A 114,164-nucleotide genomic window follows, 5' to 3' on the forward strand; every position below is an offset into this window, starting at 1 on the left:
CGCTTTGCGGTGTTCAGGATTGCTCATGTCCAGAGTGTTCTGATCAATCATTTTCGCGATCGCAGAAATACCGCTGGTTGCAACCGCACCACCGATAACGAATGGCAGTGCCGGACCCAAAGCCGCGTTCATGGAAACCGCGAACAAAGCGTAGGGAGCCAGGCCGTTGATCACGTCATTCAGTGCCAGCAGAACTTTACCAGTGGACATCGTCTGACGACCGCACTTGGAATTCAGGAAGTTGTTGTTGTTGACGATGTCACCCAGGTTACCCACCGCCGTCAAAGCTGACGCCATTGTGGATTCGATGGAGTTCACATTCACCTGGGAAGGATCCTGTGCCGTCATCAGTTTTTGAAGAGCAGAAATGCTTTCTTTGATTGCATTACCGTTGTCTTCCAAAGATTTTGCAGAAGGACTGCCTGTGCATTCCGGAGAAGCTTTCACCTCTTTGGAAAGGGAGTCGATGGCAGAAATAAGTTCTGCGTGAGGTCTGTTGTCGAACAAAGGACAGCTGTAAGCTTCAGGAACCTTCGCCGCATTCATTTTGCCCGGCGTGGTTGAAGTTGACTTTACTGTCGTGGATGAGCGTGGCTGTGAGCCGCTCGAATTTGAAGTGCTGGAGCTTGAGCTGGATCTGCCACCACCGCCGTTGTTTCCTCCAGTGGAAGGAATGGTTGGAGATGTCGAACCCAGGCCTGTATCGCTGTTGTCGTCATCGCCAAATAAATTCAGCGGGAATGTTGATGTGCTTCCAGCCGCCCACACCTGTTGAGGTGTTTGGGGGACGATGAAGCTCGCTGTTAGCGCAAATGCCATTACGCCACACTTAACGTTCTTGAGTTTCATAGAGTCTCCAGTGTTTAACTTTTCGACAAGTAACTAATTTTGTGTGTCGTTTTGAGCCAGTCAGCAGGATGGCTGTGATCTAAGTTCTTGAAATCACAACAAACCCGCTGACTGAAATCTTAGGACCCACAAGTTCAGGCACCATAGATGCAAAACCGGTGCGCAGATGAATCGTTTTGAAACAAGTCCATCGACTGGCTGACAATTAGTTGTCATGTGAAGTGCCGCTGGACGTCCTAAGTCTTACATCCCGCTCTACTGCTGTTATTTGCTTATTATCTCGCCTTTAAAGGGACTGGAGCCACTTTGGGTGGAATGCTCTTTGTAAGAGGAGGTATGTATGAGACTTCTAGTTTCTTGCCTTCTAATGATGATGGGTTTTTCAGGTGCCTGCTGGGCCAAGGTGGACTTGCGTACCACGAAGCCCCTGGTGATTCCTGAAGATAAAGTCACCCCTAAAATCACCAAAGAAGACGTCGCTAAAATCATTCCTTTGGACATTCAAAGCAACGAAAGCACCGGTTCCGTGATGAGCCGAATTGCTGACCGTGGTTTTAATATGTGGTTCAATTCTCCGGTCATTAAAAACAGCCTTCTGGGCCGTGCGGTGGAAGAAACCCAGGAAAAACTGAAAACTGACGTGGTGGTGGCAGCAGCAACTCCGCGCGGAGTCAGTCACAAGTTCTCTTTCCGTGTGGAAGCCTTCCAGGCTTTGGCGAAAGTGGAATATTCCGGCTGGGTAAAAGCTGCGGTCAATTATGATGCGAAAGCTTCGGCAACCGATATTCAATTCAAAGACAAAGTCATGAACAACAAAGATCTGGTTGTCAGTCACAAAGCCAACAAAGAACAGGGTCTGTCGATGATTGGCCTTGCCTGGTCCTGGTAAGCGTCCTACCCTTAGGACATGGAAAAAATCGTATTTATCTCTGGAAAAAGAACTCCCTTCGGAGCCTTCGGCGGTTCCTTGAAGGATGTATCAGCAACGGATCTGGGTGTCGCTGCCGCTAAAGCGACTCTGGAACAAGCCGGTCTATCTGCAGACAAGATTGATCACGTGGTTTTTGGCAACGTGGTTCAGTCCGGTGCGGATGCAGCCTATCTTCCAAGACATATTGGTTTGAAAACGGGAGTGCCGGTCGCAGTGGGTGCTTTTGCTGTCAATCGTCTATGTGGCAGCGGCTTCCAGTCCTGGGTGAACGCTGTGCAGATGATTCAGTGTGGGGAAGCCACAGCGGTTCTGGCCGGTGGTGTAGAGCAAATGTCCCAGATTCCATATGTCGCACGCAAAGTTCGCTTTGATGGCATGCGCATGGGGAACTTCGAACTTGAAGACTTGATGACTTCCGCATTGACCGACGCCTACGCAAAAATGCCAATGGCAATCACCGCTGAAAACCTGGCGGTAAAATATGGAATCACTCGCGAAGAATCCGACAAGTATTCCATCCAGTCCCAGCAGCGCTTCCATGCCGCGGTTGAAAAAGGTTTCATGAAGCAGGAGATCTGCCCGGTAACAGTTGAAGGCCGCAAAGGCACTGTGGTTGTTGAAAAAGATGAACATCCAAAACCAGATTCCACTTTGGAAAAACTGGCGACGCTGAAACCGGTCTTTAAAAAAGACGGGATCGTGACGGCGGCGGCGGCTTCCGGGATTGTCGATGGTGCGGCTTGTTCGTTGTTGATGAGCGAATCCAAAGCCAAAGAACTGGGCATGAAACCAATGGCCCGTATCGTGAGCTACGCTTCTGTGGGTTGTGACCCGACGATCATGGGTATTGGTCCAGCGGGCGCAGCAAGACTGGCATTGCAAAAAGCCGGTTTGACTCTGGATCAGATGGATCTGGTGGAAGTGAATGAAGCTTTCTCGGCTCAGTATCTGTCGGTTGAAAAAGAATTGAAGCTGGATCCGGCAAAAACCAACGTTAACGGTGGTGCCATTGCTGTCGGTCACCCATTGGGCGCTTCCGGCACCCGCATCATGAATCACCTGGTGTACGAGCTTCATCGCCGTAATGCCAAGTATGCTCTGGGCTCTGCTTGTATCGGCGGCGGTCAGGGTATTGCGATCATCATCGAGAGGATCTGATGGAGTTTAATCTGCGTGAACGAACAGCCCTGATCGTTGGACCTTTTACTTCAACCGTTCAAAGTCTGGTGATGGGTCTGACCCAAATGGGTTCTGATTGTGTATTGCTGGATTTTGACAACAATGCCAGTCAGCGTTTCTGCAATCAGATCAATGATGCCCGTGAAATCAATCCCAAGTTTGGCCGGGCATTGGGAATCAAGTCCCCGATGAAGACCGCGGAAGACATCAAGGATGCCGTGGGCTCGGCGGCCCATTCGTTCGGCAGTGTGGATCTGTTTATTGATGCTCAGGCCTATAATAAACCCAACCGCTATAAGATTGGCGACAGCATTGATTATCTGGATGATGAAATTCAGCATAATTTCAAAGCTTCGGTGATGCTGACCCATGCGGTTTTGAATTTCCTGAAGAACCGCAAGCGCGGGCGTATTTTATATCTTTTGAACGAAGTTTACCCTGATCCGATTCTGGCCGGTACTCGTGGGGCGCTGGTGCCGTTTGCGCAAAGCCTTTCCAAACAGGTGGCTGAACACAATATCACCGTGAACGTGCTGAAACTGGGTTTGACTGAAGAATTCATCCTGGCAATGCACCCGGAGGCCAAGTCCATCAAGGAAGCGGTTGAAACTTTAAAGGTGAAAGAACCGCACTTGCGCATCACTGAGCCTGAGAAAATCACCAACACCGTTACTTATCTGGTCAGCCAGTTTGGTGCGGCGGTGAACGGTCAGGTAATTTCCTTAAGTTAGGTTTTTTATGCAGGCTACAGGTAAAATCAAGATCACTCCTCATTCCCCGATGTTTCAGTGGTGGGATTTTATTCCTCACTACACGCTGAAGGATTTCTGGAACAAGGCAACTTTGGACCTGGATCTTTCTGAAGTGAAGGCGATCTACAGACGCGGGCCTGCGTATTTGATGGCCTGTCAGCGTGACGGCGTGGACTATCTGATTTACATGGGATCTGTGCCTGAAATGCTGGCGCATATTCCGGTGACGGATGTCGGGCCCTTTGAAGTGGTGAAACTTATCCGCAAGTTCCCCTCAAAATGGAAAAAGGCCTTTCCCAAGTTATTGGGTCTGGCCTTTGTCACGATCGTTCTTTTGAAGATGTTTTTTTCTTTCCGAAACTAGAAGCCGGCGGCCTGAGAAGGGCCGCTTACAGCTTCAGGCTTTTCAGAATCAATTCTGCCTGTTTTAGATTTTCCGGCGCCACATAGATACGGTCGATGATACGAGCGCCTTCATAGCGTTGGAAGATCTCGGTCGTCTGATTGATCGGGGACGGTTGCGCCCAGCGGTCATACTGATCCACCACGTAAATCTGCAAAGCACGCTCTTCCGGGGAAGCCGTATGGTACTTGGACAGACGTGCTTTGGAGCTGGTGCGGATCACTTCAATTCCGTCAGCTTCCAGGGCTTTTTTGATGGCTTCCGGGCTTTCCGATTCCGCCGTGTTGTGCTGCTCAATTAGAACCTTGAACGGTTTTCTTTGCGCGATTCGTTGTGCCCACGGATTGTTGGCTCCGGAAAGATGTTCGTGCAGACGATAATCGTTGTACTTGGTGTATTCGTTGATATCCCCCGGCAGTACAAACGTGCAGTCCGGTGAAGTCAGATAACGGTTCAGCATTTCCTCATAGATGATGCTTTTGTGATGGCAATAAACCATCAAGTGCATGTGGTGACGGGAAATCAGGAAGTCATCGAACGAGTAAAGCGCACGGCGGTTCAGGCCCAGATACATTTTGTTTTCACGGCGGTGGAAGGTCATGTTCTGAATCAGCCAGGACAGGTCGATTTTACCGTAGTTCGTGCCGCAGAAATAACTGTCGCGCTCAAGGTAGTCCATACGGTCCACATCCAGCTCACTGGAAACCAGCTGGGACAGGATCGGGCGGAAGTCGACGCCATTGTCGACAAAGAAGTCATCCGGGCAGTGCAGGGCTTTGTCGATCAGGCACGCCACGTGAATCGGTTGAATGTCAGGGAAGTTGGTGCGCAGGGTTTCCGAAATTGCGGAATCTGTGACGTACTTGATGGTGTAGTCTTCGTGATTTGCACGACGGTTGTGATTCATCACTGTGTGCGCTTCTTCGCCGTATTGCTCTTGTTCTTTGTAAAGCTGAATGTTCAGCTCTGACAAATGCGGCATCACTTGCTCGGTGGTGTGACTCAGCGGACCGTGGCCCACGTCATGAAGCAAAGCTCCCAGGCGCAGCACCTGACGGAAGCGGGTTTTTACTGATGGTTTTGAGAATGGATAAACGCGGAAAATCGCATCGAATGTTTCACCGGCAAGATGGCCCACGCCGACAGAGTGAATGTAGCGGTTGTGAGTCGCGCCGGGAAAGCTGAACTCGGCGTAACCAAGTTGTTTGATCGCTCTTAGGCGCTGATATTCTGCCGTATCAAGCACGGCGACTTCCTGTTCAGAGTAGTAAATAGAGCCGTGAACGGGATCGCGAATTTCCATGGGGTCTCCTAGCAGTGAATCCAATTAGCTGTCATTCATGGGGGCTGTCAAACAGCTTCATCTATAGATAAAGGAGGTCTTTGCACTTGCCTAGATATGCCTGTTTGATACAGGACCAAGGGCTAGATACAGGGTTTTTACCTCTACAGGCTGCGGCGAAGTGGTTTGAAAAAACTTCATTGATAATAGCTATTTAGCCTTGATTTTGGGTGGCGGGGCGGGGGGTGGCTGATACAAGCCCTCGGTCCAGAAATGTAAAAAAATGAGACGTATCACTTTAGGAATTTCTGGGGACTCCGATGAGTAAGGTAAGCAAATGAACCGCCCAAGGGCACTAAAAAGGTGCACCAGAGTTTCAAGGATCGAAACTCAGGAAATCTTCAAGGAGGAGGAAACATGGGTCTCAGAATTAATACAAACAGTGCTTCGTTGAATGCTCAGAGAGTTCTCTGGGGGACGAAGATCGGTCTTGATAAGAGCATGGAAAAGCTCGCTTCAGGATTCCGCATCAACAGAGCTGGTGACGATGCCGCCGGCCTAGCGATCTCTGAGAATTTGAAAGCTCAGATTCGCGGTCTGAAACAAGCATCCCGAAACGCTCAAGACGGTATCTCTCTGGTCCAGGTGGCCGAGGGTTCCATGAACGAGATCTCTTCGATCTTGATCCGTCTGAGAGAATTGTCCGTACAAGCAGCTTCCGATACTATCGGTCCTGTAGAAAGACAGTTCCTGAACGTGGAATACGATCAGTTGGTTTCCGAGATCGACCGTATCTCCGAAGGTACAGAGTTCAACGGAACTCAGTTGCTGGCGGGTGTAGGTTCCATCCTGGACTTCCAAGTTGGTACCAGAAATAATCCTGAAATCGACCGTATCTCTTTCGACGCTTCCAAAGCCGATGCAAACTCTGCAGCTTTGGGTGTGAACCTGACCTCAGTATCTGACAAAGCTTCTGCACAGAACGCTTTGGCGGCGATTGACCAGGCGATCGTGAGTGTCTCCGCAATGCGCGCAGACTTCGGTGCGATTCAGAATCGTCTTCAATCTACAGTTTCAAACATTCAAGTGTCTGTAGAGAACATGTCAGCCGCTAACTCTCGTATCAGAGATGTGGATGTAGCTGAAGAGACATCTGAAATGACCAAGAACAACATCTTGTTGCAAGCCGGTACTTCCGTCCTAGCACAAGCGAATTCCCAAGCTAACGTAGCACTTGGACTCTTGAACAAGTCATTCCAGGGTTAATCCTTGGAGTGACCCAGGTTCCCGATCTTGACTGATCAAGATCACCCTCAAGTGTAACGACCCGAGCTCTGTAAAACGAGCTGACAATTTGATCTGTTTCCTGCGACGAGGCCGTCTTTCACGGCGGCCTCATTTTTTTCACTCAGCCTGTGACGGCGGATGTGAAATGCTTCTTTCTTCTGACGAAGACCCATCAAGGGTGACTTTGTCCGCCATTTTTCAAAGCTGCATTTTTCTGTCGCAGCGACCGAGCTTTCAAAAAAATTTCCCTCAGCAAAAAATAAAAAAGAAAAGACAAAAACTGGACTCGAGCAGTTGTGTTATTTTTCCGAAAAGTAAGCAGGGAACTGTATCGCAAGTTCCGAATATTAATTTTACAGGTGCACGGATCGCGCCTTATGCCAATGGATGGCACACTTTCACGGAGGAAGAAATATGAAGCACGGAGGATAGAATGGGATTAAGAATCGGTACCAATGTGGCAGCGTTGAATGCACAAAAAAATCTGTATATGACTAACATCAACGCAAACAGATCAATGGCAAGATTGGCTTCTGGAATGAGAATCAATCAGGCCGCTGATGATGCTGCAGGTCTTGCGATCAGTGAAAACCTCAAAGGACAAATCCGGGGTTTGAGACAGGCCAACCGAAATGCCAACGACGGTATTTCCCTTGTGCAGGTCGCAGAAGGCAGCTTGAATGAAGTTTCCAATATGCTCATTCGTTTGAGAGAGTTGGGTGTACAGGCTTCCTCTGACACAATTGGTGAAACAGAAAGAAAGTTTTTGGACGTTGAGTATCAACAGCTGAAATCCGAGATCCAGCGTATTACTGAATCCACGGTCTTCAATGGTTATGAACTACTTAACGGTACTGGTGGGATGATTGACATCCAGGTCGGCGTAAACAACGACGCTTTCCGCGACCGTATCAGCTTCAATGCTGGCGCGGCCAACGCCTCCATCGATGCCCTGGGATTGACGGCAGAGAATGTGGGGACCAAGGAAAGTGCTCAATTGAGCCTGGGTACGATCGATTCCGCTTTGACATCGGTGAACGCGATTCGCGCGAACTTCGGTGCGCTACAAAATCGTCTGCAATCAACATCGAATAACTTGTTGATCGCTGATGAAAACTTGTCAGCCGCGAATTCCCGAATCAGAGACACTGACGTGGCGGCAGAAACGTCCGAGATGACAAGAAATAACATCTTGTTGCAGGCGGGTGTGTCAGTCCTGGGTCAGGCGAACCAGTCACAACAATTGGCTTTGAAGCTTTTGGGCTAAGGCTGAATTATAACCAAAACTAAAAAACGGCTCCCTTCGGGGGGCCGTTTTTATTTGTTCCCATCATCGCCCGCGATCATTTGCATTTTCAACGCGTTTTCATTTAGACATTTCCAACCCCGGCTAGAGCGAATATTGTTGAATCAAAAGCATCTCCAAGGAACAACCAATCCTATGAAATTGCTAATGATTCTTCTGACCAGCATGGCTTTGCACGCTCAAGCGGCGTGGGACTTGAACGATGTCACTTACCTGATGCCTTTGCCCCAAACCGTGGGCGGGGATGGTCTGCTTAGACTTGAAAGTCCGGCTCGCGGGGGCGCTTTGCTTCCGGTGGCCATGGTCAATCAACTGCCAGTTTTGGCGATTGATCGCACTCGTCCGGAAGTGAACAGCACTCTGCGTGTGATGGCTGTTCGTATTGATCCGTGTTTCCCGCTTCCGACTCCACAATCATGTCAGCGTCAGATCCGTCTTGCGTGGCAGCCGATTGAAATGAACCGTCGCAATGAAGTTGAAACCGTCGATGCAGCCCTGCACAGCTTCTATGTTCTGCAGGACTGGGAGTTTGCGAATCTTTTGAAAGAGATCGACGCCTGGAAAGCCAGACACTCCGTGAACACCAAGTACATGCCTTTGCAGGTGCATCCGGCGTGGGCGGCAGAAAAAGATTCTTCTCCGGCACTGGCGGACTTCCAAAAGATTATTCTTAAATATGCCGGGGTTCAGAACTTCAGCCGGGTGACGGCGATGGTTCTGCGCGGTAACGGTGACATGTGGGCTTTTGCCGGGTTTGAACCTCGTAATAACAAACTGGAACTTTTGCCAATCCCACGTTTGAACCGTCTGTCCCAGTCCTTTATCAACATGGCGGTGCCGGCGGATCATTTCTCTGGCGGCGGGATTTCTCCGATTCCAAAGGGTGCAGACACTTTCAACAATATCGCTGCGGAATCCATCCGCATGGGTGAGGGCACCGAAGACACCATCCGCGAGGAAGTGCGTGCGGCTTTTCGCATCGAAAATCCCAAGTTCTTCAACCCGGAAAACATGGACTGCGTCAGCTGCCATGTGGCCCAGCCAGCCATTCACTGGGTTTTGAACAAACGTCCGGATTTACAGGTTGAAAAACTGTGGAGCCAGGAAATTTACGGCAATCCAAAATATGATCTGAAAAATACGAGTGTTGAGATCTGGAATACCCAGCAGATTCGGGCTTTGGGCTATTTCGGGAAGAACGTGGCCATCAGCCAGCGTGTGATTAATGAGTCCGCCGAGGTGGCGGACTTCATCAACAGAATTACTGCGCCAAAGTAAGAGGAATAAGGTCTACTGCGAAGCGGGCCTTGTCCTGATACTTGTACTCGATATCACCCGGAAGCAACACAGAGTTGTTCTCCGGATCGTAAGTCCAGCCACCATTGGCTTTATTCGGAATCACCTGACCGCGACCGGTGTTCAGTTGTTCCGGAGTTCCGTAACGAACGCGGATCTGCAAAGAGCCGTCAGCCGTTGCGCGTGGACGCTGGGTCAGGAAGATCTCTTTAGACAGAGTTTTTTTAGTGATGTCCGAACCGATGCGAGCCAGATCCTCACCAAATTTTTTGTTCACGATACCCACGATGTATTTGGATTTGATTGCGTCAGGGGCACCTTTGTCTTCGTTGGCGCGCACAATCAGCTCTTCCAGTTTCTCAGGGCCAAAACCAGTGCAAGTGCCGTTGTTTTTCGGCGTCTTCTGAGTCATGTCGAAGCACTGTTCGTTGTACTTATGGTGAATGCGCAAAGCCCAGTCTTTGTACTGATCAGAATCAGACGCTTTCACCAAAGCACCGTATACAGCCAATTTGTTGGCTTTGCCTTTTTTGAAATCCAGCAGAGTACGGGCCATTTGTTCCGGATTGATGCGGGATTGTTTGAATTCGTCAGCATCCGTCAGGAATACAACAACCAACTGGGCGTCTTCACGGAAGAAGCCTTCATTCACGCCACCACGGCCGGATTTTTCCAAAGCTGCGGTCAATGGAGCAAAGAATTCTTCATCTTCAGGACCGCCCTGGTCATACGGTGCAACACCTAAATCAAGAGTCGAAGCCAGCAGGTGCTTTTCCTTTTTGGTCACAAAACGTTTGTTGTAGTTCTGGGACTTGCCGTCTTTGATATGGCGAAGTTCACCAATACCGTATTTGTCTTTCTTCGTTTTCAGGAAACGGTCCGAGTTGTCCCACGTCGAGATCACGCCGATCTGATAGTCGATCATGGCGTTTTTGTTGATCCCGTTGGTGAAACGATCCAGATTGCGCACCAGATTTTCCTGGGCGGACTTCATGGATTCAGAGTTGTCAGTCACAAACAGAATGTCCACTTGCGGATTGAAATCCAGCTGGCTTTGGCCGCCGTCTTCCGTGATCCACTTGAATTCCTGCTGAGCCGGCATTTCATACTGCGGGATCTCAACTGGTGTTTCAGGGATTGGATCCTGCTGGGCCATAAGTGCCGGGGACTCAGGACTGCAGGCAGTGGCCAGCATCAATGCGGATGTATAAATGCAAAGAGCGATGATCTGTTTCACATTTTCCTCCTGATGTTCTGCGGGCAGGATTTGGCTGCCACGTCGTACTTATCAAGTTCATCAATCCATGGGCGACCGTCGTCCATGAACACCAGCTGATCTTCACCGGACTTTTTGAAATCGCCCTTGGAGTAAAGCTCCTGAGCCAGTTTCATGTCGGTGTGGATTCTTTGAATCGCTTCAACTTCAATCAGGTTCAGTTTCTGCACGATGCGGAAGTTTGCATCGGTTTCATCCTGCGCCAGTTTTTTCAGACGGGATTTCATCTTATCCAGGCTGTCCTGTTGAATTTTACTGACCTGGGACTGCAAAGTCGGGTGAGTGCCGCGGTTTTGCAGAACTTCCAGAGCTTTTTCAGCCACTTTAAAGCGCAGCATCTGTCCCTGAAGCTCGGTGTCTTTATAGTAAAGAACCGGAAGATCCAGAAGGGATTCTGCCACGTCAGAAGCTTTAACCGGGAAGCTTGTCACTTTGGTCAAAGCTTTAACAAAGGCCGCATTCATGCCGGTCTTGGAAAGGTTTTGAACTTCCAAAATACGGGCTTTTTGTCTTTCTTTGAAGATCTCATGAGTTTCAAAGACACCTTTGTAATCACAAATACGCAGCTGAGTCAGGGAGCGCAGGAAGTACGCTTCCGAGTTCACGACTTCACCAAACTGCGGGCTGACCAGAGTTTTAGTCTGAGCCAGGGCTTTTTCAGAATCGTTTTGGCGGAAGTAAGCCCAGCCTTTTTCTTCGACAGCCTGGAACCAGTAGTCGCTGCCTTTAGGGATCTGGTTGTAAAGCTTCAGGGATTCGTCAAAGTTGCCTTTGGCGAAAAGACCGCGGGCTTTTTTCATTGCGTCTTTGCTGGAGCAATCCACGCACTTTGGCAGAGCGTCTGTCTCCAGATTTTTGAAGTCCAGCATCTTCAGGGCTTCAGAGGAATTTTTGGCATCCAGGGCCGTCTCGAAAGATTTGCCCCAGTCCTTGATGGACAGCTTGTCAGCCGCACCTGCTACAGAAGCAGAGCTGACCAAGGCCATCATCAAAATGTTTTTCAGGAACAAATTGCCAGAGATCATAAAATCCATCCAAGTCCCAAAGAACCAGTCACAGTGTCCAGAGTTCTGGAGCCCGTCACGGGTTGATCTTTGTAAGTCTGGTATCTCATCTCTGCGCGAGCAGAAAGATTTTTGGTGATCCAGGCACCCACACCAGCACCCGCGGTCATCAAAGCCGTCGTGCCGCTGGAAAGAGTCATCTGACCGCCACCTGCCAGCAGGTAAAGGTCGAACTGAGTCACGCCCATATCAAGGAAGCTGGTTTTGCCATAGATCGGGTACCAATTCACAACTGCCAAAGCGGCATTTTCAGGATAGTCGATATCCACTGCGTAAGCGCGACCGCCAGCTTCGTAGTTCTTACGAGCTTGTTCGAACACACGTTTACCTTCATCAGTCAGGTTGTTGCCAAAGTCCATGTAGCGAACACCCAAAGACCAGCGTGGTGTGATGTGATAGTCCATCGCCAGGCTCAGGGATTGAGTTTTCACGTAAGAGTCACCACCGAAAGTGGAACCATAAGCCAAGCCGAACTCAACACGGTTTCTGCGCTCAACGATACGGTCTTGCACGATGCGAGTGCGAGTCTGGGATTTGATATTCTGAGCCATCTCTGCCAGCTCTTTGTTGCCACCCAAAGAATCAATGTCGTCAGCCAGTGTCGCTTTTTTAGCAGACGCTTTGCCTTGAGCCATTGCTGGAGAAGCCATAAATGTTGCAGCGATTACAGACAGGGAAAGCAGTTTAAGTGTTTTCATGACTATTGTGCTCCTGTGGGAGTTTGCGGGGCCGCAGGAGGAGTTGTTGGCTCCTGGGACACGAAACGGATCTTCAGCTTGTTCAGAGCTTCCGGAGTGGACAGACTGTTCGGGCTGTAAGCCTTAAAGCTCAGACGTACACGCAGGCCGTTGGCGTTGACCATGAATGAACCGTCTTTCGCCAATTGTGGTTGAACCGAGATATTCTTGGTGTCAAACACCAAAGAGAACTTCCATTTGGAATCACCCAGGTACTCGGGGTCTTTTTTGTTTTTGTCTGCAACAACGTGACGGGAACCATCCAGTTCCAGGAAGTCATTGCCCGTCGTGTAGCTAACACCGTCATAGCTGATCACCAGACGTGGCTTTTGAGCTGAACGACCGTCGATGCCCGGAACTTTCACTGTCACCGAGAATGGAATTTCCTGACCTTGCGCCACTTCCGAAGCCAAGCCATCGACTTTAAGGTCGGAAGGAGCTTCCTGGTTTTTGAACAGGAACAGATTCACTTCACGCTCGCGAACCAGACCTTTGAGTTTGTCTGCGTTCTGCTGGCTGGAAACAGAAGTGATTTCGGCCACCAGTTTCACGTTGAAGGTTTTCATGTTTTCATTGGAGGAAACGGTGTAAAGAGCCGGATTCCATTTCAACAGATAAAGATCTTTTTCAGCCTGGGATGCTGTCAGGGTTGCGCCTTCCGGAAGGTTTTTTGCCGTCAGGGAGATCTGCACACCCGGCACCAGAACGCGGGCATAAACTTTAAACACACCTTCCTGGCCTTCGTTGAAAGTCATCTGCGCATCAGGAGTGATGACGATGAATTTCTGGTCGATGGTGGATTCTTCTTTTACCACCACAACCGGTTTTTCAACGATCACGGTGTTGGTGATTTCACGGGGTTTGTCCTGGCCGTGAGTGATCACGTCCTTGGAATGCTTTCTCAAAGTATCCAGATCGAAAGCCTCACCTGTGGCAGTCTTTGATTCAGGAACCGGATTTTTATTCCAGTCACCGCAGCCAGACAGTACCAAAGTGACAGGGACAGCTAGAAGAGTGGTTTTAAGAAAGTTCATATTCTACCTCGCTTAGCGACTGCTTACGCGCATGAGTTCGAATGGATAAAGAACATCTACATTTACATTTCCAACCGGACGGGGGAACTGCCATGTTTTCATGCGTTGAAGCATGCAGTTTTCCACCATGCGGGATCCCAAAGAGGATTGCGCCACTTTGGCTGTGGTGATGCGACCTGCAGGGCCGATCACAAAGTCCACCGCCACACGACCACCGATGGATGGCTGGGCTTGCAGACCTTTTTCATAGCAATAAACGATTTGACCTCTGTTTTTGTTGATCACGGCGATGATCTGATCGCGATCCAGACCGCCTTCAACACTTGCTTCGTCATCCAAAGGCAGACTTACTGCGGAAGTGCCGCCGACCAAAGAGATCTTGCCGTTGCCAGCCCGGCCACCGCCGATGCCTGCTGTGCCGTAACCGCCAGCGCTGACAGCTTTGCCGCTGCCTTCACCTGCAGAACCGGCAATAAGACCATTGCCTGGCATATAACCTTTGATACCACCGCGACCTGCAGAACCGACACCACCACCGCCGCTGCCAACGCCGGCAGAACGAATGGCTTTCATGGAGTTGTTATCAAGACCCTCGTAACCACGAGTGCCCTTTGGAGTTCCACCCAAAGCAGCCAAGGCGCCGAAACGGGAAACGTCTTTGGCCTTCGCCGTGTTTACTTTGTAAGGTTTGGTTTTCAATTTCGCCTGAGCTTTCGGGCGATAGACTTTGTTGGTCTGTTTGATTTTCTTCTGGGAAACCTGAACGTGCTGGCGAGGTTCCGCTTTTTGAACTGGTTTTTCCTGTGGAAGTTCAATGGTCACCAGCATTGGTTCTTCCGCTTTGGTGAAATAGGACGCCCAGATCCAGGCGCCCATCATCAGGCTCAGCACCGCTGCCAGGTGAGCCAGTGAGGTTTTCTTGAGCATGATTTTAAGTTGTTCATCGTCTTGTTCATCTGCCAGCTGGTAAGTCGGGCTGTTTTGAGCAGAGGCGTCTGCCAAGCGCAGACGGCCCAGGCCTTCAAGCGCCACGCCCTGGTCACCCATCTGGGAAAGATCCACGGTTTGCAGCAGACGGTATTCAATGTCGTTGGAGTCAAGGGACTGCAGGTTGGAAACAGCCTCAATGCGACGGCTGTTTTTCAGGTAAACGATGTTCAGCGATTCGGAGTCCACAGCAAAGGTGCGGACTTTTTGTCCTAACCTGTTTTCGAGAATTAACAACTTTGCAGTACTCATATTTACGTCCTAGTTTCTTTTCTCGTCTTGGTCGATTTTGTCATCGAACCGGTTTCGGCCACCCAGGAGATCTTCAAGAAGCTTGTCGTTCTCTACGGTGGCTTTCGTATTCAGTGAGCTCTGGTACTTACCTCTGAGCGCACTGCCATCAAATTTGAACGAGGTGCCGAGTTTGGGCCTGTGGCTTTGCTCTTTTTTCACCTTATTCGATCCCGTCGCTTTTTGAGACGCCAGGGAAGGTACCGCTAGTAGACTAAGCAAAAGGGGGGCCACAACAATCAGGGATTTCATAGGCTCTTTCCTCTCTGAATTTGATTTAAACGGGCTTCCAGGTAGGACGGCATCAGAGGGTGGCCCATTTTTGTCTCTAGGTACTTCAGGTTTTCCAAATCACGCACATTGGATGGGTTTTCAGACACGGATTTACGTGCAGAAACCAGGTCACGGCTAGAGAAGGAAGAAGAACCCAAAGCATCAGACACGGCAGTTTTCATACGGCCACGGCCTGGAAGGTCTTCCAGAATCTGCATTTCACGCAGAAGCAGCTTCTGGATTTCAGGGCGGGCGTTTTTGTATTCGGAAGCCAGTTGACCCAAAGCTGGGGACTGAGCCCACAGTTCATCCATCTTCTGCTTCGCTGTGCGAGCCTTCAGCAGGTACGGCTTAGAGCGGCCTTTCAGCAGGTCCACATACTGACGCTGTTCTGCCGGGCTCAAACCTTTTGGCATTGGCAAAGAAGCAAGGTCTTTCACCAGACGTTCATTTTCAGATGCCACGATGTTCAGCGTGATCAACTGAGCCGTGATGTCTTTCAGTGCCAAAGATTCCTTCAGCAAGCCATCTGCTTTTGCTGTCAGGCTCATGCGTTCTTGAATGGATTTTTGCACAGTGCGGTCGTTCTTGCCGTTCAGCTGATGGGAAGCAATCTTCGGATGGAAAATAGCCACCTTGTTATAGAAATCTTGCTTTTGGAAGAACTGCGCTGCAGATTTGCGACGAAGCTCTTTCATTTCAAATACGGATTTCAAACCGGATTTGTCCATTGTGCGGGCATAAACCAGCAACGCTGTTTCATTCAGCAAATCCGGTTTTTGTTTCAATTCAGGAGCTTGAGCTTTCAGCTCTTTCACCGGATTTGAAGACAACAACACCAGACGGGATCTCATGATCAGGGAACGCTCACCTTTAAGACCGGCTTTCAAAGCGGCCTTGTAGTGTCTTTCCGGATTCATTTCAGCCAAGTCAGCCAGGGTGCCCAGACGGAACTCGCGGTCTTTTTCAGACACTTTCGAGCTACGAACCTGAGAAGCCATGCGGTAAGCGTTTTTGAAATCCAGATGCTTTTCATAGTGAGCGGCCAGTTGTTCGCGCAGCTCATCTTTTTTCAAGTCAGAAACTTCGTTCATGGCAATCAAAGCCAGGACGGACTGCACATAGATACTGTCTTCACCGGTTTTCTGAGCCAGAACGCTGGCATTGGTATAGAACAGAACCTTTTCAGTGGGTTTTGCTGTCGCCACGTCCGTGCTCATCACTTTCTTCAGGGCTTTTTTCATGTCTGAAGAAGATGATTTTGGATTGTTGGCAACAGAAGCCACTTCGTTCATCAGAGATTTACGAGCCAGTGCTTCAAACTCTGCACGGTGAGCCGGGAAAATCTTTGCATAGTCCCAAGCCCATTTTTGCAGGGTCTCTTCGTTCTTCAGCTGAGCCGCTGAATCTAAAGAAAGGTCGGCGGCTTTTTTGCGAAGATCCGCTGAACCCTTTTTATCTTCAGTCAGGTCGTTGAAGGCCACAGCGGCCTCTTTCAGCTGTTTCTGCTGATAGCTCAGGTAAGCCAGCTGGTAACGAACCTCAAAAGATTTTGCATCGTTGTCAGAATACTTCAGATAGTGAAGATAAGCTTCACGACGCAGATTCAGATCCTGGGACTTTTCCGCTGCGGAAACTTCATTGTTCAAAGCCTCTTCGCGCTCTTTTGCAGAGAACTTGCGGCTTTCGCTGATGCTGCGATAGATCTGGATCGCCAGAGGATATTTCTTCATGTCCATCGCGATTTGAGAACCACGGTTGGCCATTTCGATGTCCGTCGGGAAGGTCTTGTTATAGATAACGTAAGCGTTCAGCAGATCCTGATCCGGATTCAGCTTTTTCAGACGGTGAAGCTCTGTTACATAACGCTTCATCGTTTTTTGCAGTTCTTCACACTTGGATTCATCATCACAATCGGTGTTTTTGAAGGCCGCGGCCGCTTTGGCGAAGTCTTGCGTGGACTGCGTGGTCTGACCACGGTCATAGTTCACTTGTGCCATGCGAACAAACGCAGACAGACGCTCTGATTTAGTCAGATCGGGCTGTTCCAGGTAGCGGTTCAGGATTTTATGCGCCGCTTGTTTTTGTCCCAGACGGTCGGCTTCACCAGCAAAATGGAACAGAAGTTCCTTGCGGTTTTGCGCCGGAGCGAGCGTTTCAAACTGGGCGATTTCCCTGTCATTGATGTTTTTGCGGGAATAGAAAGTGGCCAGATCACGCATGATATCGGCATGGAAAACAGGGTCGTACTTGGAACCTTCTTCCGTGTCGCGGGTGATCAGGTGTTTGTTCTTAAGAAGCGTTTCCAGAATTGTGATTGCAGAGGAAAGTTTGTCCTCGTTGAAATCACACCAAGCCATGTTGTAAGTCACCAGGGCGCGGTTTTCCAGTTTGTCGTCTTTAAGTGCGATTACATAGTGATAACGGGCATCTCTGAACTTGTTCTTTTGGAACAACAGATCACCCAGTGAGGCGTGGGAGCGGGAAACAATCGCCGGATTGATTTTTTTGGCTTTGGCTTCCTTGATGATTTGTTCAAACAGACGAATCGCATTGTCGTTCTGACCGGCCATTTCGTACAAATGCGCCAGTTGGAACAGGATAGGACCGTGTTCGTTCAGGCTGACCTGACGAAGCAGATCTTCGTAAATGCCAATGGCCTTCTGACGGTCGGCTTTAGAGCCTTTGCAGCCGTCACAGTTGGCTTCAACTTCCAGCATGAAGCGGTCACGGGCACGTTCTGCCAGCAAATCGGCCAGACGCTGCTGAGTCGGAACCCAGGATGGATCTTCCTTGCCAATGGCTGACAGGACCCGTTCCATTTTCTGGATAACCAGATCCTGCGTTCCGGCGTTCATCTTTTCTGCATTTGCCAGACGAACGTTCAAAGCGCCAACAAGGACAACACTGAGAAGGGTGATTCGTCTTAGATTTTTCATTGTCCTGGCACCACTGCAAATTTAAGTTTTTCGATTCCGGCCAGGGATCCCGCTTTCAGCAAAGGATCCAGGTCTGCGTATCTCATTTCGGTGTCGGCCTGAACCATCAGTTCAAGGTCTTTTTCCTGGGCGTTCTTTTTCAATTCCGCCAGTTTCTTTGTCAGATCATTGGCAGCAATCTTTTTGTCATCCAGGAAGTAGTTGCCCTTTTCAATGCGCAGAATCGGGGTCACCTTTTCCACACTTTGACTGTGATGAGCCGTTGGCAGATTCAGCTGATTTGGAATTTCAGTCTCCATACCGCTGTTCTGAGTACCGATCAGCAGATAGATCACGATGATGGAAAAGGCGTCGATCAGCGAGGTCAGTGGCAGGGCAATTGCCAGCTCACGACCCACGCCGCGTTTCTTTTTACCACCACTCAATGCCAGAGCTTCTGTCATCGGAGATCGTTTAGGAGATGTTTCCAGGAAAGTCTTAACCATAAAATCCTACCCCAGCGGGGACAAGCCCACGCCTTCAAAGGCACTTTGTTTCAGGCGGTCCATCACGCGAATCACATCACCATAGGATGTGTTCGCTTCCGGGCGCACAACACTTGTTTTAAGGTCCGGCCATTGAGTGCGAAGATCCTTCAGCTTTCCTTCCAGCATTTCCCAATTCACTCCTTTGGAGGATCGGGCAATACGGGATTCAAGAACTTTAGCCTGAGGAAGATCACGCAAAGAGAGCTGAACGCCACCGTCAGCAGCCATCGTCACCCACAGGGAAGGGGGATTCTTGGCGCCGGCTGTGGAGTTGTCTCCAATAGCCTGCTTGGTATCCAGAGTCCCGATCTGAACCCACACCGCAGTCAGAAGCAGAAAGCAGATCATGACTGAAAGGATGTCCAGAATGGGAAGGATATTGATTTCGAAGTTCAACTCTTTGTTACTCATACCAGGGATCTTTCTTTTTTGTCAGAAACCGGTGCGTAGTGGAAACCCAGCTGGATGAACAGATTCAAAGCCGCTTTGTTCAGGTCTTCGTTCAGACGGGAAGCGCGGTTTTGAAGAACGGCATACATGATCAAAGCAGGAACTGCCACGATCAGACCGTAAGCTGTCGTATTCATCGCCAAAGAGATACCGTTGGAAAGAATCGCCGCTTTTTCAACCGGGTTCGCATTCGCGATACCAGCAAAAGAATGAATCAGACCGGTGATGGTACCCAACAGACCCACCAGGGTCGCAACGTTGGCGAACATCGCCAGGAAGCCGATGCGTTTTTCAACGCGTGTGTTTTCCTCAAGAAGGATTTCATCCATTTTAAGCTGGATTTCTTCTTTGCCGCCCATATCAATGGCAGCCTGGATGCCTGCAGAAGCAACAACACCAAGCGGCTCTTTGGCGCTCATTTGCAGGGAGCGGCGCAAAGCCTTGTCCAGATTGCCGTTTTTGATGTCTTCAGCAATTGTTTTGGACAGGTCTTTTTGGTTCACCTTGCGGTTTACAAATAGAGCGATAGAGCGTTCTGCGATAATTGCGACGGACACAACCTGAGCAGCCAAAATAGCCCACATCCAGAAAGCGTCAGAAGAAGTGAAAGCGCGACCAAGTGACAATAGGAATTCCATAAGTCCTCCGTTAAAAGAATCCGGAATCCTTATGAGCAAGGGGGGTGCCACAGCCCAGTGTCTCAATACGAGGCCCCCACAGAACCTTGTGTGAATAATTTCAACACCAGTGACGTTTTATGGCGTCACCGGTCCGTCACTGTAGGGGAATGTGGAATCACTCCTCGATAGCGGAAATGATGTTTTCCCAGAGCATGGGATTAAGCAGTTCAGAGCCGATCATCATCACCGGTTCAGCGTCTTTGGCGCGACCGCGTTTGGCTTCGGTGGGAAGATGCCCAGTGCCGCCGTGCTTATCAAACCAAGAGCGACGGATGGACAGGGAGTTGGAAACGAAAACATGAGGAAAGTGTTCCAGCTCTTTTTTATTGGCGCGACCGTATTCGAACGTGGAAAGAACATTGAATTTCTTCGAGGATTCAATGTGCTCCAGCTTCTGGAAGCCCAGCTCCATCAGATATTTGAACTTCTGACGGCCCGGCTGTTTGGAAGTGAAAATCAAATCCAGATTTCCGGAAAGGAAGTTTGCTTCCAGTTCATTCAGATCAAAGATGTCCAGCGTGATTTTTTTAACTCCGACCTCTTCAAAGCAAAGACGGGACGTGTTCAGCGCAAAATCTGAAAGTCCTTCCAGGGTGCCGATATGCAGTTCACCCACCATCTGGTTGTTGCTGATGCCCTGAAGTTCGGTTTCAAGACGGCGGATGGATTTTTCAAAGATTTCGGAAAGCTGGAAGGCCACGGTGGTCCATCCGGACTTTCTTTTCGCTGAACGATCCAGCAGGACGATTTTCAGTTCGTCCTCGATCTTGGCGATGATACGGGAAAGCTGGGGCTGGCTCAGGCCGACGTGCAGGGCGGCAGCAGAAAGATTTTTGAAGTTGACTGCTTTGGCCAGGACACTGAGTTCATAGTACAACTGTTGCATCTTGTCTCCGTATCAGGGTTTTCTAATATAATTGAGAAACGCAAACATACCCAGGAAGCCTGCGATGATATAGCCGATAAAGCTCACTGTCGGCATCCCGGCAATATGGCTGACGGTATCGTGCACATATACAAATGAAGCACTCATGATCAGGGCTGCGATGATCACACCCAGGAACAGCAGGTTGGAAGAACTTTCCACCGAGCGTTTCAGTTCTTTGATTTCAATCACATTCAGCTTGAAGGCATGATCCGGGCTGTTCACCTTGCGCAGGAAGAAGTTCAGCTGGCGGGGAAGGGCATTCAGGAATGTTTTGGATTCCCGGGCCATTTGCGACATGTCGTTCAGGATTCTTTCCGGGCCGAAGTGGGTTTTAGCCAGATCACCGGCAAATTCCAAAGAGTACTGAAGGAAGTCAAAGTCCTTATGAATCTTGCGACCCATGCCTTCGATGGAAACAATCGACTTGAAGAACAGCATCAGGTCGGTAGGCACCTGGATGTGGTGACGGGCGGCAATCCCGGAAGAGCGCATCAGCACTTTGCCCAGGTTTACGTTTTTTAGTGTCAGTCCAAAATAGGGCGCAATCAGTTCGCGCAGGTCCTTGGCAAAGATATCAATGTTCACGCGGTCAGTGAACGGCGCCAGGTCCACGTATTCATAGGCCAGACGTTCATAGTCTTCACGCGAAAGGGCCAAAAGCATATTGGCAATGGAAGCTTGCGTGCGCGTGTTCAAGCGGCCCACAACACCAAAATCAATCAAGCCGATTTTGTTTTCAGGCAGAACAAAGAAGTTTCCAGCATGCAAGTCACCGTGGAACAAGCCGTCTTCAAAGACCATCTTCAGATAGGCCTTCAAACCCCGGCGAATGACTTCCTGGGGATCAATGCCGGCTTGTTGCAATGAAGCTTCCTGGCTTAGTGGGACTCCCGGCAGGGCTTCCATAACCAGAACCCGCTCGGTGGTCAGATCCAGATAGACCTTGGGGATTTTGACGTTTTCATCGTCGGCGAAGTTTTCCTGGAAGCGACGGATGTTGTTGGCTTCAACAACAAAGTTGGTTTCCAGCTCCAGAGTGCGGAAGTATTCATCCACGATGCCCACAGGATTGTATGTGCGGGTTTCAGGGATATAAGTGACCAGCAATTCAGCCAGCAGATAAAGGACATTCAGGTCGTCGTTGATGGTCTGAATGATTCCCGGGCGCTGAACCTTGATGACAACGCTTTCGCCGGTGCTAAGGCGGGCGCGGTGCACTTGCGCAATGCTGGCAGAACCCAGAGGCTCTTGTTCGATGGTTTCAAATTTTTGGTAAAGGGAGTTTCCGAATTCCTCGCGCAGAACGGTTTCAACCGTTTCGAAGGACAGGGGCTGCACGCGATCATGCAGCTTTTCAAATTCAGTGACATATTCATCCGGAACCAGATCCGGACGGGTGGCAAGCAGTTGTCCCAGTTTTACGAAAGTGGGACCCAGTTCCTCAAAACTCATTCTCATCCGCTCTGGCGTCGAAAGTTGTTCGACGTCAGAGCTTGCGTTCAAACGCTGGATGATGAACTTACCGAGTTTTACCTTTTCCGCGACCTGGTGAAACCCGTGTTTTGCGAACACCCCCACGATCGTTCTCAGTCTTGCCGCGTTTTTTAGGGTCTTTCCGATCTGGCGTCCGGTGTTTAAGGCTGTCACTATTCTTCTCCGAATAGCCGTCATTATCCCGGAGTTTAGACTGTTCGGCAAACATCAATTTTTTACTGAGCTTTGGTTTGTCTGCAGCGTCCCCGTTGGCTTGTTCGCGGTATCTCTCTGGACCAAGGATCATCTCGAGCAAAGTCTTGTCAGGTCCGCGCTTTTCGCCTTCGTCGGAACGAGGTTTAAAGCTTTGGGCTTTTTCCACTTTGCGCAGCTTTTCTGCCGGGCCTTCCGGGGAATCCTTGCGGGCATCACCAAAGAAACGGGATTTGCCGGGCTTTTGCTTGAACCTGTCCGGACCTTCCTCGCGGAAGTTTTTCTTGCCGAACTCTTTCTTTTTGCCAAAGTCCTTTTTCTCGCCGTCTTTTGCGCCTTTTTTACTGACGTATTTTTCGGAACGATCGAACTCGCGATCCTGATGTTTCTTTTTGCCGTGGGCAATATGATCTTTCGGTCGTTTTTCACCATGCAGGCGTTTTAGAACCGCAGATGCAGATCTTTCCGCCGGGGTTCTGGTGTCGTCGTCGTGCTCTTCTTTTTCAAGTCCGGCCACGGCAAAGTTAATCTGGCCTTGCTCCGGATCAGCAGCAACCACCTGAATACGGATGCTGTCGCCGATCGAATAAGCAAAACCAGAACGTTTCGCCACCAGACGCAGATTTTCTTCATCGAATTCAAAGCGTTCACCACCCAGATCGTCCAGGCGCACCAGACCATCGATGTCGTATTCACGAAGCAATACAAACACACCGAACTTCGCCACGGAGCTGATCATGCCGTCGAATTCCTGGCCCACGAACTTCTGCATGAAGCGGGCTTTCTTGATGGACTGTACCTGACGTTCTGCTTTGGTGGAGCGTTGTTCAGCTGCGGAAAGAATGGTTCCGGCGGTAGCCAGATCATCTTCGCTCATCAGGCGGTACCGTGAATTTGGCATCACCTGGGTTTTAAGCAGGCGATGCACGATCAGGTCCGGATAACGACGAATCGGGGATGTGAAGTGAGTATAAAACTCAAAGCCCAGACCGAAGTGGCCGAGGTTATTCATGCTGTACTTGGCCTGACTCATGGATCGCAGGGTCAGGATGTTCAGGATCTGTGCTTCCGGACGGCCTTCAAACTCTTCCAGCGCTTTGGTCAGGCGCTTTTGCAGTTTTCCACTGCCCAGTTTGGTTTTGCCACCGAAATTCGCCAGATACTTTTCCAAAGTGCGAATCGCCATTTCATTTGGCGGTTCGTGGATGCGGTACAAAGCGGGGACTTCACGACCGTGCAGGAATTTTGCGACAGCGACGTTCGCTGCCAGCATCATTTCCTCAATCAGGCGATGGGCAAACAGACGCTCAGAGCGCTGAATGTCCACGGGAACGCCGGCCCCGTCGATAACCAGTTCGGTTTCCGGGATTTCCAGATCCAGGGATCCTTCTTTAAAGCGTTTGGCCATCAGAATCTTTGCAAGATCAGAAAGGCGCAGGATGTGCTCTTTAACGTGTTGGTGTTTTTCAACCTCGTTGCCGTCAATGATTTCCTGAGCTTCACCGTAGGTGACACGCGCTTTGCTTTCCATCACGGCTTCATAGAAGTCGGACTTAACAAGCTCGCCCGTGAAATCAAACAGCATCTCTGCAACCAGGCACAGGCGTGGCACATGAGGATTCAGGGAGCAAAGTCCGTTACTCAGGACTTCCGGCAGCATCGGCACCACAAAGTTCGGCATGTACACAGACGTGCCGCGCTCATAGGCGTCTTTGTCGATGGCGGTGCCGACTTTTACGTAGTGACTGACGTCAGCGATCGCGACGTAAAGCAGGAAGCCCTCGTTCAGAGTTTCCACATAAACGGCATCGTCAAAGTCTTTGGCGGTGGCGCCGTCAATTGTGATCAGGGCTTTGTCGCGCAGATCGCGGCGCCCTTTGAAGTCTTTTTCGTCAGGAACTTCGGTGAAGTGTTCGGCCTCTTCCAAAGTGGCTTTTGAAAACTCCAGTGGAATGTTGTTGGCGCGAATCACACGTTTCAGGTCAGTCAGGGGATCCATGGCATCACCGATGATTTCGGTGACTTTGCCCGTGAACGGTTTGCCGTCGTCGGGATAGCTGGTGATTTCGGCAGCGACAAGTTCCTTGTCTTTGGCTTGCATGGAGTCTTCGATCTTGATTTTCAGATCCTGACCCCAGCCCTTGCCTTCATCGCGAATCAGGCCGGTGCGCTCGTTCATTTTGAAGAAGCGGCCCACCACAGTTTTGGTTCCACGATGCAGAACACTGACCAGCTCGCCACGGAATCTTTCACCACCTTTTTCAGGGGTGACCTCCACCGAGACCTTATCATTGGTCATGATGCCTTCCATGGAGTGGCGGGGAATATAGACGTCGGGGTGTTCTTTGTCGTCGGGGATGAAAAATCCAAATCCGTCAGGATGTCTTTTGATGGTGCCGTTGAGGATTTTTTTCTTTTGCATTACAGGCTGTATTTCCTTTTATTTGAGATTAGCACAAGTTGCGCAGGCTTAAAGTAGAATTCTTTAGGCGACAAAATCGTCGTCGAAGTCCTGTTAATGTCAGCAATACTTGTGAATGAACAGATTGGTAAGATTCTCTGAGATTTATGAAGAGGTCAGAGAAAAGATTGGTACTTCATTTATAGCTGAGTTTTTCTAATAAGACAAATCTCGAAATTGTCCGCCGGACGTATCTCTTAAGTTGCCGATTATATTTAACTTATTTCTGAATATGGTGCCGGTCTTGCAGCCCTCTTGGCGAAAGGGTTGATATATGGTATATACAGAAATAGAGGGGTTTGAATGGGACCAAAAAAAGGCTCAGGCGAACTTTGAAAAGCACCGGCTTCGATTTGAAGAGGCTATTAAGGCCTTTGACGATCCCTATGCTTTGATTGATGAAAGTTTAAAAAGAAGTGTGGGTTCAGAAAGCCGGGCGGTTTTGATTGGTGAAGCCGACGGTCGTATTGTCGTAGTCGTGGTTTTCACTCTGCGAAGGCGAGGCAAATCGTTGCGAGTTATTAGTGCGAGGCGTGCCAGCAGAAAAGAAAGGAAACTTTATGAAGAAGCAAAAAGATTTTCGTTTTGATAAGGCCCGTCGAGTCAGCCCGAAGGAGACCGAGGTCTTTAAAAAGGCGATTGAGACTACTTTGGGAGTCAAACGACCGGCTCGCGGTCGTCCCGAAAAAGCTGTCGGTGAAAAGTTCCAGCCGATTTCAATTCGACTGCATCCTATGATTATTGCTTGGGCAAAAAAGGAAGGGAAGCGTCGGGGTGTGGGCTATCAGACTATTATTAATGAAGTATTAATGGCCAAAGCTGCTGCGTAGTTGGGGGAGGCCCCCAACTACGAGTTGTGCGGGTACTAGAAGTGCGCCAGTGCGCCCAGGGTCACAACGCTGGCTTTGTCAGTCGCTGCGCCATCGCCATCCACGAAGGCATCTTCGTTGGACATGTCTTGACGGTATTCCACATACAGATTGAAGTTGTCGTTCAGGATAAATTTGTCGGTCACACTGATAGAGTTCACAGTGTCAGCCGCGCCATAACCGATTTCGTTGGCACCGCGGACCATCTCATAACGCAGACCCAGGTTGTTGCGACCTAGACCATAAGTCAGTAGAACGGTGGTAGCGTCAGACCAGTGCAGGCGGTCGCCATCGGGTTTTGTCGTCAATGAATCATAGATCAATGCTGCCAGGAAGTTTTCGGTGATCTGATAAGAGGCCCACACGCTGGAAGACGATCTTTCAGTTTTCACACCTGCTGGGTCATCAGTTCCCAGATAGTAACCTGCAAACCAGGTCAGACCTGCCGCTTTACCTGTTGCAGACAGTTCCGTTGTTTTGGTCGGGGAATAATCTTCACCGAACGCACCGTAAGCAGCTTGGTTATAAGTGGACAGGGTTGCAGTCAGCCAGTCACCGGCAACATACTTCGCGCGCAAACCTTCACCGTAACCAGGTACGATGCTTTGGTAGGCGATGGTTGTGCTGTAGAAAGCATTTTCATACTTCATCAGGGACTCATAGCCCATGGTGGTCAGGAAGCGACCGAAGCCTATATATAGATTAGGCATGGCTTTATAAAAGATCTCTGCTTGGTCCAGCATACCAAAGTTCGCTGTTTTGTTGTCTTCAACACCCGGAGAAGATTCTGCTCTATAAGATGTCGGTGCATAATTCAGGCGGGTCAGGAAGTAAACTTGTTCGGTTTCCTTACTGATCAGCACTTGAGCGTTGCGCAGACGGTACGCTTCATTTGAAACACCATCTGTGTTTTGCATGGCTGTATCTTTAGTGGAAATGAAGCTGTAATCGAAAGCGACCTCTCCATTAACTGTTAAGCCGGAGATTTCTGCGGCTTGCGCATTGAAACTGCCAAGCACCAGCAAAGCGGACAATAGCATTGGGATCTTCACATGAACTCCTTATATATAAGTTCAAAAGTTGGTTAAGTTTGGCTGAAAGGTTAAGACCGAGGTCCGGTTGTGTAACGTAAAATGTTTGTAAAGCTAGACCTTGATCCAGCATTCCAGACCTAAATGGAGCTTTTGCGTCAATTGTCATTTCCACATTTTATTTTGGACCAACAAACAGCAGACAATTCACAACTATGCATCTTTCCCGAGGAAAAATTCGTGGTTTTACTTTTTCAATGAAAGCCGCTACTGGCGCGAGTTTGATTGGAATAAAAACTTTATAAAACGGGATTTTTAAGCGCTGGTACTTGGTAACAAAGTCCTGTGGAGTTGAAGTCACAGTCTTGATGCGTCTTTCGACTTTTTTGGTGGGTTGAAAACTTACCGAAAATTTTTGTTGTTGATCTTGGACTTGGTCCTCATTAGCATTTTTTCTGTAAACGATTAAAGCTTTTAATGGATTTAAAAGTTCATACGATTGCAACGAAACGAAAGGATGCAACAATGAAAAAGATTCTAGTAGCAGCAGCTTTGACTATGGCAGCAGCTCCAGCAGCAATGGCTTCTAAAGCACGTGTAGAGGCTTTGGCTAACTCACGTCACGTTTTGGATTTCCAAACTGCGTTTGACAGACCTTACCAATTCATGGCGCTTTCTGAACAAGCGACTATCGAATGGGGTCAAACTGGCGATACAGTTCCAGCAAACCCACACGCTGAAGGTGGTTTCGTAAAACGTCACGGTGACGATTCTGCATTCGGTCTTTACTTCGGTCGTCGTTCTGCTGACTTCTCTGAAGTTATCGACACTGTAAACGCTGGTGGCGCGGGCTTGTTGAAAGAACAAAACGGTCTGAACTTCTTCTACGCTTCCAAATTGAACGATTGGACTTGGGGTGCGACTCTGAAATACTCCAACGGTAAAGATGATGCTAACGACGCAAAAGTTTCTTCCATGGGTGTTGCAGTTGCAGCTTCCAATGGCACTTGGGACTTCGAATTGGTTCAAGGCTTCACTGGCAAATCTGAGAACGCAGCGGCTGAAGTTGAATCCAAAGGTTTGACTAACATCACTGTTGGCTACCACATGTCTCCAGAAATGGAATTCTACGCTAACGCTAAAATGGTTAAAGTTGAAGGCGATGGCGCATTGGCTGGTCAAGAAATCGAGAAGAACTCTTATAAATTGGGTATGGTTAACACTCTATCCAAGTCTGAAGAAGGTAACTTCTTCTACGGTGTAGAAGTAGCTTCCGTTAAAACTAAAGACGTTTCTGAGTCTCTGTTGCTTCCAGTTTACATGGGTGTTGAGCACAACGCAGCTTCTTGGTTGGTTCTTCGTGCATCCGTTGCTCAAAACGTGATCCTGAACGAAACTAAAGACGATGCCTCTGGTGACAAAACAGATCTTGATTCAACTGCAATGGCAGCTGGCGTAGGTATCAAATTCGGTAAATCTCTTATCGATGCTACCTTCACTCAAACTGATGCAGGTACAATCAACTCTGACAACTTGTTCTCTCAAGTTGCTTACACTTACACTTTCTAAGACCTAGTCTTAAAGTATAAGAACTCAAAGCCCAGGTAACCCCTGGGCTTTTTGTTTTTTAAGAGTCCTTAATCCATTCTTTTCCGCTCCTGATCGCCCATTCGGACGATATCTTTCTGTTATTAATTCTGAAAAACTCAAGAAAAACTCAAATAGATTGGCGAGACAAACTCTTATAATGTCTGCTGACTAAGTTGATGTTAGTTTACTTTTTAACATAGCTTTAACAACTAAAGCGTATAACAGATTTCTTTATTGGTAATATTGAACGTTGGAAGGAGCCATGGAGAAAAAGATACTTCTTGTTGATGACAACAAGGATTTCGCCCTGCTTTTTCAGGCTAAATTCAGTCATTTGGGAAAGATTGAGTGTGCTTCCACTTTCGCGGAAGCAAAGCGATTGATCGAAGATCAGTCCTGGGATCTGTTTTTCCTGGATCACACGCTGGATGAACAGACTTGCTTTGAGCTTATTCCGCCGATTCGTGAGCGCAGTCCTCGCGCCTTTATCATGATTGTTTCCGGGAATGCTGACAAGGACATGGCTATTCGTGCGGTTAACAGCGGCGTCAGCGGTTTCCTGGAAAAACCTATCAATGAAGGGGACCTGCAAAGCCGCCTTGCCGCTATTGGCTGGTATGAAGCGCACATCTCGTTGGATGATAAAAACCGCAGCATCTATGTGTCCGGCAACAGTCATGCCCTGACAAAAGTGGAATACATGATTCTACGAATTCTAATGGATAAAAAGAATCAACTGGTCACGCGTATTGAACTGGAAGAAAACATCTGGGGCGGACGCCACATCGTGAAGAACTCTCTGGACACTCACTTGTATAATCTGAAGCGAAAGGTGCCGGAGCTTAAAGGACGGCTGTCCTCGATTCATGGGACTGGATACCTGCTGAAGATCTGATGAAAAACCCCACTCCGAAAGAGCGGGGTTTTTTTGATTTTATTTGCTTGCTTGTTGAGTGAAGCAAATGTCTTTCGCCGTAGGGCCGGCGGCGGTAGAGCCATCAGCATATTTCAGCGTGATCGAGCCACCTTTCAAGCAGCGGTCCGCTTCATCAAAGTTGTAACCTGAAGAGGCAATGCTCAAAGTGACCAGGCCTTTTCCTTCTTTATAGATCTGGACGTAGCCTGTTGCAGTCGATGCTGCGCTGGTTTCCGGATCAGTTACTGCCAGGGTCAACCAGAAGGCCATATAACCATTTTCAATTTTAGGTTCAACGGCATTGTTGTAGCCACCATTTTTGTAGTTCATGACCATTGTAGCTTTGGCGATATCAAGGGTCAGGCTTCCGGCTGCATAGCCTTTCGCAATCACAGTTCCAGAGCCGTTTTTCCAGGTGGTGTCGCCTTTGCCTGTCATTGAACCATTGGATTCTGGTGAAGAATCATTGGCATCGGTGGAAGTCAGGCTGGAGTTTTCAATCCAGGTCAAACCTGCAAAGTCGCCATCGGTCTCGGTTTCGGTGCAGTTAACGAATTTCACGCTCAGGTTCTTTTTGAAGCCATCCTGATCCTGATCGACCCAGTCAGATTCAGGAGTGATCGCCTGCATGCAAGAGTCGCCACCACGTGGTTTGTGGAATGCCGGAAGCTGGCTTGTAAATGTGCTGATATCAAATGAGCTCACCGCATTGTTAAGCAAAGTGGTTGTTTGAGCGCCACTGCCGGAGATGGTGTCCATTTCAGCGGAAGTTCCTTTCGCCGCCGTTGGAGGTGCTGTGATACTGGAACTTGGGGCTGCAACATCTCCACTTGCAGAACCGCCACCACCGCCGCCGCCACCCGAGCAAGCTGCCAAAGAAAGAAGGGCCACAGACAACGAACACTTCAAGATTTGAGTCTTCATCAAATTAATCTCCTATATGTTTGATGGAATACTCATGTTAGGGCGCAGTGATTTGAATTGGCCATTCAAGAGGATTTCAATCGAAGACCAGTGGTCCAGAAAAGGGAAAACCCAAGCCCTGGGGGGAAGGCTTGGGTTTGGGGGAACTTGAATTAAATTAGCTAATTACTGAATGCCAGAGTTTGTAGTAGTCTTAACAACCTTCACAGTCGGGGAAAACTTGGACTGAGAAGCTGTGTGAGCGTGACGGCCCATGTTTGCTTTGTCTGCACATTTAGTAGCACCGAAAGAAGCTGTAGCTGACATTGTGATGATTGCTGCTGTGATGATTTTAGTGAATGTCATTTTGAACTCCTTTGTAACAAGCGGTATACATACACCTATTGCTATGATCGTGCCATGGTGGGTGTTTAAAGATGAGAATCCATCGACCTGCTGTCAGGCACTTAGCAAGCGCGATTCTCAGTGTGAGACCGGCCTGACACTTTCGGCCCAAGAGCGCGCGCACCTGTTAGAAAAGTGACGGAGAACCCTTGAGTGCAACCGCTGTATAAATCCATCTATCTTATTTTGATCGCCATGATTTCCATTCAGTTTGGCGCTTCGGTGGCCAAGGGGCTTTTCCCGGTGGCGGGACCAGCAGGAACCACAGCGTTGCGGGTTTTCATTTCGGCATTGATTCTTGTTTTGGTGATGCGCCCATGGAAAGAAAAATTCACAGCACTCGGTCTGCGCAGAATCGCAGCTTATGGTATTTCCCTGGGGCTGATGAATCTTCTGTTCTATTTTGCTCTTGAACGTATTCCTCTGGGAATCGCCGTGGCGTTGGAGTTCACGGGACCCCTGACAGTGGCGCTGTTTTCTTCAAAGCGCATTTTGGATTTGGTGTGGGCGGTGCTGGCGGGTTTGGGTATTTATCTGATTCTGCCTTTGTCTGAAGTCAGTCAGGCGTTGGATATGGTCGGAGTTTTGCTGGCGCTGGCGGCGGGATTCTTCTGGGCTCTTTACATTGTCTTTGGCAAGTCGACGGGGAAAGAAAATTCCTCTTCCGCAACTGCGGCGGTGGGAATGTGTTTTGCGGCGGCGGTGACTTTCCCGGTGGGTCTGTATACGAACTTTGATCAGGTGGTGAATCCATCGTTGTGGATGATGGGGTTTGTAATTGCGATTCTTTCCAGTGCCTTGCCGTATTCACTTGAAATGAAGGCCATGCAAAACATGCCGGCAAAAACCTTTGGAATTCTGATGAGTCTGGAACCGGCGTTTGCGACGATGATCGGAATTTTGTTCCTGAGCGAATCGCTGATGCCTTCGCAGTGGGTGGCCATCGGTTGTATTATGGCGGCTTCGGCGGGAAGCACACTCACAGCACGTTAAGCGGTCTTTGCGGGAAAGCGCATGGACACGTGCAGCCCTGAAGATTCAAAGCTGATGCGGGCTGAAATACCAAGGTCATGCAAGTCGGCATGAATAATTTCAAGCCCAATTCCAGAGTTTCCACCTTCGTCCCTGACGTCGGAAGAAAGTGTGCCCGCGTTGTCCTGATAGATCAAAGTTTCATTCTTCCAGAAAACCTTAATGGCTGGTGATACAGTTTTCTTTCTTTCGAAAGCTTCCATGGAATTGAGCAGCAGATTAAAGAAGACGGACCTTAGCACGTCTTCATCAGACTGAACCATTCGGCTGGGTAATGAGCTGGTTTCAATATTTTTCAGACGACGCTCTAGAATCTGACAGGCATTGCCAAAGGCCTGGGAAACACAGACTTCACGGATGTCTTTTTGCGGTTTGGACATCAGATTTACCGAGCGCAGAACATCCCGCACATGCTTCATCTCACTGTTAAGGTTCTGCACCTGGGCTTTGTAGCCCTCAAAGGTCCACTGGCTGGCATCGGCGTTGATGGATTCAAAAAGAAGGATGGGCGAAGACAGCATGCCCTTTACGTCATGAAGCAGGCGCTGGGTTTCATGCCCAATGCGACTAAGGCGCATCAGACGTTCTTTTTCTCTTCTGGAGGTATTGATGGCGTACTTTTGAATAATCCAGGTCAGAATGAAGAAGAACAGAATAATCGTGATCCAGTCCTTGCGGGAAGGCGGTGGCACTGTCCAGTTCAATTGATCCTGAAGTTCGTACATCGCAAGGAAACCCAGCATCCCAAAGCCAAAGACGGAAGGAAACAGCCATTGTCGTTTGGTTTTGATGAAGGCACAGCCGATGGCACATTGAAGATAGGCCGCTTCGTACAAAGGCAGAAACCACATCATCGAAAGGCAGTACGCAATGCAGGCCACAAAAAGAATGAAACGGGGAGTGTCTGCTTCGAGTCGCCGACTGAAGAAAAAGAAGGCCGATATTCCCAGGGTCAGCAGGATAAAGCCCAGCTTGCTTGCTAGAAAAATGCTTTGCAGGTGGGGTTCCACTCTGAAGACATCCGGATAAATGGTGACCGAAGTCAGCAAAGCCGCGACAAGGGAAACTGCCGCAGGAAAGCTGAATGAATTAATCTTCATAGCAATAGCCGCGTCCGTGAATCACCTGAAGGCTGGTGCGGAATGGAGGAAGCTTGTTTTTTATATTCAGCAGATGCGTATCAAGTGCATTGCGGCTGACGTGGCTTTCACCCCATAAATGCTGGATCAGCTGTTCACGTTCAACCGTGGTTCCGCGATGGCGGATAAAGAAGCTGACAATCTGGGACTGAGTTTGGGTCAGAACGATATCTTCACCGTTGTAACGGACTGTGCGTTTTTTCAGATCCAGTTCGAAGTGACGTCCTTTAATGATATCGCTTTGAGTTCCGGTAGAGACCGCGCTTTCAAGCAGACGCAAAAGATCCGCCAGGGACAGCGGCTTTTCCAGGAAACCAAAGACCTGCAGATTCAAAAATCCAATGGCCATTTTTACGGTGACTTCACCGGTCACCACAATAACCGGTGGCCGCTGTGGATCGGCGTTCAGGGCTTTCAGGATTTCGTGCCCGGTTTCATTTCCCAAATTGAAGTCCAGTAAAATGGCCTGGATGCTTTGTTCTTTCAGGATCTGCTGCGCTTGTTCCAGATTGGCAGCACAGTGCAAACGATAACGCGCCTGAAGAGCCGTAGAAAGGCCTTTCAGGAAAGAGATGTCACCATCGATAGCAAGAATAGGGACCGGGCTGTTCATCAAATTAAAGTATTGAACGTGCCGTAAACGGTTTCAAGTATAATGGACAGCAAAAGCCTGACTGGACGAGATTTGAACTTTTCTTGAATGATTTTCCGCTTAAGCCCGTACGCACTCTGGACGCATTCAATTCTTTTTCAAGCGCATCAAGTTCAAAACGGGAAACTCCGAAAAAATAGGGGCTTCAAACATAGGAGGACGTTTATGTCTTTGGTTATCAAAAGTTGGAAAGTAAATCACAACCCTGCACCGAATGAACCCATGATCTCTATTCAAGGCCGTCAGGCGGGCTTGATTGGCTTTATGCTAAGTCTGGTGGGCATGGACCCCACAGTGAAATTCACCCTGAGCAACGGAAAGGTGACATACACCGCGTCTTCCTGGGGCGGCACGCGCCGTGTGGTGATTCCGGTTTCAAAAGTCTGCACAGGCTATTTTGGCTACACTCGCCCGTGGAAAGAGGCATTGGTGATCGGCATGTGTCTGCTGCCGGTGTTTGGTATCGGCCTTATTGCCGGTCCATTGTATTATTTCCTTAATAAACGACTGGAATTCGGCGTGCGTGCGACTTCCGGTGAAGGATTCCCATTCGCCTTTCAGCGCAGCGTGATTGAGGGGCAGAATATTGATGAACAGGCCGGTCATACTATTTTGGACATGATTGAAAAGCACGTCCAAGAACACAACCAGATGCCGATGGCCCGAGCGGCTTAAAAAACAAAAGACCCGGTTCGCACCGGGTCTTTTTCTTTATCCTTTTACTTTCATTCTATTTACATTCGGCAGCGTTTTCGCCTTTAACAATTTTGCAGGCCAGGATTCTCAGGTTTGATACTTCCAGCCAGGCTTCGTTCACTTCGTCGCTGGATTCTGAAAGGTCCGCAGACTCTCTTAGCATTTCTGCTTCAACGATGATCTTGCCCAGTTGGCCCACGCGTTCGATGCCATCTTGTTCGTAGGCGATATCGGCCTGATCCTGCAGATTCGCTATTTCGTGAACCATCTCGGTCATTTGGCGAACTTGCGCCGCCATAATTCGAGTGTCTTCCAGACTTTCTTCCGCCATGACAGACATTGGAGTCAGCAGGCAGAAAATCAACAGGGGCTTCAACATGATTTTCTTCACGGGATCTCCTTAGTATCTCAGTTCAGGGTGTACACGCAGACCCTGAATTTGGTTTCTTTCGTCCATTTCGTTCAGAGACTGCCATCTTTCATCCAGGTCACCGGAAAGCTTCTGCAGCATTTTGGAGTTGTGTTTGTTCATGTCGCGCAGTTTTTTAGCTTCGCCGACAGTTCTAAGAATTTCTTTGTTCAGCTGTGGCTGGCTTGCGTCTTTCAATCTTTCGATTTTAGAGATCTTTACGCTGACTTCGCTGATGAGCTGTCTTTCTTTCATGTCTTCTTCTGCGGCGTAAGTTTTGGTGAGCTGATTCAGATTGTCGAATTCCACGGCATCAAGCTTGCCATCAGTATTCAGGGCGCACTCTTCGCAGCCGTTGGCGGCTTCAGTGGCGTCAATTTTTCCCAATTGGATTTCACGGTAGATTTCATCCTGTTCGTAATCCTCTGCCATCGCTTTAACAGAACCCAGAACCATAATGATAGCCATCGCCAATACAATCTTCTTTTTCATGCTCTCTCTCCTTAATAAAAGTTTTTCTCCAACTTTGAAGAGTGCGAGCTTTGTGCCCCGGTCAAACCAAGCCTGGAAGAACTGGGCGTCTAAAGATATGACAGAGGCCTTGCAACGGCATACAGCTGTAAACGAGGGTTTCAGAATGAGACAATAAGAAAAGCCCGCTTTTGGCGGGCTTTTAGGGGAGCTTAGTTCTGGTAGTTTCTTTGAATATCAAAGTCTCTTTCGTCATACTTCCGGATGTCCTTGTTCGGATCGCCAAAGACTTTTCGCATGCTGTATTCAGCCGCTTTGTAAGCAACTGTTCCGGCGACAGCAGTTCCCACAGCAGCCGGTGTCAGCGCTACGGGGCCGATGTCGCGTCCGCCAACTTTCGGTTGATCGGCCGGCAATACGGGTACAGTGCCGGGACGAATATCAAAATATTCTTCCTGAATATAACGATCACTCGGGCCGTTACCAACATAGCGATCCCAAACATACTCCACAACGGAAGCGGCGGCTCCGGCTGCTGCGGCGGCAACAAAGGCATTGGCGTTAATGCCTTTGGGGTCCATCTCAGAATACTTGTCCAGTGAAACCAAGACAGGTCTTCCTAAAATTTCTTCCAGTTTGCGGTCGCCCAGTTCCTGCCGGAGTTCTTTAAGTCGTTCTTTCACGACAATGGGTGGAACAAAGCCGCCTGCAGGGCGGGTGACCGGGCTGCACAATTGAGCGTGCGCGGTTGAAGAGACAAGAACCAAGCCGGCCAGTGCCCCAGTGATAAACTTTTTCATTTTTTCCTCCTTAGTAAAGGTATTGTTCAAATACTTCGGCCCTGTCGGACCAGTGTTTTATAAATTTATAGTTGTCAGTCAGAATCACGATCTTCAAATCTGATTCAGGAATCACCGCGACCAGCGAGTAAAACCCCGGTGTCGCCCCATTGTGCCAGTAAGCCTGATAAGACTGCTTTTCAGAGCGCACCCAGCCCAGTGAGTAGTGCTTGTCCTTGTTCAGCAGTGGCAGCGTCTGTCGCTGTTGTCCCAGCCACCGCATAAGATCCAGGGCGGAAGACTTGATGCCTCCGGCACCAGCGGATTTATACAAAGAACTTTCCTTGTTCAGATGCCACTGTATTGAGCTTCCCGGTATCAGTGCATATGCCGGAAGTCTGTCACCTTTTTGAATCGCGGCCGTTGTGGAAGTGGGCACGTGATTCTGCAGGATTTGGGAAAAGTTTTTCTGCTCAATGATTTCCAGAACCCGGGACAGAACCAGATATCCAAAGTTGGAATATCCGAATTCTTCCCCGGGTGCTGAATTCAGGTCCTTGTCTTCCAGAACCAGTGTGTCGATATCCTGCAAGTTCCAGTCAGCACTCATGGAGCGTTTTAAAAAGCTTACCAGGCTCAGATCCCGGCCAAAGCCGGACTTATGATCCAACAGCTGTTGAAGAGTGATCTTCTGCAAGTCTCCGGCGCAGAAGTTTTTCAGCCAGTGGCAGACCGGGGTGTCGAGTTTTAAACCCTGCTGCGATTTATGAAAGTAAATCAAACCCACAAAGGACTTCGATATGCTGGCGATGGGATAAACCTTATTCAGGTCCCCGTCGGCAAATAGCACGTCAGAGCCTTTTTGGATCAGAATGCTTCCGTGAATCAGATTGTCTTTCTTTAGCTCCTGCCAAGTGTTCTGCAGGTGGGTGGCTAATTCATTTTCCTTCACTTTCTGAACGTCAGGGCTGCACGAAAAGAACTGCAGGCCCACCCAGGAATAGATCAGGACGGTGAAAGTATGGCTCAAAATTTTTCTGACTTTCATGCCCGCACCTTTTTCAGTAAGGATCCAAACAGTCCTTTTTCTTCGTCTTCATAGAAAAAGAAGTAACTTACGCACATGGCAAATCCGAACATGAACAGACCCATCACCAAAGAAATCGAAAGATGCAAAACCGTTCCCATCAGCACGATGTAGGGTCTCCAGTTGCGCTGCCAGATCAGATAAGGCAGCGAGATTTGAAACAGAACAGTTCCCAACGTCATTGCTGCCAGCAGCAGGGGATAGTTGGAAAGGGTGTTAAAGATCCCGTGGTTGCCGTATTCACTGACCCCCATGGTGTAGTAAAGGGCGACCCCTTTGTTCCACAAAGGCCCCATGACCTTCAAAAGACCGGCGGTAGCGTAGACCAGAGTGACCTGGATTTTGATCATCAGTGCTGCAAGATTCGTCAGGGTGATTGAAAACGCGGATTGTGTTTCTTTGGTGTTGATGAAGATCAGATAGAATGTCACCAGATGCATCAGGTTGTTACCTCCATCCAAAGTCACATAAGCCTTGTTATCCAGATTCATCATCAGAAAGTAAACCACCGCCGCAGAGGTGCGGGGGGCCTTTTCAAAGAAGGCAATAGCAGTCACTACCAGAGTTAGCGTCAGAAAAACGGGATAAGCGTCGGCGAAGGGCCCCCAGTGCAGAAGATTCAGGGATTTTTCCAACAGATTCAGACTGTCGAAATCCTTGGCCGGAATGTAAGCACTGCTGGAATAGAAATAGGCGGCCTTTGTCGCAAGAATGCCGTAGTTGATAAAGGCCCAGGCATACACCAGGCGGCGGGCAAAGCGCAGTGCCTGCAGGGATTTTACTTCCAGATGCAGCTTTAGATAGAATTCTTTCAGTTGCTGAATCAGTTCCATGCGAAGGACTCCTGTTTGATACCGAAGGTGAAGGTTTCGGTGCGCACTTCGGTGTTAGAGAAGCGCTTGGAATAGTCTTGAGTGAACACGCGCTGAAGTCGCACTTCGGCGGCGGCTTGTTCGCCGCACTGGTCTTGCAAGTATCTTTGCAGGATGTGCAGTTCATCCATGGCAGCGTCTGTTTTTTTTAGAATCTTGCTGTTAAAAATTTCGCGGGCTAAATGTTGCAGAACGTAGGTCTGCTTTCCTTTGGCTGTCACGGGAAGGGACTTGTGGGAATCAAGTAGGTCGTTCAAAGGAAACTTCCAGGCTTGCAGACTGTCGCAGCGATAGGACAATTGCAGGCTTGAGGTGGCCGGTTCTGGTGCGAACAGGTGCCAGTTCTGGGTGAAGAACGTTCCCATGTAAGTGTCGACAAAGTTCATATATTGAGGTGTCGCAGGGTTGTTGGGCGCCAGATACAGGGCATGGACTGCCAGATGCAGGCCCAGAATGCCCAGCAAAGTCAGTTTCAATGTGTGAAGAGTGAATGCTTTCATTTGAACTCCGTTACTGACTGGAACATTAAGCAGTGGCTGTGCCGGGCTCAGTTTCAATAGGTTCTTTATGAAGGGTCTTTGGTGTGGTTCTGATCTTAAATGCGGGACCTGGTCCAAGAATCTGGAAGAATGCAAACGGGTCTCGGCCAGTGGCGTCCGGCATGGGGTTAGGTCGGAGATTTGAGGGGCTAAGCACTCGGGAGTAGAATGTGTCTACAGGAGGTTATTATGGCTACACAACAAACTTCCGATTCGACCCAGAAACCGAATTCTTCGGCGGGATTTGCGAAGGTCAGCGGAACGCTTTCTTCATTGAATTTTGATTCCGCCGATGAAGTTCGGGAATTTCCAAACGGGCGTCTGGAGCTGGTTCGTTTCGGTGAGGCCGTGGTGGGACGTGCCACCTTGCAGCCAGGCTGGCGCTGGTCCAAATCAGTGAAAGAGATCGCGCAAACCGACAGCTGTGAAGCTCCGCACTTTCAGTACCATGTTTCAGGAGTACTCAGAATCAAGATGGATGATGGCACAGAAATAGACTGTAAACCCGGAGATGTATCTTTGGTTCCACCGGGACATGATGCCTGGGTGGTGGGTGATGAGCCTGTTGTGATTGTGGATTTCCAGGGAATGGTGGACTACGCGATTCAAGCCCACAAACATTAAAAGGAAATGTCCACCGCCAGAAAAGCAGTGGACATTTTTTTGAACTATTTTTTATCTTCTGTTTTCGGAACTTCGATATAGTCCGGAGTCACGAAATCAACCGTGAACGGATATTTGTAGGACTTGTAAGCCCCGATTTTTGGTTTGCCAGCAGAAGCATAGGCTTCATCCCAAAGCGCTGCCAAAAGAACCGCACCACGAGCCATTTCAGTGACGATCATTGGCTTCATTTTTTTGAAGGCCACAGAGGACGGTTGGCGTTCTGCCGCGGTTTTAAGTTCCATGCCTTTTTCTTTCACCAAAGTGGATTTTTTGGTGACCGGATCCATTTTCAGGATTTTAGGAATCTCTTTGTTTGAGATCACGCTAAGGACTTTCATTTTCTCAATGGCTGTTTTCGGCTTCATGAATTCCGGATTCTTCATTCCGCGAGCCGCCTTCAGTACCAGATAGTCAAGGTCCCCATCAAACTGACCGACAACCTGATCTTCAAAGTAAGCATGGATGCCACCGTGGCCGGCGGCATAGCCGTCATAGTCGGCTGTGGTGTGGAATGGCTGACAGTTGTCGCCGACAAAGTGACCCATCAGACCCATGGATACAACCATATCGTAAGCCAGCTTGTTGTAAGGAAGCTCGTTGTCCTGTTCTTCTTTGAAGTTCGTTGGCGCTTTGGCTTTCGCGAAGTCTTCTTTCAGGCCGGCGATATGGCGCATGAACTGGTCAGCTCTCCACCAGGAAGATCCGAATTCCTGAGGGATGGACTTGATCGTGGAGCCGTCATTTTTGAATTTGTTCGGTTTGCCGGTGAAGTCAGTCATCAGTTGTTTGTAATCAACAGTGATGTCTTTTACATCCAGGCCAATAACTTCGATGTCGATGAAGTGGGTGGAATTACCCAGCTTTGCAGCATCGCCACCAAGGCTTTTCCAGTAAAAATCCGGCATGTTGCACAGGTGTCCCATCATCTGGGGTTTGTGCTGCAGGTATTCTTTCAGGCCCGGTTCTTTCACCAGGAAAGTGGCAACACGGCAAATGGTGTCGTGACCACGGCCACCCCAGGCAAACGCCTGTGAAGATCCAAGAAGAAGCAATGCCAACAGAATATTTCTCATAGAGACCTCGTAAATTATTGGTGACCCAGTGCTTTTGGAGCCCGGCTTTTGCCGATAAAGCCCGCAAGAGCAATGACAGTCACGATGTAAGGTAAAATCTGAACAAACTGAACTGGAATTTCCACACCGCCGATTTGCACGCCCTGCAGACGGATTTGCACGGCATCTGCAAAGGCGAACAACAAACAGGCCGCAAAGGCCGGAACCGGCTTCCATTTGCCGAAGATCAGCGCCGCCAAGGCCATGAAGCCTCGGCCGCCCGTCATCATCGGCGAATAAGACGAAGCCAGGAACAACGAAAGGCTGGCGCCACCCATCGCCGCGAACGCCCCGCTCAAGGTCACCGCCGACCAGCGGACTTTACGAACACTGACACCACTGGCAGTCAGTGCCTCAGGATTTTCACCGGCAAACAGAATCCACAGGCCAGAACGCGTGCGGAACATCCAGAAGCTGATTGCGGCAACCAAAAGGCCCGCCATCAATAACGGCTCAAAGGTAAAACGGTCTTCCACCAACAAGGCTGGGGTCGATCCCGTGGAGCTGAAAAGAATCTTTGTCACAAACGGGATAAAGCCCATCACAAAAAGATTCACGGCCATACCGGTGATGATCTGATCGGCTTTGAGTTCGATCACAAAAAAAGCATAAACGGCGCCAATAGCAAGACCGGCCAATAAGGCAAAGCCCCAGCCCATCCACGCTGACGCAAAATACTGACCGGCGATCGCACCGGCGAAGGCGCCGATCAGCATGAAGCCCTCAAGGGCGACATTGACCACGCCCGAGCGTTCACTCATCAATCCACCCATAGAGGCAAACACCAGCGGAGTCGCCAGGCGCAGGGTGGCCAAAGTCAAAGACAGAATCCAGGTCATTGTTTCCATTTAACCTTTTCTCCTTTTGATTTTGATCCATTCCCAATAGCCCTGAGCCACCACTCCCAAGATCACCAAAGCCTGGATGATACGAGAAAAGTCGCGGGTGATCGTGGTCGTTTCAAGATCCAGATCTGAAGCGCCCTTATGAAGCGCGCCCATCAGGAAGGCCGCCACGATAATCCCCAACGGATTGTTGCTGGCAAGCAGGGCGACGGCGATGCCGATAAAGCCATAGTCCGGAGAAAAGCCAATACGATATTGTCCGGCACTGCCCAGAACTTCAGACAAAGCAACGAAGCCTGCCATCACTCCGGCCAAGGTCATTGCCAGAATGCGCACTTTCTTTTCCGAAATTCCCGCGCGGTGGGCGGCTTCGGGATTGGAGCCCACTGCCCGCAATTCAAAGCCCCATGTGGTTTTCCAGAGGAATATCCACATCAAAACCGCCAGCACAACCGCAAAACCCAAAGAGGCATTCGCCGGGGTGTCCGGGAACAGACGGGCAATCAGATCATAGTCCTTGAACATGTACTGAGGCGCCACCATGGCCGTTTCAGGATTCTGGGATTCAGGATTGGGAATGATCTTCAGAGTGAACCAGCTGGCAAGGCCTGCGGCGATAAAGTTCATCATGATGGTGATGATGACTTCGTGACTGCCACGCACGGCGCGCAGCCAACCCGCAATCCAGCCCCACAGACCGGCAGCCACAAGACCCGCCAGCAGCGCAATGACTGGAGCCAGCGGGAAAGGAATTTGTGGGAACAGCACACCGATAGCTGCGGTCGTGACCACGGCCATGGTCAACTGACCTTCAGCGCCGATATTGAAAAGACCGGCATGGAAGCCGATGGCAACGGAAAGGCCACAGAAAATCAAAGGCGTGGTGTAAGAAAGGGTCAGTCCCAGATCGTACATGGAGCCAAAAGCACTGCGCACCAGAATCATAAAGACATTCCACGGATTTTCACCTGCGAACAAAGTCAGCAGCAAAGCCAGTGTCAATCCCAGGAAGAAACCAAAGACCCGTTTCAATGTCCACCTCCCATGGCTTTACCAAGGGAAATTTCATTGAAGGCGGAGCGGGTGAACTCGGCCACCAGATGGCCTTTGTAAAGAACAACAATGCGATCAGAAAGGGCCATCAGTTCATCCAGCTCAGAAGAGATCAAAAGCACACCGGCGCCTTCATCACGGCAGCGGCGCAGTTCATTGTGAATAAATTCAATAGCCCCAATATCCACGCCACGGGTTGGTTGAGCGGCGACGATCACATCGGGTTTCTGAGTCAGAGCGCGGGCCACGACAAGTTTTTGCTGATTTCCACCGGACAGTTTTTCAAAAGGCAGATGTTCATCGTGAGGACGGACATCGTATTCCTTCATGATCTCGCGGGTGCGCTCAATCAAAGCGCGGGTTTTCAGCAGCAAGCCGGAATTGAACAGGCCGGAGCGCTGTTGCCCCAGCAGGAAGTTTTCATATACAGGGCGGGAAGGCAGTACGCCGAAACGCAGACGGTCTTCAGGGAAGGCCTGAAGTGTTCCTTCGCGAAGCACCTGCCCCTGAAGGGAATGTTTGTTCAGTGACTTTTGATCCAGCAAGGCGCGAATCAGAATGTCCTGGCCGTTGCCTTCAACACCGGCTACGCCGACGATTTCGCGGGCATGAACTTTTAAAGAGATATTTTCAATGCGATGGTTCCCCATGGCGGCCGAGAGGTTTTCAAAGTTCAGCAGCACATGGTTGTGGTCCACTGAGCTGGTGCGTTCCTGCGGATTTTGCAAACAGCGTCCGACCATCAGTTCTGCCAGCTCTTCCACGGAGGTTTCGCGGGTTGCTTTGTGTGCGACCATGCGGCCTGCGCGGAAGATGGTCACGGCATCAGACAGGGCCATCACTTCCTTCAGTTTGTGGGTGATGATCAGGATGGTTTTACCTTCAGCTTTCAGCTTGCGAAGATTGGTGAAGAGCTCCTGGACTTCCTGCGGAGTCAGAACCGCGGTGGGTTCATCCAGAATCAGAATCTTTGAATCCTGGGACAGGATCTTCAGGATTTCAATGCGCTGTTGTTCGCCGACGGACAGATCCTCGACTTTGGCATCCAGATCGACCTCAAAGCCATACCGTGCGGCAATGTCATTCAGGCGTTGTCTTTGTTCGGCGCGTGGAAGCAGGGAAAAGGCAGAGCCTTTTTGCTGCAGCAGAATGTTGTCCAGGGCCGTGAAGGGTTCGGCCAGCATGAAGTGCTGATGAACCATGCCGATACCGGCAGCCATGGCATCAATCGGGGTTTCAAATGTGACGGGGTTTCCGTGAATCAGAATGTCACCGCCATCAGGCTGATACATTCCAAAAAGGATTTTCATGGCGGTGGATTTGCCGGCCCCGTTTTCACCCACGATAGCATGGATGGAGCCGGAAGGTATTGCGAAAGAGATGTCCGAGTTGGCGCGAACGGAGCCAAAGTATTTGCTGATGCCTTTGAATTCAACCGCCATGGACATGTTAACAGGCACCTATTTCTTTTTGTAGTAATCAGGAACCTGGATCTGGCCAGCGATGATTTTCTTTTTGATCTCTTCGACCTTTTTCTTCATGTCGGCAGTGATCAGTTTTTCGTTGTGCTTGTCCAGAGTGTAGTTCACGCCCTGATTTTTCAGGCCGTAACGAATTTCACCCGCCGTGAATTTACCGGCTTGAGCTTCTTTGATGGTGTCATACACCGCCACATCGACGGCTTTCATCATGCTGGTCAGGATCACACCCGGCTTGATCCAGTTCTGGTTAGAATCAACCCCGATGGCAAATTTCTTTTTTTCTTCAGCGGCATCAAAGACGCCGGTGTTGGAAGCACCTGCTGCCACAAAGATCACGTCGCTGCCTTTGGCAATTTGTGCCAGGGCAAGTTCTTTGGCCTTGGCCGGATTGTTCCAGGCCTCGCCGGTCACACCCACGTAGTTTTCAGTGATATTGATTTTCGGGTTTACATATTTGGCACCTGCCACATAACCCATAGAGAATCTGCGGATCAGCGGAATATCCATCCCGCCAACAAAGCCCACCGAGTTGGACTTGGAAGCCATCGCCGCCAGCGCACCCACCAGGAACGAGCCTTCATGTTCTTCAAAAAGCAGTGAGCGCACATTCGGTGCTTTGACATCACTGTCGATAACCGCGAACTTAATTTTCGGGAATTGCGCGGCTACTTTTTTAACCGCTTCCTGCTGGGCAAAGCCCACGCCGATGATCAGATCAAAATTTTTGCGAGCAAAAGCACGGTGCAGATTTTCAATGGCATTGGTGTCAGTGGCTTCAACGTACTTCAGGTCGATCTTCAGATCCTGCTCTGCTTTTTTTGCTCCAAGATACGCAGCGGAGTTGAAAGACTTGTCGTCTTTGCCGCCTTTATCGAGAACCAAACCAACTTTTAGGGAATTTGCGTGGGAAAATGTGCCGATTGACAGGAATAACAGCATCGTAACGAAGCTTTTTGCCATTTTTGGACTCCACTAAAACCACTCTTACAGCGATGTCATATGCTGAATAAGAGCATGAAATTACGAAAAAATTCCATTTTTGAATTGGGCTGAAAGTAGGGGAGGCCCCTGTATGAGTCAAGTCATAAGTATGTTTGTGCGTAAACAGGAGGCCGTTACAAGAGTGTTATGTCGAAATTTCAATTAGGAGGCTGTATAATACCAGTTTAGGATGACCTCAACAATTAACCCAACGAAGAAAGCTCGGAGGTAAAAGAGTATGGAATCTCAGACAATACTCAACGGCGGAGTAAACTCCCTTGGTTTTATGGGTGGTCAAAACCTAAGTATTCCGAATACTTCAAACGTTCCCTATGAAGTCATTCATCTCAAAGAAGAGGAGATGATCTTCAAAGAAGGGGAGCCGGCGAAGGGTCTGTATTACGTTCAGTCGGGATGTGTTAAAGTTGTTGTAAATCGATCCCACGCGCGCGGCCGCACCACGACTAACGAATACGTGACGAAGCTTGTATCACCAGGTGAATACTTTGGCTATAAGTCACTTGTGAAAGGTGCTGTAACACAAAGTCACGCCAAAGCTGTGAAATCCACAGTTCTTTGGTTGTATCCACGTGAACTTATTCAAGTGGCGATGGCACAATCCAGCCCCCTGATTAAGTTGCTTTTGAATCAGGCTGTTAACGATCTTGAATCTTTCGAAACCATCAGTCAGCTTCACTACCTGGCATCTGTTCAGGAACGTATTGCTTATCAACTGGTGCTTTTGGCTGACAGATTCGGGGTTCAGACACCGAATGGTATTTCTTTGAATTTGAAACTGACAAGAAATGAGTTCGCTCAGCTTGCCAGCACGATCAATGAGTCCTTGTCTCGTCATTTGACAGAGTTTAAAAATGAAGGCCTTATCGACCTCAATGGTAAAGAAATCATCATCAAGAATAAAGACGGTCTGATGAGAAGATCTGGCAATTTCTAGTCGCAACGCTACTGCTGACGAAATTGTGAAGACCCCGGGGTGAAAACTCGGGGTTTTTTTATGCCCTACAACCAGGATTCAGGAACGAACACGGAGCAAAATCCGGCTTTAAAGCGTTTCCACCAGCTGGTCTCTGGATCTTTGGTAAATATTTGCTCGTGCCCCTGTTCATCGGTGGTTTTCCAGATCAGGTTCTTTTTGGCGTTCAGTAAAACTTGATAGCTGTCTTCGCGAAGATTGGCGATCAGATTCTTACTGATTATTTCGGCCAGTTCCGGGCTGTCAACCACCACGCCCATTTCGCTGTTTAAAGTGGCGGAACGAGGATCCAGGTTCATAGAGCCTACAAAAACTTTCTTTCGGTCAAAAATAAAGACTTTCCCGTGCAAACCGGCGCTGGAAAAGCTCGAGCCGACACGATTTTTCTTGGGCATGGTTTTCTGGGGAGTGGGTTTTAGTTCATACAGACTGACACCGTGACCCAGCAAGTCCTTGCGATAGCCCTTGTAACCGGAAAAGACGGTGGCCACATCACTGGAAGCCAGCGAGTTGGTCAGAACCAGCGATTGAACTCCGCGGTCGTTCAGATTTTTGAAGAACTTCACTCCTTTTTTTCCTGGAATGAAATAAGGCGAAACCAGAATCAGCTCTTTCTCGGTTTTTTCAATCAAAGGATAAAGCTGATGGGCCAGGTTGCTGGTTTGTTCCGTGGAATCCTGGCGGAATTTTTCCGGCGGATCAATCACCACTTCGGCTTTGCCCCAGTAAAGGGTCAAAGGTTCGCGGGTGAATTTTTTCACCATCGGAGTTTCCTTCAAGGCGGCGGCGTACTGGGTCTTTTCCGCTTCCTCGACGGCGGCTGCGGCATCGGCTTTCAGTTTTTGCAGATCTTCGGCGGTGGGCTGGAATCCATTTACCAACACAGAAATAGGATAGGCGATTTCGCTGTTCCAGTAAGAATCAAATTCCCTCGAAAGATCCTGCACCACCGGACCGATGGCCCACAGATCGAAATCACCAAAGTTCATTTCTTCGCTGGCCCAGAAGTATTCATTGCCAATATTGCGCCCACCCACGATCGCGGTTTGATTGTCGACGACAAAGACCTTGTTGTGCATGCGACGGTTGACGGTGGAAAATCTCATCGCATCCAGGATGCGCCAGCTTCTTCCCGCGAAAGGATTTGCCATGCGAACTTCGATGTTGGGGTGCGAATCCAAAATGGCAAGGCCTCGTTCATAGCGGCCTTGATTCAGATCGTCCAGCAGAACGCGCACGCGCACACCCCGATCGGCGGCCAGCAGCACTTCGTGCACCAGCATTCTTCCGGTCAGGTCATTTTCCCAAATATAGTATTGCAGATCGATGCTGCGATCAGAAACTGCGACCGCCGCCATGCGAGCGACTAACGCCTCGAGGCCGGAAGCCAGCGGGTAAAAGCCCGACTGTCCGGGATGTTTTTTAAGCTGATCTTCTGTGGCCTGTGCCAGCTGGGTCTTTGGATCTGGCGGCAGGGCTTCAGAATAAGGACGATTTGTATTGGGTGGGAGCGAGGCGCACCCCAGATAGAAACCAAGAACAATGGGAATGGGTAAAAGTTTTTTTATCACAAATAAAAACCCCGTACTTAAAAGGGTACGGGGTTTTGGTGGCAGTCTCAAATTGTAAGTGAGCAGGTGTTTAGTACTTCACGCTGCAGCCATAAGGCTTGCTGGTTTCTTTGGCGATCTTTTCGCCTTTTTCGGCACTGGCCACGGCACGGATGATGTAATTTTCAGAAGAAGCGATTGTCGCCGGGTCCGCAGAATCATTGCTGTCAATCGCACCGTTGTAGCGAAGCACGCCCTGTGGATCAATCAGGTACATGTGCGGAGTCGTTTTTGCGCCGTAGGCTTTGCCCATTTTACCGTTTTCATCGACCAGGATGGCCGTGGCTTTCGAGGATTCTTTGGTTCCGTTTTTAACCACATCAGCAGCTGGCATATAGCCTTGTTTGCCCTTGGCAGACGAGATCACCGACAGCCATACGATGCCTTTGCCGGTCATTTCAGTCTGGATGTTTTGCATATTTTTGCTGTCATAGTGTTTACGCACATACGGACAGTCTTTGTTGTACCACTCAAGCACCACGTATTTTCCTTTATAGTCGGAAAGTTTGTGGGTCTTTCCGTTGGCGTCAGTTACAGAAAAGTCCGGGGCTGGCGCGCCGATTTTTGCGTCAGCAAATGCAAGGGTTCCGGTGAAGGTCAAAGCCAGTGCAAGTATCAGTTTTTTCATGGTTCATTCTCCTTGTTGAATAATTCGAGCACGATACTTTTGGTTAAAATTTCAGGCAGCAGCAATGCCTTGCGGCTGCCTGCTTGGTAATAGACATACAGAGGCAGTGAATTGCGACCATCCTGGGCCAGAGCTTCCGTGATTTTCGGATCCTTGTCAGTCCAGTCGGCTTTGTAAAGCTGCACGTTGTTTTCGGTGAAGGCCTTTTGGATGTCAGTGGTGTGCAGGACCAGCTTTTTATTCACCTGACAGGTGATGCACCAAGCTGCGGTGAAGTCGATGAAAACGGCTTTGCCTTCGTCCACATCCTTTTGCACTTGTTCCACGCTGAAGGGCTTCCACACATCCACGGCGGCAGAGCTTGGCGTGGATGCGGAGGCAGGATCCCTTGGCAGGAACGACAAAATGACAAAGGAAAGAACGAAACCGGCAAGCAGCATCAGCTGGCGCAGTTTTTCGTGGCGAATGGTGTGAACAAACCAGATCCACAGCGCAACCAGCAGGAAGACGCCCAGCAGATACAATAGTGAATCCACGACGACCTGATGGGAAAGGACCCACATCAGCCACAGCACAGTGGCGAACAGTGGGAACGCCAAAAACTCTTTCAGCTTTTGCATCCACATTCCGGGCTTGGGCAGAAACTTCAAGGCCTGGGGTGCATAAGATAAAATCAAAAACGGCAAAGCCATTCCCAATCCCAGTCCTGCAAACACCATCAGCGTGTTCATGGCAGGCATGGCAAGTGAGGCCCCCAGGGCGGCGCCCATGAACGGGGCAGTGCACGGAGTAGCCACCACCGTCGCCAGCACTCCGGTCATGAAGGAACCCCACAATGACTGCGAGGTTTTCTTCGCCCCCAAGTAACTTAAGGACTGACCGATTTCAAAAGTCCCCAAAAAATTCAGTCCCAGCCAGAAGAAGAGCAAGGCAATTGCGGCGGCTATAAGTGGTGACTGCAGCTGGAAACCCCAGCCGATCTGCTCGCCACCCGCACGCAATGCCAGCAGCAGTCCACCCAAGGCAAGGAATGAACACATCACACCCATGGTGTAGTAAAGACCCGAGGTGCGAAGCTTCTGTTTGTCCTGATCCGGTCCCAGGAAGCTTAAGACTTTGATGGAAAGAACCGGGAACACACACGGCATAAAGTTCAGAATGAACCCACCCAACAAAGCCCAGATCAGAATGGCTGCCAAGGCCGTGGGAGCGGCTTTTTCAAGGGCCATCTCATAGCCCTTTTTATTGCCTGCGCTGTCTTCCGTGACCAGTAAAAAACGGGATCCGGCAAAATCTGTTTTGGAAGTGTCCTGCAGTGGCAGTTGAATCAGATACTGCGATCCTTGCGGTTCCAGAGCGGGAACGCTGCTTTTGAATGTTTCGCCATCTTCGGGGAAAACTTCGAGATTCTTAAGCTGAATCTCTGCTGGCAGGGACAGGGTGGTTTTCAGGATCTGGTCGGTGCGACCATCCACGGACCAGCGGAAAGAAGAGGGGGCGTTTTCAGGATAAATGAACGTGGAAAAGATCGCCGCGGGCGGGCCGGTTTGGGCGGCGAAAGGAATTTCTTTACGAAGTTCGGTGAAGTAGGGAATGCATTCGACTTTGCAGATCAGGAACTCCAGATTCAAAACCACGCTGATGGGTTTTGCCGGATCCTGGGGGGCCAGGTCAAAGATGAAAAGACTTTCGTGGGAATAGCCCAGATTGGTCAGGCCCTCGATGTTGATTCGTTCAGGCAGGGGCCATTGTTCGCCAGTTATCTTGGCATTTTCAACGGTCCACTTCCACTTGGGTGCGGCGCCAGAATCACCGGAGTTCTTCCAGTAGATATGCCAGTGTTCATTCATTTTGAAATGCAGACCCAGTGAATTTTTCTGCGCAGGATTCCAGCCCGCGTGCGAGCTGATCAGTTCCAATGTTCCTTGCGGGAATTTAAACGAAGAAGAGCCCGCTGCAAATGCAGGGGAGACTCCGATGCAGATCAAAAGAAGAAAGCTCATCAGAAATGTCATTCCCGGATTATATGGAAAAAATCCGGGAAGTTAAAAACATAAGTGCTTAGGCCTGCATCGTATGGTGACGAACAGCAATTACAGACGGAAGTTTTTGCCGTTGACCGGAGTCGGACGGCAAAGACCTGCTTCCAGCGGACGCTGGAAGATTTCCACCGCACCCGGAGGAATCATCGCACGGCGATTGAAGATGCCGTATCCGCCCTGAGGCAAAGCCACGATCATGTCATTCAAAAGCTGACGCTGCAGATGTGGAGCAAGCAAGATGGGATCAAATGCAACCATCACACGAATCGCCGCCGTGGTTTGCACGGGCACACCACCACGAGCAACGACATCACGGATTTGTTCTGGAATTGGATTGAAAGAGACATCAAGGAAGCAATTCGGACCTGTCGGACCAAAGCCCAACAAGTTCAAAGACAGACCACGCTGTTCCCAGTTGTGTTTGGAGCTGACAGCATCCAGTAAATCTTTGCGAGTCATGCGAGGTTCACGGGATTTTAAAATTCCCAAACCCGCAGCCACAATCGCCGCCGAATTGGAGCTGCCACGATATTCAGTTCCATCAGAAAGCTTTATGGAAGAAGGCGCCAGCAAATCCGGTTTGTCCTTGAAGAAAGAAGTCGAAGAACGATCTGAATCACTCGCTCCCACCGTAATTACCGTTGGGTTGTCAGCTGGATTCAAGATGCTTTCGCCGCGGGAATGGGAAGGCATCACCAAACCATCACCATCAGCCGTGATTCGCAATTGATCGCGGTTGGTGAAATTGTTGGATCTGTTTTTCACACGCAGGAAATAAAGCCCCGGAGAAAGTTCAGCAGAGATGATTTCACGCGGGTATTTGGAAAAACCCGGTCGGCCTTCATTGCGGTCGGCGGATTGTTTTAAGGCACTGTTCTGAATTACATTCAGCATGTCATCAGTAAGGGCCAGATCCAGATCCTTGGTGGTGCCTTCTTCAACATCATCTTTGAAGTCATTCCAGGAAAGAACAATCTTAGCCGAACATTTTTTCCCAGCCGCAGCCTGACAGCGCAAAGCCAAAGCATTGTTCTGATCCGGCAGCAAAACCCAATTGTCCTGAACTGTCGTCAGCGGACCATTGTAAGTGGTCAAGGCAAAGTTACCAGCCGCATTCACCCAGATCACACCCGCACGAGTCGCACGGTTGACCTCTGCATTGATAAAGCCACCCCCATCGCCATTGCCCCCGTATTCCCAAACTTCAGAATAAAGAACCAGGTCATATTGGCGGGCAATCACATCATCAATAGCCGCTTTGAAATTGGAATACCCAAAAGCATTATACAAAGTCAGCTCAGGCATCCACTGCGAAGCCCGCATATCATTGGTCATCATGGCCGTCAGAATCTGCGCCATCTTCAACCCATGCACGACCTTCAAATTTTCAGGATTAGCCACCGGCCCGGCAACATAACGAGTCCCCGCGGGCAAAGTACGCCCAATTTCTTTTTCATACCCAAAGAAACCTTTATCAAGAACCGCAACCTTCAACTTGCGCCCAGGATTCTGCGAAGAATAGTAGGGAGTGAACCCCAATGAATTTTTCAATGAATCCGTATTAGTGAATGGAGACGCCACGCTGACTGTTGTCAGACCAAGCATCAAAGCGCAAAACACGAAAATTTTCATAAAAATGACTCCTATCACTTTCTTCGAAGTGCAAGAACAAGGACTTGCTTAAGCCCTTAGGAATGGGGATCTCCGCTGGAATCGACCTCCAGCCAGCGGATGCGTTGGCCGCCAAAGGCGGACAGGCTGGCGAGGGCAGGAGCCCGTGTCGATGCAAGCGGAGATCCCCATTCCTAAGGGCGGCCCGGAAGGCCGCCGTTAGTTTCTACCAGTAGTAATTAGAGTAATAGTAGTAGGAATAGTACCCGTAGTTGTACGTGTAGCATGGTGTGTACCAGTTCCCGTACCAGTAGACGTAGCTGTAGTAGTTGTAACCGCTGTAGAAGTACCAGCTGGAAGCCCCACCATCCTGATCAAGTTCGTTGCGAACGTGTGCAGACTGGTCGAAGGAACCGGTTTGTGCCAGAACCTGCGCCTGAGCGTCACTGGTCACAGCTTGTTCAGATGCCAGAACCGCCGTTTGGTTGTTGCGGTTATCAACACGGATCACCACAGTGCCGTTCATGGACTGATTGGTTACGGAAGATTCGTTGTCCAGCTCGCCCGCAAACGCAGAGCCAGTGCCCAAAACAAGGGCTGCGACCAAAATAAGGTGTTTCATCAATGCCTCCTAAAATGGCTGTTAAATGTGCCTTCGTTTTATGCTTTCAGGGGCTCATGTCATCTGAAAAAGCCTTGTTATTCGAAAGTCCTTGACGCAGGAAGACCGCGAGCGGTACGGGCTAGCATATGGAACCTATTGGCTACTTGGAGTCTTGCTTTAAAGATAAATTTGGAACGCCGCGACAGCCTGGGCTTGTTAAGCGGGCCGAAGCACGTCTGAAAATCCGCGCGGATCTTCAGCCTGAAGAATCTTTGCAGGGCCTTGAGGGTTTCAGTCATGTGTGGCTGATTTGGGTCTTCCATCAAAACAAAGTGGCGCGCTTCCATGCGAAAGTGCATCCGCCACGTTTGGGTGGGGAAAGCATGGGTCTTTTTGCGACCCGCACTCCGCATCGTCCGAATCCGATCGGGCTGTCTTTGGTGGAACTGGTGCGCGTGGAAAAAGACGGCATCGTGGTCGCTGGAGCAGATCTGGTGGATGGCACTCCGATTCTGGACATCAAACCTTATTTGCCGGAAGTGGAATCCATTCCCAATGCCCGTACTGGCTGGCCGGCAGAGATTGCCAAGAACCCGATCACGGTGACTTTTGACGACAAGGCCGAGCAACTTTTACAAGAGTGGCAGGTGCGAAACCCTGACAAAGCTTTGCGTGAAGTCATCGAAGAAACCCTGAAGCAGGATCCGCGTCCTGTCGTTTATCGTGGTTTTGAAGAGGGCGATTCCCCTTATAGAAGCTCTCACGCGGTTCGCCTGTACGACGTGGATGTCCATTTCAAATTTGAAAGCCCCACCCAGGTGCGCGTATTCGATATTCTTTTTATGCATAATTAGTTGCAGTTGCCTTTTAATTGCGCAGCAGGCTACTCTCCGGATGAACCAATACAAGGGAGGATTCGTGAGAACACTGGAAACTGCTTCTCATTCTGAAAACAGCACTCTTCGCAAAGTGCCAACATTGAGCCTTGCAAGTTACACCAAAGGGACTGCCGGTGAACGCTCAGAGTTCATCGACAAACTTTTCACTGGTCTGAAAGAATATGGCTTCATCATTCTTAAAGATCACAACGTCCAAGCCGCAGATCTGCACAAAGCTTACGACATCCTTAAGAACTTCTACGCACTTCCGACAGAAGTTAAAAAATCCTATATTTCTCCAAAAGCCGGCTTCCAGCGCGGTTACACTCCATTCGGTCAGGAACACGCCAAAGATTCTCCAGTGATGGACTTGAAAGAGTTCTGGCACGTGGGTCGTGAGCTTGCTGAGGGCAGCGCCCTGAAAGCGGTTTACCCAGCCAACGTATGGCCGTCTGAACTGCCAGAGTTCCAGGCGCATTTCTCCAAGTTGTTTGCGGCTTTGGAAGAAGCGGGCGATGTGATGCTGGAAGCACTGACGATGCCTTTGGAAGTTGAAAAAGACTTCTTCGCAAAAATGACCAAAGATGGAAACTCCATCCTAAGACTTTTGCATTACCCACCAATCCCTGAAGGTGTTGATCCTCGTTGTGTTCGCGCAGCGGCTCACGAAGACATCAACTTCATTACAATTCTTCCAGCTGCAACCGCTTCCGGTCTGCAATTGAAAGATCGTGATGGCACTTGGTTGGATATCGACTCTGAACCAGACACTTTGATCGTGGACGTGGGTGATATGCTGGCTCGCCTGACGAATGACGTTTTGCCATCCACTACACACCGTGTGATCAATCCACAGGATGGTACAAATCAAAGCCGTTATTCCATGCCGTTCTTCATGCACCCGCATCCGGATGCAATGCTAAGCTGCTTGCCATCTTGTAAAGGGACAGGCGCGAAGTACGCTGATATTACTGGACAGGATTTCTTGATGCAGCGACTGCGCGAGATTGGCTTGCTGAAGTAAGCCCAAACTTGTCACCACAGTTGAAATGACTTCAAGGAAGGGATCCACACGGATCCCTTTCTTGCGTTTTAGCCCTGAGGGCCACTAGAACAAAGTCACCTGCGAATTTCACATGAGGGGGAATCATGCGATATTTGATGTTTGTGGTGATGGTCCTGACGGTTCTGTGGTCGGCGTATGGCCAGGCGATGGAATCCATGGAGGCCAACCGTATGAGCTTCCGCATTCAACCTTTGGGTGGCAAGGGTTATGACTATTCGTCGATCTGGAATCCGCTCAGCGAAACCGCGATGTTGCGCATCGGTCTGGTGCTGAATACGGCGGATGCATTCCTGGTGAACAAATCCATTTCTTTTGCCTCTGCCAGTGAGGTTGATTTTGAAACCAACCGTGGCTCGTCCGTGCGGGGGTACTGCGAAGTGAATCAGTGGTATTTGGAATACGAGCCTGGTTTGCCGAATTATCTGATGTATGTCGGCATGAAGGGCCCGGGGTGCGAAGACGTGGCCAGAAAATTTGATATCATGCAGGTTCGCTTTAACTTTAAAGGAATTTCCCTGCCGCAGTTTGTACCCATTGACGTCGCTGTTGATATCAGTCGATAAATAAGGGATGAGCAAGAAATCAGCCTTGATTCTATCCCTTGTTGTTGCCGTTCTTTTAATTGTCTCTTTCTGTCATTTCTATCAGTCAGCGCCTCCAGATAATGCCGGGACTGATTCTGAAGCCATGGGTGTTCCGGCTCAGCCGGAACAAACGGCGACAGTTTCGTCAAAGGCCGAACCTCCTCCGGTGGATGTGGCGGCGGCTCCAGCGGCGACGGGCTTTTTGCCGACGGAAATGGAAGATCCTGCCAAGTTCGCAGCTTACCAGCAAAAATTAAAAGAGATGGCGGTTTGTCTGAACATGCAGATGAACGCTCTGGATCCCAATGTTGAAATCAACTTTGAAACTTTCAATCAGGTGATCAATCCGGATTTGGGTGACGTGGTCACGCAGTCGGAAGAATGGGTCGCGACGGATCTGCGCACGAAGTCCGGTGAAATGCGCCGTATTTATATAGAAAATGCTCCCAGTATTGAAATGGAGTCTTCTCGCACGCTGAAATATTATTCCTTTGATGCGGGCGGGGCACAGAAAGAGATTTCTTTGTCCAAAGAACAGATGGCCAATCCATCCGACACCCTGGTGGCAAGCCTTGAGGCAGACGGGGAAGTGGTGGGTCGCTCTATTTCCCGTAAGATTTTCTATTCCAATGGGGATGATCTTTTGCTGGTGGAAAGAAACGGAAAGATCTTTTCCTTTGAGCTGGCTCATGATGGGGCGGTCTTCCGCTGCACGGGGGCCGACAAGTCCGCGACCTTCCAGTGTCAGTGCAAGTAGCCAATTACGGTAAAGATATACCTGCTGTTGGTGGGATTAAACTGGTTATAAATTTCTTCAGGAGGAATCATGGAAACAAATGAATTGCACCGTGGACGTTTGATTGATCACCTGCAACTGGTGGTTCAGGATTTGGAAAAGACCAAAAAGTTTTATTCGGCGGTTTTTGAAACCCTGGGTGTTCCCATGGGCGGCGAGGGGCCCGGATTTTTCTGGTGTGATGAACTGTTTATTTCTTCGACGGACAGTCCGGCCAGCGCAGGCAAGTTGACCGGCAGAACTCATCTGGCATTTCAGGCCAAAGACCGCGACATGGTAAAAAAGTTTTATGAAGTCGCGTTGAAGTCCGGTGGTCAGGATAACGGAGCTCCCGGAGAGCGTCCTTATCATCCGGGATATTTTGCAGCCTTTGTGCTGGATCCGGATGGAAACAACATCGAAGCCGTCTTCCATGGTCCGGCGAAAAAGTCGGCAGATTCGGTGAAGATCACCTTCTAACTGACAGTAACATGTTGAAATGCATGAAAGGCTCTTTGCTTTGGCAAAGGGCCTTTTGCTTTCTTGAGGGTGACTTCGGCGGCCCTTAAAATAAGTCGTTCACCCCAAGGAGGATTTCATGGAAAGAAATCGACACAGAGATCAGGATGAGTACCGTCGGCGTCCCGAGCGCGAGCCTGACTATAGCGAGTTTATTGATGAATACGACCGCTATCAGCCGCCACCTCAGTCTTCTGACGAACGCGGCCGCTATCGTCGCGAAGCCCAGGTGCCGGATGATTATGTGGATTATCGCAGCCGCAGTCGTGGTGACAGCCGAGAGTACCGCGACGAGCGTGAGTATCGCCTGCGTCGCCGGGATAACTATGACAATCGCGACTTTGCGATGAATCGTGACTATGAGCGCGGCACCGAGATGGACTATCGTGATTATGAACCTCATCGCGAAAGACATCCCGATGAAAGAGCTTATGGCCAGTCCGACTGGACGCCGCGGGATTCGTATGAAGCTGAGCGCATTCGCAATGGCTATCGTCATTCTTATGAGGCGCGCCATCCCGAGCTGGACCGGCACTATGACCGTCATTTTGATTATCGGTATGGCAGTGATGATATTGATTTCGACAGCCGGGAAGAACGGCCTTTGCGCCGCCCTCGTCGTCATCCGCGCCATCGCTCGGGTTACTGAATTTCGAGCATAAAAAAAGCCTCCGTGATTTGTGGCACGGAGGCTTTTGATTTTTCAGATTACTGGAAGCGGGTCAAAGCATCACGCAATGAATCCAGCTGAACCTTGGACTGTGCCAGCAAGACACGGTCGGCGGCGACAACTTCTTCATCTGCGTTGGCGACAAACTTTTCATTGGAAAGCTTGCCGGAAAGCATGCCGATATCGCGAGTCAGTTTTTCAATGGACTTGTTGATACGTTTTACTTCCTCGTCGAAGTCCACCAGGCCTTCAAGCGGGATGATCACTTTCACGCTGGCGTCTTTCACCACCACCGGAGCCACGGCACATTTCATCATGTCGCCTTCAGGTCCGATTTCCATGTTTTCCAGACGACCCATGGTCATCAAAGCCGTGCGGTTGTTGCCAAGGATCTTTTGCGTTTGATCGTTGGTCACACCCAGGCGCACGTTCAATTTGACAGCCGGGCTGATGCGGTTTTCACCACGGATATTGCGGATCGCGGTGATCACTTCCTTCACGATGTCGATTTCCAAAGCGGCTTGGGCAGAACCTAGGCTGAGGAATTCTTTGTCGTTACGGGTGTTCGGATACTGATCCACGATACATGCGGCGCCTTTGATCGGAAGCTTCTGGTAAATCTCTTCAGAGATAAACGGAGCAAACGGGTGCAGCAGGCGCATGATACGGTTCAGAACCTGAGCGATCACCAGCTGAGTTGCGGCTTTTTCTTCTGCGTTGTTGCCGTTCAGAATCGGTTTGGTGAACTCGATGTACCAGTCACAGAACTGATTCCAGATAAACTGGTACAGAGCTGTGGATGCATCAGAGAATCGGTCCTGTTCCATCGCTTCTTCAACAGTTTTGGTCACTTCCTCAAGTTTGGAGATGATCCATTGGTCAAAGACGCTGATGTGGGCTTTATTCGGCAAAGCTTTCACGCCTTCAGCCGGAGCCTTGAAATCAGACAGATTGGAAAGCGCGAAACGAGCCGCATTCCACACTTTGTTCATGAAGTTACGGTAGCCTTCAAGACGCTGTTCGCTGAACTTGAAGTCTTTGCCTGAATACAGGTGCGCCGCAAAGGTGAAGCGCAAAGCATCGGCACCGTGTTTTTCAATCATTTCAACCGGGTCAATGGAGTTACCCAAAGACTTGGACATCTTGCGCCCTTGAGAATCACGTACCAGACCGTGGATGTAGACCGTGCGGAATGGAACGTCTCTTTGGAACTCAAGACCCATCATGATCATACGAGCCACCCAGAAGAAGATGATATCGTGACCAGTCACCAGATAGCTGGTTGGGTAGAATGTTTTCAGTGTTTCAGATTCATTCGGCCAGCCCATTGTTGAGAACGGCCACAAAGCAGAACTGAACCATGTATCCAGAACGTCATCGTCCTGGTGAAGTTTTGTGCTGCCGCACTTTTCACAGGCGGTAACATCTGCTTCAGCCACTGTCTGATGGTTGCAGTCTTCACAGTACCAAACTGGAATACGGTGACCCCACCACAATTGACGGGAAATACACCAGTCTTCGATGTTGTTCAGCCAGTGCAGGTAAACTTTTGTCCAGGATTCCGGTTCAAAGCGGATCGTACCGTTTTCAGCAACACGTTTTGCCGGAACTGCCAAAGCTTCCATTTTCACGAACCATTGTTCAGAAAGGAACGGTTCTACCACCGCACCCGAACGCGAGCAGTGACCTACGGAGTGAACGTGGGGTTCTTCTTTTTCCAGAAGGTCCTGGGCTTTCAGGTCTTCAAGGATGCGCTTGCGTGCTTCTTGAACTTTCAAGCCGGCATAAGCGCCGCCGTTTTCGTTGATTTCGGCTTTTTTCGTCAGGATGTTAATGAACTCAAGATTGTGGGTTTTCCCGATCTTGTAGTCATTGAAGTCATGCGCCGGAGTGATTTTCACCACGCCAGAACCGAATTCCTTGTCCACGTATGTGTCAGCAATGATCTTGATTTTTCTGTTGGTCAAAGGCAGCAGAACGTTTTGGCCAATCAGGTGTTTGTAGCGTTCATCTTCAGGATGCACACACACTGCAGAGTCACCCAGCATGGTTTCTGGACGAGTCGTCGCCACAATCAGGAAGCCGGAACCGTCTTCCAGTGGGTACTTCACGTGATACAAAGAACCCTTGATCTGCTTGTGTTCGACTTCCAGGTCGGAAATCGCTGTTTCCAAAGGACCTGACCAGTTCACCAGACGCTGACCACGATAGATCAGGCCTTTTTTGTGAAGGGATACGAACACCTTGCGAACAGCTTTGGAAACACCTTCGTCCAAAGTGAACACGGCGCGATCCCAGTCACAGGAATCACCCAGGCGGCGCATTTGTCCATAGATGCGGTTTCCGTACTGGTGTTTCCAGTCCCAAACTTTTTCCACGAATTTTTCACGACCCAGATCGTGACGAGTGACACCGTCTTTTTTCAATTCACGCTCTACCACGGATTGAGTGGCGATACCGGCGTGATCTGTTCCCGGCAGCCACATGGTGTTGTAGCCGTTCATTCTTTTCCAGCGGATCATCATGTCCTGGATTGTGTGATCCAGAGCGTGACCCATGTGCAGGAAACCCGTGACGTTCGGAGGCGGAAGGATGATGGAGAATGGAGGTTTTGTGGATTGATCCTGGGCTTTGAAGTACCCGTTCTTTTCCCACCATTCATACGTGCGCGATTCAACATCTGTGGGATTATAACGATCTGATAACTGTTCTGACATTTTCAACGACCTCTAAAGGTTTTAAGGATATGAAATTCTTAAGTTTTTAACCCCTAGAGGCTAACAAATTCAAGCACTTTGGGATAGGCCAAATCGGCAGAAGTTCAGGTGAAAATAGACGAGGGAAGGTGCTGGGGTGGGGAGCGGTGCGAAATAAAAAAGGGAGGCTTGGGGCCTCCCTTGATCTAAGTCTGTGTGAACAGTGCTTATTTTCCTTATTTTAGGAAGTCCGCCATCAAGCGGGCACCTAGAACGATTTCCTGGCTTGTGATGTCGTCGCCAGTTTCTGGCTCTTCTTTCACGTTGTTGTAGGAAAGGTGATAGCGGAAGTTCGTGTCAGTGTACGGTTTGTACTCAACAACTACACCGTAACCGATGAATTTGTTGGTTTCTTCAACGCCAATTTCGCGCTTTTCTTCAGAAGTCTGGAATTCCAAACGTGGAGTCCATTGTTCCATGCCAGTGTAAGCGAATTTCGCCACGATGGAAGTCACAGTGTCTTTGTCGCCAGCATCCAGTTTGTTCTCAGACATCAAATAGTCCAAAGAGAACATCATTGGTTTTGCATTCCACATCACACCCGCAGTCATGAACTGGTTTTTGTCGCCGCTCGCAACGCCGTTCATGGTGTGGTAAGAAAGGTTTGTCATCAGGGCTTTTTCCATCCAGCCACCTCTCCACACGATACCCATCATGGAAGTGTTTTGGTCGAATGCAGCTCCCGCAGCACCTTCATCAGCTTTTTCGTTGGTCGCCATGATGTACACATTCTGATCGCCAAAGGTCAAAGTTCCTTTAACACCAGTCATGTACAACAGATTCGCTGTGCCGAAGTTGTCGCCAGCAAGAGCACCAGCAGGGCCGGACATTGTGTAGAATTGGGAAGTCAGGTACAAATCCGCACCGCTCGTAGCGCCTTCGAAGCCACCGAATTCAGTGTTGAAGCGACCAACGGACAAAGCGAACATTTCAGACATTTTGTGAGTCAGGAAAGCATACTCAACCGCAGTTTGTGCGCTGTCGGTGGCAAGCTGGGTTGCACTCTTGTTGAATGCAAGACGAACGCGGAAGGAAAGATCTTCCGTAGCTTTGCCTTGATAATCCAAGCGACCCGTCTTGAAGTAGAACTTGGAGAAATCCTGCAAAGGGGATTCATCGTAAGAGGTTGAGTTGTAGTCTGCACGCAGGTCCAAATTCAAAGTTCCGGCCTGAGCTGCAGAAGTCATCGTTGTTGTAGCAAGAGCTGCAATCAAAAACTTTTTCATGTTACTTCCTTGTTTAAAGTTCTAAGTTTTGATGTAGCCAGTATGGTATAAAGTCTTGCCTTCAACAACAATGCTTTAAAATTTTGTGTTGGTTCTGTGTCAAATTATTGTTGGCGTTCTTTCAAGAGGCCTTCAAGACCACCTTTAACATAGAAACTATTGATGAATCCGGCTTGTTCCAACATGGCCGCAACCTGCGGCGCTGACTTTTCATCACGATCCAGAACCACGACGGCAAAGTGCGGAGGCAGACTTTTTCCTTTTACCGCCTCCAACGCCCCCTCGGGGGTGGATGGCAAACTGATGTTGTCCAAATGCATTTTGGTCACGCTTTTGTACCAGTCATTCAGATCCACATTGTCCAGTATAACCAGTAAAAAAGGCGTGCGGGTTTGAATCAGATTGTCGAATTGAAAATAACCGATTGAATTAAAGTCCATGATTTATCCTACGCGCCCGTGTTCCGGGATGAATTTGTAAATGATAAGGACGATGGCAAGTCCAAGGAACGCCATCAGACCTGATGCCCAGAATGGAGCGGTGATCGCCACGGCTCCGTAAAGTGCGCCACCCAGTGCGGGGCCGATGATGCGCCCCAGGGAGGCCATGCTTTGAGTGACACCCATTGCGGCTCCTTGTTCGTTGGAGTCTGAAAGCAAACTGACGCTTCCCATGATTGATGGGTTGGTCAGGCCATTACCCAGTGATAACAAAGTCATGGTGATCGCCATACCGGTGATGGAATCCACCACGGCAATGCCGGTCAGCCCCAGGGCAAAAAGCAAAATACCCAGACGCAGAACCTTGCGCTCGCCCCATTTTGGCAACAGACGACGGACCAGGAAGCCTTGGGTGAAGATGATGATCACACCAATGTATGCAAAACCGAAACTAACCTGTTTCACATCCCACTGATACTTTTCACCCATGAACAAAATCAAAGTCGCTTCCATCGAGGACATGGCCAGTGACGAAAGCATGAACACGGTCACCAGGGCACCGACTGTTTTTTTGTTCAGATACTGCCACATGACCGAGAAACGTCTTTTCTTGGCGGCAGATTCGCTTTTTTCGCTCAGGGATTCTTTCAGGAACTTCAAGCCGAACAGGAAGTTCGCAAAGCACAAAGCCGCCACCCAGTAAGAGGCAAACGAAGTGTCAAAGTGCGGGGCTGGATTGATGTGGTGACCCCACACTGCTAAACCGCCACCCAAAGCCGGGCCGACAACAAAGCCCAAACCAAATGCGGCACCGATCAGAGCCATGCCTTTGGAGCGCTCATGTTTTGGGGTGATGTCTGAAATGTAAGCCGATGCGGTGGAAAGGCTGGCGCCAAAGAAGCCCGCAAGGATGCGTGCAACAAAAAGCCATTCTAAGGACCTTGCCCAGGCAAACATGATGTAAGACAGAGTTTCGCCGACCAAGCAGAACAGCAGAATCGGGCGACGACCCAGGCGATCGCTGAGGCGGCCCCAGAACGGAGCAAACAGGAATTGCATCAGGGAATAAACTGAAAGCAGCAAGCCTGTTTCAAGCGCCGTGGCGCCGAAGTTGCGACTTAGGATGGGGAGGATTGGGATAACCACACCAAAGCCCACTAAATACAGGAAAACAGTGAAAAAGATGATGGCCAGCTGTGATTTGTTTGATGTCGCAGTCATAGGGTTGTTAATATTAGGAAGTTATGAAAATGGCAAATAATCTTCCGCGTTGGGCGTGTGTCGCTCTGTCTATTTTTTCGATCTCATTGCCAGCTCTGGCTGTGGATAACTACAAGGAATTTCGCCGGGATCACTGGGATTTCGAGGTGAATGCCAACTATTTCTATTCTGAGGCCAATTATCCGGCTTCAGGGGGCGGCAGTCAGAGCCTGGTAAGCGGCAACAGTTACTCATTGATCGATACTTCTTTTGGGACTCGCTATGTTCCGAAAAGAAACTGGTCGATTTTGGGCTGGGGAACGATCAGTAATGCCGAAAGCAAGGACTCGGTCGCAAGCCGTTCCAACAGCTCGATCAGCGAAGCGGCTGTAGGTTTTGATTTCCTGATGTATTCCGATGCGTTTCAGCTGATTCCGGAAGTCATCGCGGTCATGCCTTTTGAAGAGGTCAACCCTGCTTCGGATACCGTATTGAATTCTGAAGGGGTTTTTGAGGTTCGCTCCCGTTTGATTGCACAGAAAGATTTCGGAACCATGCGGGGCTATGGCTGGCTGGGTTTCAACTATCGCGGCAGCGGTCGTTCATTCCTGATGCCTTGGGGCGTGGGGGCGCAGATGAAACTGCAGCGCCTGCGTTTGGGGGCCGAGCTTTTCGGCTATCAAAGTGTTTCTGATGACACAACCGATGTGACTGAAGCTTTGCGGACTTCCTACATAAACAGCGTCAATGCCGGATCCATGAAGTTCTATTCTGTGAAGCCAAACCTGATGGACAGCCAGCTGTATGCAACCTGGCTGATCAGTCCGAAGCTGAGTGTGCAGGCCAACGGGGGTATGACCCTGACTGGTTCTAACTCGGCGGCGGGATTCCATGTGGGCGGATTCATTCGCTACAGCTTTGATATGAGTGAGGGCTATTCAGAACCTGAATATGTTGCGCCGGTTGAAAATCCGGTGCCGAACTATCGCTCCAATATGTATGAAGAAAGCGATCTGAGTTCTGAAAAGAAAGTCCGTCGCTTCAAAGAACAGACGGGTGACGGTGTGGATCAGAATCTGTTCAAAGCCCGTCCCACGCAGCCGAAGAAGCGACCGCCAGTGGATGATGGCTTGCAACAGCAGCTGGATGATACGGAATTCCAGATCGAGCTGAAAACCAACAAAAAGAAACGTCGTTAGTTTTTGGGAAGCCTGAGGGCTTCCCTTATTTTTTCCGCGTCCAGGCCTGTCAGCTCCACCACTTTGTGGCGCCCGGTTTCACCTTTGATCAAATGCACATCACGCTTGGGAATATCGAACAAATCCGAAAGAAATTCGATCAGGCATTCGTTGGCTTTTCCGTCGACAGGCGGGGCGGTCAGTTTGATTTTGATTTCGCCGTTGTGGGGACCCACAACTTCGTTCCTGGAGGACTTGGGCTGAATAAAAAGGTGGAGTCGAGCTCCACCTTTTGTTGCTTCAATCATGAAGATCTTTGTACTGATTATTCAGCAGAAAGAGGGGACACGTTTGGAGAACGGCCTGCGCCATTTCCATTCACGATATTGTGATTTGGAAGCTGAGCCTGTGGCATGTACTTTTCACCTTGTTCCAGCAAAGACAGATGCGCCTGTGCCAAAGCTTTCAGGTTGGCTTCAAACTGCATGCGTGCGCGCTTCAGTTCAGTCACTTCCTGGTACATTTTCTTCAAAGAGTCGCGGGAATCACGAGTGATGATTTCGGCCTTTTGCTGAGCATCGGCGATGATCAATTTCGCTTCACGGTCTGCATCCTGACGAAGGCGGTCTGCCATCTGAGTTGCAGTGGCGATAGTCTCTTTCAAAACCTGATCGCGCTCTTTGTATTCCATCAAAGAAAGTTCTTTTTCGCGAATGGCTTCTTTCAGGGTGTTTCTTTCCTGAATCAAGGACTCCATCTGGGCAGCGATTTGCTGAAGGAAATCCATAACCTCGTCAGCATCAAGACCCATCATCTTTTTACCAAAAGATTTGTGAGCGATATCGATAGGAGTAATTCTCATTTTGTTCCTCCTTGAACAATATGATTAAGGATAAAGGCCGAGTCTGTGCCTGGGCAAGGTTATTTGATTTCCCGGGCCATTTCTTTGTTTCTCATCGCCGCTTTCTCAAAGCTGATGCGAAGAGCGCGTTCAATCTCAAGCTCTCTCATGGACTGAAGTCCAGCCGCAGTGACACCTTTTTTGGAAGTGACTCGGGCCTGCAGGTCTTCAACCCCTTCGCGGGCTTGTGCTGCCAGCAAAGAAGCGCCAACAAAAGTTTCAATGGTCATCATGCGGGCCTCTTCGACCGAAAAGCCGTGCTCTTCGATCCAGTCCTGCCAGTACATCATCATTTCAAAGACAAATCCGGTGCCGCTGGAGCAGGAAACCATCAAAGCTTCAAACTGATCCTCGTCGTGAACCTGAATCACGCGACCCAGAGGTGCGAACAAATCTTCGACGGTGGCATCAAGTCCCCCGTCATCGTCATCGTTCAAAAGATAACCGATGACTCCGCGGCCGATCAGGGACGGGGTGTTGGGCATCACGCGCGCAAGGCGGGCCCCCTGAATGTAACGTTCCAGTTTTTCCATGCGGATGCCAGCAGCAACACTGATGACGATTTTGTGTTCGTCAAAGCTGCGGGTGACTGGTTCCAGCGCCAATAACAGATCCTGGGGTTTGATCGCCAGGATGATGATGTCGCAGGTGTCGACCAGTTCATCATTGCTGAAGACAGGGTTTATTTTGAATGTCTCAGCAAGTTTGTGAAGTTTTCCTTCGGAGCGGTTGGAAGCGAAGATGTTTTTGGCAGGAAAGCCTCCTTCGATGAGACCTTTGATCATGGCTTGCGCCATATTCCCTGCACCCAGAAAGCCGATTTTTTGCGATTTCAACAAGGGATTCATATAGTGATCCTACCCTTTGGCGGGACGTTCGCCAAATAAAATAGTCCCAAGGCGCACGATTGTGGCGCCTTCCTCAACGGCAACCGGATAATCGTGACTCGTGCCCATTGACAGCTCACTCAGTGGATGGACTGTCGTGTCCGTAGTCGCTTTCAGTCGGTCGCGCAGTTGGCGCAGCTCTGCAAAGTAAGGACGTACTTCGACCCCGGTTTCGGTTAATGGTGGCATGGTCATCAGGCCATAAATATGAAGATGGGGCAGGCTTGTCAGTTCAGCCCACTGGCTTTCGAGGGTTTCTGCGGAAAAGCCCTCTTTGCTGGCTTCGCCTGCCAGATTGACCTGAATCAGGATGTTCTGGGTGACGCCCTTTTGTTCACATTGGCGGCTGATCACATGAGCCAGTTCCAGGGAATCCACAGAGTGAATCAGATGGAACTTTCCGACGACCATTTTGGCTTTGTTCTTTTGAAGATGACCAATCAGGTGCCACTGGATGTCGGCAAGGTCAGAAAGCACACTTTGTTTTTCAAGGGCTTCCTGAACGTAATTTTCACCAAACAGGCGCTGACCCTCGGCGTGCAGGGCGCGCACCTTTTCAGCCGGCTGAAGTTTCGAAACGGCCAGGATCTTGGCGGGTTTTGCTTTTTCTATGATCTCTTTTAATGCCATGACGTGAAACCTATCATTCCGATTGCGAAAATGTCCAATAGAAATACCATCGCTACTTTTTTTGTTGACGACACCGGAAATGGTGGTAGAACATGGTTCATGAGACGCTCCTCCCGAAGAGCCACAACCCGTATAGATAACCCCCGTCTGCATCTTGCGAAGCAGTTCGGGGGTAAGCTTTTAAGAAACAGCCACGCCAAAACGGCGCGGCCGCTTTCTTTGAAGAAAACCATGCATGTTGTGTTGTCGTCAGAATCAGCCCGGGGCGAATGGGCCTTTGAAAAATCGAAGAACAAGAAAATCATCGAAACAGTTTTAAAAAGTCAGGCGCGCAAGTACGGCATTTCGCTGAATGAAATCGCCTGTGCGGGGGAAAGTCTGCATGTGCGGATTCGCCTGCGCAAGCGGCGCACCTTTGCGCCGTTCATTCGTGCGGTCAGTGGGATGCTGGCCCTGATGATCACGGGGGCGGGTAAAACACGAAAACTGAAAAAGAAGTTCTGGGATCAGCGCCCGTGGACCCGGATCTTGGAAGAAATTCGCGGTTATTCAGTCATTGCTGACCGCGAAATATTCGAATATCTAAAAAAAATAGGACTGCAATCACAGTCCTATCCTTTAAGAATCTAAAAGGTACCTGCTTACTTTTGCAGAAGCGCCGCGTTTTATGCAGGGCTTCTGCAAAAGTAAGCAGGTACCTTTTGGGGTTAGCGGCGGTTTAGTTTTGGGAAGATGTTGCGGTCGGTGAGGGACACGAAACGGTAGCCGTCTTGTTCCAGCATCGTCATCAGGCGATCCAGGCTTTGAGCGGTGTTGCGGTGAATGTCGTGCATCAGCAGAACGCCACCGTTTGTTTGTGCAACAGCGTTGGCGACATAGCCGGCATAGTCACGGCGCAGGCTTTGCGGAGCCTGGCAGGTTGCATTTTCTTTGTCGCTGACCTGGCCGTCAGCATAGGCCCAGTCACAAGTATCGATATCCCAACCCACGTTCACATAACCCAAAGAGCTGACCAGCTCGTTGCTGGAACATGTCGAGTTTCCGTAGGGATAACGGAAGAATCTTGGCGTGCCCACCGTGCGAAGCAGACGGTCGGTTTGCGAGATTTCAGAGTTCATGCGCGAAGAGCTCAACTCGTGGAAGTTCGGATGGCTGTAAGAATGATTCGCCAGTTGGTGACCTTCCGCCACCATACGGCGCAGGATTGCTTCGTTGCCTTTGATTTTGCTTCCCAAAATAAAGAATGTGGCTTTGGCGCCGTGAGCTTTCAGTACATCCAAAATCAAAGGCGTGGTTTCCGGGTTCGGGCCGTCATCGAAAGTCAGAGCGATCGTACCGCGAGTGACAGAGTCAGGAATCTGTATGGCGTACTTGCAGCGGTTCGGTTTGAATTTATCGAAGATGCCCCACTCAATGCCGTGCTGCTTGAGGATCTTTTCCATCGACTTGTTCATACCCTCAGTCGTCTGACGCTCGATCAGTTCTTCGTTGGAGGGTGCTTGTGGCAGAACTTCTTCCTGTGCGTGAGCCAGAGAAGCGGTCAATGTCAGAGCGGACAGGGCCAAAGCGATAGGGCGTTTCATGAATCAAGACCTCCGGTTAAAAGCTGAAAGGCGCACCATAACAGAGGATGCGCCGAAGGCCCCAGAGATCTTTCAGTGTTTAAAATTTGGACAGTAGATTTTTCACCAGCTCGATGGGAAGTCCCACGACGTTGTCGAAGGGGCCGTCGAAGCGTTCGATGAATTTTCCGCCCTGACCCTGAATCCCGTAAGCACCGGCCTTGTCCATCGGTTCGCCGGTGTCTATGTAGGTCCAGATTTCATCATCGGTCAGATTGCGGAAGTGAATTTTTGTGGTCTCAGTCTGAGACACTTCCTTGCCGGTGCTGGACTCGACCAGGCACACCGCCGTGATGACTTCATGATATTTACCCGACAAAAGTTTAAGAATCCGGTAGGCATCCTGACGATCGGCGGGCTTACCCAGGGGGGCCCCGTCGAAAATCACCTCTGTGTCCGCGCAAAGCACGATAAACGCGTCTGTACGGCTGGACTTTAGCAGGGGCAAAGCCGCACTCGCTTTTCGTCTGGCGATATCTAAAATCTGATCGTTTACATTCAGGTTTTTGTTAGGAATTTCCGATACTTTAACTGGAACCACGTCGAATGAAAAACCCGCTTCACTTAGAAGCTGTTTTCGGCGCGGTGACTCTGAGGCCAAGATCAATGCTGGTTTCATGAGGATACTTGAACACGAAGAGGCGAAAATGGGAAGTGCAGAGTTAATGCTGATTCTGGGATTGCTGCTCGCAGGAGTTGCGGTCTTCCTTTTTGTCAGTTCCATCTTTGCAAGTAACACGGACAAGCAGCAGCTTTCATGGGCGAACAATGATGAACCGGTAAAATCCAAAAACCCGGTGATCAATTTCTCGCGTCCGCTGGTGCATCAGTTCACCCTGCAGCACGCGATGAAAATTCGCAGTGAATCCTATCGCAAAAAAGTTCGCAAGTTCATCAAAACCTCGGGCCTGTCATCAGAGCTGAACGAGGATGAATTCATCGGGTTGCAGTTCCTGTGGGGGATCATGTTCCCGATCTTCCTGCTGGTCATGAACTTCTCGCTGCAGCTGGGTTTGTCCCCGATGGTTGTGGTGGGTATGGGTCTGATTGGTTTCTATCTGCCGCAGATTCACGCACGCGGTGAAAAGAAGCGCCGTGAGCTTTCAGTGCGCGCGGACCTGCCGTTCTTCATCGATCTGCTGGCGCTGTCGGTGGAAGCGGGTCTGGACTTTTTCTCGGCGATCCAGAAGATCGTGGATAAAGCCAACGGCACGGACAGTGTGCTGGCGGAAGAGTTTTCAATTGTTTTGAAAGATATCAAAATCGGTTCCTCCAAGGCGCAGGCTTTGAAGGAAATGGCCGAGCGCCTGGACATGAACGAGATCACAAGCTTTGTGGCGGTTCTGATCGATGCAGAGTCCACGGGTGCCAGTATTTCCCAGGTCCTGAAAGACCAGTCAGTGCAGATGCGTCTGGAAAGATTCGTCCGTGCCGAGAAAGCCGGTGCCCAGGCTTCCCAGACCATGCTGATTCCGCTGATGTTGTTCATTCTGCCGGCGGTTTTCATCATCGTTTTCGGTCCGGTGGCGGTTTCATTTATGTATGGTGGAAAGTAACAGTGATGGCTAAGTTGATGAATACAACCAACAACCAAACTTTGATTGCGGATCTGGAAGTGGCTTCCACTTTCATGAGCCGTGGCAAAGGTCTTTTGGGCCGCGAAAATCTGCCGGCTGAAAAGGCGTTGTGGATTCATCACTGCAACAGCATCCACACTTTCTTTATGAAGTTTGCGATTGATTGCGTGTTTGTGGATAAAAATCTTAAGGTGCGTGCGATCCGCAGGGACGTGCGTCCCTGGAGATTGGTGCTCCCGGTATGGGGAGCCGCTTCGGTGATAGAGATGGCATCAGGTACGGTCAGCAACGGGAATGTCAGCGTGGGAGATCAACTTTATGTGGGCGCTTAGAATCTTGTCCGGCCCGCAGGCGGGTTCAGTGCTGGAGCTGAAGATGGGGAGGAACCTCATCGGTCGGGCTCCTCAGTGTGACATAAAACTTATCAGTTCCGGTGTTTCCAAAGAACACACCGAGATTTCTGTATTCAAAGACAAAATTGTTGTGACGGATCTTCGTTCCAGCAACGGTACTTACCTGAATGGTGTCCGTGTGCAGAGCGGTGTGATGCGTTTGGGTGACAAGCTGGGCATTCACGATGTGATTGCCGATGTGATCCCGGCGCAGGAATCCCGTGCGCAGCGTCCGCAGGGACAGCCAAGTGCGCAGGCACCAATGCCATATTATGGGGGTGGGGCGGCTCCGCAGATGCCGCAACCTATGCACATGGGTATGCCACAGCAGAACATGGGCATGCCTCAGGGGATGCCGCAGCCAATGGCAGGTATGGGGATGCCGGGCGCAGGCCCCGCACCGACGCCAGCCCCGGCTTTCCAGCAGGGTGGCTTCAAAGGCCTGGTGGATAAATTCAATGAATATATGGACCGCGTGGCTTTGCCCGGGGTTTACAAGCTTCCACAGTTTGTGGAAATGAAAATGGTTCTGCTGGGCTTTGTGGTGATGTTCATCTTCTCCACAACGCTGCTTTCAATGATCCCGATGGTGCAGATCACCCGCGCCAGCATCATCAATGAAAGTAAACGTCGGGCCGCTTCCATTGCCCGCACCGTGGCGACATTGAATCAGGCAGCTCTTTTGCAAAACAGCTATTCATCCTTAAGCACCAACGCGGCGGAATCCGAAGACGGTGTGAAGCAGGTTCTGATTGTGCAGCAGTCTGACGGTATGATCCTGGCTCCGGCTTCGCGCGCGGGAACCACACCGGATCTGCCGTTTGTGCATTCAGCCCGCCGGGAAATGCGCCCACAGTCCGTTGAAGTGGATTCATCCACTATCGGCGCGAGCTTCCCCATTGGTCTGTTTGATCCGAACACGGGCGAGCAGTCGGTGAAGGCTCATGCGATTGTGCTTTATGATATCGGCAGTCTGGCCTTCGATGACGGCCGGGCGATCAGTCTGTTCATGCAGACGCTGGTGATTGCATCGTTGATTGGTCTGTTGTTGTTCTTCTTCATGTACAAGCTGATTGAATATCCGCTGGTCACGTTGAATGCGCAGCTGGACGCGGCGATGCGTGAAAAGACCGACAATACGGTGGTGGACTTCCAGTTCCCGCCATTGCAGGCCTTGATTGGCAATATCAACAGTCTGCTGACAAGATATATCAACGGTGACACCGACAAGGGCGGTGGTGCTGCAGGATTTGTGAACAAGGACGGCGAGGCTGAAAATCTGATGCAGATGATCGGCTACCCGTGTGTGGCGATCGCGAAGGAAGGCCGGATTATTTCCTGCAATCCGTCGTTCCTGCAGGTGGCTCGTGCGGAAATGGCGCAGATTCAGGGGCAGATGTACAAAGCAATCCCCGATGTGGCTTTGCAGCAGAACATCGAAGGTCTGGTGGCGCGTTCCCGTGAAAATCCACGCGGCATCCACACCGATCAGCTCGAGTTCAGCGGACATCTTTGTATTCTGAGCTGTCAGGCATTCTGCACAGGTCAGGAAGTGGACTATTATGTGATCACAGTGTCACCAACTGAAGGAGGCTCGTGATGAGCGCGGCCCCTCAGGTGAAGGATTCCATGAAGTTTGATATTGAGATTATCAAAGGCCCGCATATTGGTCAGAAGCTTTCTTTTGAAAAGGCTTCTGTATCCATGGGCCGTGGTCCGGAAAACGACATTGTCCTTTCCCAGGATCCGCGCGTCAGTCGTCAGCACGCGGAAATCAAACAGCGTGGCAATGAATTTGTGCTCGTCAATCTGAGTCAGAAAAACTTCGTTATGGTCAATGGCCAGAGCGTTCAATCCGAAGTTCTTACGAACGATTCGGTGATTCAGATTGGTGAGACAGAAATTCTGTTCAAAGTCGACATGCCAGTGGTGCAGGCGCCACCGCCAACACCAGCAGCGACTCCGTCTCCGCTATTGACGCCGAATCCATTCCCGGCGCCGACTCCGCCGCGTCCGCAGCAGATGCCGGCTTATCAACAGCCTCGTCCGATGCCGGCCATGCCGAATCCTTCAATGCCTCCGGCCCAGCCGATGGCTTATGGTGGGTATACTCCACCTCCGAATCACGGCATGCCCAACATGGGTGCGCCGATGGGTGGCCCCTCCGGTGGTGGCGGACTGCTTTCCAATCCGAAGGCAAGATTCTATGGAATCATCGCCATCGTGGGCTTGGCAGCGTGGTTCTTCCTGTCGGACTCCGGCAATAAGAACAAAAAAGACCCGAATGCTTTCAGAACTTCTGCTTTGTCCATGGCGGACGTGGCTGAAGCTGAAAAGCGGTCGCAGGAGCTTTTGACCATCAAGAAAGAAAAATACGACTCGGTTCAATACCGCCGGGCTCAGGAAAACTTCATCAAGGGCTTCCGCGACTTCCAGCAGGGCCAGTATGCCCGTGCGCGCGAGGCTTTCCAGGTTGTTTTGAATCTGGATCCGGACAACGAGCTGGCAAAACGGTATTTCCATCTTTCGAAGATCAAGTTTGACGAGCTGGTGAAATTCAACATGATTCAAGGCAACAGATACCGCGAGAAAAAGAACTGGAGAATGTGCCAGTCGAATTATTCCAACGTGATGACCATGCTTCAGCACCGCAAGGACGATCCTTCATTCAAGGAAGCCAAGCAGTTCTATGAAGAGTGCACGCTTAATCTGGAGGGCAGGTTCTAATGGCTCTTCTGCGCGTGCGCCTGCGTGGCAAAACAGTTTGTGAAGTGAATCTGACGGAGGACCGCTCTTATGTGGCTGGCCGCAAAGAGGACTGTGATATCGTTTTGCAGCCGGAAAAGGGCATTTCCCGCGAGCATTTCAAAGTTTTCTTCAATGGCAGCTGGAATGTCGAGGTTGTGTCCCGTTATGGTGAAGTGATCCATAACGGCGAACAGGTTCAGCAGTTCCAGCTTGAGCACGGGGCGATGTTCACCGTGCCTCCTTACGAATTTGACTTCCTGAATACCGTGGCGGAAGCGCCGGTGTATCAGGAAGCTCCCGTCATGAACAGTGGCGAAAACCTGCCCGCAGTCCTTGGTTCCGCACCGGAATCATTCGACGGCAGCGATGAAAAAACCATGATTGGGGTGGCGCCGACCGCGGCCTTCATCAAGATTGTTGATGCTCAGAATGACACCAAAGAGATGATCCGCCTTGATGCGGGTGACGCCTGGATTGCAGGACGGGATTCGACCTGTCACATCCAGATTCGCGATCAGCGAGTCAGCCGTCGTCAGTTTGAAATCCGCCGTGCCGGATCCCAGTTTGTGATTCTGGATCTGGGCAGCGTGAATGGGACGCTTTTAAACGGCAATCCGATTTCTTCCACGGACATGACGCCGATCAAGTCCGGGGACGCGATCAGTGTGCTGGAAAATTATCTTTATTTTGAATTGCACGATGCCAGTTTCCAGAGCCGTCTGGAAATGGTGAATGTGGCTCCGCCAAGTCCGCTGGTGCCAACCAGCTATGACAACGTACCCATGGAATATCAGCAGCAGTCCCATGAAATGATGCCGTATCAGGGGGCAATGCCGCCGATGCCGTATCAACAGCCGATGCAGTATCCGGGCATGGGGGCGCCGATGCCAGGGCAGATGCCGCAGGCTTCGGGTAAATTTGATTTCCAGAAACACCGTCCGAAGCTGATTGTGGGTGCGGTGGTGCTTTTGGCCGTGGCGTATCTGTTCAGCGGCGGGGAAAAGTCTGCTCCTCCTGCGCAGCCGGGTCAGGTGATGGCTCCGGGTTCGCCGCAAGAGCTGTTCTCGAAACTGAAGCCTGAACAGCAGGCCCTGGTTCGTCAGCGCTATAAAGACGCGAAGAATCTGTACATGCAGGGTAAATACCAGTTGGCCCAGGATGAAATCGTAAAGATCCAGGAGATCATCCCGGACTACGAGGACATCCGCGAGATCGAGCGTCTGTCCAAAGAGGCGATCTTCATTCAGGAACAGCAGCGTCGTCAGGATGAAATTGAAAAAGCCAAAGCCGAAGCTGAGGATAAAATCCAAAAGCAGGTTGTGGAATGTCAGAAGAAAATCAATCCAGCTATCACGGCCGCCGAGATGGAAGATTGTCTAAGTCCCGTTCTGCAGTTCAATCCAGAGCATCCACGCATTCTTGATCTGAAATCCCAGGTCGATATGCTCAATGCCCAGCGCGAGGCGAAAGAGGCTGAAAGAGCCGCTTACCAGTCCCTGGTGTCGAAGATGCGCGGACTGTATGGCTGGGCTGAAGGGGTGCACAAAAAAGGCAAACCGTTGGATGCCATTGCCGCTTATGAAAAGGTGCTGGAATCAAAACTTCCGGATCCAAGTGGCTATAAAGGTCAGGCTAAGCGCAATATCGCTTCAATTCGTCAGATGATGAATTCGAAAACGGCCAGCTTCCAGGCCGAGGCTGAAAAGAACTATCAGGCCCAGAATCTGAAAGGGGCGATTCAGGCTTTGCGTAAAGCGCGCAGTCTGGATCCTACAAATGATGAACTTCCGGACCGCATTGAACGATACACAACGGAACTGCGCAAGCAGATGATGACGCTGTATCAGGAGGGCATCCTGGAAGAAAGCTTTGGTAACGTCGATGGCGGCGAATCCAAGGCCGGCGCCAAGGACAAGTGGAAAAAGATCCTGGAGCTGGATATCCCGGATGGTGAGTACTACAAGAAGGCTTACATCAAGTTGAAAAAATACGGAGCATTGTAAAGTGAAACTGCAGGAGCGCTCGTACAGCACCAAGATTCTTCGTCCCAAACCGCTCATTCATCGTGAAGATGACGGCAGTCTGTTTGTGATTGCCACCTCATGGGGGCAGCCTGAACACGCCCAAAGAGCCCTGGATGAAGTGGTGAAGTATGTCAGCGCGGCGAAAGCGGACGTGGAAGTGACTTCCCCGTTTGAGTTTCTGACCTGTCTTTCGGATGAAGTGAACTATGTGCGCACCGGGATTCTGATCGCCAATGATCTGCTTTATCGCGGTGAAAACCGTGCAGAGTATTTTTCCGGCGTGGAGCTGATGGCGATCTTCAAACGCGGCCCGCAAGTCGCGTGGGCGCATGTGGGTTGTCCAAGTTTGTTCATTCAAAGAAGAAATCAAAGGCTGCAACCGCTGTCGATCGGACAGGATCTGTCCAGCGAACTGCCAAGACCGCAGGCTTTGCCACCTTTGCCTTCCCAGCTTTTGGGATTGGATCCGACCTGCTATATTCAGTGCGGACATACCTACGTGAACGAAGGGGATCGTCTGGTTCTGCTGGCAAGTTCCAGTGTGGCAACGACCCTGTGGACCCGTGACGGGGATTCCCTGGATCTGGGCTCTGTCACCACGGGCATGATTCAGGAAGATCCGGATTCGCCCTTCTGGCTGGGTCTGATCGACGTTTCCGCCGAATAATCCAGGAAATTAAAGTTCTTCGATCGTCAGGGACTTGTAAACCTGATTGCGCAGTTTTGAAAACTCCGGCAATGCCAGTGCCAGTTCCACGCGCGATGGGGCGAAGATATTGTCGCGGGATGTATCCCAGATCAGACCGGCGGCAATGTTATTACGCTGAATCTGCTGATCCATCATATAGTTGCGGAAGGATCTTTCAAAGCGCTTGCGCTGGGTTTCGCGTGAAAGTCCGCGGGCATCAGCGCGGATCCAGTCGATCCATTCCAAAAACAGTGCATCGTTGCAGTTTTTCAGATTGTCAGTGCCAATGGTCTTCACCGTCACCAGATCAAAGCAGGCATCGGTGACTTTCGCGGTTTTTATATTCAGATTTTTTTCCGCGACAAACTGCCAGGTTGAAATCTTATTTTTCTGACCCAGTTGCTTTAAAGTATCCCAGTCTTTGCGGTTCAAGGCGATCTGTGCTGTCCAGTTCAAAAGATCCAGACTGCCGGGTTGCTGGCTTTGCAGGCGTTTCAGATCTTTCAAAAGCAGATCTTCCTGATCGGCGCGCATCCAGCGGGAATAGGGCAGGCTCAGTTTGGTGGTCCATTCCGACAGCAGGGGCGGGAAGGACACGAACTGATTGCGATAAAGCAGGTTTTGCAGCTTTTGCGTGGTTGGCAAAATACTTTCCTGCAACAGCGGCAATGGGTTTGTTTCAAAGCGGTCCACCAGAGTGTTGTACAGGCGGGGCTTTTCATCGTTGATATAAAGAACGTGATTGGAAATCGCTGCTGTTTTTAAAGGACCGGCTTTGCGCCACAGACCCCACCCGGATTCCAATAGCAATGGACGGTCTTCCGGCCAAGTGGCCGTGGCACTTTTCATCACTTCAGTCAGTGACTGTGCCGGGAAGGATTGCGGTGCCTGATCCACGATGCTTTCACCCAATAGATGGAACAGCGTGCGCCCGACATCCACCAAGCTGACATTTTGATCGATCTTCCAGTGAATGGCTTCGTCGCGCTTTTTCTTTTGGGACGGTTTGATGAACAACGCCACCTGGGTATTTTCACCGTGCAAGTTCATGGAGCTGAGTTCTTTAGGGCGATCGTTGCCGGTGTGCCCGTTCAGGCCGACCAGGAAAATAGTGGTGCTGTCCCAGTGGCCGCTGGATTTCAGTTCCTGGAACAGTTCAAAAAGGCTTTCATCAAGTTCTTCGCGCTGACTTTCGAAGCTTAAGTTGCGGGCTTCGCCCAGATCCGTCAGGGTCTCAGTTGTGGTGAACAGCAAATCCGGAACATAGATCACGCTGAAAAAGGACATACCTCCGACATCCTGAGAAACCCATTGTCGAAAAGCATCGGCATTTTGTTTAAAAGGGCGAATCAGGCTGCGGAAGCTGGGAACTATATTGTCATCAAAAAGTTCAAAGCCCTGATTCAGCCCGGTACGACGAAAGACGGGGGCGCCCCCAGAAAAGAAGCTGGTTCGGTAGTCCTGATCCAAGGCGACCTCGGAAGCCAGCTCGACTTCGGCAGCCAAGCCCGGACCACCGTTGTGGCGAACCTTGTGTTGATAAGGATAAAGACCCGTCAGCAGGGAGGCCAACGCCGGAACTGATAACGGTGATGGGGAAAAGGCATGAGTGAAGCGGACCGATTCACTGCAAAGTAATTGAAAACCAGACCTCTCGGAAGGATCCTGACTGCAATTGACGTCGCTGATGGTCAATTCGTCCACCGCGATGATCAATATAGAGTTCCTGTCTTTTGTTTGGCACGAGAGCTGGACCAAACTCAGAAGGAAGAGTGTGAGAGTTAAAATGATTTTCCGCATACCTTGACCGTATGTAATGGTTTTAGTGATAATGGATCAATTAGACAGCGCAGTCAAAGATTTGGAGGAATCACCCATGCTCACGGAAAAGATATTTACTATTGCTCACTTGGCGGATCAGGTCGTTTTGTGGATCTTGCTTGTTCTCAGCGTATTGAGCATCGGCATGATTCTGGAGCGTTATTTTGCCCTGAAGAAAATCTCCGCAGAGTCGCAAAGAGTGCGCGCTCGCATCAAGCTGGCACTTCAAAGTAACAGCCTTGAAGACGTGGAGGATCTGGCGAAAGATCCAAACTCTATCGAAGGCCGTGCCGCAGGTTACGCTTTGAAGCACATGAGAGACGCTGGCAGCAAAGGTCTTTCTGAAATCTTCAACACCTTTGCTTTGACTGAGCGTCCAGAGCTGGAAAAATTCCTGGGTTTCCTGGCAACAGTTGGTTCCAATGCTCCGTATATCGGTTTGTTCGGTACGGTTTTGGGTATCATGAAAGCCTTTAACGATCTGGCGACAGCTCCTGAAGCGGGTCAACAGACGGTGATGGCGGGTATCTCTATGGCCCTTGTGGCAACGGCAGCGGGTCTGTTCGTGGCGATCCCGGCGGTGGCCGCGTACAACTATTACAGCAAACAGGTTCGTGGTGTGTTCCAGAATCTGGAAAGCGTGAAAGAGTTGTGCCTGGCTTACGCTAAGAAAAAAGGTGTTTAAAAATGGCATTTAATAACAGCGACAATAATGAAGCCATAGCGGACATTAACGTCGTTCCGCTCGTGGACATCATTCTTGTGGTTCTGATCATCTTCATGGTGACGGCACCCATGTTTATGAAGCCCACGATCAACGTGAATCTGCCAAAAGCAGCCAGCGGTGATCAGACAGCTCCGAGCAAGCTGAATATTGCTTTGACTGCTGACGGACGCATCAACCTGAATGGAACCTTCGTGACGGAAGAGGATGTTCGCGCCAAAGCCACGGAAGAAGTGGGCAAGAACGCGGATGTTCAGGCCATCATTTCAGCGGACAAAGATGTGCCGCACGGAAAAGTGGTCGGACTTCTGGATATCGTCAAAGGGTCCGGGGTCAAAAAGTTCGCGATCAGTATCGATAAAAAATAGAAATGAAAAAGGGCTCTTCAAGAGCCCTTTTTTTTATCTTCGCACCCATTTGCAGGTGTTTGAAATCATCTTCAGTTTCTTGTTGCGGCACTCAAAGGCGATATTGCCGTCATACTTCCATTCAGACGTATCATCATAGCGATCCCCGTAATCATAGTAATTCGGATTAACCGCTGGTGTGTGAATGCGCGGAATCGTTGAACGGCAGCTGATCCAGGTCTTGTCCAGATAGTTCAAGTTCGACGGAACGTTGAAGTAAGTCAGCTGACTGTAGCTGGGATACGGGAACAGCATATTGTAAATGTCATAGCTTTGATGCAGCAGGAATTTCCCGCGCGGACCATCAAAGAACTCAGTGAAATAGTTGTATCCCTGATCGTAGGTGCCGTTGGTGAAAGTGAAGTACTTGCCGGCAGTGCAACCCACGGTGGGCTCAAGAATCGTCACACGCGCCATCGTGCTTTGCAGGCTCTGTCCTTTGGAGTCTTTAATAATCACATAATAGGTGCCTTCGTTTTTCCAGCTGTCAGCACTGCCGGAATAGAACGCATAGTTGCCAAAGCCGCCGGAAATGGCCTTGCTGTTGACATACCATTGATAAGAATAAGGCTGAGTTCCCCCGGCAATCGTGACATCCAATTGGAAGTCGCCGTTTTCCTGGACACTGACGCCTTCAGGCTGACGGGTGATGCGGAAGGTGCCATCGGAAGAACCGCTGCCGCCGGAAGAGCTGCCTCCGCCAGTACTGATGCCGCCACCACTGGAGGAACCGCCACTGCCGCCACCACCAATATTGACGGCGCCACCGCCACCCGTGGAAGAGCTGGAACCAGAACCTGAAGAGTTGGAGCCGCCACCCATATTCACGCCACCAGAGCCGCCGGGACGGGAGCCCCAAATATCGGTGCGGCCGCCCGAGCTGCTGCCGCTGCCTTTGGAAGCCTCGGTGCTGGAGCCTTCTTCAGCGCATTCGCCACTGCAAAATGAATTTTGTGGAGCACAGTTTTGGAAACTGACAATAGTAAGGGAAGCGATGATCAACGCCGAAAGGACGCGAAAATTCCGAATTTTCCGAAGAATACGGCCATTCATAGTTACTTTCCCCCAAGTACCTGGACTTTAATACGGAAGAAATGTGGAAAAACTAAAGCAAATTGGCTGTTTTTTGATCGGTGGATCTCAAAATGACACAGCTAAAGTCCTGCGCCGGTATTCCGATGATTAAAAGGTATGTTTAAAGCACAACCTTCAGACACTCAGTTCATTATAGTCACTTTCGTGTTGGTTCTCCTTTTGGGAATTCCGACGTTTATGAATTTGACCGAGGATTCAGCTGTCGTGGCGGAAGAAGAGGTGTTTGAAACAGCCAATGCACCCGCACTTGCCGGGGGCCGAGAACCCGCCAGCATTCCGAGTGCTAAAGTGGCGGCGGTCAGCCGTCTGACGCAGTTTGATCTGAGCTGTGCAAAAAAAGCCCTGAGCCCGTTAAGCGTGGACAGCGGTTATGTCCAGTTCGAGGGTAAAAACTGTCTGCGTGGCTTCAAGGAAGGCGACGTAGAGATCATTAATAAGAGCAACGGTTACACGGCTTCTATTTTCCTGCGTGGTACTGACAAATATCAAACGGATCTGATCCAGCTTAAAAAGGGCGATAATGAAATCACGATTCGCTATCGTGAACGTTCCGGGAAGGCTGTCGAGGAAGTCCTTTTGGTTCACTCCAGCCAGATTTAGTCCTTTAAAATCAACATCTTAATGCATCCAGCTAGAGTAAGATCAATTAAATTGATCTTCAGTTACTCTGCCTTTAAGTTAGCCCCCGTCCCTGCGTTGAAGCGCGGACAATAAGTGGATTTATACTGATGCTAATTGAAGGATTGACCCAACCTGTGGATCTAAAAAAACGTTCGGACATTCATTATGCTCGAAAGATCTGGCATATGTCTGGAGTCTTCGCGATGTTCCTGGCTTATGTGTACATGCCACCGGCTGTTTCCATGACCGTGTTGATCGTCGCGTGGAGTCTGTTTGTTCCTTTTGATTTTCTTCGTTTGAAATACCCTGCTTTGAATGACTGGGCGATGCACGCATTTAAGCCCATCATGCGTCAAAGCGAAGTGAAAAAACTGGCGGGAACAACCTTCCTGCTCAGCGGTGTTTTGATTGTTAATATCCTGTTCCCTCGTCCGATCGTGGCGTTGACGCTGTTGTTCCTGGCTTTTGCCGATCCAATCGCGAGCTACTTCGGGATTCTTTACGGCAAAGACAAGATCTTCGGTCATAAATCCATTCAAGGATTCATGGCGGCGTTCTTTGTTTGCGCAGCTGTCACGTTCATTTATCTGATCTACCATAATTACCTTATGGATCGTCTGATTGTGGTCAGCTTGTTTGCCGGTTTGGTTGGGGCTTTTGCAGAATTGATTCCTATCGCCAAGCTTGATGACAATCTGACTTTGCCTCTGATGAGCGCTGTCGGATTGACTATCCTGTTTTATTTCTTTGGATTTTTCGCAGCCGTAAGCTAATGTCTTTGAGGCTGGAGCAGGGCCCATCCGCCTTTCCAGCCGCATACATTTTCTAGCTTAGGTGGACGAAAAATGGCTACTGATACTCATCTTGATAAAATTGATTCCGACGATGCCAAAGCTCAGCGTTTGGCGATGTACATTTATATTCTTCCAAACTTGATGACCACGGGGAATTTGTTTTCCGGTTTCTTTGCGGTCATCCAATCCATCAAAGGTAACTATCTTTACGCAGCTTACGCGATCGTTGTCGCAGCCGTGTTTGACCAGTTGGACGGCCGTCTGGCGCGTTTGACCCGCTCGACTTCCAAGTTTGGTGCGGAATACGATTCTTTGTGTGACCTGGTCAGCTTCGGTATGGCTCCGGGTGTGTTGTTGTTCTTGTGGGCTTTGCAACCGTTCGGCCGTTTGGGTTGGGTGGCGTGCTTCCTGTTCGTAGCCTGCGGTGCTCTTCGTTTGGCGCGTTTCAATGTTCAGGCGAACGTGGTTGAAAAGAACTACTTCCAGGGTCTGCCGATTCCAATGGCGGCGGGTATCGTGGCTTCCTCCGTTCTGGCATTCCAGGATCTGGAATTGGAGCCGCTGGGTAATTATGGTTTGTTGGTAATGACTATTTTGCTGGCGTTGGTGATGGTTTCCAACTTCCGCTTCCGCAGCTTTAAAGATCTGGATCTGAAAGAGCGTCTGCCGTTCCGTTACCTGATTCTGGGTGTCGGTGTTCTGGTTGTCGTGGCACTTCGTCCGGAAGTAATGCTGTTCGTTCTCTTCATGGCTTACGCGGTTTTGGGCGCTGTATTCGGTGTCTTCAAACTTGGAAAAAACATCCGTAAGATCAAGCCAAGCGTGTACGCTCCTGCATCTGTGCATGAAAGCGATCTGGTCCTCGAAGACGAGGAAGAAGAGGCGAAGAAAGATGAAAAGAAAACTTAAAGTCGGTGTGGTGGGCGCGACCGGAATGGTCGGCCAAACCTTCATGAACATCCTGTCAGAGCGCAGCTTCCCCATTGAAGAACTGCGCCCCTTTGCTTCAGAAAACTCCCTGGGTAAGAAAATTGAATTGCAAGGTCAGCAATGGCCTTGCCAGGTTTTGAAGGACGGCTGCTTTGACGGGCTGGATCTGGTTTTCTTTTCATCCGGAGACGACATCTCTGCTGAATGGGCCCCAAAGGCCGTGGCAGCAGGGGCTTTTGCCGTGGACAACTCGGCAGCCTTTCGCATGGATCCCAACACCGTGTTGATCGTTCCTGAAGTGAACGGCGATCTGGTGAACAAGGATTCCAAACCTCAGATCATTGCCAATCCAAACTGCTCCACAATTCAGTTGGTGGTGGCATTGAAACCTCTGCTTGAAAAATTCGGTCTGGAAGAAGTGCGTGTCAGCACGTACCAGGCGGTGAGCGGAGCAGGTCAGGGCGGTCATGATGAATTGATCGAACAGACGTCCAATCATCCAAAACCAACGGATCCAAAAACTTTCCCGCACACGATTTTGTTCAACTGCATCCCGCAAATTGGTTCCTTCAACGACGAAGGCTACAGCAGCGAAGAAGTAAAGATCATGAAAGAGACCCGTAAGATTTTGGGTCAAAAAGATCTTAAAGTGTCCGCATTCGCCGTGCGTATCCCTGCTTTGAATGCTCACAGTGAATCCGTTTGGGTGACTTTGAACAAATCCGTCAGCCGTGATGAAGTTCTGGCGGCATTGTCCGGGCAAGAAGGCATCGTCGTTCAGGATGAACCCAAGAAAAGCGTTTATCCTTTAGCCCGCGATGTTTCTGGCAAGGACCCGGTCTATGTGGGCCGTGTTCACCGTGATCCGGAAAATCCCAAGATGTGGCTGATGTGGGTCGTTTCTGACAACATCCGCAAAGGAGCTGCCTTGAACGGCATCCAGATCGCGGAAAAGATCTTCTTTAGCTGATAAAAAGGCCATCTGACGATGGCCTTTTTAATTTGAAGCTGCTTCAGCTTGCGCGCCTGCCGGCGCTCCAGCTCTGCCCGGCTGTGCCGACTTAGGTCGGGGCGGGGGGCAGTTTTTGACTTCCGGACCTTAGCATGGTTCGATTAAAGGATGAGACTTCCATGGACGGGATATCAGCATCACCTTAGAACTTTTGCACTTTCCACCTTGTTGGGGGGAATGCTGCTTTCCGCGCCGGCTTTAGCCACGATCACACTTGTTTCTGTGGATGGAGCCTCTCGCATTGACCTGGCAACAACTGAAACCAAGACCACGCTGTATGCGGGTTTTGCCGGAACTTGTACTGCCGATGCGAACTCGGCCGCGACTTGTGACAGCTGCAGCGGTGAAACGGTTTCCAGTTCCAAGCTATGGCCGTGCAATAAGAAAAATGCCTATAACAATCTTCGTATCACGATCCGCGTTCAATCCAGCAACACGTCAGCCGTACTGGCCGATGCGATTGTTAAAGTGGGTGAAGACACGCTGACCCCTTCCATCAATCCAACTCTGGCTGATGGTATTTTGAATGTGCAGGTCACCTGGGGTGAGCTGTGCCAGAAGCTGGGTCAAAGCGGTGGATGTGTTGCGGATTTCAGTGGTGAACTTTCTGTGGGCTTTAAAACCACGACCGATTCAACGACCACCAATGACCTGATGACTTTCAAAGTGATGGGTCGTGTGGCGAAAACCGATGGGTCAGACTGGGTTTACGCCAACTGTCCGACGGACGACGACACGGCTTTGGCAGGATCGGGTTATTGCTATTTCAGTTCTTATCGTGGGGATGAAAAGATTTACGCCGATCAGTTGCGCAGATCTCCGGATTATCCAGCAACGACGGCTCCGGGAATTGAATACGCAGGTCCGGTGTTCTTCTATGAACAACAGCTGGATGGTGAAGACGACAACACCACCATCGCGCGCATCTCAAATGCCTCTGGTTATATTCAGCTGGTCGATCCGGAAAGAGACAACCGCATCGATGGTTTAACAAATGACATCCGCTATTGCATGGTCATGGCCAATCAGGACAAGACCGGAATTGTCTCTTATTATTCCCCACTGCCAGGAACAACCGGTGGAGTGGATGCAATCAGCCTGTGTGCGACACCTTCTAAAGTTGTCGGCCTTCTGGATGACAAAAGCTGCTTTATCGCCACCGCAGCTTTTGGCAGCGACATGGCCCCGGAAGTTCAAAGCTTCCGTGACTTCCGCAACAAATACCTTCTGAGCAACAGTGTCGGTACCAAGTTTGTTAAACTTTATTACAAGCACAGTCCGTTCTATGCCAATTTGATCGCTGAAAATGAATTCGCAAAATCGGCGGTGCGCACAGCTTTGTGGCCGTTGCTGTTCTTTGCCCGCCTGAGTGTGACTTTCGGTTTATGGGCGACTTTGCTGTTTGCAGTTCTGACAGGTGTGTCCGTTTATGAAATGTACCGTCGTTTTGTCGTCGGTCGCAGAACACGGGGTGAAGCGTGAATGCCTGGCATAAATATTTTGTAGTTCTGCTGGCGGTTGTGTCTTTCCAGGCTGCCAAGGCCCAGGAACAGGGTCCTCCGCAAGAACCGCCGTTCGTTCAGGAAGAAACCGAATTTGAAGGTGAAGACCTGCAAATCGAGGACGAGATTCAAAGTGCCGCTCCAACCAAAGAATCCGGCACCGTGAATCTGAACGAACAGACCCCCAGTGATTCCAATATCGAAGAAGATCTGATGCTTGAGGAAGAAACCCCGGCAGTGGTTGAAGAAGCGGCTCCGGTTGTTATCCCGGAAGAACCAACTCAACAAGTGGCTCCGGTGAAGAAAACTCCGCAGGTCGAAGTGGTTCGCAAGTCCAAGAGCGGCGGGGTGGAATACATCCAGCATCCGCAGGCAGCCAAGGGTCTGATGACCATCACCAAAGATGGCGCCTACGTTTATCGTGTGAAGCCGCCTTCGGCATCCAAAGAGTCCGGCACTTTCCGTGTGGGGATGATGGATCCTCCGAAGATTGATTCGGCCGATGGCGTGACGAACTATGATTCCATGTACGGTGGATCGTCTCAGGCGATGTTCATGTTTGATTATGAATGGAAGCCGTTCAACGGCTATGGCAGTCTGGGTGTTCAAGTCGGTCTTGGATTGATGTATGCCACGGGCCAGGGACGCTTTATCACCCCGGATCCACAGTTCCCGAATCAGGAAGCGAAGGAAGAATATTCTTTCCTGGCGATTCCGATCAATGTGGGTGGGGTGTATCGTCTGGAGTGGAGTGATCGTCAGTGGATTGCGCCGTATGTTTCTGCCGGTGGCACTTATATCGGTGTGGCTGAAATTCGTGACGACGGAAAGTCGCCGTCCCTGGTGGGAACGCCGGGTGTGTACGGCGCGGGTGGCATGCTGTTTAATATCGCGGCGATGAGCGACGACACCGCTTTCACCCTGAGCTCTGAATACGGAATCAACAACCTGTGGCTGTCTTTGGAATACCGCCAGTTGCAGACGTTCAGCGAAGACGTCGATTTTTCAGGCGGAATCATCGGCGCCGGCGTAACCGTCGACTACTAGCGGCTGGTGAAAAGGGCCCATCTGACTGCGTTGTCGGCGGGCCTTCTCGCTTCGACGTGCTTGGAGCACGCCTGCGCTGCGAGGGCCCACCTCCGCCTTGCATATGGACCCTTTTGACCAGCCGCTGGCGCTCGGTTTGAGGGTTGGGATCGGGGAAATAAAAAAGGTGCCTCCTTCGGAGAGCACCTTTTTTTGTCTTCAATTTTGAAGAATCAGAACTATTTGTCAGAGCAAGCTGCGAAGTAAAGAGTTCTGTTGTGACGGTGAGTAACTGTCTGGCGGCAAGTTTGAGCGTACTCAGAGCAGTTGTATTTTACGTAAGTTTGGCCTTGGCTGTCCTGGCCCATTACGTTGTTGGAATCACACCAGCTGATGAAGTCTACATAGTACTCGTCAGAAATACGGGAAGAAACAACTTCAGATGGGGCTGCGAATGCGGAACCGGAAACAAGCATCAAAACTGCGAAAATAGCTTTCATGGAATAACTCCTTATTTTTTGATTTAAAAAAGTGGGACAGGGAATACGCCTTTCACCGGGGGCCGTCAATTCCCCGTGAATCTTGTGAAAAAAGGGTAATTACCAGATTTCAATCATTACGGACGGAAATTTGGCGGAACACAGATCCACCCGCTGGGCTTTGATTTCCAACAAGTAACTAGGGGTTTTTAAAACTATTTTGTATTTACTTATTTAATTCAGAGGAGCTTTGTTTGACCCGTCTGTGGTGGATTCTATCAATCCTGCTGGTTTGCGCTTGTGCGCAGGCCAAGAGCTATCGTGTCCTTGCCGAGGACAACTGGCCGCCGTTTTCCTATGTGGAAGGCGGACGTCTGCAGGGGGTGTCGGTGGATCTGGTGCGTGCGGCGCTTGAGCTTGAGTCTTCTGAAATAGAGCTGTTGCAGGTGCCTTATCTGCGCTGTCTGGCTTTGACCGCCATCGGGAAAGAACCGGCCTGTTTTAACTCGGCCAAAAATCAGGAGCTGGTTGAAAAGTATTCGTTCCCTGACGAGCACCTGTTCCGCAGCCGTGGACTGATTGTCACCAACCGCCATGTAAAAAAGACCAGGACAATCAGGACCGTTCGCGATCTTGAAGGCGAAACTGTGGCTCTGCCCAGTGGCTTTCCGTTCGGGAAGGAATTCGACGACAACAAAAAGATCCTGAAACACTTCACCGCCAACGACATGACTTCTTTGAAGTTGGTGGTGACTGGCCGGATAAATTACGCTGCCATTGATGAGATGGTTTTGTACTATTACCTGGAAAGAAACCCGCAGTTCCGCGGCAAAGTGGCGACAGTTTTAGAGCTGAGCAATGAGCCTATCTATGTTCACTTTTCCCGCTCTCATCCGCAAAGCCGCGAGCTGCGTGAAAAGCTGGATCGGGGTTTAAGAAAGCTGAAAGCCTCCGACGACTATGCCCGCATCATGTTGCGCTGGCTGGGAAAAGACATCCCTCTGGAAAACTTCCGATAGATCCCCCAGGTGCCTATTTTGGGTTTCCTGTCACAGGGCTGACTGGGGCCATCACCTGGCCGTGCCTTATAAGCAATTTAGCAGAGATAATGGACGTTTAAGGGCTTTTCTCTTATTTGGCAGCTGGTATGCTCGTTGCTCTTTTAAAGGGGAACAGGAGATCCCATGGCCATTCGTACCCTTTTCAAAAGCCTGCTTTTGATCGCTGCCGTTTCTTTGACCGGGGCTCATGCCTATGCCGAAGACGACGCCAATCTCCTGCTTTTTGAATCTGCTCCCAACCAAGCTGAATCCCAGAAAGCCCCGCGCACCGACATGCCTGATGAAGCGGTGATAAAGCTGGATTTGTCTGAAGTGGTGGAAGCTGACAAGGACTTCAACCGCAAGGCCTTTGTGGAAAGAGCCCGTGCTGCGATGACGGCTGAAATTCCCGCTGACAAGCTTTATGAATTTGAAGGCCCGCGCACTGAAGCGGAGCTGGAAAAACTGCTGGAACTTTCTGATGCCGACATCGCCAAGTTCCTGGCGAAGAAGTCAGCGTTTCTGGGTAAGTTCGCGCGCGTGCTGTCTTTCTTCCGTTTGAAACCAGGCAAGATCAACAAGGCTTTGAATGAACTGAACAATCGTTTCTATGAAAGTTCTCATGTCGTTTCCCGCAGTAATGTGAAAGGCGGGACGATGATGGTTTCTGTGGGGGCCGGCTTGGCACTGCCGCAGAAGGTGATGGAAGCGCTTCGTGGCAGAAGCATTGGCCGCTTCATTCCTGAATCCGGTGGATTCTTTTATATGCTGGGGCTTGGCGCTGGTGTTTCCCGCCAAGTGGGCGCAGACGGCAAATCCAAAATGGTCTTTGAAATTTTCATGGACGTTGAACGCCTGAAGAAAACCCTGACTGGTGTGGCCGAGATTTCTGCGGCGGGTACTTATGGCCTTGTGTTTGAAAAACGTGACGGTGCTTTCACTCATCAGAAAAACACCACCATGTATGGGGGCGCGACGGGTGTCTTCCGCCAGGGGCCGAGTCAGTTCGGTTGGGCGGCTTCGACGGGAATGTCCATGCCTCCGGGGATTGGTATTTTCCTCGTTTATCAGGATCATGCGACCCGATATTATCTTTTCCGTATGGAGGGCTTAAGAGCGTCTTTGCCGGCCTTGAAAGGATTTAAAGACGGTATTATCTCGGCCTTAAGAAACTATGCTTACTTCGGCGGCAAAGTCGTGACCTGTCAGGGAGCTTTGCTCTAGGCTGTTAAAAGTTCCCGCCATCTTGCGGCCTTAAGGGGAACCTGATAGGTTCCCGCCCATGATGACGAAAGTGCGTTTTACCGTTGCTTATGACGGAACAGGATTCTGCGGCTGGCAGAAACAAAAACCCGAGGACCAGATTTCGGTCGCTCAGGTGATCGAAGAGGCCTTGTCCAAGGTCTTCAATGAAAAAATCACCCTGTTTGCTTCCGGGCGCACAGACGCCGGGGTTCATGCCCTGAACCAAGTTTGCCACTTTTCTACGCATCGCAAGATTGATCCGAGTAAGAAATGGGACCTGTGCTGGGCTTTGAATTCCCACTTGCCCCCGAGCATCGTGGCTAAAAAAGCCTGGATTGCCCCGGATGATTTCCATGCGACTTTGTCGGCGACCCATAAAACGTATCGCTATCTAATAGTGAATAAACCCCGTCCCAGCGCTCATTTGAATCGCTATGCGGACTGGGTGCGCCTGCCCATTAATATCGAACATTTGCAGGAAAGTTCTAAATATCTCTTGGGAAATCAAGACTTTAAGAGCTTTCAATCGGTCGGAACCCCGGTTCCGGATACGGTTCGCGAGATTTACAGAGCGGATTGGGAGTGGCGTAAGCCCGGTGTCATGCAGTTCACGATCACCGGCAGCGGCTTTTTAAAGCAGATGGTGCGAAATATTGTGGGGACCTCAATGTTTTTGGAACGCAAAGGCCTGGCTCCGTCCACGATGAAGGACATTATTGCGGCTCAAGACCGCATGAAAGCCGGTCCGCCGGCCCCCGCGCAGGGCCTGTACTTGATGAAGGTTTATTATCCTCAGGACCTTGACATTAGGTGCCTAGAACTTTAAAACATCCCTTCCCGCAAAATAGTGTAAGAGCCCGTTGTTAAACTCAAACATATTTTTGCCGAGCAGACGGACGGTAAAACCGGCTGTTCAAAATGAAACTGGAGACTCTAATGAAGACTTTCAATGCTAAGGCAGATGAAGTTGAAAGAAAATGGTGGATTGTCGATGCCGCTGGCCAAAAAGTTGGTCGTGTAGCTACTCATGTTGCGACTATCCTTCGTGGTAAAAACAAAGCTATCTACACTCCGAACGTTGATACTGGCGATTTCGTAATCGTTATCAACACGGACAAGATGGAGCTTTCTGGAACTAAGTGGCAGGATAAGAAGTACTATTCTCACACTCGCTTCTTCGGTTCTATGAAAGAGATGACAGCAGCTCAAGCGAAAGAGAAAGATTCTACTTTCATCATTCACGAAGCTGTTCGCGGTATGCTTCCAACAAACAAGCTATCCCGTCATGTTATCATGAAAATGAAGACATACACTGGTGCTGAGCATCCTCATGCTGCTCAAAAGCCGGCTCTTTTCACCCTTCCATCTAAGAAATAATCGGAGATAGAAAATGGCAGCAGCTGATAAATTCTATTATGCAACTGGAAGAAGAAAAACAAGCGCAGCGCGTGTTTTCCTTAAGCCTGGTAAAGGCACTATCACAATCAACGGTAAAAAATCTGAAGATTATTTGACTCGTATGCAATCCCGCATGGTGATTGTACAGCCTCTTGATCTTTTGAACCAAATCGGCAAATTCGACGCAAAAATCACTGTAGCAGGTGGTGGTGAGTCTGGACAAGCTGGTGCGATCCGTTTGGGTATCACTCGTGCTTTGATCGCTTTCAATCCTGAATTCAAAGGGATCTTGAAGAAAGCTGGATTCGTTACACGTGATCCTCGTATGGTTGAGCGTAAAAAATACGGTAAAGCAGGTGCACGCCGTAGATTCCAATACTCCAAGCGTTAATTTGCTCGGACGCATTCTTTCGAGAATTGCGAATGGAAGAAAAAAGGGAGCTTTCGAGCTCCCTTTTTTTTATTCAAAATCTGTCTCTTTCAAGTTTCTTTGATCTTTCTAAATACTGCCTGTTTATAAGTCTCGTAGAATTGTAATTTTACTCTCATTGCAACGCTGTCATGCGGGTGCTAGTCCTCTATATGGGGGAGGGCGCTGCATGAAAAATGCTGTTGTCGGATTGTTGTTGTTCTTGGGATGTGTGGGGCATGCTCATCAGGCTTCCATGTATGTGGCGACTCCGAAAACTGTGGAAGAGCGTCTGGCCGAACTGGAAGCCAATCAAAACCTTCGATACTTCAATCTGTCGGGCTTTCTGATTTCCACTTACGATCATATTTCTGCTGAAGAAAAATATCCCGAAACTTTTGATAATCCGGATTTGCAGTATCTGCGTCTGCGTCTTTCGTTGAATGCGGATGCCGAGATCAATCCGCAGATTCGCGTCTATACACGACTGACCGCCACGAAGTTTATGAACAACTGGCGTTCCCAGGGCGGAGACCCCACATACATCCACGATGTGGAGGGTGTGTATTCCAATTCCGGTTCTTTGATATATCTGGAAAAAGCCTATGTCGATTTGTCCTGCCCTGAATCCGTTTGGACTTTGTCCGTGGGGCGATTGCCGACTGTGAACGGCAGCCCGGAGCATTTCTGGGACATGCTTCCAAGGCAGGGGACTTATCCGCTGCTGACCTTCGATGCGCCGTTGGACGGGGTTGCTGTCACCTTCCGCGCGGATCCTTATTTGCCCTTAAATCATGAGCTGGCGGTGCGTGTGCTGTACACGCCATTCACCGATGTCGTGTGGGGTGGAAACCGAAAATTCCTGCGTCCTCCAACGGATGATAGCAACGGCAGTATTCAAGTGGGCGACGACACCGAAACTTTGATTAACATGGGTTCGGTCCAGTTGGATTACACTTTGAAGAATCAGTCATGGACGGACGAGCTGGGCGCAATTCTTCAGTACTATAAAAGTGGACGCCTGCCTTTCTTCACGGGAACGGGGTCTTCTGATCTGAATATGCAGGGAGATGGCCTGACAGCACTGCTTGAGCTTAACAGCATTGCTCAGACCGCTGTGGATGTTTCGCTCAGTCACACTTACACCAACACGATCAGTGATGGATTGCTGGCTCCGGGTTTGGGCTTTGGAACAGATCAGGATTATGGAACGAACTACGGCAGCCTGACGTTGGTTTCCACGCGCTATCGTTTTTCAAATTGGGCGGTGGGTTTGGAATGGCTGACCAGTTCCGGTGTGCCGTTTTATTTTTCGGCCGCGCCCGAGGACCTGACAAGATTCTATTCAACCCCGGGTAACAGCGAACATCTGTATGTCACCACCAAGTGGATGAGTCTTGTGACTGTGCGTGCGGGCTATCGTCAGCAGAACTATTCGGCGATTCCGATCGGGTTTGGTCCGGTGCAAAGCACGGATCGTGTTTTGAAAACTTATTACCTCAGTCTAAGAACGGACTTCTGATGAGTGGGGTTATGATTTTCTTTTCAATGCTTGTGATGACATTCGTGGTTCTGGGGCCTGCGTCGGCCTATGCCGGCAAGGTCGAGTCCATTCAGGAAGTCATTGTCCAGGAGTGCAAGAAAAAGATCAGCTATGAAGAAGCGCTGTCTTTGATTCGTCCGTTGTATCTGACGTGTGTGCCGGGAACGAAAGTGACCGTGTACGACAGCTGTCAGGTCAAGTGTCTGAAGTCCAACGCCGGTGCCGTCATCGGACGATAAAAAAAACGCCTCTTGCGAGGCGCTTTTCATTTCATCTTGAAAGCTCTGTTAAGAACAGATTACTTCGTGCAAGACAATGGGTAGATGTTACCGTTAGCAGCCAGGAAGCCACCGAAAGTGCCATCAGACTCAAGGCTCAGACCCAAGAAACCAGTGTTAGTGATAACACCGTCAACTTGAGAGGACTTTTCAGTCAAAGCCAACAGGTTCAGGAAACCGTTCTGAAGTTGTTGAGCAATCGTGCCTTTGTCCATCTGAGAGAAGAACACAGCAGATTTAGTGCGCTCATTCAGGTTAACCATTACGAAGTCAGCGGACTGATCATCAGCCAAATCAACTGCCAAAGTAACAGCGTTAGTTTCGGAAGGAACAACACAAGTCATGATTCTTGAGTCTGCCATCGCGGAAGAACCCATCAGAATCATCGCAGCCATAACAAGCTTTTTCATTAAAACCTCCTATAAGGTGAACGGGGGGAGGCTATTTCAGTGTCCTAGACCATGCAATGCAAATGCATCGCACTATTTGTCTAGGCTCTGCGGGCAAAGTTCCACATTGGACGCAAGCTGGTCCTAGTACTAAGTCTTAAGTGCTCTGATTTAAAGGACTTATTCGTATTTATTAGATTATTCTTAGTGTTAACGAAATTTTGCATAAGGAACATCTGTGAAGAGCTTGATTTCATCTTTGGTCGTCATCTTAGGTTGCCAAACTGTTTTTGCACAAGAGGCAGCAAAACCCACCACTCCCGAAGCGGCTCCAGCCGCGGCTTCCGCGGAGACTCCTGAAAAAGCTGAGAAAAAAGAGACGGAGTTCACACGGCCTCTGTTCTTCTCAGTGATGGATCAAGAGCTGAAAATAAAAAATCCAGTGGTCGAATATGACCTGAAAAAGTCCAAGGGAAAACAGCTTGATGTGGGCGGCCTAGTTTTCGACAACCAATCCCTTGCTGCGAAGGTTGAAACGAACACCCTGAATCTGACATGGAATCATGAACTGGTTCCCGGCGGTGAAGTGTCGGTGATCAGCCAGCAGGGGAAAGAGCTGTGGAAACAGCCGGTAAAAGGAACAGGCACCTGGTCCTATGCCGGAATCAATGAAAGCAAAGGCCCTCAATGGAAAGACGGCGAACGTTTCCGTTTCTGTCTGCGTGCTGAAGCCGGCAAAGGTTATTCCAGCATCTGTTCCCAGTGGTACGGGGTGGAAATCAAAGAAGGCAACGTACAAATTGGTGTGACCAAATCTGAAGCCAGCCCGCGTGTGATCTTCCAAAATGAAGAAAAGAAACTGCAAGGGGCCGAAGAAGTTGCGGTGGGAACTCCGGTGCAGTTCCTGGCGACACTGGATTCTGATGCGACTTATGAATTCGTTTCTGAACCGGTGGCTCCGGTGATTCGTGACATGATCGAATCTGAAAAGAAAGCCGGTGATGTGACCCTGACTGGTGATCTGCCCAAGCCTTTGAAGCTGGAATCTGAAAACGTGCTTGGTGAAGACTATGGTTCTGTGACCAGGATGCTGGGCTTTGAAAGCACGATCGGGGCCCGCGCGGATATGTGGCAGGCTGATGTGACTCAGAAAAATGCCCGTCTGGTGTTGCCGGGGAAATCCGGCGGGGTGTTTGTCTATAATCTGGAGATCTCTGAACCGCCTCGACAGAAGGACCGCCGCTTTATTTCAACCCGTGCGCTGAAGGGCACTTATCTTTCAAAGGATCAGATGCCGGTTCGTGATGTTGAAGACAACGTGACGGTCTGGAATTTTGAAACTCCTCAGAAGTTTGCCATGAACACGGCGACTTTGGATGTGCCAGGTGAAAAAGCCACGCACAAATCTTATTTTGAAATCTATCGCGCTGGTGCCGGCGAAGCCAGCTTGCGTCTGACTGGCGTTGTGACCAGTGAATCTGACTATGTGGTTCTGGGTGAAGGTCACGTTTCCTGGTGGTTTAATGATTTGTTTGGCTGGCAGAACTACTGGCTGTCCAAACAGCGCTGGGGTGTCAGTGCGAAATACTTCACGTCCCTGACGAATCTGCCAGCATCCACTGCGGGCGGAAATTCTGAAGACGTGAAGCTGGCCGTGATGGATGCGGATCTGCGCTATCGCTTTACTCCGGGCCTGTGGGAAAAAGATGAAACCGTGGGTCTGATTGTGGCATACGAGGCGATGACTTTGGGGGACAACAATGTGCCGAAGATCGGTGCGGGTTTGTTCTGGGCGCGCTCCATGCCGCGCGCGATTGATTACTGGTTCTCGAAAATCCCGTTCATGAACTATCCAAAATGGGTGGACATGGAATTTATCAAGTATTTCTCTTCCACTGACAGCGATATCACTTTGGGTGATGACTATGTGCTGAACTTCCACGGGAAGGTGTTGTGGACTCCGCGCTTCTTCGGTGAAGCCGGATTTGGTTTGAAGAACTATTACTATGAAAAGAACTCTGACGGTTCCGGCGCAAAGCTAACCACTTTCTATGGAACTGTTGGATTGGGTGTGAACTTCTAATCTGCGGGAAGAATGAAAAAGAAGCTGACCTTTGTCCATTTATTCCTGCTGAATCAGCTGGTGACAACCCTGGTGCTTTTAACGGTACTGGGGGTCTATGGCACGCATCTTTTCATTCAAGAGCAGCGCGCGATCCGGGAGCGCATGGAGCCGGCTTCGGCCCGCGAAGTGGACCGGATCAACAATGACTTTGCCACGCTGGAAGCCAACGTTCAGCGCTTGAAAAGCATGGTTGAACTTTTCGATGTGATGCCCAAGGGCACGCGGGTTGAAAAGTTCCGCCAGTTCGCTTCGGCGACTATCGCCAGTCACAGTACACAGTTTAACGCCTGGGTCGCTTTAGGGCCCCGTCTGGCGCGGGAATACATGGGACGTGAATCCTATGTCTATGTTGTTCACCGCGATTATTCCCTGTTTGCCAATCCCAAATACAATGAACCCTCCACCTTCGTGGCGGAAGTGTTTACCGAACCCGGTTACGACAAGGATCCGGATGTTCAGTGGTGGTGGATGAACGAAAAGAATTCCGGGGTGAACTATTCGGATTTCTATTTCGACAAGGGCTACATGGAAAAGATCATGTTCAGCACCTCCACCGGAATTTTTAACAATGCCGGAAAACTTGAAGCCGTGGTGGGAATCGACACCCTGGCCGGGGACATCGCCCATCGCCTGGGGATCTTCAAGCTAGGTGAAACCGGGGGTGCTTTGATCGTGGATGAACACGGTCGCCCGGTGCTGCCGTTGATCGCCAAAGACACGCCGGTGCTGGGCTTTAAATATCTGCGTGCCATGAATCAGGATGAATTCAAGGCGATGCCCAAGATTTCGCAAAAAGTTTTTAATATTCAGAATCAGCGCCAGCTTCAGGATTTCCCCGGTTCGGACGGCAAGACTTATCTGACGTATTCCCGTTCGATCAAAGGCAAGCCATGGCATCTGGTGATCTATCAGGAAAAGTCCGAAGCTTATTCCGGCTTGTACTTCCGTTTGTTCTTCTTTGGTTTTGTGGCCTTGGTGGCCTATGTGGTTTTCACCCTGATGGTGTGGATGACCGGAAAGTACGTGATCGCGCAGGATAAAGAGGCGTTGGCCCGCCTGCAGGATTCACGTGACCGCGCCGAAGCCGCAACACGTGCCAAGTCCCTGTTCCTTTCAACCATGAGTCATGAAATCCGCACGCCGCTGAATGCGATGCTGGGTTCGGCGGAACTTTTGAATGAAACGCATTTGAATTTCGAACAAAAAGAACTTCTGATTTCCTTGCAAAGTGCGGGGGATACCCTGCTGAGCATGCTTAACAATATCCTGGACTTCTCGAAGTTTGAATCAGGCCGTATGCAGCTTGAAAGCCGGGAATTCCTGCTGAGTGATCTGGTGCGCGAAGTGCAGGCTTTGATCAGCACATCCATCCTGCGCAAAAATCTGCAGTTCACTTTTCATCCTCCCGAACATGACCGTTTGATTGTCGGGGATTCTTTGCGCCTGAAGCAGGTGTTGATGAATCTTCTGGGGAATGCGGTCAAGTTCACCGATCGGGGTGGGATTGAATTGACGGTGCAGCCTTATCCGGGAAAAGAGCCGGGTAAAGAAACCATCTTCTTTGAGGTGAAGGACACCGGCATCGGTATCGCCAAAGAAAACCTGAAAAAAGTCTTTGATGAATTCGGGCAGGAGGATTCATCGGTCACCCGTCGCTTCGGGGGCACCGGACTGGGGTTAAGCATTTCACAAAAGATTGTGCAGTTGATGGGTGGAGAGCTTTACTGTGAAAGCCGCCAGTTCGTGGGATCACGTTTTCATTTCTCGGTGCAAGTGACTTCGAGCCGGGCCGAGCTGTGGAGCACGCGCTTTAATCTGGAAATGACGCCGCCACCACAGGTCGTGCGCCAGGGGACCGACGCCGGTCGAAAAAGCATCCTGATTGTGGATGACATGGAAGAAAATCACACGCTGTTGAAGGCTTATATCAAGCGCCTGGATTATGTGACCACTGATTCAGCTTACAACGGCTATGAGTGCCTGGAGCTGTGGGAGGTGGGTCATTACGATATGATCTTTATGGATGTGCAGATGCCGAAGATGTCGGGTCTGGACACGATCCGAAAGCTGCGTGAAATCGAGCGGGCCCGGGGCCTGCGCCGTACGCCGGTGGTGGTGATTTCCGCCAACAGCTTTACTGAAGACATTGAAAAAAGCCTTATGGCCGGGGCGGACCAGCACTGTGGCAAGCCCGTGCGCAAACAGACCGTTCTGGAAATCGTTCAAAAATACTGCGCTGAAGACATCAAAACAGCCCCTGCAAACTCTTAAGACAGCGTTAAGTTTCTAACAGCTTATCCCGATATTACGAAGGTCCGAGCGCGGAACGGATCTTGCCTCTATTCATTATGAAACGGGCAAACAGGGGGAATTCATGACTAAACGTTTGGCACTGCTGACCGGGACTGTGTGTCTCATTCTGGGATTCCAGAACTGCAGTCAGAACTCGCTTCAGACATCTGAAATGGCATCATTGAATGATGTTTCTGTGGCGCTTCCTCCATCCGGTGGTGGTGATTCCGCAAACACTCCCGCCAAAGTCACTTATGTTGAAATTCCCAATGTGTCTGACACCGTGGTTGAAGGCGTTGCTGCCAAAGCCAGTGAGCTGGGTCAGTATCGACTGGTGATTGCGACCGATTCAGGCCGCATTCAGCTGGTGGATGAAGTGAACACGGTGATTCAGGAACGCTGCCTGTCTGCGGGCAGTCTGTCGGAACTGAAAACAATCCTGAGCGGTTCTTCCGTGTGCGCGGCACCGGTGAAATCAGCAGACATGTGCGCGATGAGATACAAGCCGGCGTATGCGTCTTTGTATGCCAATGAAACCCGTGTGAATCTGGGTGAAGAAAAGGATTCCTGCGGGACAGGCCTGAAGGATCTGTGTGGAGGCCTGGCAGATGTGTTCCAGGCCTATGTTTCCCACGTTCGTAACAACTGGACAGCGATGAACTGCGAATAAGTAGATAAAGAAAAAGGGCCCCAAGGGCCCTTTTTTTTGGTCTTAAAGACCCAGCATGGATTTCACTTTGCCGAAGGCTTCGTTCAGTTGCGCACGGTTTGGTGCCGCCCCTTGAGCAAAGTCCGGACGACCGCCACCTTTGCCACCCATAACACCAGCAACTTCCTTCAGAAGATCACCGGCTTTTGTTTCGCCGGAAATTTCTTTCGATACGCTGACGATGATTGGATGACTGCCGTCACCCTGGCCGACAACAACCACGATGCCGGACTGGATTTTATTTTTTAAGTGATCAGTGACTTCCGCCAGAACCTGACGGTCATCCAATGGAACATCCGCCAGAACCAGTTTCGCAGAAGCGCCGGCCTTGGTTTTGAAGGTCAGTGCGTTGGCTGCCAGGTCATCCACATTCACCTGACCGCCCTGAAGCTTCTTCATTTCCTTTTCAAGCTGCTTCACCTGATCTTTCAGGGACTCCACACGATTTGCCAAAGTGGCATTTTCACCGGTGGTTTCCAGATGCTTGATGTAGTGCGGGCTTTTTTGGAAGCCGGCAGCAGCCAAAGCATCATCCAGATGGCTCACAGCGCTCATCATGTAAGAAACAGCGTTGTCAGCCGTAATGGCCTCGATACGGCGAACACCCGAGCTGACGCCCGCTTCTGAAACGACTTTGAACAGACGGATTTCAGAAGTGTTCTTCACGTGAGTACCGCCGCAAAGCTCGCAAGAGAAATCACCCATGGTCAGTACACGCACGTCGCTCGCATATTTTTCACCGAACAATGCCATCGCGCCTTTTTCAAGGGCTGCCTTGTGGGACATCATCTCGGTTTGCACCGGATTGCCGCGGGCGATCTGTTCGTTCACCAGGTCTTCAATTTTTTTGATTTCTTCAGAAGAAACCGGTTTGTTGTGAGTAAAGTCGAAACGGGTTTTCTGGGAATCAACCAAAGAACCGGCCTGAGTCACGTGAGTGCCCAGAACCTTGCGCAAAGCCGCGTGCAACAAGTGAGTTGCAGAGTGGTTGGCCGCAGTGTTGCGTCTTTCGACTGGATCCACACCCGTGACAACCGCCGTGCCCACCTTGAAGGAACCGTGTTCGATTTCAACGTGGTGAAGGACGATATCGTCGATTTTAGTGGTGTTGATCACGCGGGCACGGTTGGTGTCCTGCATGATGTAACCCACGTCGCCGGACTGGCCGCCGCCTTCACCATAGAAAGTGGTCGCATTCAGAATCATCAGACCGGTGTCGCCGGTTTTCAGTTCCTGAACTTCGGCCTGACCATTTGAAAGACCCATGACTTTACCGTCGCCGATTGTTCCTTCATAGCCCAGGAAGGTCACAGATTTGCCGGACTGAAGATAGTCTTTCGCAAATTTGATCATGTGCGCTTCATCAGCACCCATGGATTTGCCTTTCCAGCTGGCTTTGGATTTTGCGCGGTTGTCTTCCATTTCCTTTTCAAACGCGGCCTCGTTCACTTCGATGCCTTGTTCGTTGGCGATCACGCGGGTCAAGTCCGCAGGGAAGCCGTAAGTGTCATACATGCGGAAGACAACTTCGCCCGAAAGCTCTTTGATGCCTTTGGATTTCGCTTTTTTCAGCTCGTCTTCGAGGATCGTGGTGCCTTTGTCCAAAGTGGCGATGAAGCGGTCTTCTTCGTCACGGATGGTGTTCAGGATATGATCGCGGCGGGTCTTAAGTTCCGGATAAATAGAGCCCATGCTTTCGATCAAAGCTTCCGCCATGCCGGGCAGGAAGGATTTGTCGGCAGAAAGCTTGCGACCGTAACGGATCGCACGTCGCATGATACGGCGAAGAACGTAACCACGGCCTTCATTGGACGGCAACGCGCCGTCTGCAATCAGGAAGGAAGTGGAGCGGCAGTGATCCGCAAGTACGCGAAGAGCAGAAGTGATTTCAGCTGCCGCCGGATTTTTCGCCAGAACTTCTTTGTCAGAGATGTATTCGATATTGCCGATCTTGCACGCCAGCTGAATCATCGGCTGGAACAGATCCGTGTCGTAGTTGTTGAACACGCCCTGCATGGCTGCGGACATACGCTCCAGACCACCACCGGTGTCGACAGATGGCTTTGGCAACGGAGTCAAAGTGCCCGGAGGATTTTCGAAGTACTGCATGAACACCAGATTCCAGATTTCCACGAAGCGGTCTTCACCGGCTTCGATGCCTTTGAATGGATCAGAAATGGTGCCGGCTTTCGGGCCGTGATCATAGAAGATCTCGGTGCAAGGGCCGCAAGGACCGGTGTCGCCCATTTTCCAGAAGTTGTCTTTGTCGAAACGGAAGATGCGATCGCGCGGAACGCCTTCCTGGTTGTGCCAGATGTCGGCGGCCTCATCGTCAGAGATGTGCACGGTCACATAAAGCTTTTCTTTTGGAATCGCCAGTTCCTTTGTCAGGAATTCCCATGCAAAGTGAATGGCGTCTTTTTTGAAATAGTCACCGAAAGAGAAATTCCCCACCATCTCAAAGAAAGTGTGGTGACGGGCTGTGAAGCCCACGTTTTCAAGGTCATTATGCTTGCCACCAGCGCGCACGCACTTTTGGGAGCTGACTGCACGGGTATAGTCACGCTTCTCAAGACCCAGGAACGTGTTCTTGAACTGATTCATGCCGGCGTTGGCGAAAAGCAACGTGGGATCATTTTCAGGAATCAGGGAAGAGGACGGAACCGCTTTGTGTCCGTTCTTCTCAAAGTATTTGATAAAGGCGTTTCTGATCTCAGAGCTTTTCATAAATAACCTTTCTTACGGTCTCAGAATCGAATCCACGGGAAGCCAGCAACCGGCCCACTCGGGCTTTTTCATCTCGGGAAAACTTGTGGTCTTCGTCGTACTTATTTTTGACAATCGCCAGCGCCTTTTCAAGCTCCAAAGCACGATCTGTCTCAACAGCGGGAAGACCTTTTTCCTTCAGGTAGTTGTTGATGTAATAGATGCCCTTGTTGCGGCGATGAAGCATGTCAGCCAAGCGATGGGCCAGGTCGACGGGGTCGCCCAGCCAGCGGTTGTCTTTGGCAAACTCAATCGCCTCGTCGATGATATCCCCCACGTCCTCTTCGTCCGAGAACTTCTCTTTCAGTTTGGTGCGAAGTTCTTTTTCGGAATGGTCCCGCCGCGCGATCATGTCCATGACCTTTTTCTTGGCGTACTGACGGGTTTTGAGGGGATCTTTCTCTCGGGACATAGGGGAAATTAATACCCCGTTTTTTAAGCCTTGCGAAGGATAATTTCAGTCAGTTCGCAATAAGTTCCCAGACGCAGTTGCGGCCCCCAGTAACCGGTTCCCTGATTGACATAGAGCTGCATATTTCCCAGGCGGTACAACCCCTTGGCATAGCGTTCAAAGAACACAATCAGCCAGTTCCACGGGAAGAACTGTCCGCCATGGGTGTGCCCGGAAAGCTGCAAGTCCACCCCCAGCTTTTCCACATGCGGGGCCAGTGAAGGCTGGTGGGACAGCAGAATCTTGAAAGCCCCCGGGCGCAGCTGGTGGGCGACCTTTTCCAGTTCCGGACCTTCCTGGCGGAAGTGCAGGGCGGCGGGGTCGGGAATGCCGGCGATCTGCAGTTCGGCTTTGCCAAAGTTCAGGGTGGCGGTCTGGTTGATCAGCACCTGGAACCCCAGGGACCGGAAAGCCTGAAGCCCTTTTGGGGCATCCCAATAGTATTCGTGATTTCCGGGGACATAAAAGATCCCATGGGTGGCGCGCATCTGTTTCAGGATTTCAAATTCGCGCTGATGTTTTTCAACGAAGCTGTCCAGAATGTCGCCGGTAAAGACGACCATATCCGGTTTCATTGCATTGACCTGATCGACCAGCTTTTGCACCAGACGCAGAGGCAGGCTGGGGCTGATGTGCAAGTCAGTGATGTGGACGATACGCAGACCTTCCAATTCATACGGCAGGTTGGCAAAACTGATCGGCATGACTTTGGCGCGGGCTCCACGGCGGACAATGGCGTTACCCACAGCAACCATCACCACCGGCAGTCCCATCAGGGCCGCAGTGGCTTGTGAGCTGTAAAGCACGTCCAGAGAAATCCAAGTGCCGGTCACCTTATCCGTAAAAGCCAGCAGGTCCCGCAAAATCACCAGCGTGATCAGAAAATTGATATAAGCCATGACGGTGAGGGAACCGTTCAAAAGACGATCCCGCCATGGATTGACGTCCAGCTTTTTTTCTTTCCAGAAGAACAGGAATGTTCCAATCACCAAAGCAAATAGGAATGCGAGGAGGCTAACAATCAAAGTTGTTCCCTGCCACGAAAAATCCGTAAAGCGGGTCAACTGATGAGAGACATAGACGAAGATCGCAAGAATGAGTGTGCTGGCAACAGTACGAAAAATTCCCATGCATTTTTTTATCATGGTTGGCTTGTGCTTGCACAGTCCAATGTAGAAACACAGATCGGCGAGTCGAGGAACAAATGCTAATCTTGGAAAGTCGCGGGAGGTTTGTATGAGTTTTCGTAATGAATTTGAGCAGGCGAGGGACTTTCTGATTCTGCACCGTTCAGACTATAAACACGCCTACAGCCAATTCCGCTGGCCCCGCTTTGATGATTTCAACTGGGCCCTGGATTATTTCGATCCCATGGCCGAGGGCAATTCCAAGATCGGTTTGTGGCTGGTCGACGAAGTGGGACATGAAAAGAAGTTCAGTTTCAGCGAAATTTCCAAACGCTCAAACCAGGTCGCAAACTTTATGCGGGCCCGGGGATTACAAAAGGGCGATTCGGTTTTTCTTTTGATAGAAAACGACGTGGCCCTGTGGGAGATCATGCTTGCCGCCATGAAAATCGGCGCGGTGATCGTTCCGAACAATCCCCTACTGTCCCAGCAGGAGCTTACGGATCGTTTGAACCGTGAAAAGATCAAGATGATTGCCACGACCAAATCCCATACGGAAAAATTTGATGTGACATCTTCCGGAGTGATTTCGGTCGTGGTGGATGCCGAGATGGAAGGCTGGCTCTTTTATCCGGAAGTTTATAAAGAAAGCGCCGAGTTCGAAGTCACTGAACGCACCAAAGCCATCGATCCGCTGTTTCGCTATTTCACATCTTCCAGCAGTGTGAAGCCCAAGCTGGTGGAACACAGTCATGCCGGTTTTACCGTTGGGCATCTGTCCACCATGTACTGGATGGGTTTGCATCCCGGTGATGTGCATCTGGGAATCAATTCGGCAGGCTGGGCCATGCATGACTGGAATTCATTTATCGCGCCTTGGAATGCCGAGGCCACCATCTTTGTCTTTAAGGAAAAACGCTTCAACGCCAGTTTGATTCTGGATGTGCTGGATGAATATCCGATCACGTCATTCTGTGCTCCGCCGACGGTGTGGCGTTTGTTATGTCAGGAGGATCTGAAATCCTATGACGTTCATTTACGGGAAGCTTTAAGCACCGGGGAGCCTTTGACCGCGGATCTGATTTCGAAAGTGCATCAGGCGTGGGGTCTTTTCATTCGCGATGGTTATGGTCAGACCGAATCGGCCACTTTGATTGGGGTGCCGCCGGAAGAAAAAGACAGCTTTGGAACTTCCGGGAAAGCCTTGCCAGGATTCAAAATCGCGCTGCTTAACGATAAGGGTGAAGAGACCGACAGCGGGGAAATCTGTGTGGATATCTCGGACAACCCCTGGGGGTTAATGTCAGGACTGGATTCTTCACAAAAGTACTATCACACCGGAGATTCCGCGTACCTGGACAACATGGGGAACTTTACCTATTGCGACCGTATAGATGGTTTGTTTAAGTCCTCGGATTATCGGATCAGTCCTTTTGAAATTGAATTTGTCTTGAAAGAATTTCCTGCCATTCGCGAGGCGGTGGTGATTCCGAGTCCGGACCCGATTCGCGAAAATGTTCCGAAAGCGCTGATCACGGTCAGTAAGGGTGTTGAACCCAGCAAAGAGCTGGCTTTGGACATTATGAACTTTGCACGCATGCGTCTGTCTCCGTTCAAACGTATACGCAGGGTGGAGTTCATGGAAATTCCCAAGAACACTTCCGGTGAAGTGCTCCGCTCCGATTTGGTGAATTTGGAGCGTGAAAAAAGAAAACGTGGCGACAAAGCGCCTTATGAATTCTGGGAAGAGGATGCAAAGATCGTCATCCCTGACACGTGGGCGCAAGAACTGCCTTGAGTTTAGTCTTGTTACAAGACTGAAAGGGTGAGGCCTTCTTGTTCGTTCTTTGTTGAATCGCTGTTATGATTACAGTGTGAAAACACGGTTATTTATTTTACCAATCTTGATTCTTTGTTTCTCTATAATGGCGTCAGCAAAAGACTGCGGACGTCGCTTCCGCATTATTGTGAATAACTATGCGCCGCTGTTTGATGTGAACAATGAAGGTCACATCCATGGTTTGACATTCGAGTTCATGAATGAACTGTCGCTTCGTTTGGGTTGTGTTGTTTCGCAAGCGCCGATGGATGCTCCTCGCATGCATGATGACTTTAAAAACTGGCGCGCGGACATTGTGGGGTTGGTGATTCCTTCTGAAAAATTCCGTTCTTCAGGTGAATATGTTCCGGTGTATTCGACCGTTCGCAAGCTTCTGGTAAACAAAGCGTTTTATGATCCTGCACGCAGCATCGGTGATTATATCAAAGATGCCCGTATCAAATTCGGTGATCAGATCGGGACCAGATTCTTTTTAAAGCCGGAAGAAAAGAAAGAGCTTTTCGGCGCCGGTCGCATTGTCGAGTATCCAAGCCCTGCCACGGGCTATCGTCAGGTCAGCTCGGGCCGGGTGCAGGCGATGTTTACTTCGCCGGCTGTGTACAACTATTACCAAAAGGCGATTCCTGATTTTAATCAAAACGTCGTGGCCGTCCCGGATCCCAACTATGCAATGGAAGGCGGAATTTATCTTTCTTTAAGAAGAATTTCGAAGTCCGAGGCAGAGCAAATCAAAAAGGCCATCAGTGACATGAGAAAAGACGGCACTCTTCGCCGGATCGTCGCAAAATACGCCGCTGCTGAAGATATGGTTTATTATAAAGACCTTTAGGTTGCCCGCGAATTGGTTCTCGTATTAACTGAAGTTAACTGGAGAACCACGATGAATCTTTCTGCATATTCCTCTTTGGATCTAAATGGCAAAACCGCTGTCGTGTGCGGAGCTTCCGGTGGCATTGGCGAAGCTGCGGCCCTGCTGCTGGCAAAGCGCGGAGCTCGCATTATTGCTGTGGCCCGCACAGAAGAAAAACTGCAAAAACTGCTGTCGTCGCTGCCGGGATCGGGTCACCGTTATTTGCTGGCGGATCTGGGTGACACAGAATCCTTGAAAGCCAATGTTCTGGCGCCCCTGGCATCTGAAACTGTGCACATTCTTTTAAATAACACCGGTGGCCCCAAAGGCGGGCCGCTTCACAAGGCTTCGATTGAAGAATTTGATCAGCCCTTGCGTGCTCATCTGAAAGCCGCGCATCTGCTGGTGCAGACCGTGCTGCCTTCCATGCAGAAAAGTCACTATGGCCGTATCATCAACGTGATCTCGACATCCGTGAAAACACCAATCCCGAATCTGGGTGTTTCCAACACCGTTCGTGGCGCAATGGCGAACTGGTCAAAAACTTTGGCCGGTGAACTGGCGGGCTTTGGTGTGACCGTGAACAACGTGCTTCCGGGATACATCCGCACGGACCGATTCAAAGGTCTGGTGGATGCTTCGGCGAAAAGTACAAATTCAAATGTGGATGAAGTGGAAGAGGCGTGGAAGAAAACAATCCCGGCAGGACGAATCGGGGAGCCTCAGGAAATGGCCGAGGCGATTGCCTTTTTAGCCAGTCCCGCCGCCGCTTACATCACCGGAATCAATCTTCCGGTGGATGGCGGCAGAACTCCGTCCCTTTAACGGAAAGGGGATTTAGATCCCCACTCCCATGATCGCTTTCATTTCTTTCAACGTCTGACGGGTTTTTTCCTGAGCTTTCAGGGAACCCTCTTTGCAGATTTTCAGAACCGCTTGCGGATCCTGAGCGTACTGTTCACGGCGTTCACGCATGGGCGCGATGATCGTGTTCAGAACTTCAGTCAGGCGCACTTTCAAGGTGCCATCACCCAGGCCGCCGCGCTGATAGTGTTCTTTCAATGCTGCGACTTCGTCTTTTCTTGGATCGAAAACATCCAGGAAGCTGAAGACCACGTTGCCTTCGACTTTGCCCGGATCCTCGATTTTCAGATGACCTGGGTCGGTGTACATCTTCTGAACTTTCTTTTTGATCACGTCAGCCGTGTCAGAAAGATAGATGGCATTCCCCAGGGATTTGCTCATCTTCGCTTTGCCATCGATGCCTGGCAGACGACCGGCAACACCAGCCATGCCCTTCACCGGCTTGAAGAAATCAGTTTTGTAGATGTGGTTGAAACGCTGGGCGATTTCATTGGTCTGCTCGATCATCGGATTTTGATCTTCACCGGCAGGAACCAGATTCGCTTTGAAGCCCAGAATATCGGCTGCCTGGCTTACTGGGTAAGTCAGGAAACCTGCAGGCAGGGATTTTTCCAGATTCTTCTGCTGGATTTCGGTTTTCACGGTTGGATTTCTTTCCAAACGTGCGACGGTCACCAGATTCATGAAGTAAGTGGTCATCTCAAACAGTTCCGGCAATTCGGACTGAACAAAGATCGTGCTTTTCGCAGGATCAATGCCGGCCGCCAGATAATCCAACGTCACTTGTAAGATGTTATCGCGAACTTTTGTGGTGTCATTATAGTTGTCGGTCAAAGCCTGAACGTCAGCGATGATGATGTATTGATCGTGAGAATCCTGAAGATCCACGCGGTTTTTAAGAGATCCAACGTAATGACCAAGATGGAGGGGACCTGTTGGGCGGTCGCCCGTAAGAATGATTGGTTTCATATATTTTCTATAGCATTAACGGAAGTGGGTGGGAACAGCAGAAAAGAAAGAAAATAGGTCGGCCCCGAGAGTCTTAGAGGTGAAACCAAACATTTTAGTTTCCGGCGTTTGATCTACAACTGGATGGCTACCAAGGTGTCTACAAAGTAGACCAAGCTAGCCAGCAGAATCATCCAACGAATCATGGGGCCTCCGTGAGGGCAGTATGCGAAAAGGCCACCCATAAGTCGAATCGCTAATTTTGATGGAATCCATAAGTTTTTCGCACTGAGACATAAAGCGAATGCGTCCAAGCTGAAAACCAATTGGATAGTGGTTCGTTGTTTATTTTGATCCTGTGAACTTCTTGGCTTTGACCTTGCCTGGCTTGCGGGTGGGTGGCTTTAGTAGTCGGGTATGAATTCTCAAGGCGCTGGGATCTATAACAGTCAGAACGGGTGCTACTATTCGTTTCGCCCCTTTTCCATCGATCGTGATTTTGATGTGTACTACAAGTGGATGCATCAGAAGTACGTTTCGCAGTGGTGGAATCTGGCGAAAACCCGCCCTGAACTTGAAGCCCATCTGATCAGCGAACTTTCCGACAAACATCAGGATCTTTTCATCGGCTTTGTGGATGGTCGCCCGGTCAGCTATTGGGAGCGTTACTGGCTTCAGGAGGACATCCTTGGCAAGTACGTTGAAACCCTGCCATTTGATCAGGGTTTGCACTTTCTGATCGGAGAAACCGCTTATCTGGGGCGCACTTACACTCCTTCAATGATTGCCGCGTTCTTAAAACTTCAGTTTGAGGAAACCCGCACCCAGCGTGTTTTTGGCGAACCTGATATCCGCAACCGCAAGGTGCTTCGTTATGCCGAAGAGACCTGTTTTGAAATGCAGGGGATTGTGGAAATGCCCGAACGCGCTTCTGCGGTGATGGTCTGTCGTCGCGAGAGTTTCTTCGCCAAATACTCGGCCAAACCGGGGAAATTGTGGACCTCTGCAGTCCGGGAATCGGTGCCGGTTTCTGAACCTTCTTTAATGCTCTGACGCTTCTCATTCTGCGTTGCAAGGCCTACGGGTCCGGCGTACCTCATCGGTATGGTGACAAACTTTCTGATACAACTTGCGACTCTGTTTGGTGTGGGCCGTTTTCCAAAAGGACCGGGCACTGCCGGCACCCTGGCGACCATTCCAATTGTCATTCTTTTAAGCAAAATGGGCCCTTTGGTTTACATGGGGGCGGTGATTTTGCTGCTCCCAGTCGGAATTGCGGCCTGCGAGGCTTACGAGCGTTCCAAGGGTGGTCATGATCACAAAGAGATCGTAATTGATGAGGTTTTGGGTTTTCTAATCACGATGGTTTGGATGCCAATGACATGGCAAGCCATTTTAATCGGTTTTGCCCTGTTCAGATTGCTGGACATCACAAAGCCTTTATTCATAGGATATTTAGATAAGAAGATCCAAGGAGGACTTGGAGTGATGATCGATGACGTGGCCGCGGGGATAATTGCGAGCCTCATCATGCAAGTGATCTACACTCAAACCAACTGGTTGGGCTCTCAGATCGTGGTGATCAGTCAATGATGCCAAACGATCAGAAGCTTCAAGAACTCATTCGATCCCTTCGCGACCAAAAACTCACAGTGGGTTTTGCGGAAAGTTGTACTGGAGGTGCACTTTCGGCTTTTTTAACAGAGCAGCCAGGCGTGTCCGACATATTTCTAGGCTCTGTGGTTTCTTACTCTAACGAGGCGAAGGTGGATCTTCTGGGGGTTCGTCGAGACACTCTCATGCAAGAGGGTGCGGTGAGCGAGACAGTCGCTCGTCAAATGGCGCACGGAGTGCGTCGTCAGCTTAAAACTGATTGGTCTGTGGCAATCACAGGTATCGCTGGTCCGACAGGTGGAACACCGTCAAAGCCAGTGGGCACTGTATGCATTGCCATCGCTGGACCGGGTTTTGAAGATTCCCGAAAAGAACTCTTTTCAGGCGATCGCAAATCCATCCAGATGACTTCGGTGGACTACGCAGTGGCTTGGCTGAGTTCAGTTCTCGACAAGAAATAGTAAAAGGCCCCCGGCCTGATTTTTAAACATAATTTGTACTCCGACAGAGTCGGAGTGTAAAAAAGCGTCGTGGCAGTTGCCACGAGAGAGGGAAACAGATGGCAAACGCTACTGTAGACAACAAAGCGAACTCAGAAAAAATCAAAGCCCTTGAATTGGCTGTTTCGACTATCGAAAAGCAATTCGGCAAAGGCTCCATCATGCGTTTGGGCGCGAACGAATCTTTGGTTAAAGACGTTGAAGCGATCAGCACTGGTGCATTGAGCTTGGATATCGCTTTGGGTATCGGCGGTCTTCCTAAAGGTCGTATCTGTGAAATCTATGGACCAGAGTCCTCTGGTAAAACAACTCTGTGCTTGTCTGTTATCGCTCAAGCTCAGAAAAAAGGCGGCGTTGTCGCTTTCGTTGATGCCGAACACGCTTTGGATATCAACTATGCCCGTAAACTGGGTGTGAACACGGAAGATCTTTTGATCTCTCAGCCGGACACTGGTGAACAAGCTTTGGAAATCACTGAAACACTTGTTCGTTCCGGCGCGATTGACGTATTGGTTGTCGACTCCGTAGCAGCCTTGGTTCCTCGTGCAGAGATCGAAGGTGACATGGGTGATTCCCACGTTGGTTTGCAGGCTCGTTTGATGTCCCAGGCTTTGCGTAAGCTGACGGCGGCGATCAACCGTTCCAACACTCTTGTTATCTTTATTAACCAAATCCGTATGAAAATCGGTGTTATGTTCGGTAACCCTGAAACAACTACGGGCGGTAACGCTTTGAAATTCTATTCTTCTGTTCGTTTGGATGTACGCCGTGTTGGCGCGATCAAAAACGGTGAGGACGTGACTGGTAACCGTACTGCGGTGAAAGTTGTTAAGAATAAAATGGCGCCTCCGTTCACCAAAGTTGAATTCGACTTGATGTACGGCGAAGGTATCTCTGAAGAAGGCGATCTTCTGGATTTGGCAGTGACTGCGAACATGGTTGAAAAATCCGGTGCGTGGTTCTCTATCAACGGCGAGCGTATGGGCCAAGGCCGTGATGCTGCGAAAAACTTCCTGAAAGAACACCCGGAATACATGGTTGAACTTCGTAAAAAGATCCTTGCAGCAAACGGTATCGGCAAACTTTTGGTTGATACCAACGGCAACAACGGCGAAGACCACGAAGGTACAGAGCCAGTTGAAATCGAAGCAGAAGATGCTGCTCCGAAAAAAGGTAAAAAGGGCAAGCACTAGTCCGGCCCGGCCGACTGAAGCAGCTGTTTAAATCTCAAAGCCCCGTTCCGAAAGGACGGGGCTTTTGTTTTTCCCCATCCCCAAAAGGTACCTGCTTACTTTTGCAGAAGCTTCGCGTAAAATTTCTGTACTATGATCAAAATCAAACGCGTTTATGAAAAGCCCAGCAGGGATGATGGTTACCGTGTTTTGGTGGACCGGTTGTGGCCCCGGGGAATCAAAAAAGAGGATTTGAAATTCAGCGAATGGCCGAAAGAAATCTGCCCCAGCACCGAGCTTCGCAAAGAGTTCGGACACAAGCCCGAAAAGTTCGGGGAGTTTCGCACAGAATATAAAAAGGAGCTTAAGTCCACCGCGGCCCATGACAAGCTGGCTGAACTGGCCGAGCGGGCTCAAGACGGGAATGTAACTTTGCTTTATGCCGCCCGCGATGAAAAAACCAACCATGCTGTCGTTTTAAAGGAAGTTCTGGATAAGCTTTAAGCTGCTGATTTGATTTTGGTTTTTCTCGTCAGGAAGTGGGGGTAAGATTTCCTCTTTCGGGAATTGCGGTTTTCGATTATATTGGGTTCAAGGCTTCGCGAAAAAGCCTGCACCCGCAAAAGAGAATCTCATTTCGTGATACGATCTAAATCGTGTCTTCAAAAAATCAAAATTAATTCTTTTGGTTGCCATGGGCGGGGACGGCGACAAGACCAAAGGATGTTCTATGTCAGTATCACGTCTTGAATCGTACAAAATAAAAGCCAAGCTTTTGCAAAAAGCCAAACAGAAATCCGGTCAGGATTTTCAGTTAAAGGATGCTTTTGCCCTTATTGCCAAGACTGCTGGTTTTGCCTCGTGGAATGATCTGAAGGCCACGCTGGAAAACCAGGTGGACTTTTGCAAGAAGGGTCACAGCGCTTACTGGAAAGTCTGGTATGCGTCCTATGACGAAGCCCGGGCTCATCTGGATTCTGACGGGGGCTATCTGCTGCCTTATCAGAAGGACTTCTTCATCTGTGATGAAAACTTCATTCAGTGGCTGGGGCTTGAAGTAACCGACGAGGATCTGCTTAAAGTCGGTCGCGACTGGGCGAAGCCTCTGGATGCCGATGCATACTCGCGTCTGTTGAAGAAAATGAAGTAAGCTGCTTCAGCTTTCACGGCTGTTCTCAAACCGGCTTCGCCGGAGTAGTGCCGCTGCAGCTCTGCCGGCGTGGCCGACTAGACGAAGTGAGGGTTCATCACGGACTTCGTGATTTGGTGCCTCCGTTTGGATAAATTTCTAAACGGAGGTCGTTTGTGAAAAACCTGTCTTTCGTTTTTGCTGCTGTTGCTGTTCTGGGGCTTAGCTCCTGCAAATCAAAACCTGTCGTTGAAGTTCCGCGCTCGGATGCTTTGTGGAATATCATCAGCACGCAGTGCCTGCCTTTGCATAAAATCGGTGAAGAAAAAAATCCGTGCATCGAAGTGAATATCGCGCAAGGTGAGGAAAAAGGTTATGTCGTGTTCAAAGACCGTGTTGGGGACTTGCAGTATCTGCTGATGCCGACCGAAAAAATCACCGGCATGGAAAGCCCGGAAACCCGCGCAGCGGATGCAGCCAATTATTTTGACCTGGCCTGGAAGGCAAGAAGCTATATGGAAAAAAAGCGCGGCTCTGCCATCCCGGTGGAAGCGGTGTCGCTGGCGATCAATTCCCAGTTCGGGCGCAGTCAAAACCAGCTGCACATCCATGTGTCTTGCGTGAAGCCTTCGGTGCAGCAGCAGTTGCAGGAACAATCCGCGAAGCTAAAAAATGGGTGGACTTTGTTGCCGCAACCTTTGCTGGGTCATAGATACTTTGCCCGCAAGGTCAGCGAAAAAGAGTTGGAAAAAGGCAATGCCTTCCAGATGTTGGCGGACGGAGTTCCGGGTGCCAAAGATCACAGCGGTGAATTTGGTTTGGGACTGGTGGCAGTGAAAGTCAAAAAGAAGGGCCACAGTTTGATTTTGCTCACAAGTCGCTTTGAACGAGGCACAAACAATTACGGCTCGGTCGAAGAGATTCAGGATCACTCTTGCCCGCAATTGGCCCATTGATTATAGAAATTTAAGTGTTGCAGCGCTTCGGAAAAAGGTACCGGGTACCTTTTCGTCTTTTTGTCGCACCGGTTTATGTCTTTTACCCGAAAAGACCAGCTGGCCCCTTGAGTTTGTTAGTATGGGGCCATGTTGAAAGTGTTACTGACTTTAGTTCTGGCCATTTCTTTGAAGGCACGTGCCGATGATTATTCGGAGGTGCCGATGCCTCCGCCATTGCCGGAACCGCAGGAACCTCTGTACCTGAACCCGACCATTTATTATAAGCCCATCATCAAATTTGACGTGGACAAGTGTCAGCATGAAACCCGCGTTGAAATGTTGTCCCCTGATGACAAAGTGCTGACCCGTCTTTGTTCTGCCGATTTCAACAACTGTGTCATGCAAGGGGCTTGTTACGTTCACGATGAAGACGGACGTTTCCGTTCTTTCAATTACTTCGCCCGGGGTTCTGACGGTATTCCGCGCTTTAAGGAAGTCGACATGCGCAAGTGTCCTTACGGCTATGGCATGCGCAATGTCTGTCTGGATCCGTACTATACGGTGGCTGCGGACTTAAGCATCTATAAAATCGGTGACGTGATTTATGTGCCCAGGCTGGATGGGGCCGTCATGCCTAACGGTGTGACTCATGATGGGTTCTTTGTTGTGCGGGATGCGGGGGGAGCGATCAAGGGGCCGGGACGATTTGATTTCTATACCGGATTCACGAAACCTTATGCCAAGGAAAATACATTCAACCGGATGGGTTTTGCCAATATCAAAAACAGCTTTCCATTTCGCATGGCAACCCCGGAAGAGGCCGAAGCGGCAAGAGCGCGCACCGGGTATCCCGGCACGCGTAATATCATCATTATTCCACCACGAAGATAACTAGGGACCGATGTCCTCTTCCAGGTTGGCGCAGGAAATCTCGGTGTCTGTCTGCCAGCCCATCAGCTTTTTAACCTGACCGATCACGCTGATGGAAGTCAAAGTGCCGTCTTTTAAAAGACCCAGCTCCGCAGCTCCACGAGTTGTCAGGCCGCCGTTTTGGTTTTTCGCGCATTCCATTTTCAAACCTTTAGCTGTATTGGTGATCTGCACGTCGTCGCAGAAAGCTGCAATGTCACCCGTGGATTTATCGTGCAAAATGCCCACAAACGCGCGCTGACCAGCGATTTCAATGTCGTAAGTAGTGCCGTTGGTGCGGGTTTCCTGAACCACCGAGCAACCTTCCGCATTCGTATACACACGCATTTCCGTGTCCGCTTGCGCCTGAACACCCGCCATCAATAATGCAACCATCAAAACTTTTTTCATAAGAACCTCTCTTTTTTAAAAATTTCTAATTTCTAATCTCTAATTTCTATATTCCAGTGAATCCAGGCGGGACTCAAAATAGTCGATGACCATCGGAGTGCTGCCGTGGGCTTTCAAGCCCTCGATCTTGTTTGCGATATCCTGCAGGGAAAAATCCGGATTGAGCTGTTTTCCATTCAGAAACTGTTCTTCCAGGGTCTTTTCTGCTTTATCCAGCGCCAGTTGAACTTCCTGCTCAAACACACTCAAGCCTCCGCGGGTGTTCATGTAGGATTCCAGCGTCTGGCAGCGATAGGCTATTTCAGTCAGGCGGCAGTCCTGGCGTTCGATGCCCAGTTTTTTGCATTCACGGCCATCGGCAGAACGGTACTTATTGAAGATGTGTTCACTGTTTTGAACTTCGTAAGGAGCTTGCGGCATCACGCCGTTTTTGGTGAAACCGATGCCAGAACCTAATTGAGTATAACCATGCACTTCTGAAGCAAATGCCGCAGGCAACACCCGGCCATTGCGGTTCAAACGGCGAAGAGCGATGATGTCTCCGGCTTGCGCTTGGGCGCGGGAAACCCGGGTGCACAGCGGGGATTCAAGCACGTTGGCAAATTCACTGGCGACCGTGTGGTGAATACCTTTGGAAATTCCCGCCAGATAAGTGGATGAATTCCAGCAGTTCGGCCCTTCAAGAAGCGCAGAACGCCCTTCCAGCTTTTTCATTTTTCCTTTAAGCAAAGCCGCTTTCAAATCCACATAGCCGCGGGACTTGATCGGTGCCGGAGCTTTTGTGACTTGGGCCGTTTCAATAAACAGCTGACGTACTTCCGTCGCCGTCAGATACGGAAGTTCAGTCCACAGCTGCGCAATCAGATTCACCATGTAAGGTGTCGCCATGGAAGTGCCCGAATGTTCAATCAGTCCGCCGCCTAAAGAGGCCGCATTGACTTTCACTCCCGGAGCCAGAATATCAACGTTGTCCTGACCAAAATTACTGAAATCTGCCATCGTCGCGTTTTCAGGGGTGACCTCTTCAATCGTGGCCGCGTTCAAAGCGCCCACTTTCATCACGTTGGGATGTATGAAGCTTGCCGGGTACTGGCGGTTCTTGCTCAGATCCAGATCCTGACCGGCGTTGCCGGAGGCAACCACGAACAGGGTTTCGGGATTTTCTTCAATCATGGTTTTATAGGCACGAATACCGTCGCGCAGACCCAGCATGTCTTTAGTATCTGCCGGGAAGCCCAGGCTCATGTTCACCAGACGGATCTGGTGCTTTTTAATGAACGCCGACATTTTTTTGATATATTCAGCGCGCGTGTAGTCTCCGGCAAAACCAACCAAGCCCACATTGTTCAGGCCTTTGGTTGCAATGTGCGCCACGTGAGTTCCGTGAGAAAGGGGACGGTGGTCCTTCTGCAGTCCGCTGGTGGATTCCGTTGGCAGGCCGATATCACGAACCTGATCCCATCCAAAGTTATCATCCACCCAGCCGTTGCCATCGTTGTCAATGCCATCGACAGGTTCAGCGGGGTTGTTCCACCATTTTGTAACCAGTTCGTTGTGATTATAGTCAAAACCGGAATCGATGATGGCGATGACGAACTTGTCCGGATTTTCACGCTGGGACTTTAGCACCTTGATTTCAGCTGGCGATTTGCCGGCTTCTTTCAGGGATTTTTCAATATCATATTTTTCATACAGGCTGAATTCAGCCACAGTTTTTCCGGCCGGGTCTTTTTCGATAAAGGCATAGGGTTTTTCGTCGGTGCCTTTGTAGTAAAGGTAAACCGAGCTGGTGATGTTTTCGTTTTTATCCAGATAGTCTTTTTGAACTTCGCGGAAAGGTTCTGTCTGTTCGTTCCAGCCCACGTATTCCAGAGTGAAAGGGGCTTCTTTGGTGAAGTGCCATTTGCGAATCAGGCGGGAACTTTCAATTTCGGAATTGTTCGCGTCAAGGCCGGTCCATTCTTCGCGGGCTTGAACCAGTCCATAACTTTCTTTTTCAACCGACAGATCGGTGACGATCACGCGGCCTGCTGCCGGATAAGTAAAGCGTGTCCAGGCAGTGAAGACGCCATCAATGTTGAAATAACGGCGTTCAACCAGGCGGGTGTCCTGATAGTACGACTCGCGGGAAACTACCCCGTTGCCGAACTTTTCTTTTTCCACTTTGAGGGCGGCAAAAGCAGTCGATTGTCCCAGTATGAGACAAAACAGCAAAGCTTTCAGCAGCGGGCGGAAAATCGTCATGGATCCCTTCCTTGTATATGAGGAAGAGATAGCAACGAGGGTGCCAGAAGGTGGCGGTGAAAGTGGGGGATCTGGCTGCTGTGGCTGTGTTTAAGCCACAGACAGTCCGGTGACGTTTATTTGTATGTTCCGCGACGATCTAAGCCAGGGCTTTTTTGACGTCGTC

General features: G+C 50.1%; 115 protein-coding genes (2 of these 115 only partly in view). 58 read left to right on the plus strand and 57 right to left on the minus strand.

From position 1 onward, the window contains the following. Positions 1-849: the 5' end (the start) of a hypothetical protein gene (locus BDT_RS01960; protein ID WP_041576857.1), read on the minus strand. The gene continues 1,356 nt to the left of window position 1, outside the view; the window shows 849 of its 2,205 coding nt (coding positions 1-849); its start codon is at positions 847-849; its stop codon lies beyond the left edge, outside the window. 340 nt (positions 850-1,189) lie between these two features. Here BDT_RS01960 and BDT_RS01965 point away from each other — a divergent pair, with 340 nt between their 5' ends. The 4 genes from BDT_RS01965 to BDT_RS01980 are packed head-to-tail and all read left to right on the plus strand — an operon-like array spanning position 1,190 to position 4,075. Then, on the plus strand, positions 1,190-1,738 hold the full coding sequence (locus BDT_RS01965; RefSeq protein WP_041576859.1) for a hypothetical protein: 549 nt from the start codon (positions 1,190-1,192) through the stop codon (positions 1,736-1,738). An 18-nt stretch (positions 1,739-1,756) separates the two neighbouring features. Then, positions 1,757-2,938 (plus strand): acetyl-CoA C-acetyltransferase, encoded by a 1,182-nt coding sequence (locus BDT_RS01970; protein ID WP_015089587.1) that lies wholly within the window; start codon positions 1,757-1,759, stop codon positions 2,936-2,938. Next, positions 2,938-3,690: an SDR family oxidoreductase gene (locus BDT_RS01975; RefSeq protein WP_015089588.1), complete on the plus strand. Its 753-nt coding sequence runs from the start codon at positions 2,938-2,940 to the stop codon at positions 3,688-3,690. The genes BDT_RS01970 and BDT_RS01975 overlap by 1 nt, the downstream gene beginning before the upstream one ends. A 7-nt stretch (positions 3,691-3,697) precedes the next feature. Further along, complete coding sequence (locus BDT_RS01980; RefSeq protein ID WP_015089589.1) at positions 3,698-4,075, plus strand: hypothetical protein; 378 nt, start codon at positions 3,698-3,700, stop codon at positions 4,073-4,075. A 25-nt stretch (positions 4,076-4,100) separates the two neighbouring features. Here the strand turns inward: BDT_RS01980 and BDT_RS01985 are convergent, their stop codons facing one another. Further along, positions 4,101-5,417, minus strand: coding sequence for an HD domain-containing protein (locus BDT_RS01985; RefSeq protein ID WP_015089590.1), 1,317 nt, complete (start codon positions 5,415-5,417; stop codon positions 4,101-4,103). 396 nt (positions 5,418-5,813) lie between these two features. Between BDT_RS01985 and BDT_RS01990 the strand changes: the two genes are divergently transcribed. The 3 genes from BDT_RS01990 to BDT_RS02000 all read left to right on the plus strand — a co-directional run bounded on the left by BDT_RS01990 (position 5,814) and on the right by BDT_RS02000 (position 9,267). Continuing rightward, positions 5,814-6,662, plus strand: coding sequence for a flagellin N-terminal helical domain-containing protein (locus BDT_RS01990; protein ID WP_011162997.1), 849 nt, complete (start codon positions 5,814-5,816; stop codon positions 6,660-6,662). A 454-nt stretch (positions 6,663-7,116) separates the two neighbouring features. Further along, complete coding sequence (locus BDT_RS01995; RefSeq protein ID WP_015089592.1) at positions 7,117-7,950, plus strand: flagellin N-terminal helical domain-containing protein; 834 nt, start codon at positions 7,117-7,119, stop codon at positions 7,948-7,950. A gap of 174 nt (positions 7,951-8,124) precedes the next feature. Beyond that, on the plus strand, positions 8,125-9,267 hold the full coding sequence (locus BDT_RS02000; protein ID WP_235046230.1) for a hypothetical protein: 1,143 nt from the start codon (positions 8,125-8,127) through the stop codon (positions 9,265-9,267). Here BDT_RS02000 and BDT_RS02005 read toward each other — a convergent pair. The 13 genes from BDT_RS02005 to rnr all read right to left on the minus strand — a co-directional run bounded on the left by BDT_RS02005 (position 9,251) and on the right by rnr (position 24,579). Continuing rightward, complete coding sequence (locus tag BDT_RS02005) at positions 9,251-10,522, minus strand: hypothetical protein (protein WP_015089594.1); 1,272 nt, start codon at positions 10,520-10,522, stop codon at positions 9,251-9,253. The genes BDT_RS02000 and BDT_RS02005 overlap by 17 nt on opposite strands. Continuing rightward, complete coding sequence (locus BDT_RS02010; RefSeq protein WP_015089595.1) at positions 10,519-11,586, minus strand: hypothetical protein; 1,068 nt, start codon at positions 11,584-11,586, stop codon at positions 10,519-10,521. Before BDT_RS02010 ends, BDT_RS02005 begins: the two co-directional genes overlap by 4 nt. Beyond that, a complete protein-coding gene (locus BDT_RS02015; RefSeq protein WP_015089596.1) occupies positions 11,583-12,323 on the minus strand; it encodes an outer membrane beta-barrel domain-containing protein in 741 nt (246 codons plus the stop codon). The genes BDT_RS02010 and BDT_RS02015 overlap by 4 nt, the downstream gene beginning before the upstream one ends. Before the next feature lie 2 nt (positions 12,324-12,325). Continuing rightward, positions 12,326-13,396, minus strand: a complete 1,071-nt coding sequence (locus BDT_RS02020) for a hypothetical protein (RefSeq protein WP_015089597.1) — start codon at positions 13,394-13,396, stop codon at positions 12,326-12,328. A 12-nt stretch (positions 13,397-13,408) separates the two neighbouring features. Continuing rightward, positions 13,409-14,635: an AgmX/PglI C-terminal domain-containing protein gene (locus tag BDT_RS02025; protein ID WP_080602317.1), complete on the minus strand. Its 1,227-nt coding sequence runs from the start codon at positions 14,633-14,635 to the stop codon at positions 13,409-13,411. Between the two features lie 9 nt (positions 14,636-14,644). Beyond that, positions 14,645-14,926 (minus strand): hypothetical protein, encoded by a 282-nt coding sequence (locus BDT_RS02030; RefSeq protein WP_041576864.1) that lies wholly within the window; start codon positions 14,924-14,926, stop codon positions 14,645-14,647. Then, on the minus strand, positions 14,923-17,886 hold the full coding sequence (locus BDT_RS02035) for a tetratricopeptide repeat protein (protein ID WP_015089599.1): 2,964 nt from the start codon (positions 17,884-17,886) through the stop codon (positions 14,923-14,925). Before BDT_RS02035 ends, BDT_RS02030 begins: the two co-directional genes overlap by 4 nt. Then, on the minus strand, positions 17,883-18,371 hold the full coding sequence (locus BDT_RS02040; RefSeq protein WP_041576866.1) for an ExbD/TolR family protein: 489 nt from the start codon (positions 18,369-18,371) through the stop codon (positions 17,883-17,885). Before BDT_RS02040 ends, BDT_RS02035 begins: the two co-directional genes overlap by 4 nt. Before the next feature lie 6 nt (positions 18,372-18,377). Continuing rightward, positions 18,378-18,824: an ExbD/TolR family protein gene (locus BDT_RS02045; protein ID WP_015089601.1), complete on the minus strand. Its 447-nt coding sequence runs from the start codon at positions 18,822-18,824 to the stop codon at positions 18,378-18,380. Continuing rightward, the gene (locus tag BDT_RS02050) at positions 18,821-19,501 is read right to left on the minus strand and encodes a MotA/TolQ/ExbB proton channel family protein (protein ID WP_015089602.1); all 681 of its coding nucleotides are present in this window, start codon (positions 19,499-19,501) and stop codon (positions 18,821-18,823) included. The genes BDT_RS02045 and BDT_RS02050 overlap by 4 nt, the downstream gene beginning before the upstream one ends. A gap of 157 nt (positions 19,502-19,658) precedes the next feature. Further along, a complete protein-coding gene (locus BDT_RS02055; protein WP_015089603.1) occupies positions 19,659-20,429 on the minus strand; it encodes a LysR family transcriptional regulator in 771 nt (256 codons plus the stop codon). A 12-nt stretch (positions 20,430-20,441) separates the two neighbouring features. Continuing rightward, complete coding sequence (locus BDT_RS02060) at positions 20,442-21,929, minus strand: ABC1 kinase family protein (RefSeq protein ID WP_235046331.1); 1,488 nt, start codon at positions 21,927-21,929, stop codon at positions 20,442-20,444. Between the two features lie 61 nt (positions 21,930-21,990). Continuing rightward, complete coding sequence (gene rnr, locus BDT_RS02065; RefSeq protein ID WP_015089605.1) at positions 21,991-24,579, minus strand: ribonuclease R; 2,589 nt, start codon at positions 24,577-24,579, stop codon at positions 21,991-21,993. A 313-nt stretch (positions 24,580-24,892) separates the two neighbouring features. Between rnr and BDT_RS02070 the strand changes: the two genes are divergently transcribed. Both BDT_RS02070 and BDT_RS02075 read left to right on the plus strand, forming a co-directional pair. Next, positions 24,893-25,207, plus strand: a complete 315-nt coding sequence (locus tag BDT_RS02070) for a BrnT family toxin (RefSeq protein ID WP_015089606.1) — start codon at positions 24,893-24,895, stop codon at positions 25,205-25,207. Then, positions 25,179-25,448 (plus strand): BrnA antitoxin family protein, encoded by a 270-nt coding sequence (locus tag BDT_RS02075; RefSeq protein WP_015089607.1) that lies wholly within the window; start codon positions 25,179-25,181, stop codon positions 25,446-25,448. The genes BDT_RS02070 and BDT_RS02075 overlap by 29 nt, the downstream gene beginning before the upstream one ends. A 35-nt stretch (positions 25,449-25,483) precedes the next feature. On the opposite strand, the gene BDT_RS02080 is transcribed toward BDT_RS02075, so the two are convergent. Continuing rightward, a complete protein-coding gene (locus tag BDT_RS02080; RefSeq protein ID WP_148278666.1) occupies positions 25,484-26,539 on the minus strand; it encodes an outer membrane beta-barrel protein in 1,056 nt (351 codons plus the stop codon). Between the two features lie 504 nt (positions 26,540-27,043). Here BDT_RS02080 and BDT_RS02090 point away from each other — a divergent pair. Beyond that, positions 27,044-28,087 (plus strand): hypothetical protein, encoded by a 1,044-nt coding sequence (locus tag BDT_RS02090; RefSeq protein WP_015089609.1) that lies wholly within the window; start codon positions 27,044-27,046, stop codon positions 28,085-28,087. A gap of 283 nt (positions 28,088-28,370) precedes the next feature. After that, positions 28,371-29,003, plus strand: a complete 633-nt coding sequence (locus BDT_RS02095; protein WP_041576871.1) for a response regulator transcription factor — start codon at positions 28,371-28,373, stop codon at positions 29,001-29,003. Positions 29,004-29,042: 39 nt separating this feature from the next. Here BDT_RS02095 and BDT_RS02100 read toward each other — a convergent pair whose 3' ends face one another. After that, positions 29,043-29,948 (minus strand): hypothetical protein, encoded by a 906-nt coding sequence (locus tag BDT_RS02100; protein WP_015089611.1) that lies wholly within the window; start codon positions 29,946-29,948, stop codon positions 29,043-29,045. Positions 29,949-30,113: 165 nt separating this feature from the next. Beyond that, positions 30,114-30,293, minus strand: coding sequence for a hypothetical protein (locus BDT_RS02105; protein WP_041576873.1), 180 nt, complete (start codon positions 30,291-30,293; stop codon positions 30,114-30,116). A 234-nt stretch (positions 30,294-30,527) separates the two neighbouring features. Here BDT_RS02105 and BDT_RS02110 point away from each other — a divergent pair, with 234 nt between their 5' ends. Continuing rightward, a complete protein-coding gene (locus tag BDT_RS02110) occupies positions 30,528-31,325 on the plus strand; it encodes an EamA family transporter (protein WP_200859561.1) in 798 nt (265 codons plus the stop codon). On the opposite strand, the gene BDT_RS02115 is transcribed toward BDT_RS02110, so the two are convergent. Continuing rightward, positions 31,322-32,464 (minus strand): ATP-binding protein, encoded by a 1,143-nt coding sequence (locus tag BDT_RS02115; RefSeq protein WP_015089613.1) that lies wholly within the window; start codon positions 32,462-32,464, stop codon positions 31,322-31,324. The two genes, BDT_RS02110 and BDT_RS02115, sit on opposite strands and share 4 nt — an antisense overlap. Continuing rightward, positions 32,454-33,116 (minus strand): response regulator transcription factor, encoded by a 663-nt coding sequence (locus BDT_RS02120; RefSeq protein ID WP_015089614.1) that lies wholly within the window; start codon positions 33,114-33,116, stop codon positions 32,454-32,456. Before BDT_RS02120 ends, BDT_RS02115 begins: the two co-directional genes overlap by 11 nt. 204 nt (positions 33,117-33,320) lie before the next feature. On the opposite strand from BDT_RS02120, the gene BDT_RS02125 reads away from it, so the two are divergent. Beyond that, positions 33,321-33,830, plus strand: a complete 510-nt coding sequence (locus BDT_RS02125) for a hypothetical protein (protein ID WP_015089615.1) — start codon at positions 33,321-33,323, stop codon at positions 33,828-33,830. A gap of 55 nt (positions 33,831-33,885) precedes the next feature. Here BDT_RS02125 and BDT_RS02130 read toward each other — a convergent pair whose 3' ends face one another. The 6 genes from BDT_RS02130 to BDT_RS02155 form a co-directional block, all read right to left on the minus strand. Next, positions 33,886-34,242 (minus strand): hypothetical protein, encoded by a 357-nt coding sequence (locus tag BDT_RS02130; RefSeq protein ID WP_015089616.1) that lies wholly within the window; start codon positions 34,240-34,242, stop codon positions 33,886-33,888. Positions 34,243-34,251: 9 nt separating this feature from the next. Further along, complete coding sequence (locus BDT_RS02135) at positions 34,252-34,752, minus strand: hypothetical protein (protein WP_015089617.1); 501 nt, start codon at positions 34,750-34,752, stop codon at positions 34,252-34,254. 191 nt (positions 34,753-34,943) lie between these two features. Next, the gene (locus BDT_RS02140) at positions 34,944-35,531 is read right to left on the minus strand and encodes a hypothetical protein (RefSeq protein ID WP_015089618.1); all 588 of its coding nucleotides are present in this window, start codon (positions 35,529-35,531) and stop codon (positions 34,944-34,946) included. 10 nt (positions 35,532-35,541) lie between these two features. Next, positions 35,542-36,558: a serine hydrolase domain-containing protein gene (locus BDT_RS02145; protein WP_015089619.1), complete on the minus strand. Its 1,017-nt coding sequence runs from the start codon at positions 36,556-36,558 to the stop codon at positions 35,542-35,544. Further along, entirely contained in the window at positions 36,555-37,430 is an 876-nt protein-coding gene (locus BDT_RS02150; RefSeq protein WP_015089620.1) for an HTTM domain-containing protein, read from the minus strand. The genes BDT_RS02145 and BDT_RS02150 overlap by 4 nt, the downstream gene beginning before the upstream one ends. Further along, the gene (locus tag BDT_RS02155; protein ID WP_015089621.1) at positions 37,421-37,969 is read right to left on the minus strand and encodes a DUF5819 family protein; all 549 of its coding nucleotides are present in this window, start codon (positions 37,967-37,969) and stop codon (positions 37,421-37,423) included. Before BDT_RS02155 ends, BDT_RS02150 begins: the two co-directional genes overlap by 10 nt. Positions 37,970-38,197: 228 nt before the next feature. Between BDT_RS02155 and BDT_RS02160 the strand changes: the two genes are divergently transcribed. Continuing rightward, complete coding sequence (locus BDT_RS02160; RefSeq protein WP_015089622.1) at positions 38,198-38,632, plus strand: cupin domain-containing protein; 435 nt, start codon at positions 38,198-38,200, stop codon at positions 38,630-38,632. A gap of 44 nt (positions 38,633-38,676) precedes the next feature. Here the strand turns inward: BDT_RS02160 and BDT_RS02165 are convergent, their stop codons facing one another. From BDT_RS02165 to BDT_RS02185, 5 genes are read right to left on the minus strand one after another with little or no spacing between them, the layout of a single operon-like run. Beyond that, on the minus strand, positions 38,677-39,747 hold the full coding sequence (locus BDT_RS02165; protein WP_015089623.1) for a hypothetical protein: 1,071 nt from the start codon (positions 39,745-39,747) through the stop codon (positions 38,677-38,679). Between the two features lie 14 nt (positions 39,748-39,761). Beyond that, on the minus strand, positions 39,762-40,634 hold the full coding sequence (locus BDT_RS02170) for an ABC transporter permease (protein ID WP_015089624.1): 873 nt from the start codon (positions 40,632-40,634) through the stop codon (positions 39,762-39,764). Further along, entirely contained in the window at positions 40,635-41,663 is a 1,029-nt protein-coding gene (locus BDT_RS02175; RefSeq protein WP_015089625.1) for an ABC transporter permease, read from the minus strand. Further along, complete coding sequence (locus BDT_RS02180) at positions 41,660-43,144, minus strand: ABC transporter ATP-binding protein (RefSeq protein WP_148278667.1); 1,485 nt, start codon at positions 43,142-43,144, stop codon at positions 41,660-41,662. Before BDT_RS02180 ends, BDT_RS02175 begins: the two co-directional genes overlap by 4 nt. Continuing rightward, a complete protein-coding gene (locus BDT_RS02185) occupies positions 43,145-44,125 on the minus strand; it encodes a BMP family lipoprotein (protein WP_015089627.1) in 981 nt (326 codons plus the stop codon). 259 nt (positions 44,126-44,384) lie between these two features. Between BDT_RS02185 and BDT_RS02190 the strand changes: the two genes are divergently transcribed. After that, complete coding sequence (locus BDT_RS02190; protein WP_041576875.1) at positions 44,385-45,101, plus strand: Crp/Fnr family transcriptional regulator; 717 nt, start codon at positions 44,385-44,387, stop codon at positions 45,099-45,101. Between the two features lie 65 nt (positions 45,102-45,166). Here the strand turns inward: BDT_RS02190 and BDT_RS02195 are convergent, their stop codons facing one another. From BDT_RS02195 to BDT_RS02215, 5 genes are all read right to left on the minus strand, one after another. Beyond that, positions 45,167-46,711 carry a phospholipase D family protein gene (locus BDT_RS02195; protein WP_015089629.1) on the minus strand — a complete coding sequence of 515 codons (1,545 nt, stop codon included), beginning with the start codon at positions 46,709-46,711 and terminating at the stop codon, positions 45,167-45,169. A 70-nt stretch (positions 46,712-46,781) separates the two neighbouring features. Then, complete coding sequence (locus BDT_RS02200) at positions 46,782-47,378, minus strand: redoxin domain-containing protein (protein WP_015089630.1); 597 nt, start codon at positions 47,376-47,378, stop codon at positions 46,782-46,784. Next, on the minus strand, positions 47,375-49,381 hold the full coding sequence (locus tag BDT_RS02205) for a protein-disulfide reductase DsbD family protein (RefSeq protein WP_051026256.1): 2,007 nt from the start codon (positions 49,379-49,381) through the stop codon (positions 47,375-47,377). The genes BDT_RS02200 and BDT_RS02205 overlap by 4 nt, the downstream gene beginning before the upstream one ends. Positions 49,382-49,471: 90 nt before the next feature. Next, on the minus strand, positions 49,472-51,052 hold the full coding sequence (locus tag BDT_RS02210) for a S8 family serine peptidase (protein ID WP_015089632.1): 1,581 nt from the start codon (positions 51,050-51,052) through the stop codon (positions 49,472-49,474). A 205-nt stretch (positions 51,053-51,257) separates the two neighbouring features. After that, entirely contained in the window at positions 51,258-51,653 is a 396-nt protein-coding gene (locus BDT_RS02215) for a hypothetical protein (protein ID WP_015089633.1), read from the minus strand. 128 nt (positions 51,654-51,781) lie between these two features. Here BDT_RS02215 and tsaA point away from each other — a divergent pair, with 128 nt between their 5' ends. The 6 genes from tsaA to BDT_RS02245 all read left to right on the plus strand — a co-directional run bounded on the left by tsaA (position 51,782) and on the right by BDT_RS02245 (position 56,106). Next, a complete protein-coding gene (gene tsaA / locus BDT_RS02220; RefSeq protein WP_041576878.1) occupies positions 51,782-52,489 on the plus strand; it encodes a tRNA (N6-threonylcarbamoyladenosine(37)-N6)-methyltransferase TrmO in 708 nt (235 codons plus the stop codon). Between the two features lie 64 nt (positions 52,490-52,553). Continuing rightward, positions 52,554-53,537, plus strand: a complete 984-nt coding sequence (locus BDT_RS02225) for an isopenicillin N synthase family dioxygenase (RefSeq protein WP_015089635.1) — start codon at positions 52,554-52,556, stop codon at positions 53,535-53,537. Positions 53,538-53,662: 125 nt separating this feature from the next. Next, positions 53,663-54,142 (plus strand): hypothetical protein, encoded by a 480-nt coding sequence (locus tag BDT_RS02230; protein WP_148278670.1) that lies wholly within the window; start codon positions 53,663-53,665, stop codon positions 54,140-54,142. Positions 54,143-54,149: 7 nt separating this feature from the next. Then, positions 54,150-54,920 (plus strand): hypothetical protein, encoded by a 771-nt coding sequence (locus BDT_RS02235; RefSeq protein WP_015089637.1) that lies wholly within the window; start codon positions 54,150-54,152, stop codon positions 54,918-54,920. Positions 54,921-54,989: 69 nt separating this feature from the next. Then, the gene (locus tag BDT_RS02240; protein ID WP_015089638.1) at positions 54,990-55,418 is read left to right on the plus strand and encodes a VOC family protein; all 429 of its coding nucleotides are present in this window, start codon (positions 54,990-54,992) and stop codon (positions 55,416-55,418) included. Between the two features lie 118 nt (positions 55,419-55,536). Next, complete coding sequence (locus tag BDT_RS02245; protein ID WP_015089639.1) at positions 55,537-56,106, plus strand: hypothetical protein; 570 nt, start codon at positions 55,537-55,539, stop codon at positions 56,104-56,106. 59 nt (positions 56,107-56,165) lie between these two features. Here the strand turns inward: BDT_RS02245 and BDT_RS02250 are convergent, their stop codons facing one another. The 4 genes from BDT_RS02250 to BDT_RS02265 form a co-directional block, all read right to left on the minus strand. Continuing rightward, on the minus strand, positions 56,166-58,844 hold the full coding sequence (locus tag BDT_RS02250; RefSeq protein ID WP_015089640.1) for a valine--tRNA ligase: 2,679 nt from the start codon (positions 58,842-58,844) through the stop codon (positions 56,166-56,168). Positions 58,845-59,059: 215 nt separating this feature from the next. Further along, complete coding sequence (locus BDT_RS02255) at positions 59,060-60,109, minus strand: porin (RefSeq protein WP_015089641.1); 1,050 nt, start codon at positions 60,107-60,109, stop codon at positions 59,060-59,062. Positions 60,110-60,213: 104 nt separating this feature from the next. Continuing rightward, positions 60,214-60,549, minus strand: a complete 336-nt coding sequence (locus tag BDT_RS02260) for a rhodanese-like domain-containing protein (protein WP_015089642.1) — start codon at positions 60,547-60,549, stop codon at positions 60,214-60,216. A gap of 3 nt (positions 60,550-60,552) precedes the next feature. Further along, a complete protein-coding gene (locus BDT_RS02265) occupies positions 60,553-61,770 on the minus strand; it encodes a tetracycline resistance MFS efflux pump (protein WP_015089643.1) in 1,218 nt (405 codons plus the stop codon). A 29-nt stretch (positions 61,771-61,799) separates the two neighbouring features. Between BDT_RS02265 and BDT_RS02270 the strand changes: the two genes are divergently transcribed. Next, complete coding sequence (locus BDT_RS02270) at positions 61,800-62,948, plus strand: hypothetical protein (protein ID WP_148278672.1); 1,149 nt, start codon at positions 61,800-61,802, stop codon at positions 62,946-62,948. On the opposite strand, the gene BDT_RS02275 is transcribed toward BDT_RS02270, so the two are convergent. The 4 genes from BDT_RS02275 to BDT_RS02290 are packed head-to-tail and all read right to left on the minus strand — an operon-like array spanning position 62,945 to position 65,345. Beyond that, positions 62,945-63,235 (minus strand): DUF167 domain-containing protein, encoded by a 291-nt coding sequence (locus BDT_RS02275; RefSeq protein ID WP_041576881.1) that lies wholly within the window; start codon positions 63,233-63,235, stop codon positions 62,945-62,947. The genes BDT_RS02270 and BDT_RS02275 overlap by 4 nt on opposite strands. A gap of 17 nt (positions 63,236-63,252) precedes the next feature. Beyond that, positions 63,253-63,789: a DivIVA domain-containing protein gene (locus tag BDT_RS02280; RefSeq protein ID WP_015089646.1), complete on the minus strand. Its 537-nt coding sequence runs from the start codon at positions 63,787-63,789 to the stop codon at positions 63,253-63,255. A gap of 59 nt (positions 63,790-63,848) precedes the next feature. Continuing rightward, the gene (locus tag BDT_RS02285) at positions 63,849-64,676 is read right to left on the minus strand and encodes a pyrroline-5-carboxylate reductase family protein (RefSeq protein WP_015089647.1); all 828 of its coding nucleotides are present in this window, start codon (positions 64,674-64,676) and stop codon (positions 63,849-63,851) included. A 9-nt stretch (positions 64,677-64,685) separates the two neighbouring features. After that, entirely contained in the window at positions 64,686-65,345 is a 660-nt protein-coding gene (locus BDT_RS02290; RefSeq protein ID WP_015089648.1) for a YggS family pyridoxal phosphate-dependent enzyme, read from the minus strand. Positions 65,346-65,444: 99 nt separating this feature from the next. On the opposite strand from BDT_RS02290, the gene BDT_RS19150 reads away from it, so the two are divergent. Further along, on the plus strand, positions 65,445-65,975 hold the full coding sequence (locus BDT_RS19150) for a hypothetical protein (protein WP_158320218.1): 531 nt from the start codon (positions 65,445-65,447) through the stop codon (positions 65,973-65,975). A gap of 77 nt (positions 65,976-66,052) precedes the next feature. On the opposite strand, the gene BDT_RS02300 is transcribed toward BDT_RS19150, so the two are convergent. Continuing rightward, positions 66,053-66,928 (minus strand): polysaccharide deacetylase family protein, encoded by an 876-nt coding sequence (locus tag BDT_RS02300; protein WP_015089650.1) that lies wholly within the window; start codon positions 66,926-66,928, stop codon positions 66,053-66,055. A gap of 79 nt (positions 66,929-67,007) precedes the next feature. After that, positions 67,008-67,586 (minus strand): Maf family protein, encoded by a 579-nt coding sequence (locus tag BDT_RS02305; protein WP_015089651.1) that lies wholly within the window; start codon positions 67,584-67,586, stop codon positions 67,008-67,010. A 28-nt stretch (positions 67,587-67,614) separates the two neighbouring features. Here BDT_RS02305 and BDT_RS02310 point away from each other — a divergent pair, with 28 nt between their 5' ends. From BDT_RS02310 to BDT_RS02335, 6 genes are read left to right on the plus strand one after another with little or no spacing between them, the layout of a single operon-like run. After that, positions 67,615-68,523 carry a type II secretion system F family protein gene (locus BDT_RS02310; protein WP_200859547.1) on the plus strand — a complete coding sequence of 303 codons (909 nt, stop codon included), beginning with the start codon at positions 67,615-67,617 and terminating at the stop codon, positions 68,521-68,523. A gap of 5 nt (positions 68,524-68,528) precedes the next feature. Beyond that, entirely contained in the window at positions 68,529-68,876 is a 348-nt protein-coding gene (locus BDT_RS02315; RefSeq protein WP_041578229.1) for a DUF192 domain-containing protein, read from the plus strand. Then, positions 68,863-70,536 (plus strand): FHA domain-containing protein, encoded by a 1,674-nt coding sequence (locus BDT_RS02320; protein ID WP_041576885.1) that lies wholly within the window; start codon positions 68,863-68,865, stop codon positions 70,534-70,536. Before BDT_RS02315 ends, BDT_RS02320 begins: the two co-directional genes overlap by 14 nt. After that, complete coding sequence (locus BDT_RS02325) at positions 70,536-71,663, plus strand: FHA domain-containing protein (RefSeq protein WP_041576887.1); 1,128 nt, start codon at positions 70,536-70,538, stop codon at positions 71,661-71,663. Before BDT_RS02320 ends, BDT_RS02325 begins: the two co-directional genes overlap by 1 nt. Next, positions 71,663-73,687, plus strand: coding sequence for an FHA domain-containing protein (locus tag BDT_RS02330; protein ID WP_015089656.1), 2,025 nt, complete (start codon positions 71,663-71,665; stop codon positions 73,685-73,687). The genes BDT_RS02325 and BDT_RS02330 overlap by 1 nt, the downstream gene beginning before the upstream one ends. Position 73,688: 1 nt before the next feature. Further along, a complete protein-coding gene (locus BDT_RS02335; RefSeq protein WP_015089657.1) occupies positions 73,689-74,375 on the plus strand; it encodes a hypothetical protein in 687 nt (228 codons plus the stop codon). Positions 74,376-74,384: 9 nt separating this feature from the next. On the opposite strand, the gene BDT_RS02340 is transcribed toward BDT_RS02335, so the two are convergent. Next, positions 74,385-76,112, minus strand: a complete 1,728-nt coding sequence (locus tag BDT_RS02340; RefSeq protein WP_235046231.1) for a sulfatase-like hydrolase/transferase — start codon at positions 76,110-76,112, stop codon at positions 74,385-74,387. A 160-nt stretch (positions 76,113-76,272) separates the two neighbouring features. Here BDT_RS02340 and BDT_RS02345 point away from each other — a divergent pair, with 160 nt between their 5' ends. Together BDT_RS02345 and BDT_RS02350 are read left to right on the plus strand one after the other, a co-directional pair. After that, on the plus strand, positions 76,273-76,902 hold the full coding sequence (locus BDT_RS02345) for a MotA/TolQ/ExbB proton channel family protein (protein ID WP_011163060.1): 630 nt from the start codon (positions 76,273-76,275) through the stop codon (positions 76,900-76,902). A gap of 2 nt (positions 76,903-76,904) precedes the next feature. After that, positions 76,905-77,309, plus strand: a complete 405-nt coding sequence (locus tag BDT_RS02350; RefSeq protein WP_041576891.1) for an ExbD/TolR family protein — start codon at positions 76,905-76,907, stop codon at positions 77,307-77,309. 33 nt (positions 77,310-77,342) lie between these two features. Here BDT_RS02350 and BDT_RS02355 read toward each other — a convergent pair whose 3' ends face one another. After that, entirely contained in the window at positions 77,343-78,401 is a 1,059-nt protein-coding gene (locus tag BDT_RS02355; protein WP_051026257.1) for a hypothetical protein, read from the minus strand. A gap of 138 nt (positions 78,402-78,539) precedes the next feature. Here BDT_RS02355 and BDT_RS02360 point away from each other — a divergent pair, with 138 nt between their 5' ends. The 6 genes from BDT_RS02360 (at position 78,540) to BDT_RS02385 (ending at position 84,349) form a co-directional block, all read left to right on the plus strand. After that, positions 78,540-79,043: a hypothetical protein gene (locus BDT_RS02360; protein WP_015089661.1), complete on the plus strand. Its 504-nt coding sequence runs from the start codon at positions 78,540-78,542 to the stop codon at positions 79,041-79,043. Between the two features lie 206 nt (positions 79,044-79,249). Further along, positions 79,250-79,837, plus strand: a complete 588-nt coding sequence (locus tag BDT_RS02365; protein WP_226987909.1) for a diacylglycerol/polyprenol kinase family protein — start codon at positions 79,250-79,252, stop codon at positions 79,835-79,837. Between the two features lie 72 nt (positions 79,838-79,909). After that, positions 79,910-80,767, plus strand: coding sequence for a CDP-diacylglycerol--serine O-phosphatidyltransferase (gene pssA / locus BDT_RS02370; protein ID WP_015089663.1), 858 nt, complete (start codon positions 79,910-79,912; stop codon positions 80,765-80,767). Further along, on the plus strand, positions 80,751-81,758 hold the full coding sequence (locus BDT_RS02375) for an aspartate-semialdehyde dehydrogenase (protein ID WP_015089664.1): 1,008 nt from the start codon (positions 80,751-80,753) through the stop codon (positions 81,756-81,758). Before pssA ends, BDT_RS02375 begins: the two co-directional genes overlap by 17 nt. 150 nt (positions 81,759-81,908) lie before the next feature. Continuing rightward, positions 81,909-83,282 carry a CFI-box-CTERM domain-containing protein gene (locus BDT_RS02380; protein WP_148278674.1) on the plus strand — a complete coding sequence of 458 codons (1,374 nt, stop codon included), beginning with the start codon at positions 81,909-81,911 and terminating at the stop codon, positions 83,280-83,282. After that, positions 83,279-84,349: a hypothetical protein gene (locus BDT_RS02385; protein WP_015089666.1), complete on the plus strand. Its 1,071-nt coding sequence runs from the start codon at positions 83,279-83,281 to the stop codon at positions 84,347-84,349. The genes BDT_RS02380 and BDT_RS02385 overlap by 4 nt, the downstream gene beginning before the upstream one ends. A 218-nt stretch (positions 84,350-84,567) precedes the next feature. Here BDT_RS02385 and BDT_RS02390 read toward each other — a convergent pair whose 3' ends face one another. Next, positions 84,568-84,828 (minus strand): hypothetical protein, encoded by a 261-nt coding sequence (locus tag BDT_RS02390; RefSeq protein ID WP_015089667.1) that lies wholly within the window; start codon positions 84,826-84,828, stop codon positions 84,568-84,570. 233 nt (positions 84,829-85,061) lie between these two features. Between BDT_RS02390 and BDT_RS02395 the strand changes: the two genes are divergently transcribed. The 7 genes from BDT_RS02395 to BDT_RS02425 all read left to right on the plus strand — a co-directional run bounded on the left by BDT_RS02395 (position 85,062) and on the right by BDT_RS02425 (position 90,681). Further along, complete coding sequence (locus tag BDT_RS02395; protein WP_015089668.1) at positions 85,062-85,826, plus strand: substrate-binding periplasmic protein; 765 nt, start codon at positions 85,062-85,064, stop codon at positions 85,824-85,826. 165 nt (positions 85,827-85,991) lie between these two features. Continuing rightward, positions 85,992-87,071 (plus strand): hypothetical protein, encoded by a 1,080-nt coding sequence (locus tag BDT_RS02400; RefSeq protein WP_015089669.1) that lies wholly within the window; start codon positions 85,992-85,994, stop codon positions 87,069-87,071. A 58-nt stretch (positions 87,072-87,129) separates the two neighbouring features. Further along, positions 87,130-87,918, plus strand: coding sequence for a tRNA pseudouridine(38-40) synthase TruA (truA, locus tag BDT_RS02405; protein ID WP_015089670.1), 789 nt, complete (start codon positions 87,130-87,132; stop codon positions 87,916-87,918). 110 nt (positions 87,919-88,028) lie between these two features. Next, positions 88,029-88,469: a 50S ribosomal protein L13 gene (gene rplM / locus BDT_RS02410; protein WP_015089671.1), complete on the plus strand. Its 441-nt coding sequence runs from the start codon at positions 88,029-88,031 to the stop codon at positions 88,467-88,469. A 13-nt stretch (positions 88,470-88,482) separates the two neighbouring features. Beyond that, positions 88,483-88,881, plus strand: a complete 399-nt coding sequence (gene rpsI, locus BDT_RS02415; RefSeq protein WP_011163075.1) for a 30S ribosomal protein S9 — start codon at positions 88,483-88,485, stop codon at positions 88,879-88,881. A 208-nt stretch (positions 88,882-89,089) separates the two neighbouring features. Further along, the gene (locus BDT_RS02420; protein ID WP_015089674.1) at positions 89,090-90,421 is read left to right on the plus strand and encodes a DUF3373 family protein; all 1,332 of its coding nucleotides are present in this window, start codon (positions 89,090-89,092) and stop codon (positions 90,419-90,421) included. 11 nt (positions 90,422-90,432) lie between these two features. Then, positions 90,433-90,681 carry a hypothetical protein gene (locus tag BDT_RS02425; protein ID WP_235046232.1) on the plus strand — a complete coding sequence of 83 codons (249 nt, stop codon included), beginning with the start codon at positions 90,433-90,435 and terminating at the stop codon, positions 90,679-90,681. A 59-nt stretch (positions 90,682-90,740) separates the two neighbouring features. Here the strand turns inward: BDT_RS02425 and BDT_RS02430 are convergent, their stop codons facing one another. Further along, on the minus strand, positions 90,741-91,130 hold the full coding sequence (locus BDT_RS02430) for a hypothetical protein (protein WP_015089676.1): 390 nt from the start codon (positions 91,128-91,130) through the stop codon (positions 90,741-90,743). A 217-nt stretch (positions 91,131-91,347) separates the two neighbouring features. On the opposite strand from BDT_RS02430, the gene BDT_RS02435 reads away from it, so the two are divergent. The 3 genes from BDT_RS02435 (at position 91,348) to BDT_RS02445 (ending at position 96,196) form a co-directional block, all read left to right on the plus strand. After that, positions 91,348-93,192, plus strand: coding sequence for a hypothetical protein (locus BDT_RS02435; protein ID WP_015089677.1), 1,845 nt, complete (start codon positions 91,348-91,350; stop codon positions 93,190-93,192). A 12-nt stretch (positions 93,193-93,204) separates the two neighbouring features. Further along, positions 93,205-95,505 carry a hybrid sensor histidine kinase/response regulator gene (locus BDT_RS02440; RefSeq protein ID WP_015089678.1) on the plus strand — a complete coding sequence of 767 codons (2,301 nt, stop codon included), beginning with the start codon at positions 93,205-93,207 and terminating at the stop codon, positions 95,503-95,505. 103 nt (positions 95,506-95,608) lie between these two features. Further along, positions 95,609-96,196 carry a hypothetical protein gene (locus tag BDT_RS02445; RefSeq protein ID WP_015089679.1) on the plus strand — a complete coding sequence of 196 codons (588 nt, stop codon included), beginning with the start codon at positions 95,609-95,611 and terminating at the stop codon, positions 96,194-96,196. Between the two features lie 42 nt (positions 96,197-96,238). Here BDT_RS02445 and alaS read toward each other — a convergent pair whose 3' ends face one another. Genes alaS through BDT_RS02460 form a run of 3 tightly spaced genes read right to left on the minus strand, consistent with a single transcriptional unit; the run spans position 96,239 to position 100,582 of the window. Beyond that, positions 96,239-98,962, minus strand: coding sequence for an alanine--tRNA ligase (alaS, locus tag BDT_RS02450; protein ID WP_015089680.1), 2,724 nt, complete (start codon positions 98,960-98,962; stop codon positions 96,239-96,241). After that, positions 98,949-99,413: a regulatory protein RecX gene (locus BDT_RS02455; protein ID WP_015089681.1), complete on the minus strand. Its 465-nt coding sequence runs from the start codon at positions 99,411-99,413 to the stop codon at positions 98,949-98,951. The genes alaS and BDT_RS02455 overlap by 14 nt, the downstream gene beginning before the upstream one ends. A 23-nt stretch (positions 99,414-99,436) precedes the next feature. Next, positions 99,437-100,582 (minus strand): metallophosphoesterase, encoded by a 1,146-nt coding sequence (locus BDT_RS02460; RefSeq protein WP_015089682.1) that lies wholly within the window; start codon positions 100,580-100,582, stop codon positions 99,437-99,439. A 106-nt stretch (positions 100,583-100,688) separates the two neighbouring features. Here BDT_RS02460 and BDT_RS02465 point away from each other — a divergent pair, with 106 nt between their 5' ends. The 3 genes from BDT_RS02465 to BDT_RS02475 all read left to right on the plus strand — a co-directional run bounded on the left by BDT_RS02465 (position 100,689) and on the right by BDT_RS02475 (position 104,094). Beyond that, positions 100,689-102,377 carry an AMP-binding protein gene (locus BDT_RS02465; protein ID WP_015089683.1) on the plus strand — a complete coding sequence of 563 codons (1,689 nt, stop codon included), beginning with the start codon at positions 100,689-100,691 and terminating at the stop codon, positions 102,375-102,377. 127 nt (positions 102,378-102,504) lie between these two features. Next, complete coding sequence (locus BDT_RS02470; RefSeq protein WP_015089684.1) at positions 102,505-103,248, plus strand: substrate-binding periplasmic protein; 744 nt, start codon at positions 102,505-102,507, stop codon at positions 103,246-103,248. 51 nt (positions 103,249-103,299) lie between these two features. After that, positions 103,300-104,094 (plus strand): SDR family oxidoreductase, encoded by a 795-nt coding sequence (locus BDT_RS02475; protein WP_015089685.1) that lies wholly within the window; start codon positions 103,300-103,302, stop codon positions 104,092-104,094. Positions 104,095-104,106: 12 nt separating this feature from the next. Here BDT_RS02475 and trpS read toward each other — a convergent pair whose 3' ends face one another. Further along, complete coding sequence (trpS, locus tag BDT_RS02480; RefSeq protein ID WP_041576898.1) at positions 104,107-105,102, minus strand: tryptophan--tRNA ligase; 996 nt, start codon at positions 105,100-105,102, stop codon at positions 104,107-104,109. Positions 105,103-105,498: 396 nt separating this feature from the next. On the opposite strand from trpS, the gene BDT_RS02485 reads away from it, so the two are divergent. From BDT_RS02485 to BDT_RS02520, 8 genes are all read left to right on the plus strand, one after another. Further along, the gene (locus BDT_RS02485; RefSeq protein WP_041576900.1) at positions 105,499-106,134 is read left to right on the plus strand and encodes a GNAT family N-acetyltransferase; all 636 of its coding nucleotides are present in this window, start codon (positions 105,499-105,501) and stop codon (positions 106,132-106,134) included. Between the two features lie 51 nt (positions 106,135-106,185). After that, complete coding sequence (locus BDT_RS02490) at positions 106,186-106,674, plus strand: phosphatidylglycerophosphatase A family protein (RefSeq protein WP_015089688.1); 489 nt, start codon at positions 106,186-106,188, stop codon at positions 106,672-106,674. Continuing rightward, on the plus strand, positions 106,674-107,156 hold the full coding sequence (locus BDT_RS02495; protein WP_235046332.1) for a CinA family protein: 483 nt from the start codon (positions 106,674-106,676) through the stop codon (positions 107,154-107,156). The genes BDT_RS02490 and BDT_RS02495 overlap by 1 nt, the downstream gene beginning before the upstream one ends. Before the next feature lie 98 nt (positions 107,157-107,254). Then, entirely contained in the window at positions 107,255-108,388 is a 1,134-nt protein-coding gene (gene recA, locus BDT_RS02500; protein WP_011163092.1) for a recombinase RecA, read from the plus strand. A gap of 132 nt (positions 108,389-108,520) precedes the next feature. Further along, positions 108,521-108,871, plus strand: coding sequence for a DUF488 domain-containing protein (locus BDT_RS02505; protein WP_015089690.1), 351 nt, complete (start codon positions 108,521-108,523; stop codon positions 108,869-108,871). 226 nt (positions 108,872-109,097) lie between these two features. Then, the gene (locus BDT_RS02510) at positions 109,098-109,517 is read left to right on the plus strand and encodes a glyoxalase superfamily protein (RefSeq protein WP_041576902.1); all 420 of its coding nucleotides are present in this window, start codon (positions 109,098-109,100) and stop codon (positions 109,515-109,517) included. A gap of 155 nt (positions 109,518-109,672) precedes the next feature. After that, complete coding sequence (locus BDT_RS02515; RefSeq protein ID WP_015089692.1) at positions 109,673-110,452, plus strand: CDP-diacylglycerol diphosphatase; 780 nt, start codon at positions 109,673-109,675, stop codon at positions 110,450-110,452. 129 nt (positions 110,453-110,581) lie between these two features. Further along, positions 110,582-111,325 (plus strand): 3D domain-containing protein, encoded by a 744-nt coding sequence (locus tag BDT_RS02520; protein ID WP_015089693.1) that lies wholly within the window; start codon positions 110,582-110,584, stop codon positions 111,323-111,325. On the opposite strand, the gene BDT_RS02525 is transcribed toward BDT_RS02520, so the two are convergent. From BDT_RS02525 to BDT_RS02535, 3 genes are all read right to left on the minus strand, one after another. Next, positions 111,326-111,754 carry a hypothetical protein gene (locus BDT_RS02525; RefSeq protein ID WP_015089694.1) on the minus strand — a complete coding sequence of 143 codons (429 nt, stop codon included), beginning with the start codon at positions 111,752-111,754 and terminating at the stop codon, positions 111,326-111,328. It abuts the gene before it with no gap. Positions 111,755-111,793: 39 nt separating this feature from the next. Next, a complete protein-coding gene (locus tag BDT_RS02530) occupies positions 111,794-113,998 on the minus strand; it encodes a S8 family serine peptidase (protein WP_015089695.1) in 2,205 nt (734 codons plus the stop codon). A gap of 139 nt (positions 113,999-114,137) precedes the next feature. Continuing rightward, on the minus strand, positions 114,138-114,164 hold the 3' end of the coding sequence (locus tag BDT_RS02535; protein ID WP_015089696.1) for a glutathione peroxidase. 459 nt of this gene lie beyond the right edge of the window; the window shows 27 of its 486 coding nt (coding positions 460-486); its start codon lies beyond the right edge, outside the window — the gene reads right to left on this strand; it ends in the stop codon at positions 114,138-114,140.

Origin of the sequence: Bdellovibrio bacteriovorus str. Tiberius (assembly GCF_000317895.1) — a bacterium.
Classification (GTDB): Bacteria; Bdellovibrionota; Bdellovibrionia; order Bdellovibrionales; family Bdellovibrionaceae; genus Bdellovibrio; species Bdellovibrio bacteriovorus_F.

Coding starts and splice junctions, on each gene's coding strand:
- BDT_RS02210 (WP_015089632.1), bottom strand. CDS start 51,052: ATGAAAATTTTCGTGTTTTGCGCTTTGATGCTTGGTCTGACAACAGTC.
- BDT_RS02115 (WP_015089613.1), bottom strand. CDS start 32,464: ATGAAGATTAATTCATTCAGCTTTCCTGCGGCAGTTTCCCTTGTCGCG.
- BDT_RS02305 (WP_015089651.1), bottom strand. CDS start 67,586: ATGAAACCAGCATTGATCTTGGCCTCAGAGTCACCGCGCCGAAAACAG.
- BDT_RS02035 (WP_015089599.1), bottom strand. CDS start 17,886: ATGAAAAATCTAAGACGAATCACCCTTCTCAGTGTTGTCCTTGTTGGC.
- tsaA (WP_041576878.1), top strand. CDS start 51,782: ATGGAACCTATTGGCTACTTGGAGTCTTGCTTTAAAGATAAATTTGGA.
- BDT_RS02325 (WP_041576887.1), top strand. CDS start 70,536: ATGAGCGCGGCCCCTCAGGTGAAGGATTCCATGAAGTTTGATATTGAG.
- BDT_RS02060 (WP_235046331.1), bottom strand. CDS start 21,929: ATGAGAATGAGTTTTGAGGAACTGGGTCCCACTTTCGTAAAACTGGGA.
- BDT_RS02330 (WP_015089656.1), top strand. CDS start 71,663: ATGGCTCTTCTGCGCGTGCGCCTGCGTGGCAAAACAGTTTGTGAAGTG.
- BDT_RS02160 (WP_015089622.1), top strand. CDS start 38,198: ATGGCTACACAACAAACTTCCGATTCGACCCAGAAACCGAATTCTTCG.
- BDT_RS02200 (WP_015089630.1), bottom strand. CDS start 47,378: ATGAAAAAACTGATACTTGCACTGGCTTTGACCTTCACCGGAACCCTT.
- BDT_RS02145 (WP_015089619.1), bottom strand. CDS start 36,558: ATGAAAGTCAGAAAAATTTTGAGCCATACTTTCACCGTCCTGATCTAT.
- BDT_RS02190 (WP_041576875.1), top strand. CDS start 44,385: ATGGAATCTCAGACAATACTCAACGGCGGAGTAAACTCCCTTGGTTTT.
- BDT_RS02100 (WP_015089611.1), bottom strand. CDS start 29,948: ATGAAGACTCAAATCTTGAAGTGTTCGTTGTCTGTGGCCCTTCTTTCT.
- BDT_RS02465 (WP_015089683.1), top strand. CDS start 100,689: ATGAGTTTTCGTAATGAATTTGAGCAGGCGAGGGACTTTCTGATTCTG.
- BDT_RS01995 (WP_015089592.1), top strand. CDS start 7,117: ATGGGATTAAGAATCGGTACCAATGTGGCAGCGTTGAATGCACAAAAA.
- BDT_RS02475 (WP_015089685.1), top strand. CDS start 103,300: ATGAATCTTTCTGCATATTCCTCTTTGGATCTAAATGGCAAAACCGCT.
- BDT_RS02095 (WP_041576871.1), top strand. CDS start 28,371: ATGGAGAAAAAGATACTTCTTGTTGATGACAACAAGGATTTCGCCCTG.
- BDT_RS02030 (WP_041576864.1), bottom strand. CDS start 14,926: ATGAAATCCCTGATTGTTGTGGCCCCCCTTTTGCTTAGTCTACTAGCG.
- rnr (WP_015089605.1), bottom strand. CDS start 24,579: ATGCAAAAGAAAAAAATCCTCAACGGCACCATCAAAAGACATCCTGAC.
- BDT_RS01970 (WP_015089587.1), top strand. CDS start 1,757: ATGGAAAAAATCGTATTTATCTCTGGAAAAAGAACTCCCTTCGGAGCC.
- BDT_RS02490 (WP_015089688.1), top strand. CDS start 106,186: ATGGTGACAAACTTTCTGATACAACTTGCGACTCTGTTTGGTGTGGGC.
- BDT_RS02090 (WP_015089609.1), top strand. CDS start 27,044: ATGAAAAAGATTCTAGTAGCAGCAGCTTTGACTATGGCAGCAGCTCCA.
- BDT_RS02300 (WP_015089650.1), bottom strand. CDS start 66,928: ATGAAACGCCCTATCGCTTTGGCCCTGTCCGCTCTGACATTGACCGCT.
- pssA (WP_015089663.1), top strand. CDS start 79,910: ATGGCTACTGATACTCATCTTGATAAAATTGATTCCGACGATGCCAAA.
- BDT_RS02380 (WP_148278674.1), top strand. CDS start 81,909: ATGAGACTTCCATGGACGGGATATCAGCATCACCTTAGAACTTTTGCA.
- BDT_RS02265 (WP_015089643.1), bottom strand. CDS start 61,770: ATGACTGCGACATCAAACAAATCACAGCTGGCCATCATCTTTTTCACT.
- BDT_RS02360 (WP_015089661.1), top strand. CDS start 78,540: ATGTTTAAAGCACAACCTTCAGACACTCAGTTCATTATAGTCACTTTC.
- BDT_RS02000 (WP_235046230.1), top strand. CDS start 8,125: ATGAAATTGCTAATGATTCTTCTGACCAGCATGGCTTTGCACGCTCAA.
- BDT_RS01980 (WP_015089589.1), top strand. CDS start 3,698: ATGCAGGCTACAGGTAAAATCAAGATCACTCCTCATTCCCCGATGTTT.
- BDT_RS02235 (WP_015089637.1), top strand. CDS start 54,150: ATGAGCAAGAAATCAGCCTTGATTCTATCCCTTGTTGTTGCCGTTCTT.
- BDT_RS02105 (WP_041576873.1), bottom strand. CDS start 30,293: ATGACATTCACTAAAATCATCACAGCAGCAATCATCACAATGTCAGCT.
- BDT_RS02140 (WP_015089618.1), bottom strand. CDS start 35,531: ATGAAAAAGTTTATCACTGGGGCACTGGCCGGCTTGGTTCTTGTCTCT.
- BDT_RS02510 (WP_041576902.1), top strand. CDS start 109,098: ATGTCAGTATCACGTCTTGAATCGTACAAAATAAAAGCCAAGCTTTTG.
- BDT_RS02345 (WP_011163060.1), top strand. CDS start 76,273: ATGCTCACGGAAAAGATATTTACTATTGCTCACTTGGCGGATCAGGTC.
- BDT_RS02530 (WP_015089695.1), bottom strand. CDS start 113,998: ATGACGATTTTCCGCCCGCTGCTGAAAGCTTTGCTGTTTTGTCTCATA.
- BDT_RS02460 (WP_015089682.1), bottom strand. CDS start 100,582: ATGGGAATTTTTCGTACTGTTGCCAGCACACTCATTCTTGCGATCTTC.
- BDT_RS02420 (WP_015089674.1), top strand. CDS start 89,090: ATGAAAAATGCTGTTGTCGGATTGTTGTTGTTCTTGGGATGTGTGGGG.
- BDT_RS02445 (WP_015089679.1), top strand. CDS start 95,609: ATGACTAAACGTTTGGCACTGCTGACCGGGACTGTGTGTCTCATTCTG.
- BDT_RS02250 (WP_015089640.1), bottom strand. CDS start 58,844: ATGTCAGAACAGTTATCAGATCGTTATAATCCCACAGATGTTGAATCG.
- BDT_RS02400 (WP_015089669.1), top strand. CDS start 85,992: ATGGCCATTCGTACCCTTTTCAAAAGCCTGCTTTTGATCGCTGCCGTT.
- BDT_RS02520 (WP_015089693.1), top strand. CDS start 110,582: ATGTTGAAAGTGTTACTGACTTTAGTTCTGGCCATTTCTTTGAAGGCA.
- alaS (WP_015089680.1), bottom strand. CDS start 98,962: ATGAAAAGCTCTGAGATCAGAAACGCCTTTATCAAATACTTTGAGAAG.
- BDT_RS02120 (WP_015089614.1), bottom strand. CDS start 33,116: ATGAACAGCCCGGTCCCTATTCTTGCTATCGATGGTGACATCTCTTTC.
- BDT_RS01990 (WP_011162997.1), top strand. CDS start 5,814: ATGGGTCTCAGAATTAATACAAACAGTGCTTCGTTGAATGCTCAGAGA.
- BDT_RS02155 (WP_015089621.1), bottom strand. CDS start 37,969: ATGAAAGCATTCACTCTTCACACATTGAAACTGACTTTGCTGGGCATT.
- BDT_RS02185 (WP_015089627.1), bottom strand. CDS start 44,125: ATGGCAAAAAGCTTCGTTACGATGCTGTTATTCCTGTCAATCGGCACA.
- BDT_RS01985 (WP_015089590.1), bottom strand. CDS start 5,417: ATGGAAATTCGCGATCCCGTTCACGGCTCTATTTACTACTCTGAACAG.
- BDT_RS02025 (WP_080602317.1), bottom strand. CDS start 14,635: ATGAGTACTGCAAAGTTGTTAATTCTCGAAAACAGGTTAGGACAAAAA.
- BDT_RS02390 (WP_015089667.1), bottom strand. CDS start 84,828: ATGAAAGCTATTTTCGCAGTTTTGATGCTTGTTTCCGGTTCCGCATTC.
- BDT_RS02165 (WP_015089623.1), bottom strand. CDS start 39,747: ATGAGAAATATTCTGTTGGCATTGCTTCTTCTTGGATCTTCACAGGCG.
- BDT_RS02285 (WP_015089647.1), bottom strand. CDS start 64,676: ATGAATCCCTTGTTGAAATCGCAAAAAATCGGCTTTCTGGGTGCAGGG.
- BDT_RS02215 (WP_015089633.1), bottom strand. CDS start 51,653: ATGAAACACCTTATTTTGGTCGCAGCCCTTGTTTTGGGCACTGGCTCT.
- BDT_RS02290 (WP_015089648.1), bottom strand. CDS start 65,345: ATGGCATTAAAAGAGATCATAGAAAAAGCAAAACCCGCCAAGATCCTG.
- BDT_RS02470 (WP_015089684.1), top strand. CDS start 102,505: ATGGCGTCAGCAAAAGACTGCGGACGTCGCTTCCGCATTATTGTGAAT.
- BDT_RS01965 (WP_041576859.1), top strand. CDS start 1,190: ATGAGACTTCTAGTTTCTTGCCTTCTAATGATGATGGGTTTTTCAGGT.
- BDT_RS02280 (WP_015089646.1), bottom strand. CDS start 63,789: ATGAGAATTACTCCTATCGATATCGCTCACAAATCTTTTGGTAAAAAG.
- BDT_RS02055 (WP_015089603.1), bottom strand. CDS start 20,429: ATGCAACAGTTGTACTATGAACTCAGTGTCCTGGCCAAAGCAGTCAAC.
- BDT_RS02255 (WP_015089641.1), bottom strand. CDS start 60,109: ATGAAAAAGTTTTTGATTGCAGCTCTTGCTACAACAACGATGACTTCT.
- BDT_RS02240 (WP_015089638.1), top strand. CDS start 54,990: ATGGAAACAAATGAATTGCACCGTGGACGTTTGATTGATCACCTGCAA.
- BDT_RS02455 (WP_015089681.1), bottom strand. CDS start 99,413: ATGTCCCGAGAGAAAGATCCCCTCAAAACCCGTCAGTACGCCAAGAAA.
- BDT_RS02020 (WP_015089597.1), bottom strand. CDS start 13,396: ATGAACTTTCTTAAAACCACTCTTCTAGCTGTCCCTGTCACTTTGGTA.
- BDT_RS02245 (WP_015089639.1), top strand. CDS start 55,537: ATGGAAAGAAATCGACACAGAGATCAGGATGAGTACCGTCGGCGTCCC.
- BDT_RS02070 (WP_015089606.1), top strand. CDS start 24,893: ATGGTATATACAGAAATAGAGGGGTTTGAATGGGACCAAAAAAAGGCT.
- BDT_RS02315 (WP_041578229.1), top strand. CDS start 68,529: ATGGCTAAGTTGATGAATACAACCAACAACCAAACTTTGATTGCGGAT.
- BDT_RS02010 (WP_015089595.1), bottom strand. CDS start 11,586: ATGATCTCTGGCAATTTGTTCCTGAAAAACATTTTGATGATGGCCTTG.
- BDT_RS02430 (WP_015089676.1), bottom strand. CDS start 91,130: ATGAAAAAGCTTGTTATGGCTGCGATGATTCTGATGGGTTCTTCCGCG.
- BDT_RS02205 (WP_051026256.1), bottom strand. CDS start 49,381: ATGAGCTTTCTTCTTTTGATCTGCATCGGAGTCTCCCCTGCATTTGCA.
- rpsI (WP_011163075.1), top strand. CDS start 88,483: ATGGCAGCAGCTGATAAATTCTATTATGCAACTGGAAGAAGAAAAACA.
- BDT_RS02375 (WP_015089664.1), top strand. CDS start 80,751: ATGAAAAGAAAACTTAAAGTCGGTGTGGTGGGCGCGACCGGAATGGTC.
- BDT_RS02485 (WP_041576900.1), top strand. CDS start 105,499: ATGAATTCTCAAGGCGCTGGGATCTATAACAGTCAGAACGGGTGCTAC.
- BDT_RS02425 (WP_235046232.1), top strand. CDS start 90,433: ATGATTTTCTTTTCAATGCTTGTGATGACATTCGTGGTTCTGGGGCCT.
- BDT_RS02495 (WP_235046332.1), top strand. CDS start 106,674: ATGCCAAACGATCAGAAGCTTCAAGAACTCATTCGATCCCTTCGCGAC.
- BDT_RS02170 (WP_015089624.1), bottom strand. CDS start 40,634: ATGGAAACAATGACCTGGATTCTGTCTTTGACTTTGGCCACCCTGCGC.
- trpS (WP_041576898.1), bottom strand. CDS start 105,102: ATGAAACCAATCATTCTTACGGGCGACCGCCCAACAGGTCCCCTCCAT.
- BDT_RS02040 (WP_041576866.1), bottom strand. CDS start 18,371: ATGGTTAAGACTTTCCTGGAAACATCTCCTAAACGATCTCCGATGACA.
- BDT_RS02230 (WP_148278670.1), top strand. CDS start 53,663: ATGCGATATTTGATGTTTGTGGTGATGGTCCTGACGGTTCTGTGGTCG.
- BDT_RS02525 (WP_015089694.1), bottom strand. CDS start 111,754: ATGAAAAAAGTTTTGATGGTTGCATTATTGATGGCGGGTGTTCAGGCG.
- BDT_RS02075 (WP_015089607.1), top strand. CDS start 25,179: ATGAAGAAGCAAAAAGATTTTCGTTTTGATAAGGCCCGTCGAGTCAGC.
- BDT_RS01975 (WP_015089588.1), top strand. CDS start 2,938: ATGGAGTTTAATCTGCGTGAACGAACAGCCCTGATCGTTGGACCTTTT.
- BDT_RS02355 (WP_051026257.1), bottom strand. CDS start 78,401: ATGAATGGCCGTATTCTTCGGAAAATTCGGAATTTTCGCGTCCTTTCG.
- rplM (WP_015089671.1), top strand. CDS start 88,029: ATGAAGACTTTCAATGCTAAGGCAGATGAAGTTGAAAGAAAATGGTGG.
- BDT_RS02150 (WP_015089620.1), bottom strand. CDS start 37,430: ATGGAACTGATTCAGCAACTGAAAGAATTCTATCTAAAGCTGCATCTG.
- BDT_RS02350 (WP_041576891.1), top strand. CDS start 76,905: ATGGCATTTAATAACAGCGACAATAATGAAGCCATAGCGGACATTAAC.
- BDT_RS02440 (WP_015089678.1), top strand. CDS start 93,205: ATGAAAAAGAAGCTGACCTTTGTCCATTTATTCCTGCTGAATCAGCTG.
- recA (WP_011163092.1), top strand. CDS start 107,255: ATGGCAAACGCTACTGTAGACAACAAAGCGAACTCAGAAAAAATCAAA.
- BDT_RS02320 (WP_041576885.1), top strand. CDS start 68,863: ATGTGGGCGCTTAGAATCTTGTCCGGCCCGCAGGCGGGTTCAGTGCTG.
- BDT_RS02050 (WP_015089602.1), bottom strand. CDS start 19,501: ATGGAATTCCTATTGTCACTTGGTCGCGCTTTCACTTCTTCTGACGCT.
- BDT_RS02505 (WP_015089690.1), top strand. CDS start 108,521: ATGATCAAAATCAAACGCGTTTATGAAAAGCCCAGCAGGGATGATGGT.
- BDT_RS19150 (WP_158320218.1), top strand. CDS start 65,445: ATGAGACGCTCCTCCCGAAGAGCCACAACCCGTATAGATAACCCCCGT.
- BDT_RS02275 (WP_041576881.1), bottom strand. CDS start 63,235: ATGATTGAAGCAACAAAAGGTGGAGCTCGACTCCACCTTTTTATTCAG.
- BDT_RS02270 (WP_148278672.1), top strand. CDS start 61,800: ATGGCAAATAATCTTCCGCGTTGGGCGTGTGTCGCTCTGTCTATTTTT.
- BDT_RS02045 (WP_015089601.1), bottom strand. CDS start 18,824: ATGAGTAACAAAGAGTTGAACTTCGAAATCAATATCCTTCCCATTCTG.
- BDT_RS02260 (WP_015089642.1), bottom strand. CDS start 60,549: ATGGACTTTAATTCAATCGGTTATTTTCAATTCGACAATCTGATTCAA.
- BDT_RS02135 (WP_015089617.1), bottom strand. CDS start 34,752: ATGAAAAAGAAGATTGTATTGGCGATGGCTATCATTATGGTTCTGGGT.
- truA (WP_015089670.1), top strand. CDS start 87,130: ATGATGACGAAAGTGCGTTTTACCGTTGCTTATGACGGAACAGGATTC.
- BDT_RS02110 (WP_200859561.1), top strand. CDS start 30,528: ATGATTTCCATTCAGTTTGGCGCTTCGGTGGCCAAGGGGCTTTTCCCG.
- BDT_RS02310 (WP_200859547.1), top strand. CDS start 67,615: ATGGGAAGTGCAGAGTTAATGCTGATTCTGGGATTGCTGCTCGCAGGA.
- BDT_RS02125 (WP_015089615.1), top strand. CDS start 33,321: ATGTCTTTGGTTATCAAAAGTTGGAAAGTAAATCACAACCCTGCACCG.
- BDT_RS02015 (WP_015089596.1), bottom strand. CDS start 12,323: ATGAAAACACTTAAACTGCTTTCCCTGTCTGTAATCGCTGCAACATTT.
- BDT_RS02365 (WP_226987909.1), top strand. CDS start 79,250: ATGTCTGGAGTCTTCGCGATGTTCCTGGCTTATGTGTACATGCCACCG.